Source organism: Massilia rhizosphaerae (assembly GCF_016093545.1).
In the GTDB taxonomy this organism is placed as follows: Bacteria; Pseudomonadota; Gammaproteobacteria; order Burkholderiales; family Burkholderiaceae_D; genus Telluria; species Telluria rhizosphaerae.
Window position 1 is genome coordinate 341958 of record NZ_JADKYX010000004.1, and the last position, 113393, is coordinate 455350.

113 protein-coding genes and 1 tRNA gene (2 of these 114 cut by a window edge) are annotated in these 113393 nt (G+C 64.4%); 71 read left to right on the forward strand and 43 right to left on the reverse strand.

What is annotated here, in order from left to right:
• Positions 1–232 carry the start of an MBL fold metallo-hydrolase gene (locus ISF28_RS09255; RefSeq protein ID WP_198116866.1) on the reverse strand. Its footprint begins 671 nt before the window's first position, so 232 of the gene's 903 nt are visible here — the first part of the coding sequence; it begins with the start codon at positions 230–232; its stop codon lies off the left edge, out of view.
• Between the two features lie 238 nt (positions 233–470).
• On the opposite strand from ISF28_RS09255, the gene ISF28_RS09260 reads away from it, so the two are divergent.
• The 5 genes from ISF28_RS09260 to ISF28_RS09280 all read left to right on the forward strand — a co-directional run bounded on the left by ISF28_RS09260 (position 471) and on the right by ISF28_RS09280 (position 10869).
• Positions 471–2090, forward strand: a complete 1620-nt coding sequence (locus tag ISF28_RS09260; protein WP_198116867.1) for a GAF and HD-GYP domain-containing protein — start codon at positions 471–473, stop codon at positions 2088–2090.
• Positions 2087–4315: a CHASE2 domain-containing protein gene (locus ISF28_RS09265; RefSeq protein WP_370663407.1), complete on the forward strand. Its 2229-nt coding sequence runs from the start codon at positions 2087–2089 to the stop codon at positions 4313–4315. The genes ISF28_RS09260 and ISF28_RS09265 overlap by 4 nt, the downstream gene beginning before the upstream one ends.
• A gap of 204 nt (positions 4316–4519) precedes the next feature.
• Positions 4520–6094, forward strand: coding sequence for a ShlB/FhaC/HecB family hemolysin secretion/activation protein (locus ISF28_RS09270; RefSeq protein ID WP_198116868.1), 1575 nt, complete (start codon positions 4520–4522; stop codon positions 6092–6094).
• 10 nt (positions 6095–6104) lie between these two features.
• Complete coding sequence (locus ISF28_RS09275) at positions 6105–10109, forward strand: two-partner secretion domain-containing protein (protein WP_198116869.1); 4005 nt, start codon at positions 6105–6107, stop codon at positions 10107–10109.
• Complete coding sequence (locus tag ISF28_RS09280; RefSeq protein ID WP_198116870.1) at positions 10075–10869, forward strand: FecR family protein; 795 nt, start codon at positions 10075–10077, stop codon at positions 10867–10869. Before ISF28_RS09275 ends, ISF28_RS09280 begins: the two co-directional genes overlap by 35 nt.
• Before the next feature lie 285 nt (positions 10870–11154).
• On the opposite strand, the gene ISF28_RS09285 is transcribed toward ISF28_RS09280, so the two are convergent.
• The 10 genes from ISF28_RS09285 to ISF28_RS09330 form a co-directional block, all read right to left on the reverse strand.
• Entirely contained in the window at positions 11155–12972 is a 1818-nt protein-coding gene (locus ISF28_RS09285) for a PhoH family protein (RefSeq protein ID WP_198116871.1), read from the reverse strand.
• A gap of 222 nt (positions 12973–13194) precedes the next feature.
• Positions 13195–13665, reverse strand: coding sequence for a peroxiredoxin (locus ISF28_RS09290; protein ID WP_370663412.1), 471 nt, complete (start codon positions 13663–13665; stop codon positions 13195–13197).
• Between the two features lie 59 nt (positions 13666–13724).
• Positions 13725–14666: a polysaccharide deacetylase family protein gene (locus ISF28_RS09295; RefSeq protein ID WP_198116873.1), complete on the reverse strand. Its 942-nt coding sequence runs from the start codon at positions 14664–14666 to the stop codon at positions 13725–13727.
• 16 nt (positions 14667–14682) lie between these two features.
• Positions 14683–15723, reverse strand: coding sequence for a bifunctional UDP-4-keto-pentose/UDP-xylose synthase (locus ISF28_RS09300; protein ID WP_198116874.1), 1041 nt, complete (start codon positions 15721–15723; stop codon positions 14683–14685).
• A complete protein-coding gene (locus tag ISF28_RS09305) occupies positions 15720–16637 on the reverse strand; it encodes a formyltransferase (protein WP_198116875.1) in 918 nt (305 codons plus the stop codon). The genes ISF28_RS09300 and ISF28_RS09305 overlap by 4 nt, the downstream gene beginning before the upstream one ends.
• An 88-nt stretch (positions 16638–16725) precedes the next feature.
• Positions 16726–17709, reverse strand: coding sequence for a glycosyltransferase (locus ISF28_RS09310; RefSeq protein WP_198116994.1), 984 nt, complete (start codon positions 17707–17709; stop codon positions 16726–16728).
• A gap of 11 nt (positions 17710–17720) precedes the next feature.
• Positions 17721–18860 carry a DegT/DnrJ/EryC1/StrS family aminotransferase gene (locus tag ISF28_RS09315; protein ID WP_198116876.1) on the reverse strand — a complete coding sequence of 380 codons (1140 nt, stop codon included), beginning with the start codon at positions 18858–18860 and terminating at the stop codon, positions 17721–17723.
• A 122-nt stretch (positions 18861–18982) separates the two neighbouring features.
• Complete coding sequence (locus ISF28_RS09320; RefSeq protein WP_198116877.1) at positions 18983–19357, reverse strand: DMT family transporter; 375 nt, start codon at positions 19355–19357, stop codon at positions 18983–18985.
• Positions 19358–19366: 9 nt separating this feature from the next.
• A complete protein-coding gene (locus ISF28_RS09325; RefSeq protein ID WP_198116878.1) occupies positions 19367–21034 on the reverse strand; it encodes a glycosyltransferase family 39 protein in 1668 nt (555 codons plus the stop codon).
• Entirely contained in the window at positions 21031–21426 is a 396-nt protein-coding gene (locus ISF28_RS09330) for an Mth938-like domain-containing protein (RefSeq protein WP_198116879.1), read from the reverse strand. The genes ISF28_RS09325 and ISF28_RS09330 overlap by 4 nt, the downstream gene beginning before the upstream one ends.
• 191 nt (positions 21427–21617) lie before the next feature.
• Here ISF28_RS09330 and ISF28_RS09335 point away from each other — a divergent pair, with 191 nt between their 5' ends.
• Complete coding sequence (locus tag ISF28_RS09335) at positions 21618–22844, forward strand: pyridoxal phosphate-dependent aminotransferase (RefSeq protein WP_198116880.1); 1227 nt, start codon at positions 21618–21620, stop codon at positions 22842–22844.
• Positions 22845–22872: 28 nt separating this feature from the next.
• Positions 22873–24192, forward strand: a complete 1320-nt coding sequence (locus ISF28_RS09340; protein WP_198116881.1) for a homoserine dehydrogenase — start codon at positions 22873–22875, stop codon at positions 24190–24192.
• Positions 24193–24277: 85 nt separating this feature from the next.
• On the opposite strand, the gene ISF28_RS09345 is transcribed toward ISF28_RS09340, so the two are convergent.
• A complete protein-coding gene (locus ISF28_RS09345; protein WP_198116882.1) occupies positions 24278–25162 on the reverse strand; it encodes a TraB/GumN family protein in 885 nt (294 codons plus the stop codon).
• Between the two features lie 197 nt (positions 25163–25359).
• Between ISF28_RS09345 and ISF28_RS31390 the strand changes: the two genes are divergently transcribed.
• The 3 genes from ISF28_RS31390 (at position 25360) to ISF28_RS09355 (ending at position 26860) form a co-directional block, all read left to right on the forward strand.
• Positions 25360–25533: a glycine zipper domain-containing protein gene (locus tag ISF28_RS31390; protein ID WP_502572574.1), complete on the forward strand. Its 174-nt coding sequence runs from the start codon at positions 25360–25362 to the stop codon at positions 25531–25533.
• Positions 25534–25873: 340 nt separating this feature from the next.
• The gene (locus ISF28_RS09350) at positions 25874–26116 is read left to right on the forward strand and encodes an SHOCT domain-containing protein (protein ID WP_198116883.1); all 243 of its coding nucleotides are present in this window, start codon (positions 25874–25876) and stop codon (positions 26114–26116) included.
• A gap of 123 nt (positions 26117–26239) precedes the next feature.
• Positions 26240–26860 carry a c-type cytochrome gene (locus ISF28_RS09355; RefSeq protein ID WP_370663408.1) on the forward strand — a complete coding sequence of 207 codons (621 nt, stop codon included), beginning with the start codon at positions 26240–26242 and terminating at the stop codon, positions 26858–26860.
• A gap of 53 nt (positions 26861–26913) precedes the next feature.
• On the opposite strand, the gene ISF28_RS09360 is transcribed toward ISF28_RS09355, so the two are convergent.
• The 4 genes from ISF28_RS09360 to ISF28_RS09375 all read right to left on the reverse strand — a co-directional run bounded on the left by ISF28_RS09360 (position 26914) and on the right by ISF28_RS09375 (position 31849).
• Positions 26914–28935 (reverse strand): DUF4214 domain-containing protein, encoded by a 2022-nt coding sequence (locus tag ISF28_RS09360; RefSeq protein WP_198116884.1) that lies wholly within the window; start codon positions 28933–28935, stop codon positions 26914–26916.
• 204 nt (positions 28936–29139) lie between these two features.
• A complete protein-coding gene (locus ISF28_RS09365; RefSeq protein ID WP_198116885.1) occupies positions 29140–29352 on the reverse strand; it encodes a hypothetical protein in 213 nt (70 codons plus the stop codon).
• A 186-nt stretch (positions 29353–29538) separates the two neighbouring features.
• Positions 29539–30822: a Glu/Leu/Phe/Val family dehydrogenase gene (locus ISF28_RS09370; protein WP_198116886.1), complete on the reverse strand. Its 1284-nt coding sequence runs from the start codon at positions 30820–30822 to the stop codon at positions 29539–29541.
• A gap of 100 nt (positions 30823–30922) precedes the next feature.
• On the reverse strand, positions 30923–31849 hold the full coding sequence (locus tag ISF28_RS09375) for a LysR substrate-binding domain-containing protein (protein WP_198116887.1): 927 nt from the start codon (positions 31847–31849) through the stop codon (positions 30923–30925).
• A 307-nt stretch (positions 31850–32156) separates the two neighbouring features.
• On the opposite strand from ISF28_RS09375, the gene ISF28_RS09380 reads away from it, so the two are divergent.
• The 4 genes from ISF28_RS09380 to ISF28_RS09395 are packed head-to-tail and all read left to right on the forward strand — an operon-like array spanning position 32157 to position 37728.
• Complete coding sequence (locus tag ISF28_RS09380) at positions 32157–33428, forward strand: dicarboxylate/amino acid:cation symporter (RefSeq protein ID WP_198116888.1); 1272 nt, start codon at positions 32157–32159, stop codon at positions 33426–33428.
• A gap of 51 nt (positions 33429–33479) precedes the next feature.
• A complete protein-coding gene (locus ISF28_RS09385; protein WP_229518962.1) occupies positions 33480–34475 on the forward strand; it encodes a porin in 996 nt (331 codons plus the stop codon).
• A 29-nt stretch (positions 34476–34504) separates the two neighbouring features.
• Positions 34505–36370: a sensor histidine kinase gene (locus ISF28_RS09390; RefSeq protein WP_198116889.1), complete on the forward strand. Its 1866-nt coding sequence runs from the start codon at positions 34505–34507 to the stop codon at positions 36368–36370.
• Between the two features lie 8 nt (positions 36371–36378).
• A complete protein-coding gene (locus ISF28_RS09395; protein ID WP_229518963.1) occupies positions 36379–37728 on the forward strand; it encodes a sigma-54-dependent transcriptional regulator in 1350 nt (449 codons plus the stop codon).
• Between the two features lie 81 nt (positions 37729–37809).
• Here the strand turns inward: ISF28_RS09395 and ISF28_RS09400 are convergent, their stop codons facing one another.
• Both ISF28_RS09400 and ISF28_RS09405 read right to left on the reverse strand, forming a co-directional pair.
• The gene (locus tag ISF28_RS09400) at positions 37810–39237 is read right to left on the reverse strand and encodes a sensor histidine kinase (protein WP_198116890.1); all 1428 of its coding nucleotides are present in this window, start codon (positions 39235–39237) and stop codon (positions 37810–37812) included.
• A gap of 5 nt (positions 39238–39242) precedes the next feature.
• A complete protein-coding gene (locus tag ISF28_RS09405; RefSeq protein ID WP_198116891.1) occupies positions 39243–39941 on the reverse strand; it encodes a response regulator in 699 nt (232 codons plus the stop codon).
• A gap of 175 nt (positions 39942–40116) precedes the next feature.
• Here ISF28_RS09405 and ISF28_RS09410 point away from each other — a divergent pair, with 175 nt between their 5' ends.
• The 8 genes from ISF28_RS09410 to ISF28_RS09445 all read left to right on the forward strand — a co-directional run bounded on the left by ISF28_RS09410 (position 40117) and on the right by ISF28_RS09445 (position 49521).
• The gene (locus tag ISF28_RS09410) at positions 40117–41172 is read left to right on the forward strand and encodes a porin (protein ID WP_198116892.1); all 1056 of its coding nucleotides are present in this window, start codon (positions 40117–40119) and stop codon (positions 41170–41172) included.
• Between the two features lie 24 nt (positions 41173–41196).
• Positions 41197–42159 carry a tripartite tricarboxylate transporter substrate binding protein gene (locus ISF28_RS09415; protein ID WP_198116893.1) on the forward strand — a complete coding sequence of 321 codons (963 nt, stop codon included), beginning with the start codon at positions 41197–41199 and terminating at the stop codon, positions 42157–42159.
• A gap of 19 nt (positions 42160–42178) precedes the next feature.
• The gene (locus ISF28_RS09420; RefSeq protein WP_198116894.1) at positions 42179–43279 is read left to right on the forward strand and encodes an ABC transporter substrate-binding protein; all 1101 of its coding nucleotides are present in this window, start codon (positions 42179–42181) and stop codon (positions 43277–43279) included.
• Positions 43280–43355: 76 nt separating this feature from the next.
• Positions 43356–45155, forward strand: coding sequence for an ABC transporter permease (locus ISF28_RS09425; RefSeq protein WP_198116998.1), 1800 nt, complete (start codon positions 43356–43358; stop codon positions 45153–45155).
• A gap of 21 nt (positions 45156–45176) precedes the next feature.
• On the forward strand, positions 45177–46244 hold the full coding sequence (locus ISF28_RS09430; RefSeq protein ID WP_198116895.1) for an ABC transporter ATP-binding protein: 1068 nt from the start codon (positions 45177–45179) through the stop codon (positions 46242–46244).
• Positions 46232–47314, forward strand: a complete 1083-nt coding sequence (locus tag ISF28_RS09435; RefSeq protein ID WP_229518964.1) for an AbrB family transcriptional regulator — start codon at positions 46232–46234, stop codon at positions 47312–47314. The genes ISF28_RS09430 and ISF28_RS09435 overlap by 13 nt, the downstream gene beginning before the upstream one ends.
• Positions 47315–47480: 166 nt before the next feature.
• The gene (locus tag ISF28_RS09440) at positions 47481–49376 is read left to right on the forward strand and encodes an MFS transporter (protein WP_198116897.1); all 1896 of its coding nucleotides are present in this window, start codon (positions 47481–47483) and stop codon (positions 49374–49376) included.
• A gap of 68 nt (positions 49377–49444) precedes the next feature.
• Positions 49445–49521: transfer RNA gene (locus ISF28_RS09445), tRNA-Pro, on the forward strand.
• Between the two features lie 104 nt (positions 49522–49625).
• On the opposite strand, the gene ISF28_RS09450 is transcribed toward ISF28_RS09445, so the two are convergent.
• The 8 genes from ISF28_RS09450 to ISF28_RS09485 form a co-directional block, all read right to left on the reverse strand.
• Entirely contained in the window at positions 49626–49850 is a 225-nt protein-coding gene (locus ISF28_RS09450; RefSeq protein WP_198116898.1) for a helix-turn-helix transcriptional regulator, read from the reverse strand.
• Positions 49795–50199: a helix-turn-helix domain-containing protein gene (locus ISF28_RS09455; RefSeq protein WP_198116899.1), complete on the reverse strand. Its 405-nt coding sequence runs from the start codon at positions 50197–50199 to the stop codon at positions 49795–49797. Before ISF28_RS09455 ends, ISF28_RS09450 begins: the two co-directional genes overlap by 56 nt.
• Positions 50105–50512, reverse strand: a complete 408-nt coding sequence (locus ISF28_RS09460) for a hypothetical protein (protein WP_198117004.1) — start codon at positions 50510–50512, stop codon at positions 50105–50107. Before ISF28_RS09460 ends, ISF28_RS09455 begins: the two co-directional genes overlap by 95 nt.
• A complete protein-coding gene (locus ISF28_RS09465) occupies positions 50509–51126 on the reverse strand; it encodes a hypothetical protein (RefSeq protein ID WP_198116900.1) in 618 nt (205 codons plus the stop codon). Before ISF28_RS09465 ends, ISF28_RS09460 begins: the two co-directional genes overlap by 4 nt.
• 19 nt (positions 51127–51145) lie before the next feature.
• The gene (locus tag ISF28_RS09470) at positions 51146–51991 is read right to left on the reverse strand and encodes a helix-turn-helix domain-containing protein (protein ID WP_198116901.1); all 846 of its coding nucleotides are present in this window, start codon (positions 51989–51991) and stop codon (positions 51146–51148) included.
• A 43-nt stretch (positions 51992–52034) separates the two neighbouring features.
• A complete protein-coding gene (locus ISF28_RS09475) occupies positions 52035–52244 on the reverse strand; it encodes a hypothetical protein (RefSeq protein ID WP_198116902.1) in 210 nt (69 codons plus the stop codon).
• Positions 52245–52412: 168 nt separating this feature from the next.
• Complete coding sequence (locus ISF28_RS09480) at positions 52413–53234, reverse strand: phage regulatory protein/antirepressor Ant (RefSeq protein WP_198116903.1); 822 nt, start codon at positions 53232–53234, stop codon at positions 52413–52415.
• Positions 53235–53389: 155 nt separating this feature from the next.
• The gene (locus tag ISF28_RS09485; RefSeq protein WP_198116904.1) at positions 53390–54160 is read right to left on the reverse strand and encodes a helix-turn-helix transcriptional regulator; all 771 of its coding nucleotides are present in this window, start codon (positions 54158–54160) and stop codon (positions 53390–53392) included.
• A gap of 139 nt (positions 54161–54299) precedes the next feature.
• Here ISF28_RS09485 and ISF28_RS09490 point away from each other — a divergent pair, with 139 nt between their 5' ends.
• The 5 genes from ISF28_RS09490 to ISF28_RS09510 all read left to right on the forward strand — a co-directional run bounded on the left by ISF28_RS09490 (position 54300) and on the right by ISF28_RS09510 (position 58048).
• Positions 54300–54536: a Cro/CI family transcriptional regulator gene (locus tag ISF28_RS09490; protein ID WP_198116905.1), complete on the forward strand. Its 237-nt coding sequence runs from the start codon at positions 54300–54302 to the stop codon at positions 54534–54536.
• Positions 54537–54627: 91 nt separating this feature from the next.
• Complete coding sequence (locus ISF28_RS09495; protein WP_198116906.1) at positions 54628–55341, forward strand: hypothetical protein; 714 nt, start codon at positions 54628–54630, stop codon at positions 55339–55341.
• A 67-nt stretch (positions 55342–55408) separates the two neighbouring features.
• On the forward strand, positions 55409–56233 hold the full coding sequence (locus tag ISF28_RS09500; RefSeq protein ID WP_198116907.1) for a hypothetical protein: 825 nt from the start codon (positions 55409–55411) through the stop codon (positions 56231–56233).
• Positions 56223–57002 carry a hypothetical protein gene (locus ISF28_RS09505; RefSeq protein WP_198116908.1) on the forward strand — a complete coding sequence of 260 codons (780 nt, stop codon included), beginning with the start codon at positions 56223–56225 and terminating at the stop codon, positions 57000–57002. The genes ISF28_RS09500 and ISF28_RS09505 overlap by 11 nt, the downstream gene beginning before the upstream one ends.
• On the forward strand, positions 56999–58048 hold the full coding sequence (locus ISF28_RS09510) for a tyrosine-type recombinase/integrase (protein WP_198116909.1): 1050 nt from the start codon (positions 56999–57001) through the stop codon (positions 58046–58048). The genes ISF28_RS09505 and ISF28_RS09510 overlap by 4 nt, the downstream gene beginning before the upstream one ends.
• Before the next feature lie 8 nt (positions 58049–58056).
• Here the strand turns inward: ISF28_RS09510 and ISF28_RS09515 are convergent, their stop codons facing one another.
• Positions 58057–58758, reverse strand: a complete 702-nt coding sequence (locus ISF28_RS09515) for an Abi-alpha family protein (protein ID WP_198116910.1) — start codon at positions 58756–58758, stop codon at positions 58057–58059.
• Positions 58759–59068: 310 nt separating this feature from the next.
• Between ISF28_RS09515 and ISF28_RS09520 the strand changes: the two genes are divergently transcribed.
• A complete protein-coding gene (locus tag ISF28_RS09520) occupies positions 59069–59614 on the forward strand; it encodes a hypothetical protein (RefSeq protein ID WP_198116911.1) in 546 nt (181 codons plus the stop codon).
• A 727-nt stretch (positions 59615–60341) separates the two neighbouring features.
• Here the strand turns inward: ISF28_RS09520 and ISF28_RS09525 are convergent.
• Positions 60342–60626 carry a hypothetical protein gene (locus ISF28_RS09525; RefSeq protein WP_198116912.1) on the reverse strand — a complete coding sequence of 95 codons (285 nt, stop codon included), beginning with the start codon at positions 60624–60626 and terminating at the stop codon, positions 60342–60344.
• A gap of 245 nt (positions 60627–60871) precedes the next feature.
• On the opposite strand from ISF28_RS09525, the gene ISF28_RS09530 reads away from it, so the two are divergent.
• The 33 genes from ISF28_RS09530 (at position 60872) to ISF28_RS09690 (ending at position 87580) form a co-directional block, all read left to right on the forward strand.
• Entirely contained in the window at positions 60872–61198 is a 327-nt protein-coding gene (locus ISF28_RS09530) for a hypothetical protein (RefSeq protein ID WP_198116913.1), read from the forward strand.
• 353 nt (positions 61199–61551) lie between these two features.
• Entirely contained in the window at positions 61552–61872 is a 321-nt protein-coding gene (locus ISF28_RS09535) for an HNH endonuclease (RefSeq protein ID WP_198116914.1), read from the forward strand.
• Positions 61873–61972: 100 nt separating this feature from the next.
• Positions 61973–62329: a hypothetical protein gene (locus ISF28_RS09540; RefSeq protein WP_198116915.1), complete on the forward strand. Its 357-nt coding sequence runs from the start codon at positions 61973–61975 to the stop codon at positions 62327–62329.
• Between the two features lie 2 nt (positions 62330–62331).
• Entirely contained in the window at positions 62332–63999 is a 1668-nt protein-coding gene (locus ISF28_RS09545; RefSeq protein ID WP_198116916.1) for a terminase large subunit, read from the forward strand.
• Positions 64000–65307 carry a phage portal protein gene (locus ISF28_RS09550; RefSeq protein WP_198116917.1) on the forward strand — a complete coding sequence of 436 codons (1308 nt, stop codon included), beginning with the start codon at positions 64000–64002 and terminating at the stop codon, positions 65305–65307.
• Entirely contained in the window at positions 65276–66022 is a 747-nt protein-coding gene (locus ISF28_RS09555) for a head maturation protease, ClpP-related (protein WP_198116918.1), read from the forward strand. Before ISF28_RS09550 ends, ISF28_RS09555 begins: the two co-directional genes overlap by 32 nt.
• A 100-nt stretch (positions 66023–66122) precedes the next feature.
• The gene (locus ISF28_RS09560; RefSeq protein ID WP_198116919.1) at positions 66123–67385 is read left to right on the forward strand and encodes a phage major capsid protein; all 1263 of its coding nucleotides are present in this window, start codon (positions 66123–66125) and stop codon (positions 67383–67385) included.
• Between the two features lie 48 nt (positions 67386–67433).
• Positions 67434–67592 carry a hypothetical protein gene (locus ISF28_RS09565; RefSeq protein WP_198116920.1) on the forward strand — a complete coding sequence of 53 codons (159 nt, stop codon included), beginning with the start codon at positions 67434–67436 and terminating at the stop codon, positions 67590–67592.
• 4 nt (positions 67593–67596) lie between these two features.
• Entirely contained in the window at positions 67597–67773 is a 177-nt protein-coding gene (locus ISF28_RS09570) for a hypothetical protein (protein ID WP_198116921.1), read from the forward strand.
• A 21-nt stretch (positions 67774–67794) separates the two neighbouring features.
• The gene (locus ISF28_RS09575) at positions 67795–68436 is read left to right on the forward strand and encodes a phage tail fiber protein (protein ID WP_198116922.1); all 642 of its coding nucleotides are present in this window, start codon (positions 67795–67797) and stop codon (positions 68434–68436) included.
• Positions 68437–68438: 2 nt separating this feature from the next.
• On the forward strand, positions 68439–68897 hold the full coding sequence (locus ISF28_RS09580; protein WP_198116923.1) for a hypothetical protein: 459 nt from the start codon (positions 68439–68441) through the stop codon (positions 68895–68897).
• A gap of 146 nt (positions 68898–69043) precedes the next feature.
• Positions 69044–69385, forward strand: a complete 342-nt coding sequence (locus ISF28_RS09585; RefSeq protein WP_198116924.1) for a hypothetical protein — start codon at positions 69044–69046, stop codon at positions 69383–69385.
• Positions 69385–70956: a hypothetical protein gene (locus ISF28_RS09590; RefSeq protein ID WP_198116925.1), complete on the forward strand. Its 1572-nt coding sequence runs from the start codon at positions 69385–69387 to the stop codon at positions 70954–70956. The genes ISF28_RS09585 and ISF28_RS09590 overlap by 1 nt, the downstream gene beginning before the upstream one ends.
• Positions 70953–71516, forward strand: a complete 564-nt coding sequence (locus ISF28_RS09595; RefSeq protein ID WP_198116926.1) for a head-tail connector protein — start codon at positions 70953–70955, stop codon at positions 71514–71516. Before ISF28_RS09590 ends, ISF28_RS09595 begins: the two co-directional genes overlap by 4 nt.
• Positions 71513–71854, forward strand: coding sequence for a phage head closure protein (locus ISF28_RS09600; protein ID WP_198116927.1), 342 nt, complete (start codon positions 71513–71515; stop codon positions 71852–71854). The genes ISF28_RS09595 and ISF28_RS09600 overlap by 4 nt, the downstream gene beginning before the upstream one ends.
• Entirely contained in the window at positions 71847–72356 is a 510-nt protein-coding gene (locus ISF28_RS09605; protein ID WP_198116928.1) for an HK97 gp10 family phage protein, read from the forward strand. Before ISF28_RS09600 ends, ISF28_RS09605 begins: the two co-directional genes overlap by 8 nt.
• A complete protein-coding gene (locus ISF28_RS09610; protein WP_198116929.1) occupies positions 72353–72751 on the forward strand; it encodes a DUF3168 domain-containing protein in 399 nt (132 codons plus the stop codon). The genes ISF28_RS09605 and ISF28_RS09610 overlap by 4 nt, the downstream gene beginning before the upstream one ends.
• Entirely contained in the window at positions 72748–73155 is a 408-nt protein-coding gene (locus ISF28_RS09615; protein ID WP_198116930.1) for a hypothetical protein, read from the forward strand. Before ISF28_RS09610 ends, ISF28_RS09615 begins: the two co-directional genes overlap by 4 nt.
• A complete protein-coding gene (locus tag ISF28_RS09620; RefSeq protein WP_198116931.1) occupies positions 73152–73331 on the forward strand; it encodes a hypothetical protein in 180 nt (59 codons plus the stop codon). Before ISF28_RS09615 ends, ISF28_RS09620 begins: the two co-directional genes overlap by 4 nt.
• Positions 73332–73333: 2 nt before the next feature.
• On the forward strand, positions 73334–74272 hold the full coding sequence (locus ISF28_RS09625) for a phage tail tube protein (RefSeq protein ID WP_198116932.1): 939 nt from the start codon (positions 73334–73336) through the stop codon (positions 74270–74272).
• A 104-nt stretch (positions 74273–74376) separates the two neighbouring features.
• The gene (locus ISF28_RS09630; protein ID WP_198116933.1) at positions 74377–74760 is read left to right on the forward strand and encodes a hypothetical protein; all 384 of its coding nucleotides are present in this window, start codon (positions 74377–74379) and stop codon (positions 74758–74760) included.
• A 71-nt stretch (positions 74761–74831) separates the two neighbouring features.
• Positions 74832–75125: a DUF1799 domain-containing protein gene (locus tag ISF28_RS09635; RefSeq protein ID WP_198116934.1), complete on the forward strand. Its 294-nt coding sequence runs from the start codon at positions 74832–74834 to the stop codon at positions 75123–75125.
• Position 75126: 1 nt separating this feature from the next.
• Positions 75127–80490 (forward strand): phage tail length tape measure family protein, encoded by a 5364-nt coding sequence (locus tag ISF28_RS09640; protein WP_198116935.1) that lies wholly within the window; start codon positions 75127–75129, stop codon positions 80488–80490.
• 6 nt (positions 80491–80496) lie between these two features.
• On the forward strand, positions 80497–82038 hold the full coding sequence (locus ISF28_RS09645) for a phage head spike fiber domain-containing protein (RefSeq protein ID WP_198116936.1): 1542 nt from the start codon (positions 80497–80499) through the stop codon (positions 82036–82038).
• Positions 82038–83078, forward strand: a complete 1041-nt coding sequence (locus ISF28_RS09650; RefSeq protein WP_198116937.1) for a hypothetical protein — start codon at positions 82038–82040, stop codon at positions 83076–83078. The genes ISF28_RS09645 and ISF28_RS09650 overlap by 1 nt, the downstream gene beginning before the upstream one ends.
• Entirely contained in the window at positions 83078–83665 is a 588-nt protein-coding gene (locus tag ISF28_RS09655; RefSeq protein WP_198116938.1) for a DUF4376 domain-containing protein, read from the forward strand. Before ISF28_RS09650 ends, ISF28_RS09655 begins: the two co-directional genes overlap by 1 nt.
• 4 nt (positions 83666–83669) lie before the next feature.
• A complete protein-coding gene (locus ISF28_RS09660) occupies positions 83670–84134 on the forward strand; it encodes a hypothetical protein (RefSeq protein ID WP_198116939.1) in 465 nt (154 codons plus the stop codon).
• Positions 84131–84391 carry a hypothetical protein gene (locus ISF28_RS09665; RefSeq protein WP_198116940.1) on the forward strand — a complete coding sequence of 87 codons (261 nt, stop codon included), beginning with the start codon at positions 84131–84133 and terminating at the stop codon, positions 84389–84391. The genes ISF28_RS09660 and ISF28_RS09665 overlap by 4 nt, the downstream gene beginning before the upstream one ends.
• Positions 84388–84912 (forward strand): glycoside hydrolase family 19 protein, encoded by a 525-nt coding sequence (locus tag ISF28_RS09670; protein ID WP_198116941.1) that lies wholly within the window; start codon positions 84388–84390, stop codon positions 84910–84912. Before ISF28_RS09665 ends, ISF28_RS09670 begins: the two co-directional genes overlap by 4 nt.
• Positions 84909–85106 carry a hypothetical protein gene (locus tag ISF28_RS09675; RefSeq protein ID WP_198116942.1) on the forward strand — a complete coding sequence of 66 codons (198 nt, stop codon included), beginning with the start codon at positions 84909–84911 and terminating at the stop codon, positions 85104–85106. Before ISF28_RS09670 ends, ISF28_RS09675 begins: the two co-directional genes overlap by 4 nt.
• 103 nt (positions 85107–85209) lie before the next feature.
• Positions 85210–85764: a lysis system i-spanin subunit Rz gene (locus ISF28_RS09680; protein ID WP_198116943.1), complete on the forward strand. Its 555-nt coding sequence runs from the start codon at positions 85210–85212 to the stop codon at positions 85762–85764.
• A 115-nt stretch (positions 85765–85879) separates the two neighbouring features.
• Complete coding sequence (locus tag ISF28_RS09685) at positions 85880–86179, forward strand: DUF4224 domain-containing protein (RefSeq protein WP_198116944.1); 300 nt, start codon at positions 85880–85882, stop codon at positions 86177–86179.
• 420 nt (positions 86180–86599) lie between these two features.
• Positions 86600–87580, forward strand: coding sequence for a P63C domain-containing protein (locus ISF28_RS09690; RefSeq protein ID WP_198116945.1), 981 nt, complete (start codon positions 86600–86602; stop codon positions 87578–87580).
• A gap of 56 nt (positions 87581–87636) precedes the next feature.
• Here the strand turns inward: ISF28_RS09690 and ISF28_RS09695 are convergent, their stop codons facing one another.
• From ISF28_RS09695 to ISF28_RS09720, 6 genes are all read right to left on the reverse strand, one after another.
• Positions 87637–88050, reverse strand: a complete 414-nt coding sequence (locus tag ISF28_RS09695; RefSeq protein ID WP_307727429.1) for a DUF3761 domain-containing protein — start codon at positions 88048–88050, stop codon at positions 87637–87639.
• Complete coding sequence (locus tag ISF28_RS09700; protein ID WP_198116947.1) at positions 87963–88154, reverse strand: hypothetical protein; 192 nt, start codon at positions 88152–88154, stop codon at positions 87963–87965. Before ISF28_RS09700 ends, ISF28_RS09695 begins: the two co-directional genes overlap by 88 nt.
• 94 nt (positions 88155–88248) lie before the next feature.
• Entirely contained in the window at positions 88249–89685 is a 1437-nt protein-coding gene (locus ISF28_RS09705; protein WP_198116948.1) for a tyrosine-type recombinase/integrase, read from the reverse strand.
• A gap of 911 nt (positions 89686–90596) precedes the next feature.
• Positions 90597–91022, reverse strand: a complete 426-nt coding sequence (locus tag ISF28_RS09710; RefSeq protein WP_198116949.1) for a hypothetical protein — start codon at positions 91020–91022, stop codon at positions 90597–90599.
• A gap of 104 nt (positions 91023–91126) precedes the next feature.
• Positions 91127–91369: a hypothetical protein gene (locus ISF28_RS09715; protein WP_198116950.1), complete on the reverse strand. Its 243-nt coding sequence runs from the start codon at positions 91367–91369 to the stop codon at positions 91127–91129.
• Positions 91370–91401: 32 nt separating this feature from the next.
• Positions 91402–93648, reverse strand: coding sequence for a TonB family protein (locus ISF28_RS09720; protein WP_198116951.1), 2247 nt, complete (start codon positions 93646–93648; stop codon positions 91402–91404).
• A gap of 374 nt (positions 93649–94022) precedes the next feature.
• On the opposite strand from ISF28_RS09720, the gene ISF28_RS09725 reads away from it, so the two are divergent.
• A complete protein-coding gene (locus tag ISF28_RS09725; RefSeq protein WP_198116952.1) occupies positions 94023–95228 on the forward strand; it encodes a GGDEF domain-containing protein in 1206 nt (401 codons plus the stop codon).
• An 8-nt stretch (positions 95229–95236) separates the two neighbouring features.
• Here ISF28_RS09725 and ISF28_RS09730 read toward each other — a convergent pair whose 3' ends face one another.
• A complete protein-coding gene (locus ISF28_RS09730) occupies positions 95237–95710 on the reverse strand; it encodes a lipocalin-like domain-containing protein (RefSeq protein ID WP_198116953.1) in 474 nt (157 codons plus the stop codon).
• Between the two features lie 94 nt (positions 95711–95804).
• Here ISF28_RS09730 and ISF28_RS09735 point away from each other — a divergent pair, with 94 nt between their 5' ends.
• Both ISF28_RS09735 and ppc read left to right on the forward strand, forming a co-directional pair.
• A complete protein-coding gene (locus ISF28_RS09735; protein ID WP_198116954.1) occupies positions 95805–96656 on the forward strand; it encodes a LysR family transcriptional regulator in 852 nt (283 codons plus the stop codon).
• Positions 96657–96876: 220 nt separating this feature from the next.
• On the forward strand, positions 96877–99624 hold the full coding sequence (gene ppc / locus ISF28_RS09740) for a phosphoenolpyruvate carboxylase (RefSeq protein ID WP_198116955.1): 2748 nt from the start codon (positions 96877–96879) through the stop codon (positions 99622–99624).
• Between the two features lie 238 nt (positions 99625–99862).
• On the opposite strand, the gene ISF28_RS09745 is transcribed toward ppc, so the two are convergent.
• On the reverse strand, positions 99863–100153 hold the full coding sequence (locus ISF28_RS09745; protein WP_198116956.1) for a hypothetical protein: 291 nt from the start codon (positions 100151–100153) through the stop codon (positions 99863–99865).
• Entirely contained in the window at positions 100150–100860 is a 711-nt protein-coding gene (locus ISF28_RS09750; protein WP_198116957.1) for a LexA family transcriptional regulator, read from the reverse strand. Before ISF28_RS09750 ends, ISF28_RS09745 begins: the two co-directional genes overlap by 4 nt.
• Positions 100861–100985: 125 nt before the next feature.
• On the opposite strand from ISF28_RS09750, the gene ISF28_RS09755 reads away from it, so the two are divergent.
• A complete protein-coding gene (locus ISF28_RS09755; protein ID WP_370663409.1) occupies positions 100986–101174 on the forward strand; it encodes a holin in 189 nt (62 codons plus the stop codon).
• 285 nt (positions 101175–101459) lie between these two features.
• A complete protein-coding gene (ftsH, locus tag ISF28_RS09760) occupies positions 101460–103358 on the forward strand; it encodes an ATP-dependent zinc metalloprotease FtsH (RefSeq protein ID WP_198117000.1) in 1899 nt (632 codons plus the stop codon).
• A gap of 41 nt (positions 103359–103399) precedes the next feature.
• Here ftsH and ISF28_RS09765 read toward each other — a convergent pair whose 3' ends face one another.
• The 6 genes from ISF28_RS09765 to ISF28_RS09790 all read right to left on the reverse strand — a co-directional run bounded on the left by ISF28_RS09765 (position 103400) and on the right by ISF28_RS09790 (position 109221).
• The gene (locus ISF28_RS09765; RefSeq protein ID WP_198116958.1) at positions 103400–104521 is read right to left on the reverse strand and encodes a glycosyltransferase family 9 protein; all 1122 of its coding nucleotides are present in this window, start codon (positions 104519–104521) and stop codon (positions 103400–103402) included.
• Positions 104518–105087, reverse strand: a complete 570-nt coding sequence (locus ISF28_RS09770; protein ID WP_370663410.1) for a D-glycero-alpha-D-manno-heptose-1,7-bisphosphate 7-phosphatase — start codon at positions 105085–105087, stop codon at positions 104518–104520. The genes ISF28_RS09765 and ISF28_RS09770 overlap by 4 nt, the downstream gene beginning before the upstream one ends.
• Positions 105078–105794, reverse strand: coding sequence for an SDR family oxidoreductase (locus ISF28_RS09775; RefSeq protein WP_198116959.1), 717 nt, complete (start codon positions 105792–105794; stop codon positions 105078–105080). Before ISF28_RS09775 ends, ISF28_RS09770 begins: the two co-directional genes overlap by 10 nt.
• A 2-nt stretch (positions 105795–105796) precedes the next feature.
• Positions 105797–107125 (reverse strand): glycosyltransferase, encoded by a 1329-nt coding sequence (locus tag ISF28_RS09780; RefSeq protein WP_198116960.1) that lies wholly within the window; start codon positions 107123–107125, stop codon positions 105797–105799.
• Between the two features lie 9 nt (positions 107126–107134).
• On the reverse strand, positions 107135–108139 hold the full coding sequence (locus ISF28_RS09785) for a glycosyltransferase (protein WP_198116961.1): 1005 nt from the start codon (positions 108137–108139) through the stop codon (positions 107135–107137).
• A gap of 194 nt (positions 108140–108333) precedes the next feature.
• Positions 108334–109221, reverse strand: coding sequence for a hypothetical protein (locus ISF28_RS09790; RefSeq protein WP_198116962.1), 888 nt, complete (start codon positions 109219–109221; stop codon positions 108334–108336).
• Between the two features lie 300 nt (positions 109222–109521).
• Between ISF28_RS09790 and ISF28_RS09795 the strand changes: the two genes are divergently transcribed.
• From ISF28_RS09795 to ISF28_RS09815, 5 genes are all read left to right on the forward strand, one after another.
• Complete coding sequence (locus tag ISF28_RS09795; RefSeq protein WP_056440301.1) at positions 109522–109761, forward strand: KGG domain-containing protein; 240 nt, start codon at positions 109522–109524, stop codon at positions 109759–109761.
• 155 nt (positions 109762–109916) lie between these two features.
• Entirely contained in the window at positions 109917–110318 is a 402-nt protein-coding gene (locus ISF28_RS09800) for a hypothetical protein (protein WP_370663411.1), read from the forward strand.
• 108 nt (positions 110319–110426) lie between these two features.
• On the forward strand, positions 110427–111551 hold the full coding sequence (locus tag ISF28_RS09805; RefSeq protein ID WP_198116963.1) for a M14 family metallopeptidase: 1125 nt from the start codon (positions 110427–110429) through the stop codon (positions 111549–111551).
• 12 nt (positions 111552–111563) lie between these two features.
• Positions 111564–112040, forward strand: a complete 477-nt coding sequence (locus ISF28_RS09810; protein WP_198116964.1) for a CYTH domain-containing protein — start codon at positions 111564–111566, stop codon at positions 112038–112040.
• Positions 112041–112121: 81 nt separating this feature from the next.
• On the forward strand, positions 112122–113393 hold the 5' portion of the coding sequence (locus ISF28_RS09815; RefSeq protein ID WP_198116965.1) for an FAD-dependent oxidoreductase. 438 nt of this gene lie beyond the right edge of the window; the window shows 1272 of its 1710 coding nt (coding positions 1–1272); it begins with the start codon at positions 112122–112124; its stop codon lies off the right edge, out of view.

The window sequence follows — 113393 nt, forward strand, 5'->3', positions numbered from 1 at the left end:
GGTCCCAGTGGCTGTGCGTGATGAAGATGTTCGCGACCACGGGGGCGCCGTCCTGCGCGCGGCGGCGCATGAGGTCCTGGGCGAGGGCGTAGATGCCCGTGCCGGCGTCGAGCACGACCAGGGTGCCGTCGTCGCCGCGCACTTCGATGCAGGTGGTGTTGCCGCCGTAACGCACGGTACGCGGCCCGGGGGACGGGATGGATCCGCGCACTCCCCAGAATTTGAATTTCATAGAAGTCCCTTGCTGTGCAGCCCGTCGTCTGCTCATGTTTTCTTGCCGCGGCCCAAGCCTGTTCCGTTGCAATACGTGTCAAATAATAGCGGGATTTTGTAACCGGTCATCTGAAATTTGCGTTTTCGCATCGATGTGTGTACAGCGGTCTCCAAGGAAGTTACACTGTGTGGGAATTTCAGTCCGGCAATTTTTGTGGCGATCAGGCACGTCGGATGACAGCGAGATGGACACAATCATGCAAGAGCTCACCCCGACCAATATCGTAGAGCGGCTCGACCTGCTCACGGAGGTCAGCGTCGCCCTCGGCGACGGCCACGACATCGACACTTTTCTCGACCGCATCCTCAAGGTCGCGAAAAGCATGACGAATGCCGACGGCGGCACGCTGTACCGGCCGAGCGGCGACGAGCGCAGCCTGTGCTTCCACATCTGGCTGAACGACTCGCTGGAGATCTACCAGGGCGGCGGCAGCGGCAATGCCATCGACCTGGCGCCGATCCCCCTGTATGACCAATATGGCAACAAGAATCTCGCGTCCGTGGCGGCGTACGCGGCCAACTTCCACCAGTCGGTGAACATCGGCGACGTGTACCGGGCCGACGTCTTCAGTTTCTCGGGCATGCGCGCGTTCGACCAGCGGTTCGGCTACCGGTCGAAGTCCATCCTGACGGTGCCGATGACGGACCACGCGGGCGACCTGGTGGGCGTGCTCCAGCTGATCAACGCGCTGGACCGGGACACCGGCGAGATCCGTTCGTTTTCCGATACGGACCAGCGTTTCATCGAGGCGCTGGCGGGGCAGGCGGCCGTGGCGCTCACGAACCAGCAGCTCGTCGTGCAGATGGAAGCGCTGCTCGAGGCCCTCGTCAACCTGATCAACATCGGCATCGACGAAAAATCGCCCTACACGGGCCGCCACTGCCAGTTCGTGCCGGAATTGACGATGATGCTGGCCGAGGCCGTGCACGAGACGAACAGCGGCCCGATGGCGGCGTTCCGCATGAGCGACGCCGACCGCCGCGAACTGTGGCTCGCGGGCCTGCTGCACGACTGCGGCAAGATCACGACGCCGGTGCACGTCGTCGACAAGGCGACCAAGCTGCAGACGATCTTCGACCGCATCCACATGATCGACACGCGCTTCGAGGTGCTGTTGCGCGACGCCGAGATCCGCGCCTTGCGGGCGAAGTGCGCGCCCGGCGCCGACCACGCCGCCATCGACGGCGGCCTGGCCGCCGAGCAGGCGCGCCTGCGCGCGGACCGCGATTTCCTGCGCCACGCGAACATCGGCAGCGAGGGCATGTCGCCCGACGACCAGGAGCGCGTGCGCCGCATCGCCGCCTGGCGCTGGACGGGACCGGACGGCGTGGAGCGCGACTTCCTCGACGAGGACGAGGTGCGCAACCTGACCGTGCGCTTCGGGACGCTGAACGACGACGAACGCAAGATCATCAACAACCACATCACGGTCACGATCCGCATGCTCGAATCGCTGCCGTGGCCCAAGCACCTGAAGAACGTGCCGGAATACGCGGGCGGCCACCACGAGCGCATGGACGGCAAGGGCTACCCGCGCGGCCTCACGCGCGAGCAGATGTCCGTGCAGGCGCGCGTGATGGCCATCGCCGACATCTTCGAGGCCCTGACCGCGCGCGACCGTCCTTACAAGAAAGGCAAGACGCTGTCCGAGTCGCTCCACATCCTGGGCAAGTTCGCGCTCAACGGCCACATCGACCCGGACCTGTTCGACATCTTCGTGCGCCAGAAGGTCTATCTGCACTTCGCCCGCAAGAACCTGGATCCGTCGCAGATCGACATGGTCGACGAGGCCGCGATCCCGGGCTACGCGCCGTGAAGGTGCTGCGCAGGTACGGCGCGCGCTGGGCGCTGGGGCTGGCGCTGACCCTGGCCGCGCTGGGCTATGTGAAGGACATGTGGAGCAGCGTCGCGATCGCGCGCCAGGACACCATCATCGGCGACCTGCGCATGCGCCTGGAGGCGCCCGAGCTCGACCAGCGCATCGTGATCGTCGACATCGACACCAAGAGCCTGGGCGAAGTCGGACGTTTTCCCTGGAGCCGCAACGTGCTGGCGCGACTGGTCCACCAGCTGGCGGACCGCTACCAGGCCGCGGCGATCGGCTTCGACATCTCCTTTCCCGAACCGGACACCAGTTCCGGCTACGCCGTGCTGGACCGCTTGGCGGCGCACGAGCTGAAGGACGATGCGGGCCTGCGCGCGCAACTGGCCCGGCTGCAGCCGGCGCTCGACTACGACGGCCTGTTCGCCCAGGCCATGCGGGGACGGCCCGTGGTGCTGGGCTATAACCTGGCGACCGTGAAGCGGGGCGTGCTGCCGCCGCCCGCGTTCACGGTGGCCGACCTGAAGGGGCACGAACTGGACGCGTACAACCCCGCCGGCTACGAGGCCAACCTCGCGCGCCTGCAGGCGGCGGCGCGCGGCGCCGGCAGTTTTACCGCGATCACCGACGACGACGGCATGGTGCGTTCCAGCGCGCTGCTGCAGCGCATCGGCGACGGCTACTACCCGTCGCTGGCGCTGGCCACGGCCGCCGTGTACCTGAACGCCGGCGCGATCGCGCCGGATTTCGGCAAGTATGACGCGCACACCGGGGCCGCCGTGGCCATCCGCATGGCCGTGGCGGGCGGCACGCTGTCCATCCCGGTCGGCGAAAACCTGCTCTCGGCCGTGCAGTTCCGCGGCACCGGCGGCCCGCAGGGCGGGGCGTTCCGCTACGTGTCGGCGGCCGACGTGCTGGCGGGGCGGGTGGCGCCCGACGTGTTGCAGGGAACGATCGTGCTGGTCGGGACGACGGCGCCCGGCCTGCAGGACTTGCGCGCCACGCCCGTCAACAAGGAATACCCGGGCGTCGAGGTGCACGCGAACGTCATCAAGTCCATCCTCGACCAGCACTTCAAGACGCATCCCGATTACGCGACGGGCATCGAGCTGGCGCAGGTCCTCGTCTTCGGACTCGCCTTGTCCCTGCTGCTGCCGGCCCTCGCGCCGCTGCCGGCCGTGCTGGCGTCCGGTGGCGCCTTCGCGGCCGTCGTGGGCCTGAACTGGGTTGCCTACCGCGCGTTCGACTGGACGACGAACATGTTCGTCTGCCTGCTCCTGATCGCGCTGCTGTTCGTGCTGAACCTGGCCTGGGGCTGGTTCTTCGAATTCCGCAAGGGCCGCGCGCTCGTCTCGCGCTTCGGCGAATACGTGGCGCCGGAACTCGTCGCGCAAATGGCCGAGAACCCGGAAGCCTATACGATGGAAGGGGAGAGCCGCGAATTGTCCGTGATGTTCGTCGACGTGCGCGGCTTCACGACGATCTCGGAAGGCCTGTCGCCCAAGGCGCTGCGCGAATACATCAATCTGTACCTGACCGCGATGTCCGAGGACATCCGCGCCAGCCACCAGGGCACGCTCGACAAATACATCGGCGACGCCGTGATGGCCTTCTGGGGCGCGCCCGTCACCTTCGCCGACCACGCCAGCCGCGCCGTCGCCACGTCGCTGCTGATGCAGGCCAGCGCCGCGCGCCTGGACGACGATTTCCAGCGGCGCGGCTGGCCGCCGCTCGCCATCGGCATCGGCATCAATTCCGGCGTGATGCACGTGGGCGACATGGGCTCGGCGATCCGCCGCGCCTACACCGTGATGGGCGACGCCGTGAACCTCGCCTCGCGCCTGGAAGGCATCACGAAGGTGTACGGCGTGGGCATCGTCGTGGGTGAGGCGACGCGGCTGGCGGCGCCGGAATTCGTGTACCGCGAGCTGGACCTCGTGCGCGTGAAGGGCAAGAACGAACCTGTCGCCATCTTCGAGCCGCTCGGCAAGCCGGCCGACGTCGCGCCCGCCGTGCTGGACGAACTGGCCGCGTGGGACGCCGCGCTGGCCCGCGTGCGCGCGCAGGACTGGGATGCGGCGGCAAGCGCCATCGGGTCGCTGCACGCGGCGCATCCCGGGCGGGCGCTGTATGCCCTGTACCTGGAACGCATCGCCCACTGGCGCGCGGCGCCGCCCGGCGACGGCTGGGACGGGGTGACGACGTTCGAGACGAAGTGACGGTGTGTCGGGCACACAACGCCGCGTCCGGGCGATCCCCCCATCCCGTGGGGAAGATGCGGAATCCCCGATAATTTTTCTCTCAAGCAAGGAAAACCTGATTACACTCGCAACAAATCGGGGTATTTTTCCTTTTCAGCGGCATCGTCGCCGCAGGCCCGGGGATGCATGGGCCAGAACAATAACGATATGGTCATCCATCACATGAAACTACGCTTGGCACGCCTGATCGCGGGCTCGGTGCTGGCTGCCGCCGCCGGCGCCGCCTGGGCGGAGGACGCGATCCGGTTCGAGATCAGCCGCTTCGAGGTGAGCGGCAACACGTTGCTGCCCGCCGCCGAGGTGCAGGCCGCGGTGGCGCCGTACGCCGGCAGGAACCGCGATTTCGGCGACGTCGAGCGCGCGCTGGAGGCGCTCGAGGCGGTGTACCACGCGCACGGCTTCAACGTCGTCACCGTCCAGTTGCCCGAACAGGAACTGAACGGCGGCGTCGTGCGCCTGAACGTCATCCAGACGAAGGTGCGCCAGGTCGAGGTGACGGGCAACCGCTGGTTCTCCGAAGCGAACGTGCGCGCCAGCCTGCCCACCCTGGTGCCGGGCGCGACGCCCAACCTGGACGACGTGTCGCGCAACCTCAGGCTCGTCAACGAGAACCCGGCCAAGAAAGTGAAACTGAGTCTCGCCGGCTCCGATGCGGACGGCGAGGACGCGGTCGACGCCAAGGTCGAAGTCGCGGACGAGCGCCCGTGGCGGGTCGTGCTCAACGCCGACAACACGGGCACCGCGTCCACCGGCAAGACCCACGCGGGCGTGCTGCTGCAGCACGCCGACCTGTGGGGCCGCGACCACGTGGGCACGCTGCAGTACACGACGACGGCCGAGCGCCCGGACCGCGTGGCCGTGTGGGCCGCCGGCTACCACGTGCCGCTGTACGCGCTGGGCGATTCCGTCGACCTGTTCGCCAGCTATTCGGACGTCGACTCGGGCGCCGTCAACGCCGGCCTGTTCGACCTCGCCGTGAGCGGCAAGGGCACGGTCTACGGCGGCCGCTACAACCACGTGCTGGCGAAGCGCGGCAACCTGGAAAGCCGCATCGTGTACGGGGTCGACGTCAAGGCCTACCGCAACAGCGTGGTCTTCGGCCAGCAGAACTTCGGCAACGACGTCACCGTGCGCCCGCTCTCCATCGGCTATGCGGCCAGCGAGGCGGAGCCCGCCGGCCGGTTCGACGTCTCGATCGCCCTGCTGCAGAACGTGCCGGGCGGTTCGCGCGGCGCCGCGGACGATTTCGCGGCCGTGCGCAGCGGCGCCAGGGCCGGCTACCGCATGGTGCGCTTCGCGGCCGCCATCGCCAGCGTCGTCGGCGCCGACTGGCAGACGCGCGTGCTGCTGAACGGCCAGTGGACGCACGACGCGCTCGTGCCGGGCGAGCAGTTCGGCGCCGGCGGCGCGACGACGGTGCGCGGCTTCGGCGAACGCGACCTCGCCACGGACACGGGCATCGTCTCCAACGTCGAGCTGTACACGCCGGACTTGTGCAACCGCGTCGGTTGGCAATGCCGCGTGCTCGGCTTCTACGACACGGCCTGGGGCGAGCGCAACCGCGCGCTGCCGGGCGAATTGCATCGCGCCGCGATCTCCAGCACGGGCCTGGGCGTGCGCATCGCGGCGGGCAACGCGGCCAGCGTGCAGCTCGACTACGGCCACGGCATGCACGTCGGCCAGGTGGCGGCGACCAGCCGGAACAAGCTCCACGTGCGCGTGGCGCTGGCGTATTGAGGACATCGTCATGACTTCATCGATCAAAAGAAGGCTGGGCGCGCTGCTGCTGGCGGCGGCCTGTTGCGGCACCGGAACCGCCGCGCCCACGCTGCCGCAAGTGGTGGCGGGCCAGGCCACCTTCAACCAGCAGGGCAACGTGTTCTCGATCACGAACACGCCCGGCGCCATCATCAACTGGCAGAGTTTCAATATTCAAGCAGGCGAGATCACCCGCTTCATCCAGCAGAACGCCGGCAGCGCGGTGCTGAACCGCGTGCTGGGCCAGGATCCGACGAAGATTCTCGGCGCGCTGCAATCGAACGGCAAGGTCTTCCTGATCAACCCGAACGGCATCCTGTTCGGCCAGGGCGCGCGCGTGGACGTGAACGGCCTCGTCGCCTCCACGCTGAACATCAGCGACGCCGACTTCCAGGCCGGCCGCAAGCGCTTCCAGGCGGGAGCGACGGCGGGCGGCGTGCGCAACGACGGCACCATCGCGACGCCCGGCGGCGGCCAGGTTTTCCTGATCGCGCCCGACGTGCAGAACACGGGCATCATCACGGCGCCGGGTGGCGATGTGATCCTCGCGGCCGGGCACACCGTGCAACTGGTGGATTCGAGCGACCCGGACCTGCGCGTGGAACTCTCCGCGCCGGCCGGACAAGCCATCAACCTGGGGCAGGTGATCGCGCAGGGCGGCCGCATCGGCATCTACGGCGCCCTCGTCAACCAGCGCGGCGTCGTCAACGCGGACAGCGCCGTGATGGGCGCGAACGGCCGCGTCATCCTGAAGGCCAGCCATCAAGTCGCGCTGGACGCCGGCAGCGTCACGCGCGCGTCCGGCACCGCGGGTGCGGACGGCGGCACGGTCCAGGTGCTGGGCCCGCAGGTGGATGTCGCCGCCGGCGCGGGCATCGACGCGAGCGGCCGCAATGGCGGCGCGGTGCTCGTCGGCGGCGACTGGCAGGGTAGCGGCAACGTGCTGCGCGCGCAGCGGACGAGCGTCGCGGCGGGCGCCGTCATCCGCGCCGACGGCCATGCGGGCAACGGCGGCAAGGTCGTGCTGTGGTCCGACGGCGCGACGGGCGCGCACGGGACCGTGTCCGCGCGGGGCAGCGCGGCCGGCGGCGCGGTCGAAACGTCCGGGCACGTGCTGGACGTCGACGGCATCGCGGTCGACGCGGCGGGCGGCGCGGGCAAGAACGGCACGTGGCTGCTGGACCCGTACGACATCGAGGTGGTGGCGGGCGGCACGGCGAACGCGGACGACGTGAAGACGCCGTCCGGCGGCACCGCGACGGGCCTCACGCGCGTCGCGCCGGCCACGCTGACGGCGGCCGGCACCGACGTCGTCCTGCAAGCGCAGCACGACCTCACGGTCACGGACGCGCTGGACGCGGCCGGCAGCGTGCACGCGACGGCCGGCAACGACATCGCCGTCAATGCGCAGGTGAGTGCCGGCGGCGACCTCGATTTCCGCGCCGGGAATGCGTTCGCGCTGGGCGCGGGCGGCACCCTGAAGACGGGGAATTACATCGACGTCAGCGCCAACCAGGTCACCTTGGCAGGCAACATCGCCGGCAATGGCCAGTTGCCGATCCTGACCTTGACGTCGGTCGACCCGACGCGCCCGATCAGCATCGGCACGGGCACGGGCAATGCCGGCGCGCTGGTGCTGGACGCGGCGGCGTTGCAGCGCCTGGGCGCCAACCTGTACGAGATCAACGTCGGCAACAGCGCGCACACGGGCGCCGTGACGGTCGACGGCACGCTGGCGACGGCGGCGAACGTCGTGCTGGAAAACGCCGGCGACATCCGGGTGGGCGCGGCCGTCGACCTGTCCGCGAACGCGGACAGCCGCTTCATCGCGAGCCAGTACGCGAGCGGAGGCCTGGTCGACATCGCGGGGGCCGTGACGGCGTCCAAGTCGATCCTGCTGCAGGGCGACCGCGTGAACATCGGCGCGCCGGTGTCCGCCGCCGGCGTCACGCTGCAGCCGAACAGCGCCGGCACGCCCATCACGATCGGCGGCGACGGCACGGCCGCCGGCCTCGCGATCGGGCAGGCGGCGCTCGCCAACGTGAACGCGAACGAACTCACCATCGGCGCCCTCGCGGGCGGCTGGGGCGGCATCGACGTCGCGGGGCCCACGACGCTCACGAGCGCGAAAGTGACGCTGGACGCCGGCGCCGGCGCGCTGTCGATCCGCTCGCCGTTGAACGCATCGGGCACGCTCGCGCTGGCCTCGGCGGTCGGCATTTACGAAAAAGACGCCGGTACCGTCGGCGCGGGCGCCGTGGCGCTGCGCGGCGGCCAGGTGGTGCTCACCGGCGCCAATGCGATCGGCACCCTGGCCGGCACCAGCGGCGCCGACCTGTTCCAGGTGACGACGACGGGCGACCTGCACATCGGCAGCGTCGACGGACTGGCCGGCGTCGCCGCGCCGGGCGCCAGCCTGCAATTCATCAGCGGCGGCGCGTTGACGCTGGACGCGGGCGTGTCCGGCGGCGCCGGCGCCACCCTGGACGCGGCGGGCATCGCGGGCAACGGCGTGCTGCGGGCGGCCACGCTGACCCTGACGTCCAGCGCCGGCATCGGTGCGACGGCAAACCCGCTCAAGACCCGCACCGGCACGCTGACGGCATCCAACAAGGGCACGGGCAGCCACATCATCAACGTCGCCAACGCCGGTCCCCTCGTGCTCGCCCGGGCCGTGCAGGACGGCACCGGCAACGGCGGCGCGATCGCGATCGACAGCGTGGGCGGCATGACCGTGCCGGCCGGCGACGAAGTCCGCACGAGCAGCGGCGACATCGGCTTGACGACGCACAGCCCGCTCACCATCGAGGGCAGCGTGACGACGACGAGCGGCAACGTGCGCCTGCTGGCGGACAACGGCGGCGCCCTCACGATCGCCACCGGCGCCCGCGTGTCGTCCAGCACCGGCAACGTCAGCATCACGGGCGGCACGACGCAGATCGCGGCCGACACCGTCGCCGTATCGAGTCCGGACAAGCTGCAGGTCACGGCCACGAGCACGGACAGCGGACCGCCGCCGCCGCCGCCCGCGCCGCCGACGCTCGACGCCTGCCTCGCCGACCGCACCGTCGCCGGCTGCGGCCCCGTGCTGGACGCCGCGCTGCAGGCCTGCGTGGCCGATCCGTCCGGCCCGCGTTGCGGCGCGGTGCTGCCGACGTATGCCACCTGCGCGGCCCAGCCCACGACGGCCGGCTGCGCGCCCGTGATCAAGGAACACGACGCCATCACGGCCTGTATCGCCGACCCGACGGCGCCGGGCTGCGCGGCGACCTTGCCGCCGTTGGACCAGTGCCGCGCGGACGGCAGCGTGTACGGCTGCGCGCCCGTGCTGGCGCGGGCCCGCTTCGACGCCTGCCTCGTCAATCCGTCCGGCGCCGGCTGTGGCGACGTCCTGCCCAAGCTGGACGTGTGCAAGCTGACGCCGTCGCTCGAGGGCTGCACGCAGGTGCTGGCGCTGGGCTTCCAGGCTTGCCTGGCGAATCCGCACGATCCGAGCTGCGGCGGCATCCTGCCGACGCTGACGCAATGCCAGGGCAACAGCACGCTGCCCGGCTGCGACGTCGTGCTGCCCACGCTGGCCCAATGCATCGGCAGTCCGAGCCTGCAGGGCTGCGACGTGCGCCTGCCGACGCTGGCCGTGTGCGCGGCGGCGCCCGCGACGGCCGGCTGCGAGGCGGTGCTGCCGACGGCATCGTTCTGCAGCACGCACCCGGGCGACGCCAGCTGCGTGACGTTCAGCGGCAGCGGCGGCGCCGGCCAGAACGCGCAGGGCACGCCGGTGGCCAAGGCGGTGCAGACGACCGTCCAACTCATCAACACGGCGGCGCCCGCCATCGCACCGCAGATCGCTGCCGCCGCCGGTTCCGGTGGGGCGGGCAAGAGCGACGACGACGCGTCGGCCGTCAAGCCGGGCGAGCGCCTGTCCGGCCCGGCGCAGGCGGAACAATCTGGAGTCAAGAATGAAAAACCAGCGACCAAACTGTACTGCAATTGAGGCGCTGGCCCGGGGCGTGCTGTGCGCCGTGCTGCTGCTGGCCGGCGGCGCGGCGTGGGCGGGCCAGGTCGTGGGCGTCGTCGCGCACCTGAGCGGACCGCTCATGGACCGCAAGGCCGACGGCACCGTCAAGGTGCTGGCCGTCAAATCGGAAGTCGAAAGCGGCGACACGCTCGTGACGGAGAAGAACACCTACGCGCAGATCCGCTTCATCGACAACGGCGAGATCACGCTGCGTCCCGGCACCACCTTCAAGATCGACAACTTCGCGTACCAGGCGGACAAGCCGGAAGGCGACAGCGCCGCGTTCAGCCTGTTGAAGGGCGGCCTGCGCTCGATCACGGGTCTGCTGGGCAAGCGCAACAAGGAGAAGTTCTCGCTCAAGACGCCGACGGCCACGATCGGCATCCGCGGCACGACCTTCATCGCGCAATGGGTCGAGGCGCCCGTCGGGGCGCCTGCGCCGCCGTCGCTCCAGGCGGCGACGGCGCCGACGTTGCCCGTGCCAGGCCTGGCGCCGGGCCTGCACGTGGCGGTGCTGGAGGGGATGATCGTCGTGACGAACGCCGGCGGCGCGCAGAATTTCCCGGCCGGCCAATTCGGCTTCGTGCCGAGCTTGACCCAGCCGGCCATCGTCGTGCCCAGGAACCCGGGCCTGCAGTTCGCGCCACCGCCGACGTTCACCGGCAACAGCGGCGGGCCGCTCGCGTCGGAGGGCGCGGCGGCGCAGCGCGACAAGGTCGACTGCATCGTCCGCTAACCCGACAATTCGGACAATTCGGGGTCAGAGCACATTTGGGCGAAAATTCGGGGTCAGAGCACTTTTTGGAACATGATCCTTGAAGTAAGTTTGCATGACGGTGGCTGCCAGCCCGGGCCTGCGCATCCCGATATGCCCGCGTGCCGGGCTGGGTGTTACCGGTTTTTATGCGTTTAAAACATTGAGCCGAAAAATGCTCTGACCCCGAATTAGTGCTCTGACCCCGAATTAAAAAAGCCTGTGCACCTTTCGGCGCACAGGCTTTTTGTTTGGGCGGTCGGGGCGTTACAGGACGTCGCTCGCGTGGTCCGCCAGGCGCGAACGTTCGCCGCGCGCGAGGGTCACGTGGCCGCTGTGGCTCCAGCCCTTGAAGCGGTCGACCACGTACGTCAGGCCGCTCGAGCCCTCCGTCAGGTATGGCGTGTCGATCTGCGCGATGTTGCCCAGGCAGAGGATCTTCGTGCCCGGACCCGCGCGCGTGACGAGCGTCTTCATCTGCTTCGGCGTCAGGTTCTGCGCCTCGTCGATGATGAGGAATTTGTTGACGAACGTGCGGCCGCGCATGAAGTTCAGCGACTTGATCTTGATGCGCGAGCGGATCAGGTCCTGCGTGGCCGCGCGGCCCCAGTCGCCGGCGTCGCCGTCGGACTTCATCAGCACTTCCAGGTTGTCGTCGAAGGCGCCCATCCACGGCGACATCTTTTCTTCCTCCGTGCCGGGCAGGAAGCCGATGTCTTCGCCGACGGGCACCGTCACGCGGGTGACGATGATCTCGTTGTAGACCTTCGTCTCCAGCACCTGCGCCAGACCCGCCGCCAGCGCCAGCAGCGTCTTGCCCGTGCCGGCCTGGCCGAGCAGGGTGATGAAGTCGACGTCCGGATTCATGAGGAGGTTCAGCGCGAAATTCTGCTCGCGGTTGCGCGCCGTGATGCCCCACACATTGTTCTTGTTGCTGGAATAGTCGCGCAGGGTCTGCAGCACGGCCGTCCTGCCGTTGATCTGCTTGACCTGGGCGTACAGCGGCGCTTCGCCGTTCTTCGGTTCCAGGTACACGAACTGGTTCACGAGCAGCGACGGCACCAGCGGGCCGGTCACGCGGTAGAACGTGGACGAGTAGCCGCCCTTGATCTCCTGCCACGATTCGACGCCCTTGCCGTGCTTGGCCCAGAAGTCGTCCGGCAGCTGGACGATGCCCGAGTACAGCAGGTCGGTGTCTTCCAGCACGTGGTCGTTGAAATAGTCTTCCGCGGCGAGGCCCAGCGCGCGGGCCTTGATCCGCATATTGATGTCCTTGGACACCAGTACGATCGCGCGGCCCGGCTGCTCGGCCTCCAGCGCGCGCACGACGCCGAGGATCTGGTTGTCGGCCTTGCCGGACGGGAGACCCTCGGGCAGGGCGGCGCCGTTCAGGCGCGTCTGGAAGTGCAGGCGGCCCTTCGCGTCCTTGTTGCCCAGCTTGGCCAGCGGGATGCCGGTCTCGATGGCGTCGTCGTCGACGTTGGCGATCAGCGCGTCCAGGGTGCGCGAGACCTGGCGTGCGTTGCGCGCGACTTCCGACATGCCCTTCTTGTGGTTGTCGAGTTCTTCCAGCGTCATCATCGGCAGGTAGACGTCGTGTTCCTCGAAGCGGAACAGCGACGTCGGGTCGTGCATCAGCACGTTCGTGTCGAGCACGAACACCTTCGTCGTGCCCGAGGAATCGGCCTTGCGGCTCGCCTGCGACTTGACGTTGACTTCGACCGGCTTGTGTTTGGCCGGATGCGGTTCGTTCATGTCCGTTTCGCGCAGCTTGGCCGTGGCGGGCGCCGCCTTCGCCTTGCCGCGCTTGGCGGGTTTTTCCTCGGGCGCCGGGACGGGCACGGTTGCCGGCGCGGCGGCAGGCTTGTCTTCGCGCGCGGGCGCTTCGGCCAGCAGCGCGGCCTTCGACTTGCGCGGCTTCGCGGCCTTGGGCGCGGGCACGGCCGGGCCGCTGATCAGGTCTTCGACGGGGTCGTTTTCCGCTTTCGCGGCTGCGCGCACGGGCGTCTTGCCCGGTTCGGCCCTCGGATAATCCTTGGCCAGCAGGATGGTTGCCGGCTTGGTGGGGAGTTTAGGCAGTGGCATCAGGTTCTCAATCTAGAAAAAAGTCGGAAAAACGCATCGCGCGACGCGCGCGCGCCGCCGGGCGGACAGATGCAACTGGGAGGAGCTGCGAGGCGCCGGCCGGCCCGGACCCGGGCCCTGGCCGGCAGCCAGATTGGAATGATGCGGTGAGGTAAAACAGTGACTCAAAATAGGCGAACGCTCGGCAAAAGGTTTGTCAGAGAACCATCGCCAGCCCGCTCTTCAAGGCTGGCTTTTCAGGAATTCCAGCACTTCATTCACGTGATCATTGACTTTCACGCCACGCCATTCTTTCACCAACTTACCGTCAGCGTCAATGACAAACGTACTGCGCTCCACCCCACGCACTTTTTTGCCATACATGTTCTTCATTTTCATCACGTCGAACTGCGTGCACACGGCTTCGTCCGGGTCCGAGATCAGGTCGAACGGCAGCCCCAGCTTGGCCTTGAAGCCTTCGTGCGAGCGCAGGGAATCGCGGCTGATGCCGTAGACGGCGGCGCCCAACGCCTTGAATTCGTCGTAGCGGTCGCGGAAGTTCATCGCTTCCGTCGTGCAACCGGGGGTATTGTCTTTGGGATAGAAGTACAGCACCGTGTAGCGCGCGGGACGACCGTTCAGCTCGAAGGTCTGGTCGCCCGTCATCGGCGCACTGAAGTTGGCTAAAGGTGCTGCGCTTGGGCTTTCGGCCACGATTTCTCCTGTCTCGCGGCCTGGCACCGCGTTTTTACCGCGGCCTTCAAGCCGCGTGCTCATTTCATCGTATCAAGGATGATCAGTTCGCCCGATCGCCCCGGTAGTTCGCCCCACTGGACCGGATATTCCGGCAGCGGCATGGCTTTTATCTTCTCATAATAGTCCGCCATCGAGGCAAGTTGGTAACCTTGGGCTTTCCAACCCGACAACAGCTGCTCGAATATGGGGGCGAGTTTCTGTCCTTCAAGCTCCGCGTGCAAGGTATACACGTGGTCGCGTTTCGGGTCCGCCGTCAGTTTGAGCAGGTGGGCCGCGATATTGTTCTCGTCGATGACGGTGCCGTCGATCGTGCGGCCCAGCAGCTCGTCCAGCGTGGGCAAGGTGGTCGGCATCTGGATGTGCGACAGGCCCCGGTAGCGGTACGGCCCCGCCTGCGGATCGGCCAGCGCGCCGTCGTCGCGCAACTGGGCCCGGCCGTCCGACGCGTAGCGGTAGCCGACCGTGTCGTGGCGCGCGAACGCGTGCGGGTTCATCTGCCAGCCGGCCGCGCCGAACGTGTGCGGCGCCTCGCCGAACACTTGCGCGTAGCGCTGCTCGCTCTTCTTCATCACGCGGTCCGTCCAGGCCGTGTCGCGGCCGCGGACGTTGTCCTGCCACCAGACGTGGTCCCACGTGTGGATGCCGCATTCGAAGCCGGCGTCGCGTACCGCGCGCATCTCGGCGGCGGTCTTCGCGCCGATGTCGGGGCCGGGGAGCAGCACGCCGTACATCAGCGTCTTGAAGCCGTAGTGCTCCACGACGGACGTGCGCGACACTTTCTGAAAGAAGCCGGGACGCAGCGCGCGCCGCATCGCCCAGCCCGTGTGGTCGGGACCCAGCGCGAACAGGAACGTCGCGCCGGCCCCGTGCGCGGTCAGCATGCGCACGAGGTTCGGCACGCCTTCGCGCGTGCCGCGGTAGGTGTCGACGTCGATCTTGAGGACGAGCAGCGGTACCAAGGCGTATCCTCTGCTGTCAGTCGACGAGGGCCTGGGCCGCCGCGACCTGGCCGCGGTAGGCGTCGAAGATGTGGCGCAGCGCGTCCGCCATCGTCACCGATGGCGCCCAGCCCAGGTCGTTCTTCGTGTTCTCGATCTTGGGCACGCGGTTCTGCACGTCCTGGTAGCCGGTGCCGTAGTAGGCGCCCGAGCTGGTCTCGACGATCTTCACTTTCTGCGCGCCGGCCGCGTATTCCGGATATTCCGCGGCGAGCTTCATCATCATGTCGGCCAGTTCGCGGATCGAGTAATTGTTGGCCGGGTTGCCGATGTTGTAGATCTGGCCCGTGGCTTTGCCGTCCTTGTTCTCGATGATCTTCATGAGCGCCGCGATGCCGTCGTCGACGTAGGTGAAGGCGCGTTTCTGGTGGCCGCCGTCGACCAGCTGGATGGTCTCGCCGCGCACGATATGGCCGAAGAACTGCGTCAGCACGCGCGAGCTGCCTTCCTTCGGCGTGTGGATCGAATCCAGGCCGGCGCCGATCCAGTTGAACGGGCGGAACAGCGTGAAGTTCAGGCCTTCCATGCCGTAGCCCCAGATCACGCGGTCCATCAGCTGCTTGGCGCAGGCGTAGATCCAGCGCGGCTTGTTGATCGGGCCGTAGACCAGTTCCGAGTTCTCCGGGTCGAATTCGGCGTCGCGGCTCATGCCGTAGACTTCCGACGTCGACGGGAAGATCAGGTGCTTCTTGTACTTGGCGGCCGAGCGGACGATCGGCAGGTTCGCCTCGAAGTCCAGTTCGAAGACCTTCAGCGGTTCCTTCACATAGGTCGACGGCGTCGCGATGGCCACCAGCGGCAGGATCACGTCGCACTTCTTGACGTGGTACTCGACCCATTCCGTGTTGATGGTGATGTCGCCTTCGAAGAAGTGCATGCGCGGATGGTCGACCAGGTGACTGATGCGGTCGGAGCTCATGTCCATGCCGTAGACTTCCCAGTCGGTCGTCTCGAGGATGCGCTTGGACAGGTGGTGGCCGATGAAGCCGTTGACGCCGAGGATGAGGACTTTTTTCATGTTGGGTTTTCCTGGAGTTGTGCCCGCAGTTCGGCAGCGGAGATGCGCAGGCCGTCGGCCAGCAGGCTGTGGATGACCAGTGCGCGGCCGTCGCCGCAGACGCCGAGGATGGCATTATCCACGACGGTGAGCCCCGGCGGCAGGCCGTCGACCCGGCCTTTGTGGAGCCGGGCGCGCTCGATCACGTAGCGGCGCGGGCCCACGTCCGTGAATGCGCCGGGGTAGGGCGGCGCGACGGCGCGGTGCAGGTTGTAGACGTCTTGCGCGGATTTGTTCCAGTCGATGCGGCCGTCTTCCGGCTTGCGTCCGCCGAAGTAGCCGCCCTGCGTCAGGTCGTTCGGGATGCGCGGCGCGGTGCCGGCCAGCAGGTCGGGAAGGACGCGGTACAGCGCCAGCTCGGCCGCCACGGTTACCTTGCCGAACACCTCGAACGCGGTGTCGTCGGGCAGGATGGGGACGGCCTGCTGCGCGACGATGGCGCCGGCGTCCGGCTTCACCGTCATCTCGTGCAGGGTGGCGCCCGTTTCCTTCTCGCCGTGCAGGACGGCCCAGTTGGTGGGCGCGCGGCCGCGGTAGGCCGGCAGCAGCGAGCCGTGCATATTGTAGGCGGGCGCGATGTCGAGGATCGCCTGGGGCAGCATGTGGCGGAAATAAAAGCTGAACATCAGGTCCGGCTGGACTGCCTGGATGGCGGCCAGCAGGTCGGCGCCCTTCGCGTCCTCCGGCGTCAGGTACGGGATGCCCTCCGTCTCGCACAGCGAGAGGACGGATTCGAACCAGATGTTTTCCGTGGCGCTGTCCTGGTGCGTGACGACGAGGCCGACGTCGACGCCGCCGGCCAGCAGCACCTTGAGGCAGCGTACGCCCACGTTGTGGTAGGCGAAGACGACTGCGCGTTTGCGGGGTTGGGTCATGGTCTATGCGCCGCGATGGCGAGTGAAGGTGTTGCGTCGCCCGCGCTGCTCCAGCGGGGCGACGTATTCTGGTGCGCCGGCCGGACGGTCAGCGCACGACCTGCCGCTTCTCGATCCCGTCCGTGTCCGCGAGATCCGCCGGCATGCCCTGCAGGATCGTGGCGACGACGTAGCGCGGCCGTGCGCGCACCTGCTGGTAGATGCGGCCCACGTATTCGCCCACGAGGCCGATGCCGAACAGGATCACGCCCATGAAGAAGAACGCGATCGCGAACAGCGTGAACACGCCCTCGGCCTCGGCGCCCAGCAGGAAGCGGCGCACGACGAGGACGAGCACCAGCAGCGCCGACAGCAGCGACAACGTCATGCCCAGCAGCGAGAACATCTGCAGCGGCACGAGCGAGAAGCCCGTCATCAGGTCGAAGTTCAGGCGAATGAGGCTGTACAGCGAATACTTCGATTCGCCCGCCGCGCGTTCCTCGTGCTCGACGACGATCTCGGTCGGCTTGCGCGCGAATTTGTACGCGAGCGCCGGCACGAAGGTGTTCACTTCGCCGCATTGGTTGACGAGGTCGATCACGTTGCGGCCATAGGCGCGCAGCATATTGCCCTGGTCCGTGATGTGGATGTTCGTGATGCGCTCGCGCACCCGGTTCATCGCCTTCGACGCCACCGTGCGCCACGCGGAATCCTGGCGCTTGCGGCGGATCGAGCCCACGTAGTCGTAGCCCTCGCGCATCTTGGTGATCAGCTTGTGGATCTCTTCCGGCGGGTTCTGCAGGTCGGCGTCGAGCGTGATGACGATCTCGCCGCGCGTCTGCTCGAAGCCCGCGAGGATCGCCATGTGCTGGCCGTAGTTGCCGTTGAAGAGGACGACGCGCGTGACGTCCGGCCGCTTGCGGTACTGCTCCGCGAGGATGGCCACGGAGTTGTCGCGGCTGCCGTCGTTGACGAAGACGACTTCGTACGGCAGGTCCAGCGCGTCCATCGCCGGGTACAGGCGTGCGAACAGGTTCGCGAGGCCCGCTTCTTCGTTATAGACCGGAATGACGACGGAGATTTCCGGCTGCATCGTCACCCCCGTCATTTGGCCAATACCGTTTTGACTGCGGCCACGGCGCGCTCGACGTCGGCGATCGTCATCGCATTGAACATCGGCAGCGTCACGGTCAGGCGGCCGATCTTCTCGGCGACCGGGAACATCCCTTCCTTGAAGCCGCGCTCGCGGTACAAGGTGAACAGGTGGATCGGCGCGTAGTGGTAGCCCGTGCCGACATTGTGTTCCTTCTGCATGCGGGTCATGAAGTCGGCGCGCGTGCCCGGACCGCGGTCCGGCAGGATGATCTGGAACAGGTGCCAGTTGCTCGTGCCGAAAGCCTGGATCGGCAGCTGGGCGCCGGTCTGGGCCTCGAAGTCGGGGCCGAAGCAGTCGAAGTAGTGGCGCGCCAGCGCGCTGCGGTGGGCCGTCAGCTGGTCCAGGTTCTTCATCTGGCCCAGGCCGATGGTGGCCATGATGTCGCTCATATTGTACTTGCCGCCCAGGACGTCGACGTCGATGCCGTCCACGCCGCTGCGCGTCACGCCCTGCAGCCGGTATTTCTCGGCCAGGCGCGCTTCTTCCAGGTTGTTCAGCACGAGGCAACCGCCTTCGCCCGTCGTGATGTTCTTGTTGGCCTGGAAGCTGAACGAGCAAAAGTCGCCGAACGAGCCGATGCGCTTGCCGTTCCACAGCGAGCCGATGGCCTGCGCCGCGTCCTCGACGACGCGCAGCTTGTGCTTGTCGGCGATGGCGTACAGGCGGTCCATGTCCAGCGGCAGGCCGGAGAGGTAGACCGGGATGATGGCCTTCGTGCGCGGGGTGATGGCGGCTTCCAGCTTGTCCAGGTCCATATTGCGCGTGACCGGATCGATGTCGGCGAAGACCGGCGTCGCGCCCACTTCGATGATCACGTTCGCCGTGGCCGGCCACGAGATCGGCGTCGTGATCACCTCGTCGCCCGGTCCCACGCCGGCGATGCGCAGCGCGATCTCCATCGTGCACGTGCCGGAATTGAAGGTGCGGACCGGACGGCCGCCGAAGTATTCCGACAGCAGCGCCTCGAATGCCTGGTTCTTCGGGCCGGTCGTGATCCAGCCGGAGCGCAGCACCTCGCCGACGGCGGCGATGGTCTCTTCGTCGATGGTGGGCCGGGAAAAGGGCAGGAAGGGCAGCTCGGCAGTCATGGGAAGCTCGTTATTCTCTCGGTAAAGATCTCATCCTTGGCACGCCATCGTGCGGCGGGCCGGGATGAATGTGTTTATTCAGACAAAGCCGGCATTGTAGCAGTGCCCCGTCCGGTGCCAAATTACGTTCTAGCCAGCAATACCACGCCGACGATGATGACGCCGATCGCCACCAGGCGCTGCGGCGAAATCATCTCGCCCAGGAACATCCACGCCCCGACGGCCGACACGACATAGCCCAGCGACAACATCGGATACGCGATCGTCACGTCCGTGCGCGACAGGCCGATGATCCACACGACGAGCGACACGCCGTAGCAGGCCAGGCCGCCCAACACCGGCAACGTGGTGAAGACCTTGACGAGCGTCTGGAACCAGGTGGCCATGGTGAGGTGGATGGCGCCGCCGAGGGCGTTCGTACCCGCTTTGAGCAACACTTGGGCACAGGCGTTCAGGAGCACGCCAGAAATAATGAAGGCAAACGTAGTCAGGTTCATGTGGGACGATCAAAAGTTCGCGATGACGGTGCGGCGCGCGTCCGCCGCCACGATGCGCAGGGGTACGCCCTGGCGTTGCAGGTCGGCGGCGATCTCGGGGCGGGTGATCGCCACGTCGTGCACGCCCGCGGCCGCATCGCGCCGCCATTGGGCGACGAACGGGGGAATCGTGGGGATCGCGAGTTCCGGTTGCTGCTGCAGGCCGAAGTCGAACTCGTCGCGGTAGTCGACGAGGATCACGGGACGGCCGAGATAAAAGGTCAGCGACTGTTCGTAGATGCCGACCGAATACACTTTCACGGCCGGATCGGCGGCGCCGGCCGCCTTCAGGGCGGGCAGCAGGTCGACGCCGGCGCGCACCTTGCCGATCGGCTCGAAGCCGACGAGCATCAGCTCCGTGCCGGCGAATCCGGCGACGGCCAGCACGACGACGAACAGGTCGCGCAGCATCTGGCGCGCGTACAGCATGGCGAGGCAGCCGCCGATCAGCAGCACGAGGCCGGCCGCCAGCACCCATGGCTGGTAGGCCGCGTACAGCGCGTTCTCGCCCGCGTGCTTGGCCAGCTTCTGCATGAACGGCACGGTGACGAGCAGGCCCGCGCCCAGCAGTGCCGTGAGGCCGGCCGTGACCATGCGGCCGCGGCGCGTGCCGTTGTCCAGGTAGTGGGCGATGAGCAGCGCGACGCCGGGGAACACGGGCAGGATGTAGCCGGGCAGCTTGGAATTCGACTTGGTGAAGAACAGGACGATGAACGCGACCCACACGAGCAGCATCAGGCGCGGGCGGAACCGCCCGGTGTCGCCGTTGCGGCGCGCGCCCGCGACGAGGCTTTGCACGAGCACGCCGACCCACGGCACGCTGCCGGCCGCCAGCAGGGCGAAGAAGACCCACCATGCCGCTTCGCGGTGGTGTTCCTTGAGCAGGAAGCGCTCGAAATGCTCGTGGATGAAGAAGAAGTGCGGCTGCTCCGGATTGCGGATCCCGACGAGCACGAACCAGGGCGCGGCGATCAGGAAGAACAGCAGCAGGCCCTTGCCCAGGTGCAGGCGCTTCCAGATCGTCCAGTCGCGCGAGAAGATCGTGTAGACCACCAGCACGCCGCCCGGCAGCACGATGCCGATCAGGCCCTTGGCCAGCATCGACAGCGCCATGCCGGCCCAGCATGCGAGCATCCAGTTGCGCCGTTCGGCTTCCCCGGCGTCGTCGCGCTGGGCGATGAGCAGGGCGCACAGCGCGAGCGTCATCATGCCGGACACGCCCATGTCGAGCGAATCGATCTGGCTGCACGCGACCCAGTAGAACGAGGAGCCGAGCACCAGCGCGGCATAGAAGCCGACGCGTGCGCCGAACACGCGCGTGCCCGCGACGCCCGTCAGCACGACGCCGAACAGGCCGCACAAGCCCGTCCACAGGCGCGCCTGCCAGTCGCCGAGGCCGAACACGGCGAACGACAGGGCGTTCATCCACGTCTGCAGCGGGGGTTTTTCGAAATATTTGATGCCGTTCAGGCGCGTGGTGATCCAGTCGCCGCTTGCGAACATCTCGCGCGCCATCTCGGCGTAGCGGCCTTCGTCCGGCGGCACGAGCGTGCGCGCGCCCAGTACATATAACAGGACGATGGCGAAGGCGATCAGCAGGGTCCAGGTGAAGGTCTTGTTGCGGTGCAGGTCGTTCATTCGGCCGTCGCGCCCTCGTCGGTGTCGATGATCAGTGCGAGGGTGACCTTGCGGCCTTCGCCCATCAGGATGTTGTAGGTGCGGCAGGCGGCGTGGCTGTCCATGCTCTCGACGCCGATGCGCAGGGTGGACAGGCTGGCCACGAGGCGCGGATGCACGAAGCGCTGGCGCTCGCCGGTGCCGAGGATGACGACGTCAGGCTTATCAAAGGCGATGGCTTCGAAATGGCCGGCCGTCAGGTCCTCGAAGCGCGTCACGGGCCACGGGCGCGGCGCGACCTCGGGCATCACCAGCACGCTGTAGTCGAAGCGCTGGGCATTGATCTCGACGCCGGACCGGTCGTAGCCGGTGACCGTCTGGTATTTTTCGGTGCTGCTGGAATGTAGCTTCATGATGGAAAAGCCGGGAGATGACAGGCACAGGGCGCGTATTGTAACTGGTTTCCACTGCGGGCCAGCAATGGTGGGTTGCTTAATCGGCGTGCTTTCGGCAGAATGGAATTTTTCGCATTGCAACAACGCGCTTCCGTCCAGGCTGCACTGACGAGCACTTTTTCGCAGCCCATTATTTCCAAGGTGATATTTTGCGACCGATTTTGAAATCCAACAAGCTCGACGACGTCTGCTACGAGATCCGGGGCCCGGCGCTGCAGATCGCCCGTCAGATGGAGGAAGACGGCCACAAGATCATCAAGTTGAACATCGGCAACCTGGCCGTGTTCGGTTTCGATCCGCCGGACGAGATCGTGCAGGACATGATCCGCAACATGCAGAACTCGGCCGGCTACACGGATTCGAAGGGCATGTTTGCGCCGCGCAAGGCGGTGATGCACTACACCCAGGAAAAGGGCATCCGCGGCGTCGGCATCGACGACATCTACCTGGGCAACGGCGCCTCGGAACTGATCGTGATGGGCATGCAGGGCCTGTTGAACAGCGGCGACGAAGTGCTGGTGCCGGCGCCGGACTACCCGCTGTGGACGGCGGCCGTCAGCCTGGCGGGCGGCAATCCCGTGCACTACGTGTGCGACGAGCAGGCCGGCTGGCTGCCCGACATCGACGACATGCGCAAGAAGATCACGCCGAACACGCGCGCGATCGTCGTCATCAACCCGAACAACCCGACCGGCGCGCTGTATTCGCGCGATGTGCTGCTGGAAATCGTCGAACTGGCGCGCCAGCACCAGCTGATCGTCTACGCCGACGAAATCTACGACAAGACGCTGTACGACGGCGAGGAGCACGTGTCGCTCGCCTCGCTGGCGGACGACGTCATGTTCGTCACCCTGAACGGCCTGTCGAAGAACTACCGCTCCTGCGGCTACCGCGCCGGCTGGATGGTCCTCTCCGGCGAAAAACGCCATGCGAAAGACTATATCGAGGGCCTGAACATGCTGGCCTCGATGCGCCTGTGCGCCAACGCGCCGGGGCAGTACGCGATCCAGACGGCGCTCGGCGGCTACCAGAGCATCGCCGACCTCGTCGCGCCTGGCGGCCGTCTCACGCGCCAGCGCGACCTGGCCCACCAACTCCTGACCGATATCCCGGGCGTTACCTGCGTCAAGCCAAAAGCGGCGCTGTACATGTTCCCGCGCCTCGACCCGAAGATCTACCCGATCGCCGATGACCAGCAATTTATCTGTGAGCTGTTGTCCGAGGAAAAAGTCCTGCTGGTGCAAGGCACCGGCTTCAACTGCAAGACGCCGGACCATTTCCGTGTGGTCTTCCTCCCCAATACCGACGACCTGACGGATGCGTGCGGCCGTATCGCCCGCTTTCTCGACGGCTACCGGCGCCGCCACGCGCGCTGAGAACGACAGACAGCAGACAGTAACCCATATGAAACCCATCAAAGCAGGCTTGCTCGGCCTCGGCACCGTCGGTGCCGGCACCTACCACGTTCTTCAACGCAACCAGGAAGAGATCCGCCGCCGCGCCGGCCGCGGTATCGAGGTCGCGATGGTCGCCGTCCGTAACCTCGAACGCGCCAAGCGTATCGTCGGCAGCGACGTCGAGGTCGTGGTCGACCCGTTCGCCGTCGTGAACAACCCGGACATCGACATCGTCGTCGAACTGATCGGCGGCTACGAGCTGACGCGCGAACTGGTGCTGCAGGCCATCGCCAACGGCAAGCACGTCGTCACCGCCAACAAGGCGCTGCTGGCGCTGCACGGCAACGAGATCTTCGAAGCCGCGCAGTCCAAGGGCGTGATGGTGGCGTTCGAGGCAGCCGTCGCCGGCGGCATCCCGATCATCAAGGCGCTGCGCGAAGGCCTCTCGGCCAACCGCATCGAATCCGTGGCCGGCATCATCAACGGCACGACCAACTTCATCCTGTCCGAGATGCGCGACAAGGGCCTGGACTTCGCGACCGTGCTGAAGCAGGCGCAGGAACTGGGCTATGCGGAAGCGGATCCGACCTTCGACATCGAAGGCGTGGACGCGGCGCACAAGCTGACCATCATGTCCGCCATCGCGTTCGGCATCCCGGTGCAGTTCGGCAGCGCCCACGTCGAGGGCATCAGCCAGCTGCAGGCCGTCGACCTGCGCTACGCCGAACAGCTGGGCTACCGCATCAAGCTGCTGGGCATCACCCGCCGCACGACGGTCGACGGCAAGGAAGGCATCGAACTGCGCGTGCACCCGACCCTCGTGCCGGGCGCGCGGCTGATCGCCAACGTGGAAGGTGCGATGAACGCCGTGCTGGTGCAAGCGGACGCCGTCGGCGCCACGCTGTACTACGGCAAGGGCGCCGGCGCCGAGCCGACCGCGTCCGCCGTGATCGCCGACCTGATCGACGTGACCCGCCTGGCGACCGCGGACCCGTACTCGCGCGTGCCGCACCTGGCGTTCCAGCCGACCGAACTGGCCGACGTGCCGATCCTGCCGATGGAAGACATCCGCACCAGCTATTACCTGCGTGTGACCGTGCAGGACCAGCTGGGCGTGATGGCCGACCTGACCCGCATCCTGGCCGAGGCCGGCATCTCCATCGACGCCGTGCTGCAGAAGGAGCCGGGCGAGAAGGCACGCACGGACATCGTCATCATCACCCACCAGACCCGCGAAAAATACGTCAACGCCGCGATCGCCAAGATCGAGCACCTGGCGACGACCGTGGGCAAGGTGGTGCGCATTCGCCTGGAAAGCCTGGGCTGACCTGCAGGCCGGACGCGCGCGTCCGGCCGAAGGCGACGAAGCCGCCCATCGTGCGAACGGTGGGCGGCTTCGTCGTTTTCAATTTTCAATACAGCTGCTCGACCTTCAGTCCCTTTGCGCGCAACAAGGCCGGCAAGCTGTCCTTGCCGATCAAATGCATGAGGCCCACCGCCGCCATCGTATTCTTTTCACGCGCCAGCAAGCCGTCGAGTTTGTCGGCCATCGGCCCGTTGCGTTCGGTCAGGAAGCGGCGCTGCATGATCTGCGACGACAGCCGCGGGTCCGTCTCGAATTTGCGCGCCAGGGCGTCGAGCGTGGCGTGATCGGCCTTGGCCCAGCCGTCGGTGAGGGACTTCACATCCTGCTGCGCTTCGCCCGAATCCAGCGATGCAAGGGTTTCATCCAGTATCGTCCACTGGTCGGCGACGGGCAGGCGGTCGAGCAGGTCGAGTTGGCCCTCGGCCGTCTCCAGGCCGATGACCTTGACGTTCTCGCTGTGGGCCAGTTTCGCCAGGTAGGCGTCGACGCCCAGTTCGGGCCGATAACCGAGCTTGGCGTATTCGACCGTCGCCAGCGTGACGATCAGCATCCATGGCTTGACCTGCGTGGACAGCGTGGCCGGCGCGCCGAGCGCCTCGAGCCGGCGCGTCAGCCGCGGCCCGAGCGCTGGCGGCATGGCGGCGACGATGGCGGGTGTGGTGGCCGCGGCGCGCCGCATCATGGTGGCCAGCTCCGCGGTCTGCACGGTCGGATCGAATTCCAGGGCCAGCGTGGAGGAAGCGGCCAGGGCCCTGGTCACGCTGTCGTCGAGCGGGAAAAATTCGGGCAGGCCCATGTGGATGGTGCCGAACAGGAACATCGTATGGTCGTGGCCGCTAACCTTGAACAGTGCACCGCGCTCCACTGCCCAGGCCGGGTTGGACAGCAGGCTGAACGCGGCAAGAAGAATGATGATGATCCGGCGAGGCATCGGCGTTTCCTTGAGTAAGAATGGGCTGGCCGAATTTTATCGATACATTTTCCCTGTAGCTATTTTATTTTGACGTCATTTGGCGCGACACCTTGTCGTGATAGTGCGTGATTCTTTGGCGTAGGCAGCGTGCTATGCTGGGGGAGAGGCCGGGTTCGGTCAAAAGCGGCCCTTCTAACTTCGAAATAAAAGGAACTATGCGCGATTCAGCAAGCAAAAAAGATAGAAAATTTATGGCCGTTTGGATTTGTTATGGAGTGGCGATTGGATGTGCGATTGGCGTCGCGCTCGGCAACGTTGCTCTTGGCATTGGCCCGGGGATTGCAATTGGATTTGCTATCGGCAGGTCAATTTTGAAGTCTCGGCGCTAAATTTTTACGTTTGACCTTCGACACAAATCTTCTGTTCAACGCAAAGCTGAACGGCCGGTTTGGGCCGGTTCCTGCCTGTCGTGACACGCCGTGATTTTTCTGCCTCAGCAACATGCCATGCTGGCCTGACCGGCCGAGACTGGCCAGAAGCAGACCAAGAGGTTCCCGTCGGGGGCTTTTTTCAGAGGAACTCCGGAAAAAATATCAAGCCCATACCGCGGGCACCGCATCTGCCACATAACAAAAAGCAAACCTGTCAACGCTCGACGAGCATAAGCGCGCTTTTCGCCCTCGCCGTACGGCAGTACCATGGTGGCGCCGATACGCGATGGAGGCCGCCATGATGGGCAACATGATGGGATACGGTTGGTGGGGAATGGGCGTTGGCAGCGTGCTGATGCTTCTGTTCTGGGCGTTCGTTATCCTCGGAATCGTCGGCGTGATCCGCTGGTTCCTGTCCCAGAACGGTCCGGATCGCGGCACACGCGGGAAGACGCCGCTCGAGATCGTTCAGGAGCGCTTTGCGCGCGGAGAGATCGGCAAAGAGGAGTACGAGCAAATGAAACGGGATCTGGCGCCATAGGCCAGCGCTGACCCGACCCTGGACATCGACGATCGGCATGCCGGCACATGCGTGGCGAGAAGGAACGATGTCAAAGACTATCCGACGGGCGTACGACGTGACATCACCATGCCGTGCGCGGTTGTGGATCGCAAACTGCATGATTGCGATTATCGGAAGCTTGTGCTCGTTGCCCGTATCGGGGCAAGCGGCGCCGAACCCGGCGCGCGCTTGGCAGCGACAAAATGTGCAGCCTGCCACGGCGCGGACGGAAATAGCACGGTCTCGCAATATCCGAAGCTTGCCGGCCAGGATCCCGACTATCTCTACCGGCAGATGTGGGCGTTCAAGACAGGCCGGCGCAGTTCCAAACCGATGTCCGGGATCGCCGCCACGCTCTCCGATGCGGAGATCACGGATGTCGTGAGTTTCTTCGGCAAGCAGGCCGTGCGCGCGGACCGCGTCACGGATCCAGGCCTGCGGGCGGAGGGTGAGCGAATCTTCCATGGCAACGCGGGCCCCGGCCGAGGGCCCGCGTGCGTCATGTGCCACGGCCAGGACGGGCAGGCCATGCCGATGATGGGAATGATGGCGATGATGGCACCGATACCGGCGCTCAACGGCCAGCACTCGGCCTATATCATTGATCAGTTACACCGTTTCGCCAGTGGCGAGCGTCAGGGCATGATGATGGGCCGGATTGCCGCGTCGCTGAGCGAGCGTGATATCAGGGCTGTGGCCGAATTCCTGGCAACTTCACCGTAACAGCACCGGGGCGCGGTGCCGCCCGGCAGCGGCTGCCGGGCACGCCTTCAGGTTCAGCCGTGCACCGGGTCGGCGATACCTACCACCGCGACGGCGGAAGCCGCCGCCAGCGTGATCGTTCCGGTGGCCGGATCGACGTGCAGCGTCGGCGCGGTCGTGCCGACATTCTCCAGCACGACGCTGTTGACGGAGGTGCCGTCCGACCACTGGATCATGTAGTCGTCGTCGGTCGTTGCCGTGCCGGCCTTGAACACGCCGCCGATGTCCGAACCCTGGACGATGGCGTAGTTGTTGGCGGTGGCGTCCGCAAGATACGTCGTGTGGCCGGTCGCGGTGCCGGTGAAGGTGTCTTCGGCCACCTGGATCACGTCGTTCAGGCCCGCATTGACGATCACGTCCATGGCCGAAATCGAACCGCCGTCGGTGAAGACATGGGTATCCGTGTCGCCCTTGCCGTACAGGAGCACGTCGACCGCCTGGTCGGCGCCCAGGTCGATGTGGTCCGCGCCCGCGCCGCCCGAGATCGTGTCCACGCCGGTGGTGCCCGTGATGGTGTCGTTGCCGCCGAAGCCCCAGACGTGGGTTCCGCTGACGGTATCGCCGGATGCCGTGCCCAGCGTGTAGACAGTGGCGCTGCTGTCGGTCACGGTGGTGCCGGTGGTGCCGGTGGTGGTGGTGGTCGAGGTGGTCACCGACACGGTGCCGCTCACCACTTGGGCCTGTTCGCCCAGCGTCGCCTGGCCATCGCTGATGGTGCCGACGTGCGTCGCGGTCTTGGTGACCGGATCGACCAGGCTGATGTCGCCGGCGGTCACGCCGGAGACGTGCACGCCTGCGGCGTCGGCGACAATCTTCAGCGTGCTGTCCGACGTGCCGCCGTCGGTCGTGGCCGGCTGCGCCACCACGGCCAGCGTGCCGTCCGGGTTGACGTTGTCGGCCCCGGTGGCGACCAGCGCGTTGCCGGCCAGGTCGCGGATCGAGCCGCCCAGCGCGTGCGCGACGGCGGTTGCCAGGTCGGTGGTGCTGTGGTCGTCGTCACCCACCGTGTAGCTGAACACCAGCGTGTCGGTGCCGCTGCCGCTGACGTAATGCGCCACGCCTTCGTTATTCAACAGCAGGTGCGGCTGGCCCTTGGTCTGGACCGCTTCGCTGAACTTCACGCTGAAGGTCACCTTGTCGCCAACCGCAAGGCTGCCGTCGTTGTCGCCATACGCAATCGATGCGACCGTCGGCGCGGTCGTATCGCCGCCCTGCGGCGCATGGCCACGATAGACCAGGTCGGTGGCGGCCGGCATGCCGCCGCTGTCCAGCGCCTTGATCAAGTCAGGCAGGCTGGTCCCGGGCGGCATCGTCTTGAGCACCTGGCCCATGCCGCCCCCACGCAGCAGCTGCGCCATGCTGGCCGGGTCGGTTGCGCCCTGCTTGGCCGCATCGGCCAGCGCCTGCAGCAGCGTGACCGGATCGGTCTTGCCCTGCTGCGTGTCGGCCAGGTCGGCGAGCGATTCGCCGCTGCCGGCCAGCGAGTCGATCACGCTCGGCGCGTCCTTGGCCGTACTTGCCAGGCTGCTGGCGGCGGTGATCATGTTGTCGATGTCCGTGCTGGTGGTCGTAGAGTTGACCGACCTGACCAGCAGCTGGCCGGCCTGGACGGCCTGATAGCCGTCGTACGACGTGCCCGTCGCTGCCACATGGGCGGTGAATTCCGCCGCCGCTTTCTGGCGCAGGTTGACCAGGGATGCGTCGCTGCCTTGCGCGCCCTGCAGTACGTCGATCGCCACGTCGGCCATGGTTGCGTGGCCCTTGCTCACGGCGTCAACCCAATACGACAGGCCGGCGGCCTCCGGGGCGCGGTTGAACAGCTGCTGGTAGATTTCGGTGATGCGGTCGGTCGCGGTGGTCGAGCTGAAGCGGACGGTGGCTTCCTCCGAGTTGGCGAACGCGTCCTTGATGACGCTGAAGTCGCCGCCCGCCTGGGCGAGCTGCTGCGACCAGTACGCCAAACCAGCCGGGTCAGCCGGGCGGCCGTAGAAGGCAACGTAAAACGCGTTGACGGTCGAATCGTAGGTCGTGCTCATGGGTTCTCCTGTGGCTGGGCAGCGGCACGCTGCCGGGGGAACCCTGAATATATCCATGCGGCAATTAATTTCCAAGCGGAAATTCAATGAGGTGCGACAGTTTTGGGGGCAGACACCACATTTGAGCGGAAAAGCCGTATTTAGACAGCAACTTAGTTGTTGAACTGTGATCAAGCGCGACGATTCAAAGCGTCGACCAGCCTGTCACGGTGCGACGCGCCACCGCCTGGCCAACGGCAGCGGCGGCAGATAGGCCACGCCGAGGAAGCCGTCGGCGAACTCGTCCACGTAGCGCCGGGGCAGCGTGGCGGGGGCGTGCAGGGGAACGGTGGTGAGCGCCAGCATGCGGCGTTCGATCTGGTCGAACAGCGCGTCGTCCGCGCCGGGCGTCGGGGGGAGGGTGTCGGTCGTTTTCATCCGGGCATTCTACCTGTGCTGCGGCGCACAAAAAACAGTGTCCGGATGCATGTTTGTGGTCGATCAACGATGACAGGCATGGGACGGAACCCATGCTTATCTGTGCGCAATGTGCAGCAAAAAATAGCTTTTTTTGAAGTCGCGTGGCGTCGTACCTGCGGGCGCGCCACGCGATCCGCACGAGATTTACGGGTACAGGCCGCGCACCTCACGCGCCTGCAGGATGCGCGTGCACGCCACGATGAACGTCGCCGTGCGCAGCGACACCTTCTTCTCCTGCGCGACGTCCCACACGGCGCCGAACGCGCTTTGCATGATGCGGGTCAGGCGGGCGTTGATCTCGTCCTCGGTCCAGAAGAAGCTGGAGAAGTCCTGCACCCATTCGAAGTAGGACACCGTGACGCCGCCCGCGTTGGCCAGCACGTCCGGCACGACGAGGACGTCCTTGTCGGTCAGGATGTCGTCCGCTTCCGGCGTCGTCGGGCCGTTCGCGCCTTCCAGGACGATTTTCGTGCGCAGCCGCGTCGCGACGTCCGCCGTGATCTGGCGCTCCAGCGCGGCCGGGATCAGGATGTCCGATTCGATGTCCCAGAACGCGTCGCGGTCCAGGGTCGCGTCCGCACCGGGGAAGCCTTTGACGCCGCCCGCTTCGGCCACGTGCTCGTGCAGCCGTGCGGCATCGAGGCCGCCTTCGCACACGATGGTGCCGGTGTGGTCCTGCACGGCGACGATCTTCGCGCCCGCCTCGGCGAAGATCGTGGCCGCAGTGCCGCCGACGTTGCCGAAGCCCTGGATCGCGATCCGGGCACCGGCCAGCGCGACGCCGCGCCGGGCCGCGGCCTCCTGGCCGACGACGAACACGCCGCGGCCCGTCGCTTCGCGGCGTCCCAGCGAGCCGCCGAGCGAGACCGGCTTGCCCGTCACGACGCCGGTCGACAGGTTCCCTTCGATCATGGCGTACGAATCCATCATCCAGGCCATGACCTGCTCGTTGGTGTTCACGTCCGGGGCGGGGATGTCCTTCGTCGGGCCGATCAGCATGCTGATCTCGCTCGTGTAGCGGCGCGTGAGGCGCTGCAGCTCGCCTTTCGACAGCGTGGACGGATCGACGCGGATGCCGCCCTTGGCGCCGCCGTACGGCACGTTGACGGCCGCGTTCTTGACCGACATCCAGGCCGACAGGGCCATCACTTCCGACAGCGTCACGTCCTGGTGGAAGCGCACGCCGCCCTTGCCCGGGCCGCGCGACAGGTTGTGCTGGACGCGGTAGCCCTCGTAGTGGGCGATGGTGCCGTCGTCGCGTTCGATCGGCACGTCCACGGCCAGGATCCGTTTCGGACGTTTCAGGGTCTCGACCCAGCGCGACAGGCTGCCCAGGTGCGGGGCGACGCGGTCGACCTGCTGCAGGTACTGGCCCCACGGACCCAGGTCGGCGGGATTCAAATAGGAAGGGATGTAGTCGTTGCTCATGGCATGTCTCCGGTGGTGTGATTCAGGCTGAGCGCATCATAGGATGAGCTGCCGGAGCATGGCCAATGCTGCTTGCGCATGCGGTCATGCGCAAAAAGCATTACGCGGTTGGAGCCTGCGCGGCGAGGTAGTCCCACAGGTCCGCGACGACGGGCTTGCCGGGCCGCGCGTCGGACGGGCGTTCGCGGTACAGGCGGATCTCCATCTCGATCTCCCACTGACCGGGTTCGCTCGCGCGCGCCAGCTGCTGCTGCGCGACCTCGCGCGTGACCGCCGATTCGGGCAGGAAGGCGACGCCGTGGCCGTCCAGCGCCATCATCTTCAGGCCTTCCGCCATGTCGGTCTCGTAGCGCTTGTCGAAGTACAGCGCGGGCTTCGCGTCGGCGACGATCAGGTCGACCATCCGTCCCAGGTAGGCATTCGTCGTGTAGGACAGGAACGGCAGCGGCGCGTCCTTGCGGCCGGGCAGGCGGTAGGCCGGTTCGCCGTCGGCGTCGCAGCGGGCGTACGCGCACAGCGCCTCGCGCCCCAGCAGCAGCATGTCGTAGCGGCCCGGGTCGAGCTGCACCGGCTGGCGCGGATGGTGGTAGCACAGCAGCAGGTCGCAGCCGCCTTCGACCAGTTGCAGCACCGCGTCGTGCACGTTGAGGGCGATGAGGCGGCTGCTGAGCGGCCCGAAATCGCGCTCCAGCGCCGTGAGCCACTTCGGGATGAACGTGAGCGACAGCGTGTGCGGGACGGCCAGGTCGATCGTCCTGGCCACCGTCGCGCGGTTATTGCGCAGCATTTCGCGCACGCCGTTGATCTGGCCGAGCATTTCCAGCGCCTGTTCGTAGAACACCATGCCGGCCGGCGTGACGCGGGTGGGGAACGTGGTGCGGTCGACGAGGTCCGTGCCGAGCCAGTTTTCCAGCGAGCGGATGCGGCGCGAAAACGCCGGCTGCGTCACGTGCCGCAACTGGGCCGAGCGGCTGAAGTTCTTGGTTTCGACCAGTGAGATGAAGTCTTCCAGCCATTTCGTTTCCATGCGCGTCCCGTGCCGTTGAATCGTCGCGGCATTGTACGGCTATTTCTTGCCCGCCATAAAGCGGTGCCGGCGTCCGGCCGCTTTCCAACGATTCATACGGGGCCCGGGCGGCCCCTCCGGTTTTCTGGACGCCGGCGGCTGCCGCAAACCGGCCTCTCAGAAAAAATCCATTTCGAATCAACGGCTTGCATTTCCGACTTGGGCGTAATGACTCTGGCATGCGTATTGCTGATGACCGTGCACCCGGTTCCCGCCGGGTCATGACAACACGCGGCGCCGCCAGATGCCGCGATTCTTGGAGATTAATGTGAAGAAGACACGCCCCTTGACCCTGACCATCCTGATCGCGATGGTGCTGGGCGCCGCAGTCGGCTACGGCTGCCATGAAACCATCGCCGACAAGCAGCTCAGTGCCGACGTCGCGGCACATATTTCCATCGTCACCGACGTGTTCCTGCGGCTGATCAAGATGATCATCTCGCTGCTGGTCTTTTCGACGCTCACCGTCGGCATCGCCCACATGGGGGACGGCCGCGCCGCCGGACGGATCGGCATGAAGGCGATGGCCTGGTTCGTGATCGCCTCGCTGACGTCGCTGACCCTGGGCATGGTGCTGTCCAACCTGCTGCAACTGGGCGCGCACCTGAACCTGCCGCTGCCGCCGGTCGATGCGGCCACCGGCCTGAAAACCTCCGCCTTCACCTTGAAGGACTTCGTCGTCCACCTGGTACCCAAGTCGCCGCTGGAAGCGATGGCCAATAACGAGATCCTGCAAGTGCTCGTGTTCGCGCTGTTCTTCGGCGGCGCGCTGGGCGCGCTGGGCCAGTCCGCGGCCGGCCTCACCGCCGTGATCGAACAACTGGCGCAGGTCATGCTGCGCATCACCGGCGCGATCATGAAGATGGCGCCGCTGGCCGTGTTCGCCGCGATCGCATCGATCGTCACCACGAGCGGCCTGGGCATCCTGCTCACCTTCGCCAAGTTCATGGGCGCGTTCTACATCGGCCTCCTGTGCCTGTGGACGCTGCTGGTGCTGGGCGGCTACCTGTTCATCGGCAAGCGCGTGCTGCGCCTCCTGGCGCTGATCCGCGAACCGTTCCTGATCGCGTTTTCCACCGCCAGCTCGGAAGCGGCCTATCCCAAGCTGCTGCTGGCGCTGGACCAGTTCGGCGTGCAGCGCAAGATCTCCAGCTTCGTGCTGCCGATGGGGTATTCGTTCAACCTCGACGGCTCGATGATGTACTGCACCTTCGCCGTGCTGTTCATCACCCAGGCGTACGGCATCGACCTGTCGCTGGGCACGCAGATCACCATGCTGCTGCTGCTGATGCTGACGTCCAAGGGCATGGCCGGCGTGCCGCGCGCGTCGCTGGTCGTGATCGCCGCCACCCTCAACCAGTTCCACATCCCCGAGGCCGGCCTGCTGCTGTTGATGGGCATCGACCAGTTCCTCGACATGGGGCGCTCGGCCACCAATGCCGTCGGCAACGCCATCGCCACGGCCGTCGTCGCCAACTGGGAAGGCGCGCTGGGCGAGAAGCCGCAGCAGACCGTCCCGACGGCCGTCCAAGTCGGCTGACCGTACACCACAAACCACGCAAACAACACAAACCATCAACGGAGACTTGATTTGAACTATCGGCTTATCGCCGGCGCATGCGCGCTCGGCCTGTCCACCGCCTGCGCCCAGGCACAAACGTCCGTGAAGATCTATGGCGTCGCCGACGCCGGCATCGTGCTGGAACGCGGCGGCCCGAACGGCTCGGCCGACAACATCGGCAGCGGCGTGGCGTCCGGCTCGCGGCTCGGCTTCAAGGGCAAGGAAGACCTCGGCGGCGGCACGAGCGCCTTCTTCGTGCTGGAAAACGGCTACAACATCGACACCGGCAAGCCGGCGCAGGGCGGGCTGCTGTTCGGCCGCCAGGCCCTCGTGGGACTGTCCGGCGCGTTCGGTTCGGTGAGCCTGGGCCGCCAGTACGCGCCGTTCTACAAGGCCTTGCGCGACATCGTCGACCCGTTCTGCACGGGCCTCGCGGGCAATGCGCAGAACATCTTCCCGACCCTCACCCGCGTCGACAATTCGGTCGAGTACCAGACGCCGGCCTGGAACGGCCTGTCGGCCGACGTGCTGTACGGCGCCGGCGAGGCCGCCGCCGACACGGTGAAGAACCGCAGCATCGGCGCCTCCGTCACCTATGACGCCGATGGCTTGACCCTGGTGCTGGCGCATCACCGCAAGGACGCTGCGACGGGCACCGGATACGACGGCCACACGATGGTGGCCGGCCGCTACCGCTTCGGCCGCACGGTCTTCCACGCGGCGTATGCGCGCAATCGCGACGTGGCGGGCAACGCCAGCCGGGACGCGCTGGTGGGCGTGGCCGTGAAGGCCGGGCCGGGCCGGGTGCTGGCGTCGCTGGTCGTGCACCGCGACGACTTCGGCCGCGACGCGCACGCGCGCCAGGGCGCGATCGGCTACGAGTACGGCCTGTCCCGGCGCACCGACCTGTACGCCGCGTACGGCCACATCGTCAACCGCGACGGTGCCGCGTACACGGTCGGCGACGCGACCAATGCCGGTTCCGGCACCACGGGCATTAACCTTGGGGTGCGGCATGTGTTCTAATCGCATGGTGTAAACACTTCAGGACCGCCATGCCAGCAGACGCACCCACCGTCAACCCGCGCCAGGCCGGCCGCTGGCCGCGCCGGCGGCTGGCGCTGTGGGCCTTGCTGCTGCTGGCATTCGTGGCGCTGGCGGGCGTGGCGTACCGCTATGCCGAGGAGGCCGCGATCGACCGGCTGCGGCAGTCCGGGGCGCGGCGGCTGGACACGTACACGGCCAGCCTGGAAAACCTGCTGTCCAAATACGATTTCCTGCCCGGCACGTTCGAACTGAACAACGACGTCATCGCCATGCTGCGCCACCCCGGCGACGAGGTCTTGCGGACGCAGGTCAACGTTTACCTGGAGCGCGTCAACCGCCTGGCCGGGTCGACGAGCATCTACATCGTCAACCTGCAAGGCGTGACGCAGGCCGCCAGCAACTGGCGCGCGCCCGACAGCTTCGTCGGCGACAACGTCGCGTTCCGGCCCTATGTGCGCGACGCGTTGCGCGGCGTGCCGGGCGGCTTCTACGGGGTCGGCACGACGCGGGGCGAGCCCGGTTATTATTTTGCCCAGGGCATCTACCACGACGGCCGCATGCTGGGCGTGGCGACCGTCAAGGTCAACATCGAAAGCCAGGAAGACGGGTGGGCCGAAGCCGGCGGCAAGGTCTTGCTCACCGACGCGCATGGCGTGGTGTTTCTCAGCTCGGTGCCCGCATGGAAATACCATACCTTGGCGCCGCTGGCGCCGGCCGTGCGCCAGGAACTTGAACAGTCGCGCCAATACGTCTCCCACGCGCTCGTGCCGCTGGGGCTGCGCGTCGTGCGCGTGCTCGACAGCCGTGCCGGCATCGTCGCCGGGCCGCCGCCCGCCGGTGGGCTCATGCTGAGCCAGTCGCGCGCGCTGGTGCGGCGCAACTGGCGGATGGTCTACCTGTCCGACCTCGCGCCCGCCCGCGCCAGCGCCCGCGCCGCGGCCCTGCTGACCTTGCTGTCGGAGGCGCTGGCCGTCATGCTGGTGCTGTACGCGCGCCAGCGTCACCGCCTCGGCCGGCAGCGGCGGCGCGCGCGCGAGGATCTGCAGCGCGCCTACGACCAGCTGGAAAATCTCGTGGCCGAGCGCACAGCGAGCCTGCAGCAGATGACGCGCGAGCTGCGCGACGAGAACGCCGTGCGCCGCCAGGCCGAAGAGCAGTTGCACAAGGCGCAGAGTGAGCTGGTCCAGGCGGGCAAGATGGCCGTGCTGGGGCAGCTGTCGGCCGGCATCACGCACGAACTGAACCAGCCGCTGACGGCGCTGCGCACGATGGCGGACAATGCCCGCGTGCTGATCGAGCGCGGCCGCCTCGACGACGCCCGCGCGAACCTCGACACGATCTCGCAACTGGTCGCGCGCATGGGCCTGCTCACCGGCCAGCTGCGCCAGTTCGCGCGCAAGTCCGGCGCCTTGCCGAGCGCGGTCCCGGTGGCGGAGGCCGTCACGGCCGCGCTGTTCCTCGTCGAGCGCCGGATCGCGCAGGAGCGCGTGGGCTTCCGCATGGCCACGCACGCGCGCGACCTGTACGCGCTGTGCGACAGCAACCGGCTGCAGCAGGTCCTCGTGAACCTGTTCAGCAATGCGCTCGACGCGATGGAGATGGCGGGCAGCGCGCCGCGCCAGCTCGTCGTCGACGCCGCGCGCCACGGCGACCGGATCCTGATTTCCGTGACCGACAGCGGTCCCGGCATCCCCGCCGAGATCCGCGCGCAGTTATTCGAACCCTTCTTTACCACCAAGCCGCAGGGCAAAGGCCTGGGACTGGGGCTGGCCATCTCCGAACAGATCGTGCGCGAGTTCGGCGGCCAGCTGCGGGCCGAGTCGCCGCCCGAAGGCGGCGCCCGGTTCATCATCGATCTGCCCCGGGCGGAGTAGGAGACACCATGTCCACGTATGAAACAATGAAAGTGCTGCTCGTCGAAGACGACGCCGTCGTCCGTGCCGGCAGCGCGCAGGCGCTCGATCTGGCGGGTTTTACGGTCGAAGCGTTCGACGCCGCCGAGCCGGCGCTGGAGCAGGTGAAGCCCGGCTTTGCCGGCATCGTCGTCAGCGACGTGCGCCTGCCCGGCATGAGCGGGCTCGAACTGATGGCCGCCGTCAAGGCCATCGACGCGCAGGTGCCGGTGGTGCTGGTGACGGGCCACGGCGACATCTCGATGGCGGTGGGCGCGATGCGCGGCGGCGCCTACGATTTCATCGCCAAGCCGTATTCGTCGGAACAGCTGGTCGACGCGGTGCAGCGTGCGCTCGAGACGCGGCGCCTGATCCTGGAGGTCGAGACGCTGCGCGACCGCATCGCGAACGGCGAAGGCATCGAGGCGATGCTGCTGGGCGATTCCGCCCCGATGCGCAACCTGCGCCGCCTGATCCTGGACCTGGCCGACGAGTCGGCCGACGTGCTGATCTACGGCGAAACCGGCACCGGCAAGGAGATGGTGGCGCGCTGCCTGCACCAGTTCAGCCGCCGCCGCGCGCACCACTTCGTCGCCCTCAATTGCGGCGCGATCCCGGAAAACATCTTCGAGAGCGAAGTGTTCGGCCACGAGCCGGGCGCGTTCACCGGCGCCGCCAAGCGCCAGGTCGGCAAGATCGAGCACGCCGACAAGGGCTCGCTGTTCCTCGACGAGGTCGAAAGCCTGCCGCTGTCGCTGCAGGTGAAGCTGCTGCGCGTGCTGCAGGAGCGCTACGTCGAGCGGCTCGGATCGAACCATCCGGTGCCGGTGGACGTGCGCGTGATCGCCGCGTCCAAGGTCGACCTGAAGGAATGGTCGGACCAGCAGAAATTCCGCAGCGACCTGTACTACCGCCTGAACCTGATCGTGCTGAACCTGCCGCCGCTGCGCGAGCGGCGCGAGGACATTCCCCTGCTGTTCGAACATTTCATGCTGGGCGCGGCGGCGCGCTACAAGCGCGGCGTGCCGACGGTGCCGGCGCCGCTGATGCAATCGCTGATGGCGCACAACTGGCCGGGCAATGTGCGCGAGCTGCGCAATATCGCCGAGCGCTACGTGCTGGGGTTGTCCAGCGGTGGCGACGGCCTGCTGGCGGCGCGCACGGCGGCGGCGGTACCGCTGGCCGACCAGGTGGGGGCGTTCGAGCGCGCCGTCATCGAGCAGGAATTGCGCCGGGCGGCGGGCAACGTCGTCGACGTCGCCGCGGCGCTGGGGGTGCCCAAGCAGACGCTGTACTACAAGATGCAGAAGTATGGGCTGACGCCGGACGATTACCGATAATGGCGGCTCATGGTGGACACGGGGTGTCCACCCTACGTTTCAACCGTAGGGTGGGCGGCCCTCCGCCCACCTTTGCACGCGTCACGGCGCCGCGAACGTGACCGTCACCTTCAACCCGCGCCCGCTCTCCGCGCGATCCAATGCGAGCGCGGCGCCATGCACCGTGGCGATGTCGCGCACGATGGCGAGCCCCAGCCCGGTCCCGCCCGGATTGGTCTCCAGCGCGGCGCCGGCCCGATAAAAGGGCATGAACACCTTGTCGTATTCCGCCGGATCGAGCCCCGGCCCGCTGTCCTGCACGTCGAGCACCACGCCGCCGTCCCGCCGCCGTACGCGCAGCAGCACGGTGCCGCCGGGCGGCGTGTAGCGGATCGCGTTGTCGACCAGGTTGCTCACCAGCTCGTGCAGCAGCAGCGCCTGGCCCGCGATCGTCGTCGCGCCGTCGTCGTCCGCTTCCAGCGCCAGGTCGATGTCTTTCTGGACGGCCGGCAGCGCCAGCTCCAGCCCGACCTGGCGCACCACCTCGGACAGCGGCACGGGCGCGAGCGCGGCGTTGGCGCCGCCGTGCTCGATGCGCGCGAGCGTCAGCAGGCGGTTCGCCAGGTGCACCGTCGAATCCGTCGTCGCCGCGATCGAGCGCACGATGGCCTCCATCGCGGCCGGGTCGTTTGCGCGCAGGGCCAGCTCGGCCTGCGTCTTCAGCACCGTCAGCGGGGTGCGCAGCTGGTGCGACGCGTCGGCGATGAAGCGGCGCTGGCTCGCGATCAGGTTCTGCATGCGCGCCATCGTCCCGTTCATCGCCGCCACCAGCGGGCGCACTTCGCGGTGGACCAGCGCTTCGTCGACGTCGGACAGGTCGGAAATCGCGCGCGTTTCCACGACCTGCTTCAAGCGCATCAGCGGCTGCAGCACGAGGCGCACGGCGAACCACACGAGCGTGGCCACGGCCAGCACCAGCAGCGCCTGGCGCAGCAGGGTGTTGAGCAGGATGCGCCGCGACAGCGCCACGCGCGCGTCCAGCGTCTCGCCCACCTGGATCAGCGCGATGCCGCGCATCGAATCGTCGTACACGGGCTGCAGCAGGGCGGCGATGCGCACCGGCTCGCCGTTGTAGTCGGCGTGATAAAACCGCACGAGGGCCGGATACAGTTCCGAGCGCGGCGTGTTCTTCGGCACGGGCGGCAGGTCGTCGTAGCCGGACACCGTCTCGCCGTGCAGGCCGCCCACGCGGTAATAGATGCGGCCCAGCGTGTCCGTCTCGAAGCTGTCCAGCGCCACGTAGGGCACGTCCGCCACGACCTTGCCGTCGCGGACCGACACCCGCTCCGCCAGCGCGCGCGTGGACGCGAGCAGAGAGCGGTCGTAGGCGATGTCGGCGGCGTCGAGCGCGTCGCGGTACAGCGACACGGCGTTCAGCGCCACGAGGATCACGAGCGGCACGATCAGCCAGCGCAGCAGCTGCCCGCGCAGGCTGCCCAGCGGCCGCACCGGAACGAAGGACGCGGGCATCGCGCTCAGGCGCCGGCGGCCGGCCGTTCCTGCAGCAGATAGCCGATGCCGCGCAGGGTGGCGATGGCGGCGCCGCCGTCCGGACGCTTGTCCAGCTTCTTGCGCACGCGGTGGATGTACAGCTCGATGGCGTCGAGGTTGGCGTCGTCGTCCAGCGCGAACACTTCGTCGAACAGTTTTTCCTTCGACAGCGCGCGGCCCGGACGCGAGATCAGCGCTTCCAGCACGGCGTGCTCGCGCGGCGTCAGCGCCAGCGGCTCGCCGCAGTAGGTGAACATGCGGGCGACGGTGTCGAAGCTGAGCTGCCCGCAGCTGTGCACGACGGCCTCGTTGCCGACGCTGCGGCGCAACAACGCTTTCACGCGCGCTTCCAGTTCCGCCAGTTCGAACGGCTTGGCGAGGTAATCGTCGGCGCCCAGGTTCAGGCCCTGCACGCGCTCTTCCAGCCCGCCGCGCGCCGTGAGGATCAGCACGGGCGTGCGCCCGCGCGTGCCGCCGCGCGCACGCAGGCGGCGCAGCACGTCCAGGCCGTCCATGCGCGGCAGCGTGAGGTCCAGGATCACGAGCGCGTAGTCCTGGGTGTGCAGCAGCGCGTCGGCATCGGCGCCGTTGGCGGCGCATTCGACGGTGAGATTGGCGTCGCGCAGGGCTTTCGATACCCAGTGCGACAGCTCGACATGGTCTTCGACTAACAGGATTCGCATCGCGCCAGTGTAAGCGCAAGCGCGCGCGGCGCAAAGCACTCGTATCCTCTGCTACGTAATTTCCACACTGGTGAGATCGGGCGCTTCAGTGAAAGCTGATTGAAAGCTAAGTCCGACTATGCTTGGCTTCACGAGGCGGCAAACGACCGCATTGAATCACAACAACGGAGACACTATGAAGAAATCGGCCCTCGCGCTCGCCGTCCTGGCAGCGCTTTCCCTGAACGCATCCGCACAGACCAATGTCCAGGTCTACGGCTTGATGGATGCCGGCGTCGAATACCTGAACCACGCGGGACCCAACGACGGCAGCCTGACGCACGTGATCTCGGGGGGCAAGAACACGTCGCGCTGGGGCTTCCGCGGCAGCGAAGACCTGGGCAACGGCCTGAAAGCCGTGTTCAATCTCGAAGGCGGCGTGCTGCTCGACACCGGCGCCCAGGACGGCAACCTGTTCAAGCGCCAGGCCTATGTGGGGCTCGACGGCGGTTTCGGCCGCGTCATCATCGGCCGTTCGTTCACTACGACCTACGACCTGGTCCTCAAGTTCGACCCGATGGGCTTCGCGCCGAACTACTCGTGGGCGACGGCCGGCACGGCCACCGGCGCGTCGAAGTACGGCATGACGACCGCGTTCGACAACCTGGTCAAGTACACCGGCCACACCGGCGGCTTCACATACGGCGGCACCGTCGGCCTGGGCGAACAGGCCGGCGACAGCGCGGATGGCCGCAAGTACGCCGTCGGCGGTTCCTGGTTCGGCAGCGGCGTCGGCCTGATGGCGTCGTACGAGCAAATCAACGGCAGCACGGTCGTCGCCACCGGCAACCGCGACAAGACGACCGCGTTCCACCTGGGCGCCTCCTACAAGTCGGGCCCGTGGCACTACATGGCCGCCATGCGCAGCTACAAGCTCCAGTCGGGCAAGGCCGCCACGCCGGACGTGCAGGGCGATACGTACTGGGGCGGCGTCACCTACCTGGTCTATCCGTGGACCCTGACCGGCGCCGTCTACCACATCAACACGAAGAACGTGCCGGCGGCGAAGGACGCGGATCCGACGATGCTCGTGGCGCGCGCCATGTACTCGCTGTCCAAGCACATCTGGCTGTACGCGTCGGTGGCGCATGCCAAGGCCGACCACGGCCAGCTGGTGGGCCTGTCGCGCGACGACAAGGGCTTCGCGTCGACGCAGACCGGCATCACGACCGGCATCCAGTACCGGTTCTGATCCACGACCCGCGGCCGCGACATCATGACGGGCGCCATCGACAAACTGTTCGCCGCGCTGCTGTTCGCGGCGGCCCTGACGGCATCGGCGACATCCGCCGGCGCCGAATGCGTGGTCCCGTCCAAGCCGGGCGGGGCCATGGACCTGACGTGCAAGCTGGCCCAGAAGGCCATGCCGGACACGAAGCTCAAGCTGGCCTACCTGCCGGGCGGGATCGGCGCCGTCGCGTGGCACACGCTCGTGTCGCAGCGGCGCGCCGAACCCGACACCCTCGTCGCGTTCTCCGGCGGTTCGCTGCTCAATCTCGCCGAGGGCAAGTTCGGCAAGGCGACGGCCGCCGACGTGCGCTGGGTCGCGGCGCTCGGCGTCGATTACGGCATGGTCGCGGTGCGCGCCGATTCGCCCTGGCACAGCCTCGCCGAACTGATGGCGGCGATCAAGCGCGATCCGCGGCAGGTGCTGATCGGCGTGTCCGGCACCATCGGCAGCCAGGACTGGATGAAGGTCGCGCTGCTGGCACAGCGCGCCGGCATCGAGCCGCGCCGCCTGCGCTTCGTCGCGCTGGAGGGCGGCGGCGAGACGTTTACGGCGATGAGCGCCAACTACGTGCAGGTGATTTCGGGCGACGCGTCGGAAGCGGTGCTGTACGCCGGTCCCGGCAAGGTGCGCGTGCTGGCCGTGCTGTCCGAACGGCGCCTGCCCGGCGTGCTGGCGAACGTGCCCACGGCGCGCGAGCAGGGCTACGACATCGTGTGGCCCGTCATCCGCGGCGTGTGGATGGGCCCCGACGTGCCGGATGCCGACTACCGCCGCTGGGTCGACGCCTTCGCCCGCGTGCAGGCGACGCCCGGATTCACCCAGATGCGGCTGGCCGCCGGCCTGCACCCGTTCTCGCTCACGGGCGACGCCCTCACGCACTGGGTGAAGCAAGCCATCATCGACTACAAGATACAGGCCAGTGAATTCAACCTGGTCCGCGAACACTGACAACACCAAGGAGACAACCATGAATTTCACCAAAACCGCAGTTGCCACCGCAATCGCCGCCGCCGCCTTCGCCCTGGCCGCGCAAGCGCAGGCCCAGGTCCCGGCCGGCTATCCCGCCAACTACCAGCAACTGATCGACGGCGCCAAGAAGGAAGGCAAGCTGGTGATCTACGGCGCCACCGACAGCAAGGCCGCGGCGCCGCTGATCAAGGATTTCAATGTGTTGTACCCGAACATCACCGTCGAGTACAACGACATGAACTCGACCGAAGTCTATAACCGCTTCATTTCCGAGAGCGCGGCCGGCGGCGACACCGCCGACGTGCTGTGGTCCTCCGCGATGGACCTGCAGATGAAGCTGGCCGCGGGCGGCTACGCGATGCCATACAAATCGATCGAAGCGGCCAGGATCCCCGGCTGGGCCGTGTGGAAGGACATGGCCTACGGCACCACGTTCGAGCCGGCCGCCTTCGTCTACAACAAGCGCCTGCTGAAACCGGAGGAAGTCCCGCAGACCCACGCCGACTTCGTGCGCATCATCCAGCAGCCGAAATTCCTGGACAAGGTGACGACCTACGACATCGAGAAATCCGGCGTCGGCTTCATGTTCATGGCCCAGGACGAGCACGACTTCCCGCACTACAAGCAGCTGGAGCAGGCGTTCGGCGCCGCCAGGGTGCGCGTGCAGTCCTCGACCGGCACCATGCTGGAGCGCATCTCGTCGGGCGAAAACCTGATCGGCTACAACATGCTCGGTTCCTACGCGCTGGTGCGCGCCAAGACCGACCCGTCGCTGGGCGTCGTGCTGCCGAAGGACTACACCTTGATCATTTCGCGCGTCCAGTTCATCAACAAGTCGGCCAAGCACCCGAACGCCGCCAAGCTGTGGACGGACTACATGCTGTCGCACCGCGGCCAGACCGTCGTCGCCAACGGCGCCAAGCTGTTCGCGATCCGCACCGACGTCACGGGCGAAACGACGTCGAGCGACCTGATCAAGCTGGTGGGCGAAAAGAACGTCAAGCCGCTGCCGGTCAGCCCGGCCGTGGCGGCCTACCTGGATCCGACCATCCGCATGCCGTTCCTGCGCGAGTGGAAGGCGACGGCCGGCAAGAAGTAATCGGTAACAGGCATCTCACGGCGGGCCGCGCGCCCGCCGGCTTCATTCGATCGGACATCCCATGCCAACTTCAACCATGCCACTCGACACCAAGGGCGCCGACGGCACCGGCAGCCTGCCGGCCGTGCGCGCACCGCGCTTCAACTGGACGCGCGGCCTCGTCGTGCTGCTCACCTGCGTGGCCATTTTCCTGCCGCTGTTCCTGGTGTTCTACCAGAGCTTCCTGACGGCGCCGTTCTTCATGCCCGACAAGATGCTCGGGCTGGACGCCTTCCGCTTCATCTTCGACGACCCCGACTTCTGGCTCGCCTTCAAGAACGGCATGCTGCTGGCGTCCGGCCTGGCCGTCATCGCCGTGCCGCTGGGCGGCATGCTCGCCTTCCTGATGGTGCGCACCGACCTGCCGGGCCGCGGCTGGATCGCGCCGCTGCTGCTCGTGCCGATCTTCGTGTCGCCGATGGTGATGGGCTTCGGCTACGTCGTCTCGATGGGCCCCGTCGGCTTCTACTCGACGTGGGTGAAGGACCTGGTGGGCTTCGTCCCGTGGAACGTCTACTCGTTCGCCAGCATCGTCGTCATCGCCGGCCTTACGCACGTGCCGCACGTGTACCTGTATGCGTCGTCCGCGTTGAAGAGCCTCGGTTCCGACGTCGAGGAAGCGGCGCGCGTTTCCGGCGCGTCGCCGTGGCAGGTGATGTTCAACGTGTCGCTGCCGATGATCATGCCGGCCCTCGCGTACGCTGGCGTCCTCGTGTTCTTCCTCGGTTTCGAAGTGTTCGGCCTCGTGCTCGTGCTGGGCGACCCGGAAGGCCACCTCGTGCTCGCGACGTACCTGTACAAGCTGACCAACAAACTGGGCACGCCGTCGTACCACCTGATGGCGGCCGTCGCCGTGTGCCTCGTCGCCGTGACGATGCCGCTCGTGATGCTGCAGCGCCGGCTCCTGAAGTCGGCCAACAAATACGTGTCGATCAAGGGCAAGGGCGCGCGCCAGAAGCCGCTCGCGCTGGGCAAGTGGAAGTGGGCCGCGCTCGCCGTGCTGGGCGCGTGGATCCTCGTCACCATCGTGCTGCCGCTGACCGGCATCGTGCTGCGCTCCTTCGTCGAATACTGGGGCGAGGGCGTCAAGCTGGCCGACGTGCTCACCCTGCAGCACTTCCGCGACATCTTCGACCAGCCTTCGCTCGTGCGCGGCATCGTCAACACGATCCTGATCGGCGTGATCGGCGGCGCGCTGGCCGTCGTCTGCTACACCGCGATCGCGCTGGCCATGCACCGCAAGGCCGACGGCATCACGCGCCTGCTGGACTACAGCGTGCTCGTGCCGCGCGCCGTGCCGGGCCTGCTCGCCGGCCTGTCGTTCCTGTGGGTGTTCCTGTTCGTGCCGAGCTGGCTGGACGGCATCCTGCGCGGCATGGACAACGGCCTGGCCATGTGGCTGTCGGAGCACGCCATCCCGCTGCTGCGCCAGGTGCGCTCGACGATCTTCGCGCTGTGGCTGGCGTACTCCGTCGTGTGGCTCGCGTACGGCATGCGCCTCGTCTCCACGTCGCTGCTGCAGGTGGGCCCGGAACTGGAAGAGGCGGCACGGGCCGTGGGCGCGAGCCGCGGCCGCGTCACGCGCGACGTGACGCTCCCCCTCATCAAGTTCGGCATGCTGGGCGCCTGGCTGATGGTGTTCCTGATTTTCGAGCGCGAATACTCGACCGGCGTGTACCTGCTGTCGCCCGGCACCGAAGTGATCGGCGCGATGCTCGTGTCGCTGTGGGCCGGCGGCTCGACGGACCTCGTGGCCGCGCTCTCGTTCATCAACATCACGCTCGTCGCCATCGGCCTGGGCATCGCGCTGCGCTTCGGCGTCAAGCTTCATAACTAACAGAATCGCGAGACAAACATCATGAACGTTTTGACCGTCAACGACCTGCACCTCGACTACGGCCACGGCGCCACCGCCAACCCGATCCTGAGGGGCGTGTCGATGCACCTGCAGCGCGGCGAGGTCGTGGCGCTGCTGGGCCCTTCGGGCAGCGGCAAGACCACGCTGCTGCGCGCCGTCGCCGGCCTGGAAAGCCCGAAATCCGGCACCATCGACATCGGCGAGCGCCGCGTGTTCGACGGCGGCAGCAAGCTGGAACTGCCGGCCGAGGCGCGCAACCTGGGACTCGTGTTCCAGTCGTACGCGCTGTGGCCGCACAAGACCGTGTTCGACAACGTCGCCTACGGCCTCAAGCTGCGCAAGATGGCCGCGCGCGACATCGAGCCGAAAGTGCGCGAAGTGCTCGCGCAGCTCGGCCTCGGCCACCTGGGCGAACGTTTCCCGCACCAACTGTCGGGCGGCCAGCAGCAGCGCGTGGCGATCGCCCGGGCGCTCGTCTACAACCCGCCCGTGATCCTGCTCGACGAACCGCTGTCGAACCTCGACGCCAAGCTGCGCGAGGAAGCGCGCGCGTTCCTGCGCGAGCTGATCGTGCGCCTGGGCCTGTCGGCGCTGATGGTCACGCACGACCAGGCCGAGGCGATGGCGATCTCGGACCGCATCCTCCTGCTCAACAACGGCAAGATCGAGCAGCAGGGCACGCCGCAAACGATGTACGAGTCGCCGGAGACGCTGTTCACCGCGGAGTTCATGGGCAGTAACAACCGCCTGCCGGCGCGCGTCGTGGCCCGCAACGGCGACGCTGCCCGCGTGCAGGTGGAAGGCATGGCTTTGACCGCGACGGCGCGCGGCAGCGGCGCGCCGGACGCGGAGGGCACGGCCCTGATCCGCGTGGAAGAAGTGCGCATCGGCCGCGACCCGGTGGAGAACGGCATCAAGCTGCCGCTGTCGACGTGCATGTACCTGGGCGACCGCTGGGAATGCCTGTTCAAGCACGGCAACGCGAGCGTGCGCGCCTACTCCAAGGTCCGCGTCGACCCGGGCAATTACTGGCTCGAGATGCCGGCCGAGAAGCTTTGGGTGTTCTGATCCGCCTCCCGGTCCGGTTGCCGTTCCCGCGTGCGCTCGTGCGCACGTTCGTGCCCGCGCTGGCGCTGGCCTTCACGGCCGCGCAGCTCTGCATCTTCCTCGACACGCCGCTGCCGTGGATGATCGGCCCGCTGTTTTCCACCGCGCTCGCCTGCATGCTGGGCGCGCGGCTGGCGGCGCCCGTGCAGGCGCGCGAAGCGGGGCAGTGGGCCATCGGCACCGCGCTGGGCCTGTACTTCAGCGCGCCCGTGCTGGCCGCGCTGGCCCGTAACCTCGGCTGGATCCTGCTGGCCGTCTCGTTCGCCGTCTGCCTCGGCATGCTCGGCGGCGCGCTGCTGCGCCGGCTGTCCGGCAGCGACGAGGCGACGGCGTTCTTCGCGATGGCCGTCGGCGGCGCATCCGAGATGGCCGTGCAGGCCGAACGCCACGGCGCCGTCGTCGAACGCGTGGCGGCCGCGCACAGCCTGCGCATCATGATGGTGGTCGGCACCATCCCGTTCGTGGTGCGCTGGCTCGCCGCGCACGGCTGGGGCAATGGGCTCGACACGTTCGTGCCGCTGGCGGGGCGCGTGGATGCCGCCGGCCTCGCCGTGCTGATCGCGCTGACGGCAGGCGCCGCGCTGGTCCTGAAACGCGTGCGCCTGCCGAACGCCTGGGTGATCGGCCCGCTGATCGTCGCGCTGATGCTGACGGCGGCCGGCGTGCAGCTTTCGCGGCTGCCGGAATGGATGATCCGCACGGGCCAGCTGTTCATCGGCGTGTCGCTCGGCACGCGTTTCACGCCGCGCTTCGTGCACACGGCGCCGCGCTATCTCGCCAGCGTGGCCGCGTGCACGCTCGTCACCTTGCTGCTGGCCGGGCTGTTCGCGTTCGGCGTGGCCGGCATCACCGGCATGCATCCGGGGACGATGGTGCTGGCCACGTCGCCCGGCGGCATCGCGGAGATGGCGTTGACGGCCCGCGTGCTGCACCTGGGCGTGCCCGTCGTGACGGCGTTCCACGTGGCGCGCATGGTCGTCGTCGTGCTCGCGATCGGCCCGTTGTACCGGGCGTGGAGCCGCGTCGCCTGACCCGGCGCGGGTGACGCGGTCTGCGACTCGATGCGGCGCGGTCGCGTATTCAGTCCCTTCGGGTAGCGGAATGCGCGACCATTGATTCACGCCCAGCAACCTCGTATGTTCAATGCGCCAGTTGTGATGTAGATTGTCGCTTCGTTCACAATCCGTTTCGACGAGCATGAGCCACCCGAACCACCCCAGCCAGTTTGCCCTGCTGACCCAGCGCCGCTTCGGCCCGTTCTTCTGGACCCAGTTCCTGGGCGCCTTCAACGACAACCTGTTCAAGACGGCGCTGCTCGTCGTGCTGACCTACGACGCGCTGGCCTGGACGACGGTGCCCGCCGCGCTGCTGAACAACCTGATCCCCGGCCTCTTCATCCTGCCTTACGTCGTGTTCTCCGCCACCGCGGGCCAGATCGCGGACAAGGTCGAGAAGGGCCGGCTGGCGCGCTTCGTCAAGGTGCTGGAAATCGTCATCATGGGCATCGCCGCCGCCGGCTGGCTCACGCACACCCTGTGGCTGCTCGTCGCCGCCATCGCCGGCATGGGCGTCCACTCGACGCTGTTCGGCCCCGTCAAATACGCCTACCTGCCGCAGCACCTGAAACCGGAAGAACTCGTGGGCGGCAACGGCGTCATCGAAATGGGCACCTTCGTCGGCATCCTGCTGGGCGAAGTGATGGGCGCGATCCTTGCGGGCCACGGCGCGGCCGGCGTGCACCTGGTCGCGTTCGGGACGCTGGCGGTCGCGGTGCTGGGCCTCGTCACGAGCTGGCGCATCCCGACGTCGCCCGCGCCCGCGCCCACGCTCAGGATCAGCGCGAACTTCATCGCGGAATCCGTGCGCAACATCGGCTACTCGCGCAAGAACCGCACGGTGTTCCTGTCGATGCTGGGCAATTCCTGGTTCTGGTTCTACGGCGCGCTCGTGCTGTCGCAATTCCCGCTGTACGCCAAGGACTACCTGCACGGCGACCACAGCGTGTTCGTGCTGCTGCTGACGATCTTCTCGCTGGGGATCGGCGCCGGCTCGCTGCTGTGCGAAAAGCTCTCGGGCCGCAAGGTCGAAATCGGCCTCGTGCCGTTCGGCGCCATCGGCCTGTCGCTGTTCGGCATCGACCTGTACTTCGCGAGCCTCGGCTACACCAACACGGCCCCCGTCGATTTCGTCGACGTGCTCGCGCAGCACGGGACGCTGCGCATCCTCGCCGACATCCTGCTGCTGGGCGTGTTCGGCGGCTTCTTCATCGTGCCGCTGTTCGCGCTGATCCAGACGCGCTGCGACCCCGCCCACGTCTCGCGCACCATCGCGGGCATGAACATCCTGAATGCGCTGTTCATGGTGGCGTCGGCCGGCGTGGCCGTCTTCCTCATCAAGCGCGGCTTCAGCATCCCCGAGATGTTCCTGACGACGGCGCTGCTGAACGCCCTCGTCGCCGTCTACATCTTCTCGCTGGTGCCGGAATTCCTGATGCGCTTCCTGGCCTGGCTGCTGATCCACACGATCCACCGCGTGTCCACCGTGGACGTCGAACGCATCCCGGAAGAGGGCGCCGCGGTCCTCGTCTGCAACCACGTGAGCTACGTGGACGCCATCGTCATCCTGGCCGCGAGCCCGCGCCCGATCCGCTTCGTGATGGACCACCGCATCTTCAGGACGCCGCTGCTGGGCTTCATCTTCCGCACCGGCAAAGCGATCCCGATCGCGCCGGCCCACGAGGATCCGTGGCTGATGGAGAAGGCCTTCGTCGACGTCGCGCAGGCGCTGCACGAGGGCGAACTCGTGTGCATCTTCCCGGAAGGGAAACTGACGCGCACGGGCGAGATGAACGCATTCCGCGGCGGCATCGCCAAGATCGTCGAACGCAGCCATGTGCCCGTAATCCCGATGGCGCTGCGCGGGCTGTGGGGCAGCGTGTTCTCGCGCGACTCGTCGAACGTGTTCGAGCGCTCGTTCGCGCGCGGGCTGCGCTCGCGCCTGGCGCTGGCCGTCGGGCAGCCGGTGCCGCCGCAGGAGGTCACGCCGGAAGGGTTGTACGAGGAAGTGCTGGCCTTGCGCGGAGACTGGAAGTAATTGCCATGATGCTTCATGACAAAAGGGCTAGTCATCCGGTCTGCCTCTGTTATAATTGTGGCCCGAGTCGGGGCGTAGCGCAGCCTGGTAGCGTACGTGCATGGGGTGCACGCGGTCGGAGGTTCGAATCCTCTCGCCCCGACCAATAGAATCATAGAGTTAGGCCAGCTTCTCAGCTGGCCTTTTTCTTTGGTGCCGGAATTACCCCAACATTTACCCCTACAGTTTTTACCCCTACAAATTATCCCCCTACGCCCGGGTGTCATTCGATTGCGTGTTACCTTGGCCCGCCGCGTTGATCTGCTTCTGCTGCCATTCCGCGATGGCGTCGGAGTCCCAGGCGACCGAGCGCGCGCCAATCCGGAGCGGGGCGGGGAACGTGCCGCCCTGGATGTCGCGATAGATCGCGGTGCGCGACTTACCGACCCGTTCGATGACGGCCGGCAGGCGCAGGAAACGTTTTGGTGCATTCATCTGTTGCCTCTTTAAATTTCGTTATCAGCGTGCGCAGTGCTGCCACTTCGTGTTCTAGTGCTGCGATGCGTCTTTCGAGATCCTCTTTGCTTTCGCACCTTGACCTCTGGCCTCGCGGTTTTGCGCTTTCGCGGGACTGTGTGACCAGCGCCGCTTCCTCGTCTGGTCTTACTGCCGGAAGCAGGGTGCTCGTGCCGATCAGCCGGTCAATGCTGGAGCCCGTGATACGTGTCGCGCTGCCGATCCTCACCAGCTCAAGGTCGCCGCGCTTCGCCATGCGGTAAATCGTCGCGCGACATACGCCCAGCCGCTGCATGACTGTCGCCACCTTGTACAGTTTCTGTTCCATTCTGCTCTCGCAATTCCGCCGCAGGACCAGCGCCGGTCTTCTGCGTAACCTGCGCATTTTTGCTGCTCCTGCAGGTTTGTGGCGCTCCTTCGGATTTAGGTGCGTCGTGCACCTCTTGCACAGCCGGGGGCAGCGGTGCGGCCGGATGGGCATCAACCGCTCCGGCGCCGCCCGCACGCGCCACCGCCCACTGTCGACGGATGATGTTCGCGTTTAGTACGTCGCCGACATCCTTGTAGCGCTTCACGATCGCGGCGTAGTCGGCATCGCTGATGTGCAGGGCGACGTTGTGGCTCTGCTCGGATTGACTCATTTCGACGTGCCCCCGTTCGACCCTTGATCTTGGTCACGAGCAAGCCAGCCCATCCACGCATATGCCGTCACGAGGTTGATGTACGAGCGATCCTTGCGGGTCAGATCAAACTGACGTGGCCCGACATGCGCCTCAAACCGCAGGCGGGCGGCTTCAGTTGCGGGCCCGTTCTCGAGCCTGACCAACTCGTCGTTCTTGCGTGGCTTAACCGGCTTCTCAGGTACTACCTCCCCAGCCTCGTCCTGCGTCTGCCCCATGGCGAGCACCCTGATTGCGTTGCTGTAGGTGGCGAGACCCCAATACACACCATTTCGAAAATATCGGCGGTTGTGCTTTGCCCCTTCGGCCTGTCGCAGTTCCGGCAGGAGGGTATAGGCCTTGATCAGTGCAGCGCGCTCGATGGCGCGAGCAAAACCGGTAACGTCACCGATGGCGTCCGGCATGTGCTTTTCTGCGAATGCGCTAATCTCGTTGGGGGTAAGTGCGCCGATTCGCTCACCATATCCCTCGCTCCCCTTGCTGTATTTCCATTGCGCGCGCACGTCTTTCGCGGCTTCAATGTTGCCCGCTTCGCTGTGGCGCCACATCTCCCTTGCGAACGTCATGTCGCTCACGTTAGTAGCTTGGCTGCGTTCACTCATCATCGGCGCCCATGAGCCAGTTGGCATCGAGATTGAGAACTGAGCACACATTTGCCAGATCTGGGCCTTGAATGGTGCGCTCCTGCCCTGTCTCCCACTTGACGATCTCATCCAACGGTACGCCGGTCAGTTCGGATAGCCGATCACGCGTTACGCCAGCTGCTTCGCGCGCAGCTTTGATATGCGTTGGCCAGTTCACGACAACGGACGGCTCGAAGCCGGCGAAAAGTCGGCGCACAACACGTGCGCGATTTGGACTGTCGACCGAATCCCAGTCGCGGACAGGCTCGTCGCAGAAGTCGAGGTAGAGCGCCTCCTGCCGATTCAGCCATTCGCTCGACCAAAACGCATCCTCACCAGTGAATTGGTCGCGAAGGTTCTGCCAGAGGACGTCGTGATCATCGATGTTCGGCAGTTCGCCTCCGACAGCGGCCGCGAACGTCTTCGCCTGCTGCCAGGTCACTTGGTGGGCCTCAGCTGGCAGTAGGATGAGATGGCGATAGATCCCGCCGTCGCGCACGACTCCGGCGTAGAGTTCGCCTGGCTGTAGCTCGGCCTGGTCAAACGTGAACTCAGGCATCGGCACCGGGTCCGGCCGCACGATCTTGGGCAGCATGCCAACACATTGCATAATCATCCCATGTGTCGTCGCGTCGAGAGCGTTGTGGCTTACCGCTTGCGTTCCCGCTTTAGCGGCGACGGGTGATGTGGGAATTCGCGCATCACTACGGGATGCCATCTGGTGCATGGCGCCGGCGCGCGCTGCTGTATCGTTGGCCTCGCGCTGCGCTGAGAGGTCGGCCATGCGACTCGTGTTGGTCGTCTTTTTGGTGCCCATGTTCGGTCCTTCAGGTTGATTGTTATGATGGTTCGGCTCGCGATCAGCGGGATACCAGCGTCAAGCGCACTGGCTCGGCCGGCAGGGTGCAGCTGTACTGCGCGGCGAGGTCAACGATCATCTGCTGGGCGCAGTCTTTCATCGACCGGAAGTTGGCGATCAGTTGGCGTTCGTCGGCCGTAAGATGAAAATCGACGCTCTCGACGATGCGGATATCTCCGCGGCCGCGCTCGCGGGCTTCGATCGGGCTCAATACGTTGCGGGAGCTCTCCGTTGCGCTGGACGTTGCGTCAGTGCTACTATTACGATTCGCCATAGTTTTCTCCAAAAGGTTATGGGCGTAAGGGGCCATCCGACGCGTGCAAGACGTCGGGTGGCTTCGTTGTTTTCGGGACTGCGGACGAAACTCGTACGCAGTCGGTTACTGAATCAATCGACCCTGCTGCTGGGGCTGCGGCGTGCCGAGCATCTCCGCGAGCTTGGTTATCCCCTTGCTGGTGACTAGAACCTGGGCGCTTTGTTTGCGCTCGCCGGTTTCCGGATCCTGGTAGTTGCCGTACTTGTGCACCAAGTTGCCGGAGTGGATCTGCGGCTGATAGGCGACGTATCCGCCTTTGCCCGTGCGGGGGTACATCCACTTCTTCTGCAGCAGGAAATCGCGGAGCTTGTGCGGGCCTATCTGCAGGTGTTTGGCCGCATCCGTGATACAGAAAGCTTCGTCGACGTCGGCAATTCGTTCCAGCGCTGCCGCGGCCGGTGCCAGTGCGGCAACCTGATGTTCGAGCTGCTCAGCCCGGGCCGATTGCGCGCGCTCCTCTTTCTTTGCTGCAATCCATGCCTCCGCCATGGCGATCGGATCATCGAAGTTCGGCGTGTTCGACATGGCACGCGCGGCGAGCTCTTTGCGCATCTCCGAGAAAGCTCGAACAAGAGCAATTTTGAACTGCCGGACGATCATGTTGTTTCGCATGTAGGTGATCAGCAGCGTGGCCTGATCCTCGTTCAGCAGCGCGATCTCGCGTTTTTGCTGACCACCAGCAGTCTCAAAGGGTTCGATTTCAAATCGGACCCTTCCAAACTCCTCGAAGTCCTTCTGATGGGTGCGCACCAGCTTGATGACCGCCTCGTGCGTGTTGGCGGTGCCGGAAGCAATAGCCGTCGTTGTCGTTACGAGCTCGTCACCGTGGACGATGACCAGACCGGTCGACGTCAGGGTAGGCACTGCTTGCTGTGGTGCGTTCATCGTTGCCTCATCAAGGTATTGCATCAAGTTGAGATAAGTCTATAAGCACAATAAGTCACTTGTCAATAAGTTTCGCGCGTTAGCTTATTTTTTCTTATCGTCGCGGGTAAAAATAAAGCGCACATCAGTGCGCTCGGTGCGGCTCTATGACGGCCCTATTTTGTTTCTTGAGAAGTTGACGCCGCTTCTAAGTCTGCAATCGCTTTAGCGGCCTCCTCTGCAGAATCGACGACAAGCAGTCGGACTCCAACCAAATTTGCCTCCGCCGTAAGCTTAGCGAGCCTTCGCTCAAACGATGGTAGAGCGTGGCTGGGAAGGGGGCCGAGGAGCGGTCGGCGAACGACAACGACGTAATTCTTTCCTGGACCCAGGAAGGAGCGAAGCACGACTTGCTGAAAGAGTGCCATGGTGACGGGCGCCTCAATCCCATAATATGAGCCGGGATGCTTCACCTCGATTATTGTACGTTGAGTAACATAGTCGACAACCCATTGGCTAAGATCAGAGCCTCCGCCTATCGTTACATGGGATTTAAGTGTGGGATCTAGCCGCTGCAGGGCCTGGGCAAGAGTCTTGTCGAAGTCCCCCGCCTTAGCCATGTGCTCTGCGACGAGCAAGCGAGACCTAATCTCCTCTGGAGAAAACATGTCAAGTTGCACAACAGAAGATGTGGGCGGAGCTTCGGAGTTGCTGCTCCTCTCGGCCAACTCATCCTTAGGTGAGAACTCTATATCTGAGCGAAATGATTCGTCAAACAGGTTCGCCATCAAATGGATGTACTTGATGCGAGGCAGTGTTGTGCCACGTTCCCATTGTCCCACTGCAGCTTGGGAGACGCTTAGCATCCCCGCCAATTCAGCTTGACTTATGCCTTTGCGATTCCGTGCCTCACGGATGGCATCGCCGACAGGTTTCTTTATCGTCATGAGTACAATGAGTTGGTTGTGGTTTGTGGAGTATAAGCTAAACCACGACTGTCGAGAAGTGCTTCTGATCAAATCTTATAATCTTCTTGCTCAACTACTCGCAACTTGTTACTATCTGTCCAACGAGGAAGGAGGAGCAATGGACGAGCAGCAAGATATGTCCGGAATTGCATTGGCCGTGAAGAAGGCTGGTACGCAAGAAAAGTTGGCCAAGAACTTAGGGGTCTCGCAGCAGGCTATCAGCCAGTGGATCGAACAGGGCTGGGTTCCTTTGCGACGCGCTGCCCAGATTGAGCAGTGCTTTTCGATCCCGCGAACGAGACTAGTCGATCCGAGAATTGTTGAACTGGTCATAGCGCCGACCCAAGCGACGTAATTTACCAAACGTTTCCCCTGAAACGCCTCCGCTAACCCGGCAGGCGCAGGGACTCTTTACGCCTAAATTTTGACGCATCCATAGGACAACCATGCAGACCACCAAACAAACGACAGGGATGGGCGCCCGCATACTGCAGGCGGTTGCTAACGGCGCCTTCTGCGACGATGGGCGTGCAATCACTTCATTCGCGCTCGTTCGACACTTCGTTCGTGAGAACTACAAGACCACGAACGACAGGTTGGCGCAGCTCCGGCGCGCTCGCCGACAGGCAAAGATGCTGGGAGACTCCCCGTTCAATAAACACCGCCAGTCCGCAATGCAAAAGCACATCGAGTCTCTTGAGGCGTGCTGGCAGTCGGGGCGTGACTGCCAGAAGGGTCTGGGCCGCATCATCATTGATATGGCCCCGAGGATCGATGCTCAAACCACGATGGCCCAGCGTCTTGAGCTACTCAACTGCAATCCTGCAGACCGGTCCGACTTGGACGAGCCAGATATCGGCTTGGTCAATCTGATCGCCGTGTACTGCGTGGAGGACTCGGCGGCGTACCGAGGCGATGAGTTCAATGACCGGCCGCTGTTCAACGCCGTCAACGCAGAGATCATGCGCGTGATGTTCAAGACGCCTGAAGGGCGGGCAGCGTCGGAAAAGATCTTCGACGAGGCCTTCGCACCTGGCGGAATCTTCCACGGCGTGCCGACCTACTACCGCCAGTCTGACGGGACGATGAAGCGCAAGGCGCCGTCGCTGGTACTGCATGACGCCTCGGGCTCCCGCGTCATCGAGCGCACACCTTCGTAATCAACAAGGAACATTCAGCATGGCCAGGATTCGTTCTATCAAACCTGAACTCCCGCAGTCGGAGAGCATGGGCAACGTCTCGCGAGATGCGCGGCTGACGTTCATTCAACTTTGGACGCTGGCCGATGATGAAGGGAGGCTTCGCGGGAATTCGCGAATGCTCGCGAGTCTTCTTTTTCCCTATGACGACGGTGAAGACGGGCATGCGCTGACCACTGCAAAGGATGTCGAGAGGTGGCTGGTCGAGCTCGAACGCGAAGGGTGCATTGTGCGCTACCAGATCGATGGTGCAGCCTACATGCAGATCTGTAACTGGTTGATTCATCAGAAGATTGACAAGCCGAGCAAGTCGAAAATCCCGCCATTCGATGAATCCTCGCGAATCCTCGCGAAGCCTCGCGAAGTGTCGTCGGAGGAGGGGATCAAGGATCAAGGAGAGGAAGGGAAGGGAGAGGATCAATTTGTCGAGCGCCGCGGCGCGTCGCACGACGTCGATGTCGTGAAGACGATTTTTGAGTACTGGCAAAAAATCATGGTCTCGCCACGCGCCCAACTGGACGACAAGCGCAAGAAGGCGATCAAGACCGCACTCAAACTCTACGAACCGCGCCAACTGTGCGAGGCTATTCTTGGCTGTTCGAAATCGGACTTCCATATGGCTCGAGGCGAGTATCTCGGGCAGCAGAAGCACAACGGTCTCGGCCTGATTTTTCGTGATGCCGATCACATCGATAAGTTCATCGGCCTGGCGAGCAAGCAGGCCACCGGCCCCGAAAGCATCGAGCAGCGGAACGCCAGGATCCTGGCCGAACTGATGGCCGAGGACGCGACTTCCGCCATTGATCCAGACGTGATCGACGTCGACATGGAGGAGGTCGAACATGCGTCCTGAGGACAAACCACAGTTCGCCGCTTTGCTGGCTGAAGTATTGGCTGGCTACGGCAAGCCGCTGCCCGAAAAGGCCGAAATCAACATCTGGTTCAGCCAACTGGCGCCGTTCCCGCCATCGACGATCAAGATGGCCTTTGAGGCGTACCGCGTCGAGCGTCCGGACTTCGCTCCAGTCCCCAACGGCATCGCCGCCAGGTGCAAGCTGCAGGACGGCCGGCCCGACGAGAACGAAGCTTGGGCCGTGGCCCTAACCAGCCAGGATGAGCGTGAAACGGTCGTGTGGACGAGCGAGATGGCTGAGGCGTTCACGGTGGCCCGCCCGCTGCTGACAACTGGCGACGAGATCGGTGCGCGGATGGCGTTCAAGGATGCCTACAAGCGGCTGATGAACGAAGCACGCGCGCTCAACAGGCCGGTAAGTTGGGCGGTGTCGGCCGGATGGGATGCAGAGCGTCACCAACTCGCGGTCCAGAGGGCAATAACGGCGGGGCTTCTACCGGCACCGGAACCGCATCTGGCCCTGCCGAACGACTCCGGGATAGCCGACCAGAAGCCGGTAGGCTTGCAAAAGCTTCTTGAAGCGGCGGCGCAACTGGAGGATCCGCGAGCGAAAGCCGAGCGGTTGCACGAAGCGCGATTAGTCGAGGAGGAGAATGCGGATCGTGAGCGTCGCCGCGCGCTGGACGAGAGGGTTCAAGCCTATCTGCGCCAGCATCCTGATGCCCGCTACGGTGAACTCTTGGCTCCCACAAGGCAGGGGAAGCGATGAGCGCGAACCTCTTCAAGGTCGGCGATGTCTGGCACTACCGCTTTCAGGTGGTCGGGCAGCGAGTCCAGCGCAGCACACGGCTGAAAAATCGGCGCGCGGCCGAGCAATTGGCCCAGCGGGAATATGACGCCGCGGTCACGCGCGCCAACGGTGGCCAGCCTGTGCCGACACTCGACGAACTGGCGCATTCGTGGATCGTGGTGCATCGGCCGGTGACCAGCGCCGCGCACATCCGAACCGTTGAGGCATTCCGGCGCCTGCACATGTACGACCTGGGCGGCAAACGCATCGACAGCATCACGACGGCCGACGTCGAGGTGACGCGCAACCAGCACCTGCAGGGCCGCAAGCCGGCGACGGCCAACCACTGGCTCAGGATCCTCAAGTTGTTGACGATGTGGGCGGTCAAGCGCGGGACCATCGCGAGCTGCCCCTGGAGGGTGAGCATGCTGAAGGTCCAGAAACGCCCGCGTGCCATCCTGCCGCTCGACGTGGCCCGCGCATGGTTCGATGCGGTCGACGGTGCCACGAAGCGCACGCCGGCCATTGGCACCGCAGTACGCTTGATGTTCGGCCTGGGCCTGCGCGAGGGCGAGTCGACGTCGGCGCGCTGGGAGTGGATCGACTGGCAGCGCGGGACCTACACGCCGGGCATCACGAAGGGCAGGGAAGCGGAGCCGGTGCCGATGCCGTCGTGGCTGCGCGAGCACCTTGAGCTGCGGCGTCAGTCGCATGGGCTGATCGTCGCGAAGGAGGATGGGCAGGCATTCGCGCCAGGGTTCGCCCGCCAGGCGATGCGCACCGCGAACGCGGCGTGTTCGGTCCGCGGCATCACGCCGCACCGCTTGCGCGGCACGTTCGCGACGCTGCTGTCCGAGGCCGGCGTGCCAGTGCAGACCATCCAGCGCGTGATGCGCCATAAGAGCCATGTGACGACCATGGCGTATCTGGAGAAGAACCTCGACGTGGCCGCGCGAGCCCAAGAGCAGATTAGCTCGTGGGCAGGGCTTGTTCGCGCGACGAATTCAAGCGCTGATCGCACTTGAATGCTATGTCATCCAACCTGAAGGGTGCAGGCCTCGACAAACGATCGTCCGAGAAGCGTGGGGTTCACGCGGGTGAAAATCTCTCCGCCCCCAAACGATTTTTGGATCACCAGACATCCAAGCCTTGCTAAATTTGCGAGCGCAAGCTTCACCTCATCGGGGGGCTCAGTTAGATGATCCTGATTGCCGTCCTTTCCAACTGCGACGGATTCCGGAAGATGGCCGACTTCGACCCCTTCATGGCGAGTTTCGTCATATGGAAGTGAATAGATTTTCTCCAGAACCGCCGCTTCTAGAGGAGTGATCTGCTCCAAAATGGCGATATATGCTCGTTGCAGAGTTAGCGGACTCCTGTCATTTGAGGCATTGACGAGCAGGCGCGCCCAAAGATCCTGCAAGTGGTCGTCTTCTTCCAATGAAGCGGCTTCCAGTAGCGGAACTGCTAGGTTGAGTGGAATCGCGCGTGTCGGCGCGGATAGCCCTGCCTCACATTGCAGTTGTCGTGCGCGTTCCATAAGCCTGACCTGGCGCTCCCAGCGCATGTATTTGAGCTTGTCTTCCCAAATCCCCATGCCCTGCTCAATTGGCCCAGCAACGTATCTTGCGATAAATCCACCGAACTTAGTTGTCGCGTCAATGGCTTTGCCGGTGGCTTCGGCCACCGCTTTTACGGCCTCCGCCGTTTGAGAAACAGGGTTGTCATCACTCATTAAATACTCCGAAGTTCAGGGTGTGAGCGCTGCACGATGCAGCGCTAAGTTGCTCTAGTGTACTCGTGCATCAGAGGATGGCCAGGATAGCGAAAAATTTGCGGCAGAGATGGCGCAAAATTGGCGAAGTGCATTGAGCCGCGCCTGTAAATCCAAGCACTCCGAATGATAAAGAGTCATCGGATGTTTAGCTGGCTTTCGCGGCGGGCGTGCAAGCACGCAACAGATTGCGATTTGGAAAATGTCGGAACAGCAGCCGAACTAACTGTTGAGTGGTAATCTCCCACCTGATTTTTCCTCGGAGAAAACCATGGGCTTTGCTGATCGCTATATCCACTCGCTGAGTGCATCGAACCTTAAGGACGATGAGCGCCACCATCAGACCGAGCCGTTGATGGCTTCCGCGTTTGCGGTGGCCAACTTAACCGGCGACCTGGGCCCGCTGCTGCATCGTGTGAAGTTCGCCGACAGCACTGCTCGTTCGGCCTTCGAAGGCAATGCCGGCAACCTGGCCCAGTTGCTGCGCTTGTGGACGGCCGAGGTAACGAAGCGCGGCCGCGCGCGTCGTTGGGTTCCTGAGAACACTGCTTGGGACGCTGATGCAGCCCAGAAGCTTTACCGCGCCGTGGCCGAGCATTCGCTTGCCTATTGGCTGGACGGAAAATGCGATTCTTGCGGCGGCACCGGCGTCGAGCAGGCAAGAGCATGCAGGTGCTGCGGCGGAACCGGCAAAGCTGAGCTTACGATGGCGGCCGGCTTCGTCCGTGAGCATACGCTCGATATGGTGAGTGAGCTGCACAACATCGCCGACAACCATGCGGCGCGAGCTGCATCCAAGCTGCGCCGATCAGGTTGAGCAACATGATGCAAATTGCTGTGTAAACATCCAGCAATTTCGTGTAAACTGTAGACCTACATTCTTCCGGCCTCGTAATGCGCGGGAAACCGTCACCGATAACCGGAACTCGCGACAGCACCCAGCCATTGAGTGCCGTCGCTCGTTCGTACAGAACGTAATAGCCCGCCACTTTGCAGATAGCTCTGGGCGCGACCCAAGCCCCCGCCTCGCTCGAGGCTGGGCAACCTAATTTCTCTTTGGCCTCACGAATCGAGGCGCCACACAAAGCCTAAGCCTGACAAACACGCTTCACGTGCGCGGACGACGGCTGCGGGCTCTGTGTGGTAGGCGTCGCCCCAAATGCGGCCCCAGTATCTGCCCCGACTAAGCTGCTGGGGAGGGCGCCGCCTACCGCAACCTGTCTCCTCCAAGTCTCTCTTGGACTTTGTGCCGCCTGACGCAGCGATGCGACGGCGGCATTTTTTTTATTCTGAGGTACGCCATGCGCGAAATGAAAATATCGCAAGCCCGTCATCCTCTGTTGTGCAAATGGTGGATGTCCTCGCGGCCGGTGGTGGCGAGTGTCACTGCTGATGGCATTGGTGCCGCGTCAGAGTTGTACTGCCCGCTTTGGGCGCGCCCGCTCGACGTCGTTCACCGCCTGTTTTTCGGTGCCAGTGATCTATTGCCAGCTTAGCCGGCGCTGACGTAACGACTGGCAGCGCTCGCTCGGTTGGTAGTTGGCCTAATTGATAGTCAGGACTTTGTTCAGGCTAGCGATGATCTGATTCCAGCCAAGAGTCTTGAAAAACGGATGCCAGGGCCGCGGTGCAATATAGCTATGACTGCTACCAGTTCGCCATACAGGAACCACCGTGCCGGCCAGTCCAGCGTTGTATGCCGCTGCTTGCAGCTCCGCGACGATTGCATTCTGGTCGCTTTGCGATTTACGGCCAAAGTCGTCGTCGAGCGGGATAATGATCATATCTTGGCCCAGCTCACGGATATGGGCAATTTTAAATTGTGGCATTGGAAACTTTCGTAGTTGGTGGATAAGGCTCGGTGCCTGGGAGCTAACGAGCAATCCATTGTATCTATTTACTAACAGCAAGTAGCCAATATGTTGCCTAGCCGCCATGCGCAGAAATGCTATGGCGGCTTTTTAATTTTGAGGTGGACCATGCGCATGAGCGTCGAAGCAGAAGTGTTTTGGCTGCGACTGATGGCGCAGGTGCGTCGTGAAGATGCGGTAATCGACCGCATGCGAGCCGCGTCATGAACAACGTTGCCCGCATCTACCGCGCCGAGATTCTGCGCGCCGTCCTGGGTGACAAGGTCAGCGAATCCAAGGTGGCGAACATCGATCGGCTGAATCAGATCGCAGAGCACCTGGTCGACTGTGAGGACGCTAAGAAGATCCTTCGCTCTAAAGGCTACGGCGCCGCCGGCATGACGTTCGTCGAGTTGGCGCGCAGCCTGCCCGAGAACGTGCGCGGCATGTTGCGCGATCTGTTCAGGAGGCAGCGTCGGGCGCCATCGATGCCGGCGACAGGCCAACCCATGGAACGCGGCGAAATACACGATATCTGGAGTGCGCGATGATCAGAGGCGAGCAAATCAGTAAAGAGTTGTGCGATGCGCTTGGCCTGCCAAAGCATACGCGCGGATTCACGCTGCGATGCTACTCGAGCGAGCTCGTCAGCGTGGAGTGCGAATACTATCCAAGCGGCGATTTTCAGACTGCGCTGGCTCGATATCATCTAGCGCCGAGTATCGATCTTCCTGCTGTTGAGCGACTCGACTTCGACGCATGGATGAGTGACCGCACTGAGCGTGAGCACGTCGAGCACATTAGGCGTACATCCCGCCTCCCTGCTGGTCGTGACAGGCGTCCTCCATCGACAGAGGAAATCGCGCGATACCACGGGATCTCGCACGGCGGGATCGACTGACACATGAAGCTCACCATGCTCAAGCCGCAAGTACGCACTGCATCCAGCCGCCTGGCGATGGTAGAGACACCGCGCCCTGACGTCGTGGAGCGTAAGCGCGGATGGGCGGGCGTGCAGGACCGGAACCGCATCCGGGCGCGTGACCACGGCCTGTGTCAGGAGTGCAAGCGTCAAGGTCGCGTTGGTATCGGCGCCGCCGTCGACCATATCGTGCCGCTCTGGAAGGGCGGAAGCGATGACGACAGCAATAAGGAACTGTTATGCACCCCCTGCCACGATGCCAAGACGGCGCGCGAGGCTGGGGATAGGGCGCGCGGCGGATAGCACGCGCCGCCGTCGCGATGCTGGCCCTCCTGACTTTACTGCCCACGATGGGTAAGGGGGGGGTGGTCAAAGTCCGGCCGGCCCTCGACCGACACCGGCCATGCAGCCACGTGCGGAAAAAATCTCCCTTTTCAAAGGAATTCAAATGACTGGCAAGCCAGGCCGGAGCGGCGGCGCCCGCCCAGGCGCTGGTCGCCCGAAGAAACAACCCGTCACGTTGCCTCTGGCGGTTCATTACGATGACCCGCTCGTGTTCCTTAAGGCAGTCATGAACGATCCGGGTACCGAAGCGAAGATGCGCGTCGACGCCGCGAAGGCGTTGATGCCCTTCGTCCACGTCAAGAAAGGTGAGGGCGGCAAGAAGGAGCAGAAGCAGGCCGATGCCGAAAAGGTCGCAAGCAAGTTCTCCCAAGCGGCGGCGCCGCGGTTGGCCGCTGCCGGCGGTAAGAAGGTCTGAACATGATATGGACAACAGCCTGCCCAGATTGGGAGGGCCGCCTTATCAGGGGCGAGTCCATCATCCCGCCGCCGATCTTTCCCGAACAGGCCGAACAGGCCCTCGCGGTGTTCAAGGAACTGCGAGTCGTTGACCTGCCTGGCAGACCGACGTTCGGCGAATGCAGCGAACAGTGGGTGTTCGATTTCGTTGCCGCGATCTTTGGCGGCTGCGACGGCGAGACAGGGAAGCAGCTGATCCGCGAATACTATCTGTTGATATCCAAAAAAAATACGAAGTCGACGATTGCCGCGGGCATCATGCTCACTGCCGTAATCCTTTGCTGGCGCGAAGAAGAGGAGCACCTCATTCTGGCGCCAACCAAAGAGGTGGCTGACAACAGTTTCAAGCCCGCCGCCGCGATGGTTCGCGCCGATGATGAACTGTCGACTCTGTTCCACGTTCAGGACCACGTCAGAACCATAACTCACCGGGTTTCACGCGCATCGCTCAAGGTGGTAGCCGCTGATACTGATACGGTCTCCGGAAAGAAATCGGGTCGGGTGCTGGTCGACGAGCACTGGTTGTTCGGCAAGCGGGCAAACGCCGAGGCGATGTTTATGGAGGCGCTCGGCGGCCAAGTGTCGCGCGACGAAGGCTGGGTCATCTACCTGACGACGCAGTCCGATGAGCCACCTGCCGGAGTATTCAAGGAAAAGCTGGAGTACTACCGAGCCGTCCGCGACGGGAAGATCCACGACCAGAAATCGCTGGGTGTGCTCTACGAATATCCCGAGAAGATGGTCAAGTCAAAGGCCTATCTCGACTCCTCGACCTACTACATCACGAACCCGAACATCGGCCGTTCGGTCAGTCGTGAATGGCTCGAAGATCAGCTTCGGAAGCTATCGCACAAGACGGACGGGACGTTCCAACAATTTCTGGCTAAGCACCTGAACCTGCAGATCGGGATGAACCTCCGGGCTGATCGCTGGACAGGGGCCGATTTTTGGGAGCGGCAAGCCAAGGCGCCTGGATTGACGCTGCAGGAGCTACTTGATCGGTCTGAGGTCGTCACGGTCGGCATCGACGGTGGCGGCCTCGACGATTTGCTGGGCCTTGCCGTCATTGGACGCGAACGCGACACGCACAAATGGCTTGCGTGGACCCGGGCGTGGGCGCACCCCATCGCGATTGAGCGCCGCAAGAGCGAAGAGAGCCGATATGCCGACTTCGAACAGCAGGGCGACTTGGTCATCATCGACGAGTTGCCCGGCGACGTCGCCGAGGTGGCGGCGGTCGTGAAAGAGGTCAATGAATCGAGCCTGCTGGCTTCGGTCGGCCTGGATCCAGAGAAGACGCACAAGGTCATGATGCAGGCGCTAGTCGATGCCGGTGTTGACGAGACTAAATGCTTCGGCGTCTCGCAAGGGTGGAAGCTGACAGGCGCAATCAGTTTGGCTGAGCGAAAACTGGCCGAGGGCGTCATGGAGCATGGTGGCCAACCGCTGATGAATTGGTGCGTCGGCAACGCCAAGGTCGAGGCGCGCGGCAATGCGGTCCTCATCACCAAGCAAACGTCAGGGACCGGCAAGATCGATCCTCTGATGGCCCTGTTCAACGCAGTCTCGCTGATGGCCCTGAATCCGGAGCCGGCCGCGACGCCCCAAATTTTCGTATTGGACCTTTGAATGACCGGGAAATTACTGAACCTGGAAGCGGTGCGTCACGAGTCGCGCGTGCTGAACACGTTCCTGGCCGGTCGCGAGGGCGGCGCAACGCGTGCCGGCGTGAACGCGGCAATGGAGAACGCGACCGCGACGAACCTGACCGCGAACGAACTGGCCAGCATATTGGGCCTCGTCTCGATGTCATCTGCGGGAATATCGGTGACGCCCGAGACCGCCATGCGTGTCTCCACGGTGTATGCCTGCGTGCAGCGGCTGGCCGGCTCAATCGCCAGTTTGCCATTCGAGGTCTACGAACGCGAGGATGATGCAAAAAAGATGGCGCCCAGCCACCCATACTGGTGGATGCTGAACGAGCAGGCCAATCCGGACATGACCGCCTCGACGGCGTGGAAGCTCCTGATTGGCGGGCAACTGTTCTACGGTGATGGCTATGCCGAATTGCTGCGCCCGAACTACAGCAGTTCAAGGGTGATCGGCTGGCGGCCGCTGCATCCGCTGCGTGTCACGCCATTGCGCGACGACGCCGGACGACGCTACTGGCGCGTGCAACCAGTCATCGGAGAGGCTTACGTGCTGGATCAGGCGGATATCATCCACCTGCCGAGCCTCGGCTACGACGATGATCTGATGCGTAGCCCGAGCCCGATCACGTACGCCGCGCGTGAGCAGATCGGCACGGCGCTGGCGGGCGACGGATACGCTGGCAAGTTTTTTACCGATGGCGCGAACTTCGACTATGCCTTGAAGACCGCTTCGAACCTCAACAAGCAGCAACTGGAGGATTTGCGCGTCTCGCTGCAGGCGCGTCGGGCCGGTGCGCGCAACCCACTGATCCTTACGGGCGGCCTCGAGCCAGCGCAGTTGAGCGTCAACGCCCGAGACGCAGAGATCCTGGCTACTCGCCTGTTCGGCGTGGAGGAGATCTGCCGCATCTTTGGCGTGCCGCCGCACCTGGTCGGACACACCGAGAAGAACAGCTCATGGGGTTCCGGCATGGCCGAACAGGGCGGCAATTATGTGCGCTACACCCTGATGGACCGCCTCACGGACATCCGCCAGGAGTTCAATCGCAAACTATGGCCGGTACGTGAGCGCTACTTCGTCGCGCACAACACGGCTGAGCTGGAGCGCGGTGATACTGCGGCGCGCTTCGCGGCTTATCGGATCGCTCTCGGTCGCGCCGGTGAGATGCCATTCATGAGCGCCGACGAGGTGCGCCGGCAGGAAAACATGCCGCCGAATCCGAACCTGAAAATTAATCCGAATGGGGGCAAGAATGCCGAACCTGATCAAGCTTCTGGCCAGTAACAAGAATCGACCTGAACGACTGCCCCAGTCCAGAATTGTGGCGCAGGGCGATGAGACCGAGATTTACATCTACGACGCGATCGTGGCGGATGACGAAACCGCTTACTGGTGGGGCGGCGTGTCAGCCGAAACCCTTGTGCCGGCGATTCGTGACATCAAGAGCGGCACCGTGCGCCTACGTATCAATAGTCCAGGCGGCGACGTATTTGCCGCGCAGGCGATCTGCCAAGCTATCCGAGACACGGGCGCCAAGGTCATCGCTCACGTCGATGGGTATGCCGCCAGCGCTGCCACTGTAATCGCCACCGCGGCTGACGAGGTCGAGATCTCCGAAGGCGGCTTCTACATGATCCATAACGCCTGGACCTGGGCGATGGGTAATGCCAGCGATCTCACCGCTACCGCGGCCCTGTTGTCGAAGATCGATGGCAGCCTGGCCGCGCAGTACGCGAAGAAAAGCGGCATGGCCGTCGATGACGTACGCGCCGCGATGGACGCGGAAACGTGGTACACGGCCGAGGAGGCCGTTGCTGCAGGGCTGATCGACCGCGTCGCCGCCGGCAAGAAGGCCGAGGCGTCCTGGAACATGAGCGCCTATGCCAAGGCGCCGAAAGTCACGCCGCCGGAGCCCGAACCACCCGATCCGACCGCTACCGCAGAACATCGTGCGCGCCAGCAGCAGCGTATCTCCATGCTGGCTCGCCTCAACCGATAGCTGACGCTCTCGCGCCACTAGACAGGCCGCCTTCGCGCGGCCACTTTTTTTGCCCCAACCGGCCGCGAGAGCGGACCAATCACCGAAAGGCACTCACCAAATGAGCAAGCTCGCACAACTGCGCGCCCAGCGCGATGCAGCAGCTAAACAGGCCAACGACCTGAACAACAAATATCCCGCCGACCAACGCATGCCGGCGGCCGAGGCCGAGAAGCTGGACCAGTATTTGGCCCAGGTCGAGGCGATCGACGACGAGATCGTGCGCGAACAGAAAATGGCTCGCCTGGCGCTGGAGAGCAATCCGGACGCCGTACACGAAGCTGCGCTGAACGCGGCGACGCGCGAACCTGGCAAGCAGGGCGAAGAGGCCAAGGCCCTGCGCGCTTTCCTGACCGGTGGCATCAACGCCATGGCAGACGAAGACCGCAAGCGCATGCTGGCTCGCCAGACGCCGGATATCCGCGCGGCGATGTCGACCACGACGAACTCGGAGGGCGGCTACACCGTGTCGCCTGAGTACTACCGCCAGCTCGAGATCGCCATGAAGGCCTTCGGCGGCATGCGCGGTCTGGCGAAGGTGATCCGCACGGGCTCTGGCGCGACGATGAACTTCCCGGCCGCGGACCCGACGACGGAAGTCGGCGAGATCGTCGGCCAAAACGCCACTGCGACGGCGCTGAGTACCGCTTTCACGAACATCACCCTGGACGTTTACAAGTACTCGTCGAAATCGATCGCGTTGCCGTTCGAGTTGGTGCAGGACACGTTCATCGACATCGAGGCCTACGTTCAGTACCTGCTGGCGATGCGCCTGGGCCGCATCCAGAACCAGCACTTCACGACCGGCACTGGCTCCGGCCAGCCGCGCGGCCTGCTGACCGGGGTGAGCGTTGGCAAGACCGGCACCACCGGCCAGACCGGCACGATCGTCTATGACGACTTTGTCGACCTGGAGCACTCGATCGACCCCGCTTACCGCAACCAGCCGGGTGTCGGCTACCAGATGCACGACACCTCGCTGAAGGTCGTCCGCAAGATCAAGGACGGCCAGAACCGGCCGATCTTCGTCCCGGGCTACGAAGCCAACGCGATGGTCAATGGCGGCGCGCCGGATACCCTCATGGGACGTCCGATCCACATCAATCAGGACATGCCGACGATGGCCGCCAACGCCAAGTCGATCACGTTCGGCCAGCACGACAAATACGTGATCCGTGACGTGATGGACCTGACGGTGTTCCGCATGACCGACTCGGCGTTCACCCTGAACGGCCAGATCGGCTTCGTCGCTTTCATGCGCACGGGCGGCAACTTCATCGATGTCGGCGGCGCCGTCAAGGCCTATCAGAATTCGGCCACTTGATCGTAACCGGCTGCCGGTTTCGGTCGGCAGCCACGCATGGAGAAAAACATGGCAGAAGCCCAAAAAGTAAAAGCTCGCGTCCTCGTGGACTGCGAGCTCGGCAAGGTCAACCAAGTCGTCGAGATCGACGCCAAGCAGGCCAAAACGCTGGTCGGCACTGTCGACACCGATCCCGACGCCGTCGCGTATGCTGAATCGCTGAAGTAATCCCATGGGACCCGACCCCGCTGCCTGGCTCGCCAACGTGCGCACCGAGGCGGCGGCGCCGGGAACTCTCCTGATCGTCGTGCGCGATCGTTCGCGCGCGGTGGCGATCTTCCCCGATCAAGTAGTCGGCAAGTCCGACGAAGAGCTGTTGGCGTTTATCGCCGCGCGGCTCGAAGAGTAACTTTTCTCAAACAGGAAAACCATGTCCGGACTTACCGATTACGCGCAGAACAAAGTGAAGGATGCGCTGTGGCGCGGCCAGGCGCTCGGCGCCCCGGCAACCGCCTACTTCGCACTTATCACGGCCAGCCGCGGCGAGCGGGCCAATTCGACCGCGTACGCACTCAACGATACCGCTGTTGTCAAGATTGGCAGCGCGTATTCGTATTACAAGTGCACGACCGCTGGGACGTCGGCTGCTTCGATCCCCGGAACATATGTCGGCGCAATCGGCGAAGCAATCACCGATGGCACCGCGGTGTTCACCGAGCAGACGGCAGCGCTCGATGCGGGCTCGTACACGGAAGTATCGGGCGGCTCGTATGCTCGAGTTGGCGTCACAGCATCGCTCGCCAATTTCTCCGGTACGCAAGGCGCAGGCACGACCACAGCATCGAGCGGCACGAACGGCACCACGTCCAACAACGTCGCGATCACGTATCCTGCGCCGACGGGTCAATGGCATCCGTCCGGCGGCGCAGTCGTCGGCCAGGTCGTGTTCGACGCGTCGACCGGCGGCAATCCGTGGCACTGGTCGTTGCTGTCGGCGCCGAAGAACGTCAACAACGGTGACGCCGCGCCGAGCGTTTCGGCTGGCGCCTGGGTCGACACGCTCGGTAACTGATCGTGATGACCGCTGAACAGCAAACTGCGCTGCGCGATGAACTCAAGAATGATCCGGCGGCACGAGGCTATGCGGTCCATCTGCCGGACGATCCAGTACGAGCCGTCGAGCTAATCACGGAACAGATCACGACGATGACCGGCCCGTTGCGTTCGACTACTGCAAAGGCGTGGGCGGCTGCGGGCCCGATGGCGAAGATTGAGGACGCCTGTCTTGATGCGAGCCACCCTTGCCGGGCTTCCTGCCTCGTAATTCGCCAGTCATTCGCGTGCGGCGATTTGATCCACCTTGAGGATTCGCGCCTACAGACAATGCTTGCCGGCTGGGTCACCGCCGGGGTGGCGACGCAGGCCGCAGTGGATGAACTTTATCAGCTGGCCCAAGTGGCGGCCAGCCGTGCCGATGTGATCGGTATTCCTTCGCCGTCTGCACGGGACGTGCTTGACGCATGGGGTAGCTAATAATGTCCGGAAATATTCTACTCAAATCCGGCTCGATAACGACGATCACCAGTACGGGGCCATCGCTTACGTCCGGTTCCGCGGGGCCTTCGGCAACTCCGATTACGCTCGATTGCAGCAATACGGGCAGCGCCGCTACGGCTGACATGTTCGCGGCTCTGTTCACGCTGACGGCGCAATGGGCAACGGTCACCGGAATTGCGGCCGGCACGACCGTCGCCGATCTGTACCTGGTTCCGGCAATTGATGGATCGACCTTCCCGGACATCGACACAACGAGCGGTTCCAGTTACGTCCCGTTCACAATGCGTGTCGGGAGCTTTGTTGCGCCCAAGGCCCCGTCTGCTGGAACGAACATGACCTTTCAGTCGAATTCAGTCGACTTGTTTCCTGTTCTGTACAACGTCTACATCATCAACAGGTCCGGCCAGACGATGTCGGCTAACTGGACGTTGAAAGCGCTCGCAGCGGCGGCGCAGTACACCTAATGGTCGCGCTCGTTACCCACCGCGTTCGTACGATCCAGCCCCAATCGAACATCCAAATTGATTGGAGCAACCCGCTCACACAGGGGCTCGTATTCGCATACACATGCGGCAATGAGGTGCAGGGATGGGGTGAGGATGGGCGTAACGGCATCCAATACGTCCAAGTCAGTACGGGAAACCCTGTTGGCAGGGCGATCAACACACTGAGTGGAACGGGCGGGCAGCTTCTTTCGTCTACCAGTGGCTACCTGTTTGGCAGCCCTTCGCAAACCTCTGTCAAATCCGGCGTTTATAGCCTGTTCTCTTTTGGCACAGGGCCGTCTAGCGGAATCCAAAGCGCCCTTGATGACGACGACGGCACAAACCGACGCTTCCAGTTCAGGATCAATGCCGGCAAGGTTGAGTTCAACCCATTCTACAGCGGCGGTAATGGAAACGTGATTTCGCCTGTTGCCCTATCCGCAACAGATCTCGCCACTGGTTTTGCGATGGGTGCGACAGTTAATGGGACCGCATACGCCGCGTATCAGAAAGGGATTAAAACGTCGGGAACTCCGATGCCGAGTACTGCGCTAACGCCGAACACAAGCATTATGGTCGGCGCGCGCAAGGTTGGGACGACACAATGCTGGCTGGTCGGCGGCTTGATGTTGGTGGCAATGTGGAACCGCCCGTTGACCGATGCGGAGCACGCAAGCCTTGCAGATAATCCTTGGCAACTGTTCCAGGCTTCGCCGCGGCGGATATGGATGCCGCAGCCGGCGAGCAATCTCGGTGGCGCGCTGTTTGATTCCGCTGGGCTGACAGCTTCAAGTGGTACAGGGACGTTGGCAACTGGGATCGCTCTGAATTCCGCCAGTACGTCGCTGGTAGAAGCATCGGTTTCTGTGACGTCATCAATCAGCTTGGCTAGTGCAGGTACTGCTATATCGCTGGCTGTCGCAGAGCTGATTGCGCAAATCCAGTTGAACGCCGTAGCTGCGAATGATGTATCGGCAGGTAGCGACCTGGTGACACAGGTACAACTGGCGAGCGTGGCAAGCACGGCATCCGCAGCCGGCGTGACCTTGCTGACGCAGATTCCAATCGGATCCGCTGGCTACTCGCAGACGGATTCGGCGAGTGCATTGGCGATTGCAGCGGCCTGGGGCTCGGTTGCGAATAGTGCGTCCAGCGCATATGCAGCGCTGACGACGGGCGTTCAGATCGGTGCCGCAGCGTACGAGGCGTGTGCCGGCAGTTCGTCGCTTTCTACCGGGTTGGTTCTCGATGGAGCGGCTATCACGTGGGCAAGGGCGGCCGGCGCACTAACGTCTTCGATCAAGCTCGCGGCGAGTGGGGTTGATGCGCAAACCACGTCGACGGGCCGCGTCACTCTCGCGACGTCCGTTGGGCTGTTTTCGCAAGGGGCTACGGGGTCGTATGCGAATACCTCGTTGGCAGGCGTGCTGATTACGTATGCAAGTGCACCTGCAGGGCCCGGCTATGCGCCGAAGAAGCGTTACAACGAAAGCCGGCCGGCCGGAGCAAATTCGTCCAGGCCTGAAGCGATACAAAGGAATCTCCGATGACTACACGACAGGTCTCGCCGCCAGATGTGATGGCGGTGACGCTGGCTGATGCGAAGGCACAACTGCGCATCGACTCGGACGACACCGCGTTCGATTCGCAGTTGTCCATCTGGATCGCTGGCATCACCGAAGAGGCAGAGCATGCAACTGGTCGAGCGTTCGTCAACCGACCAATGAGGGTGACGTTGGACGCCTTCCCAGACGCGATTCGCTTGAGCGCGCCGACGTTCAGTGTGGAGCGTCTCAAGTTTGTCGACGTCGATGGACAAGAGCAGGTCCTCGACCCGGTCGACTACTTCGCCGACACGGTTACGGAACCGGGTTACATCGTGCCGGCGAGCGGTAAGGCTTGGCCGGCGACTGCAGACCGCGTGAATGTCGTGAGCGTTGACTACACGGCGGGCTACGGGTCCGATGCTACGACGGTTCCGTCGAGTGCAAAACTCTACATCCTTGCGCGCCTGACGGAGCAGTGGGACCCGATCGTCAAGGAGTTCAAGGAGACGGTTAAGTCCAACTTTGTCGGGCGGCTGTTGGATAACCTGAAGGTGTATGGATGATCGCTTACGACACCTTCGTGCTCGATAAGCGCGTAATCCTTCAGGAGCGGTCTAGTGCGCGCGACGCTCTCAACAAGCCTGTTGACGCATGGGTGAACGTCTTGCCCGGCGACGGCACGACGTGGGCGTCTATCACCGACCAGACCGGGCATCAGTATATGGCTGCCGGCGGCACGCAGAACGCGGTACAGACCCAAATCAAGATCCGGCGTCGCGCGGGCGTCATACCGAGCATGCGGGTCCTGCATGGTCAGGTGCCCTACGACATCCAGGCAGTGCTCGAGCGAGATCGCACGTGGATGATCTTGATGTGCACGAAAGGGGTGTCGAATGGCTGACCTAAAGGTAGACGGCCTGGACGAACTGCACAGACGCATGGCCGGTGTCAGCGAAAGGTTGGTTAAAAACGTGCTGCGCTCAAGTGTGCGCAAGGGCGGGAATGTGATCCGCAACCAAGCACGCGCGAATTTCAATAGCGCCGTCGGACCCAACGATCTGACGGGCGCGCTAAAGGCGTCGATCCGGGTCACGCCGCGGCGCGGCACGCCGACGCGGGTCGTCGTCAGCATCGTTGCCGGTGACTTGACGCAGGCGCAAGTCCGGAAGTTCGGAATCAAGGCCGCGTACTACGCGTTATGGGTCGAAAAGGGCCACATCAACCGGAAGGCCGGTGAAGCGCTGCGTGGCAGCAAGGCCACTCTGAAAGCCATCCGTGCGGCCTCGACCAACAATACGCCTGCGCATCCGTACATGCTGCCTGCACTTCAGACGAAGGCGCAGGAAGCGGTCGATGTCGTAATCCATGACGTCGCCGCCAGATTGCCGGAGGTCGTCCAATGACGATACATGAAGCCGTGCTGGCACTGCTGCAGGCCTCTGGTGACCTGATCGGGTTCGTGGGAGATCGTATCTATCCGGACGTGATGGACGAGCCGCCGGTCTATCCGTCCGTGACGTTCCAGAAGGTCGACGGCGCCGACGCGCGCGGCGCGGTATCCAACCCTGGCCTACGGCGCGCTGTGTTCCAGGTTTCGACCTGGGCGAGGTCTCGCCTCGAGGTCGCGCAGATCGCGGCGTTGGTGAAAACGGCCATGGACCGCAAGCGCAAAGTCTCGGTGGTCGGCGTACCGATCAACGACTGCTTCTATGACAGCGATGTCGACCTGTACGACCCGGACGTGAAGATCTACTTTAACCATATGAGCTTCACCATCCACTACCGCGAGCCGACATGACCAAAGCAGAAGAGATCATCGCTGCGATCCAAGCCGCACTTACGGCGGCCGGGCTTACGGTCCGCGATGACGTTGCCGAAGTATTCAGCTTCGAGGATGGGCCGCGCATCGTGTTGGACTGTGGTGACGAATATCCGGATCCGGTTGTCGGCATGGGCTTCGTCTACTGGAACCTGAGCGTGATGCTTCTGATCGGCGCCGACGGACCGGTGCCGAAGTTGGCGCCCGAAGCTACTCGCGCCGCGGCGCACGCCGCCCTGTATGCGGATCGAACACTTGGCGGCGTCGTCATCGATCTGGCCGTCGGCCCGATCTCGCGCGGCATCGACGAGGAAAATCCGGCCTGCGGCATCACCCAGGTCACCTACAACCTGAAATACCGAACCATGGAAGGCATCGCATGAACGACGATAACGCAGGCTTGGGCGGCAGTTACATGCTTGACCCCACGACCGGCAAGCGCACCCTCGTGGCGCGCACCGAACCCCCGGCTGAAGCCGCGGCGCAAATCGATGAACCCGCTGAGGCGGGTTTTTTTACGCCGGTCGAACCGGCTGACACGACCACCACCACGGAGTAAGCATGTCCCTGTTGAACCGAAAACGCACGATCCTGTCCAAGATCGAAACGGCCTACGGCACCGACTCGGTTCCTACCGGCGCCGCCAATGCGATCCTGGTCAAAAACATCAACGTGACGCCGATGGAAACGCAACTGGTGTCCCGCGACCTGATCCGTCCGTACATGGGCAACTCGCAGAACCTGGCCGCCTCCGTCTACGGCAAACTGGAACTCGAGGTCGAGTTGGCCGGCTCCGGCACCGCAGGCACGGCGCCCGCGTTCGGCCCGCTGTTGCGCGCATGCGGCCTGTCGGAGACCATCTCCGCCGGCACCAGTGTCATCTACGCGCCGGTGTCCGCTTCGTTCGAGTCCGTAACGAACTATTTCAATCTGGACGGCGTTCTGCACAAGATGACCGGCTCGCGCGGTAGCGTGTCGGTCGCATTCAGCGCTCAGGGCATTCCAACGCTGAAGTTTTCCTTCCAGGGCCTGTATTCGCCCGTCGTCGACTCGCCTGCACCCACGGGCGTAGTGTTCAGCGCGTTCCAATTGCCGCTTATCGTCAACAACGTCAACACCACCGGTTTGAGTCTGCAGAGCTTTAGTGGCATGGTGCTGTCGGACCTGTCGATAGACCTGGCCAATTCGCTGACGTTCCGCTCGCTGGTGGGCGGGACCGAGCAGGTTCTCATCACTGACCGTAAGCCGGCCGGCTCGATCACGTTCGAAGCAACGACTGTCGCGGCGAAAGACTGGTGGACCGCCGCGCGCAACGCTGCTACCGGCTCGCTGACCGTCACCCACGGTACCGTCGCCGGCAACAAAGTCACGATCGCTGCACCTCTGGCGCAGATCACGCAGCCAACCTATTCCGATAAGGACGGCATCGCGATGATCCAGGCGAGCCTCGTACTGGTGCCGAATGCCGGCAACGACGAGCTGACGTTCACCTTCCTGTAATACCCGGCGCAAGCCGACAACCGAGCACCGGCCGGCCGCCGTCGCCCTTCGCGTGGGCGCGGCGGCGGGCGCGGGCATATCAATCTCACGCGAAAGGAATCGACATGTTCATCATCTCCACCTCGAAAGACAAAACCATCAACTGGCCGGTCAAGGTCGAAGTTGCTGCCGACGGCGGCAAGATCAGCAAGTTCGAGTTTACCGGCACGTTCAAACTGCTCGACGACGACGATCGCGAGGCGCTGTTTCCCGAAGCAGACTCGGCCGACGAGGAAGCATCGACCGCCTTCGTGAAGGAGCAGACCGTCGACAACATCCTGAAGATCATGGTCGATTGGAAGCAGGTCGTTGACGAATCCAAGACGCCGATCGAGTTCAATCGTGACAACTTGCTCGCTGCTGCACGAAGCGTGAACGGCCTGGCCATCCTGCGCGCCATCAACAACGCCATCGGTGAAATCCGCGTCGGTGCCCGCGCAAAAAACTAAAGGAAGCCGCCGCGTTTTGGGCGCGCGGCGGCAAGCCTGCCGGCCCCGGCGTTGACGACGACCTCGCCCTGATGGGGCTTTCGTCGGATGAGGCTGCGAAGTGGGCCGGCGAAGAAGAGTTCGCAGACTTCGAAGTCTGGCCCGAGAACTGGCTGATCGTCGAGGTCTTCATGGCGATGAGCGACCAGTGGATTTGGACGGGCGGCATGGAATCGCGACGGGCCGGGCTCAATCTCTGCGCGCTGCCCGTCGTCTACGAGGGCTTGGCGATCAGCCGCAAGCAGCGGCCCGAGGTGTTCCAGGGGCTGCAGGTAATGGCCTCCGCCGCTCTGGGTGTCATGCACAGCCGAATTTTAAGGGAATGATATGCCAGCAGCAGTAACCGTCGGTGGCCTGATCATCAACATGGCCGCGGAAACCAGCCAGCTCAAGACCGATATGGCGGAAGGCTCGCGCGTGGTCGACGCGGGCGCCAAGGCGATGATCAATTCGCTGACCGGCGTTGTCGAGTCGTCCGATCGGGTCACGGATGCCGGTGCGCGGATGGTGAAACAGCTGCGGGACGAGATCGCCACGTTCGGTATGACGAGCCAGCAGTTGGCGCAGCAAAAGGCGAACCTCGCCGGCGTCGGCGCCGAATACGAGGCGTTGACCCAGCGCCTCAACGCGATGCGCAGCGCCCAGGCCACGTTCGGACAGGACGTCAACGCCACGAGCACTGCGTTGCGCTCGCACGGCGCCGCTGCCCGCGAGGCGGGGGGGCATGTCGAGGAGTTCGGTTTTCGGACTGCGGCGTCGAAGCGCGAACTGCTGGTGCTGGCCCATGAGCTGAGTCAAGGGAACTACAAGCGTTTCGGTGGCTCGATGATGGTGTTGGCTGAACAAACAGGCGCCGCTGGCGCGCTGTTTAGCGCGACAGGCCTCGCCGCGCTCGGCTTTGCCGCTGCAGTCGTCGGTGTTGGCGCTGCTGTGATCAAGGGAGCGGAAGATCAGCGAGCCATGAGCAACGCGCTGATCGAGACCGGAAATTATGCGGGATTGACGAGTGATTCTCTCAATGCATTGGCCCACGCTGCGATCGAAGCCGGTGGCAGCATCGGCGAAGCCAAGAAGGCTGTCACCGCGCTTGCCGCCAGCGGAAAATTCACAGGCGCTCAGATCGGCTACATCTCTGACGCTGCCATCGCGATGGAGCACGCAGCCGGCAAATCGGTCGACAAGACGATCGAGGAATTCGAGACCCTGTCGGTGCAAACCAGCGGCAGCGCGATGCGGTCCAGCGAAACGATTTCGAAGGCGGCGCTCAAACTGGATGAGCAGTATCACTACCTGACCGAGTCGGTGTACGAGGAGATCCGTGCGCTCGAAAAGGATGGCGATCAAAAGGCGGCGTCGGCCCTGGCAACCGAGACCCTTGCAAAGGTGACGAAGGATCGCGCCGAGGAGATGGTGGGGAATATCGGCGCCATCCAGCGCGGATGGAACAGTGTCAAGGAGGTAATCGGGGAAGTGGTCGATGGCCTCGGCAAGATTGGCGCGCGAAACACTGTCGCTTCCGATGCTGCAAAGGCCAGTGCGAAGCTCGCGTCATTCGACAATGGCTTGAAATCGGTCGGCATTACCGATCCCGAACATCAGTTGACGGGGAGTTGGGCTGAGACTCGTAAAAAGCTCGTGCTGGACCTGGTTGCCGCCTACGGCAAGCTGAATCAGGCCGATGCTGCAGCGATCGCGGTTGGTAAGGAGCGCATGACGCAAACCGAAGCGAATCTTGCTGCTTCGCGCATCGAGCAGGACAACATGAGGCTCGGCAAAAAGGGGCTGACTGAGCTCGATGAGGCAATCCAGCGGTATGGCCAAGACCTGGCGAAAATCGCTGCCGCAAACCCGACCAGCAAGCTGCTTGACCAAGATGAGGTCAATCGGCACATGCAGATGCTGATGAAGGCGCATACGCAAACCCGAGGTAATGACGACAGGGCTGCTCTTCTGCAGGACCGGCTGACCATCGAGCAGACCGCGCTCGATCGCGAGAAATCGATCTACGATGCGCGCGGCAAGATGCTCGACCTGTATCACTCGAAGTTCGGCATGGCGGACGCGGAATTTTATGCCGGCCGCGAGGCAGCACGCGCCGAATACGTCGCGTCCGAGGCCCTCGCGTTCGCCAAAGAGGCAGCACTGCTCAAGGCGTCGGAAGCCCAGGCGCGAAATCCGCAAGAGGTCGCGGCCGCAAAAGAAAAGTATGACCAACTGGTAAAGGCGCATTCGAAGTTCGTGGACGATATGCGTAACGCGGGCGGCGAGGACGCCGTCGGGGCCGAGGCGAGCGTGAAGAAGCAATACGACGACCTCGTCAAGGCCACGGTAAATGCCGGCGCGGCCAGCATCAAGAGTCTGGACGACCAGATCGTAAAGCAGCGCGAGCACAACGCCGAAATCGGCAAGACGAAGGAGCAGATCGAGCTTGCCAAGCAGGCACAGGTTGACGCGGCCACTGCCCAGATGCAAAGCGATGCAGATTATCTGCGCGATGGGATGGCCAAGTGGGCTTTGGATGACCAGTCGCGTGCTCTGTACGAAATCCGCCTCCGGAACCTAGACGACGAGATTGCCCGTCGGCGCACGCTGGCCGGTCTTTACGCCGATGGCGCAGATGCCGAGGCGATAGCGAAAGCATCGACTGAACTCGACAAGTTCCTGGATCCGACCAAGGCGCATAACTTCGGCAATGCGCTGAAGGGATCGCTCAATGGCGCGACGAAATCGATGGTCGACCTGACCAGCGCGATGATGAAGTATGGCGCGCACCAGGCGGCGAACGATAAGGCGCGTGCACAAGCCGCCATTCTGAGCAAAGGCAACGACGTAGATCAAGCGAAGGCAGCCGTTGCCCTCGACGCGATCAATCGCCGCAGCACGCAAGAGCAGCTCGCGGGCTACGGCAACATGGCCAGCGCAGCGGCTGGCTTCTTCGGCGAGCATAGCCGCGGCTACCAAGCCCTGATGACCGTGTCGCAGGCGTTCCACGCTGCCGAGCTGGCGATGACGATGGCCGAGCTGGTGCCCAAGGCGGTCAGCGCTGTGCTGACACAGGGACAGGGCGACCCGTACACCGCGTTCGGCCGCATGGCTGCGATGGGTGCTCTGGTGGCTGGCCTGGGCGTGGCGATCGGCGGTATTGGCGGACATTCCGATACCGCGGCAAAGGACCGCCAAGCTGCGCAAGGCACCGGTACGGTGTTGGGTGACAGCAGCGCGAAATCCGAGTCGATCAAGAAGGTGCTCGACATGGTCGAGAAGAACACTTATCAGGGTCTCGCGATCAACAACAGTATGTTGACCACGCTGCGCAGCATCGACAGCAACATCGGCAGCTTTGCAGGCCAACTGGTAAAGAGTACGAACGTCACCGCCCCGGATGTTGGCAACTTGGCCCACGGCTATGGTACGACGAATCTTGGCGCAGCAGACATGACGGCAACCGGAGCTGAGATCGGTTCATACTGGGGGCCAATCGGCACCGCTGTAGGTGCAGTCGCTGGCTACATTGCCAGCAAGATTCCTGTGTTTCAAAACCTATTCACGTCGATCGTGGGCGGCAAGCAGAGCGTCGAGGACTCGGGATTCGGCATCAATCCCGCAAATCTCGCGTCGCTCGTGGACGGCGGAGCGCATGCCTTTCAGTACGCGGACATCAACACGTCTGGAGGCTGGTTCGGCAGAGACAAGCACAGCGAACAAACCACGGAGCTGAACGCCGCCGCTAACCAGCAGTTCACTGCAATCATCAAATCGCTGGCAGGCAGCGTCAAAAGTGCAGGCGACATGCTCGGGCTCGCAGGTGATGACTTTACCGCCAAGCTGAACGGCTTTGTGGTCGATGTCGGCCATGTCAGCCTTAAGGGCCTCAAGGGTGACGAGCTGCAAAAGGCAGTCGAATCAGTGTTCGCGAAGCTTGGCGACGACATGGCTCGGTATGCCGTCAGCGGCCTGCAGGAGCTCCAGCAGGTGGGGGAGGGCTATCTCGAAACACTGGTGCGTGTTGCTGCCGAATATCAAACCGTCGACGTGGTGTTCCAATCGTTCGGGAAAACGTTCGGTGCGGTGGGGATGGCGTCGATCGGGGCGCGCGACAGGCTCGTGCAGTTGGCCGGTGGGCTGGACAAGTTCACCAGTCAAGGCGAGTACTTCCTGGCGAACTTCTTCAGCGACCAAGAGCAGGCCGCGGCTCTGCGGAAACGGATCGACCCGACACTGGCGCAGTATGGCCTTTCGTCCGAGGGAGAGAATGCGTCCAAGGCGTTCCGCGACTTCGTCATCAGTCTCGATACGACGACCGATGCCGGTGCGAAGGCCTACACGACGTTGATGACGATCGCGCCGGCGCTGAAGACGATCATCGATGCCGGGAAGAGTGCACTCGACGAGCGGAAGTCCCTGCAGGACAAATACGACGAACTGACGATGACGTCAACGCAGTTGCGCGAGAAGGAGCGCTCGGCGGTCGATGCGAGCAATCTGGCGCTGTATGACCGGGTTGCAGCGCTGCAGGCTGAAAAGGATGCGGCGAGCACCTTGCTTGGTGACGTCGATGGTGCGTTCTCGATTCTACAAAAGGTGGTTGAGCGCGAAAAGACGGCGGTACAGACGGTTATCGATGCGCACACGGCTGCGGTGAGCAAGCTGCAGTCGCTTTCTCAATCCCTGCACAGTACCTTGAACAGCATGATGTCGCCGGACCAGCAGGTAATGGCGCGCACGGCTGGCCAGGCGCAGATCCGGGCCGCGCTGGCGATTGCGAAAGCAGGCGGTCCGCTTCCTGATGCGGAATCTCTTAAGGATGCACTGAGTGCGGTATCGAAGTCGTCTATGGACCAATTCGGATCGTATCGGGACTACCTCAAGGACCTGTATCAAACGCAGAACGATATCGCCTCTCTTGGCAACGTCACGGACAACCAGCTTTCGGTAGAGCAGAAATCACTCGCCGCGGCGCAGGACCAACTGAAAGCACTTGATTCGATCCTGGTGAAGTATCAGGACCAGATCGACGTGCTGAAAGGACAGTCGACCACGCTGCTGTCGATCGATCAGGCGATGCAAGGCCTGTCGACGGCGATCATGGCTGCGAAGGGCAATCCTGTTGTTGCGGCCACCTCGAGCATCAACGATGCCTACCAGAGCATGCTCGGGCGCGCGCCAGATGCAACCGGACTCGCGTATTGGCAGCAACAGGCCGCGGGCGGGGTATCGGCATCGGACATCACGTCGGCGATTGGGGCTTCGGCAGAGGGGCAGGTTCAGAAGGCTTACAAGGACCTGCTTGGGCGCTACGCAGAGGCGACCGGATTGAACTACTGGCTGAAGTCCGGCTCTTCGATCGATTCGATCAGGGCGGCCATCATGCAATCGGGAGAGTACAAGTCACTGCACCCGTTTGCGGTCGGCACGAACTTCATCCCCGAGGACATGCCGGCTATGGTTCATAAGGGCGAGCGGATCATTCCGGCTGCCGATAACCGCGCGTTGATGGCGCGGCTTACCAGCCCATCGAGCAACAACGACGCGCTGGTGGCCGAAGTGAAGGCGCTGCGTCAGGAAATCGCGCAGCTCCGGACCAACAACAGTGCTGAGAACGTCGCCCAGGTGAAGCAGTTGCAGCAGACGGTTGATCTGTTGACCCGCGTGATTTACGGCGGCGACTCCATCCAAACTAGAGCGGGCTAATCCACGATGATGATTATCGACCCCGTCGCCCTGGGCGACGTGGCGTGCACGCGCGCGTCTGTAAAGTACGTGTACGACCGAACCGGCACGCTGGTACAGGTGCCGGTTAATACCTTGGCGGTGACGTATGACCCAAGCGATTTGACGAAGGCGCCCTATGCGCTGGTAGAGGACTCGGCGACGAATCTGTGCTCGTGGTCTACTGCAATCGATTCTAACTGGGCGAACAACGGGGCTACCTGGACCGCTAATTTCGGCACTGCGCCTGATGGCACGCTATCGACTACGTTGGTCAGCAGCGGTACGAAATATCGCAGCATTGGCGGGTTGACGATTGGCGCTGACTACACGTTTTCCGAATTCGTAAGGGCGGGTTCTTCGCATACGATTTGGATATACGCAGATGGCATGCCGTTGAGTACTCATGTTGTCTTAGACTTATCTACGCAGACGTTTTCCGGAGTTACTGGAAGCGTCACTAGTATGGGGTGTGAATACGTCGGCAACGGAATGTATCGTGTTTGGATGTCGTTCCAGCCGAGCGGATCAACTTGCGCCATTCATGCGTACCCATCCGGCGGAAGCGTTGAATTTTGGGGTGTTCAGTTAGAGGTTGGGCTGACACCGAGCAGCTACATCCCAACTAGTGGCTCTGTCGTCACTCGTGCTGCCGACACTGTCGCTTCTGGTGCGGGCTTGGTGTATTCGAATGTGTCGATCACCGAAACGGCATACAGCAGCGCGTCGACGTATGCGAAGGATGCCATCGTCTATGACCCAGCGACATACCTGATGTATCAGTCGCTCATCGATGGCAATGTGGGACATGCCCTGTCTGACACGGCCTCGTGGACGCCATTGCTAACCATGGTGAACCGCTGGTCGATGTTCGACCAGTACAACAATACTCAGACCAGCAACGCCGAGGAAATCATCGTCGTGCTGCAGCCGAAAGCGCTCGCACAGGGTGTTTACATCGGCAACGTGGATGCGAGCGACATCCGCATCTCCACATACGACCCGACAGATGGCCTGGTGTACCAGGAAGTCCAGGACTTGATCATCTCGGATTCAGGAAGCTCGTTCTACAACTGGAGTTTCAAGCGGATCCGCAAGAGGTCGTATGCGGTGTCGGTCCAGTTGCCGCCCTACTACACCGGGCTCGTGACAATCGCATTTAGGAAGCCCAGCGGGACAGCGAAATGCGGCATGTGCGTGTTGGGCCCGCTCGTTGACGTCGGTCTTGCGCAATATGGCCTGTCCCGTGAGATCAAGGACTACTCCACGGTGAACTTCAACTTCGACGGCACGAGCAACGTCGTGAAGCGCAATTTCGCAAAGATCATGGACGTCGACGTGATCCTCGACAACGTCTACATCGACAGCGTTATTGAATCGCTCGAGAACTACAGACAGAAGCCCGTCGCCTGGATCGGGGCCGCGGCTTATGGCTCCGCCTGCCTGTACGGCACGTACACCAGCTTCAAGAATGTCATCCAGTATCCGACTGTGTCGGCAATGAACCTGCAAATCCAAGGAACTGTTTAATGACGATCACAACACTGCTTGACCCTACGCTGCTGCCGGCGCGAACGATGGACCAATCTGCGTTCGATGCGGCGATGGCGTACCTGATGACGAACCTTCCGACCTGGGGCACGCAGACGAACGCGCTTCAGGCCAACCTGAACGCCATTGCGTATGGCGGGGTATATGCGCTGTCCTACAAGTGGGGCACGTCGGTCAATGCCTCTGTGGGCTTCACAGCCGGCGGCTTCATTGGACTTTCAGACGGTGTTAGTAACAGCATTATGGCGACGCCCGCGAATGCCGTCAGCATCTACCTGGATACGAAAGACCTGTCGACGGTGTCCGTCGCCGCTTTGCTAAACAGCACCGTATCTGGCAACAGCAGCGCCATAAAGGGACACATTAGACTTGTGAAGCAGGGGGATGCGTCGAAATGGGCGCGCTTTTCAGTGACAGGCTATTCGCAAAACGGCGGCGGCCTGTACGGCCAGTTCACCGTTCAGTTCATCGACTCCAGTTCAACCACGCCTTTCGCTACGAACGACACCGTCATGCTGTTATTCCAGCGCACGGGCGACAAAGGCGACATCGGTCCGTCTGGATACACGCCGACGTACATGTACGTGCGCGACGAGAAAGCGAACGGTTCCGGTGCCGGGACGGCACTTAACGGCGCAACGGTACGCGTGCTGAATACGGTCAAGGTGAACACGATCAGCGGTGCGTCGCTCGCGTCGAACACCGTCACGCTGCCAGCCGGTACGTACGAATATGCCGGCAGCGTACCCGGCTATCAATGCAATGCGTTCCAAGCGCAATTATGGAACTCAACGGACAGCCTCTCAGTCGACATGGGCACGAGTGAAATAAGCACCGCCACGAACGCTGTGCAGGTCCGGTCCCTTGTGAGGGGGACATTTACGATCAGTGCCAGTAAATCGTTTCAGTTGCGCCATCTTCAAGTGAATGGCGGTTCAGGCACCTTCGGCTATCCAGCCGGCAACGCCGGCAGCGTGGTCGAGGTCTATTCTGAAATTCTCTTTAAGAAGATTGCATAATGGGCGAAATTATCGATTCGCCGGTCGAGCCGGCAACCCTCGAGCCGCAAGCTGTACGCTACGTCACATTCGCATTCGACGGAACCCTCGACGGCTGTTATTTGCAAGTGCCCCCAGAGACGCACGCCGACTGCATGATCGTCGTCGATGATGCTATCGCCGAGGCGTGGCCGCATTACTGCGCCAATGCCACGCGTGACGGAGTCGAGCTCGCGCCGCCACTGGCGATCGACCTGGCTGCGCTTAAGGCAGCGAAGAACGACGAGATTAATGCCTGGCGTGCTGCCACGAACTTGTCTACGTTCCCGCACGCAGGGAAAGAAATCGCCTGCGATGCGCTGTCCAGATCGGATATCGACGGAGTCGCCAACAACATCGCGCTGTTTGGCACGTTCCCTGATGGATTCCCGGGCGGATGGAAGGCGACGGACAACACGATGGTGCCGTTGGCTGACGTCGACGCCTTCCGTGCCATGTATGCGTCGATGACCGCTAAGGGTACCGAGAACTTCAACCATGCCCAGACCCTCAAGGCGCAGCTCGCATCAGCGACCACGCCGGATGAGGTTGCTGCGATCGTGTGGTGATGCCATGGCCCTCCGCGCAGCGTTTTATAAAGGTACGCACGCCGGCGTCCCGGGCGTCTACAACCGCTTGGTGCGCTGGTGGACGCGCAGCCCATACTCGCACGTCGAGTTGATATTTCACGACGGTGAGGAAGCCGCTTCATCGTCGTTTATGGATGGCGGCGTACGCTTTAAGAAGATCGATTTCGACCTGGCCCTGTGGGATTTCGTCGACCTGCCGGGCGCGCTAGAGGCATCGGCACATCAGTGGTTCGCTAATCACGTTGGCCAAGCGTACGACCTCCTGGGAAATCTGCATTTCGTCGTGTCCGCCATCGGCGATGACAAGCGCAAATGGTTCTGCTCCGAAGCGGTGGCCGCGGCACTCGGCATGCCGGATCCAGCGCGATTTGATCCCGGGACGCTGCACGCGGCCCTCAGTTTCCTCAACCAACCCGCTTCGGCGGGTTCTTTATTGGGCAAAACGTGAACGACCAATCCCAAGTGGAAGCGCTGGCGACGGCGCGCATTGACATCGCCCGCCTAGAAGTGGAGGTGGGGCACCTCACCAGAGGCATGGTTGACCTCCAAGAGAGCAACCAGCAACTGACCGCGAAGCTCGATCAGGTGCTGCTTACCCTTTCGGAGGCCCGCGGAGGCTGGAAGACGCTGATGGTTGTCGGTGGCGCTGCATCGTCCGCCGGCGCCGCAGTGGCGTGGATCATTCAGCACCTGGGGAAAGCATGAACCTCGTAACCGCAAACGACCTAAAGCGCATCCTGCCGCTCGCCGGCACGCGTGCTGACACGTTCTGCGCGCCGCTCAATATCGCCATGGGGGAGTTCGAGATCAACACCCCGGCCCGCCAGGCTGCCTTCATCGCACAAATCGCCCATGAGTCGGGGCAGTTCCGCTACGTGCGCGAACTTGCGAGCGGCGCCGCTTACGAAGGTCGGATCGACCTCGGAAACACGATGAAGGGAGATGGCGTTCGCTTCCGGGGCCGCGGTCTGATTCAGATCACCGGCCGCACCAACTACAAAGCCTGTGGCGCCGCGCTCGGCCTCGATCTCATTCTCTACCCGGAGTTGCTAGAGCAACCGATGTATGCATGTCGCTCCGCCGGCTGGTTCTGGAAAACGCACGGCCTGAACGAGCTTGCGGACGCGGGCGACCAAGTCAAGATCACGCGCCGCATCAACGGCGGTACCAACGGGCTGGCCGAGCGGCTGGCGTACTTCGAAATAGCTAAAAAGGTCCTCTCATGAAACAGCGCACCCAAGTCGTACTCGAGTTCATCGCCGCCCGCCTGAGTGAGCCATCCACCTGGCAGGGAATTTTCTTCCTGATCACCCTGACTGGCTCCAAGTTTGGCGCCGGCCTGGACTGGGGGCAGGCTGCTGGCCTGGGGGGTATTGCCTCTGCAGCCTTGAAGATCATCTTCCCGGACCCGACCAAATGAGTGAGCCGGATTGCTTTTTCCTCGGGATGGCGATCGGCGCATTCATGGCGGCCGTCGTCGTGATCTATGCAGTTGCAGTGTGCCGGCGAGATGGGGTGCTGTGATGATTGCCGCACTCCTTCTTCGCTTCGGTATCCCGCGCTGGGCTGCCATCGCTGTGTTGTGCGCCATCTCGGCCGGCGCCGCGCTTGCATACCGCGCGCATCTGATCGACACGGGCATCGCCATTGAATCGGCGCGGCGCGACAAGATCGACACCGAGCGAGATCGCCAAGCAAAGGCCGAGCTCGCCGAGGCGAACGCTCGCGTCCGAAATGCCCAGGCCGAACTCGACGGCGCAATTGCTACTGTCGCCAAACTTCAAACGGAGCTCACCCATGAACAAGCCAATTCAGCTGCTTTGCAGTCTGACCTTGCTGCTGGCCGCCGCCGGCTGTCAGTCGCCATCACCGGCTCCTGCCGTCCTGCTCAAGCCGAACAGGCTGCAGGTGCCGCCGCTGCCGGCGTGGATCCGGGAACCGCGGCTACAGCCGACCTTGACCCAGCGGCTGCCGCAAGCCTTGCTGGGCTCACAGCGGAAGGAGACTCCGCCATCGTCCGCCTCAATGCCTGCATCGCAGCCTATGACGCCGTGAAGACGGCATCCGACGCGCAGTAACCAGAAAGGTCAGCATGACCCAGCAGAACATCATCGACCCAAAACTGCTCGAGTTCGACGCATCTCCGTTGCGACAAGTAAAATCGTTGGATGAGTTAGCCAATTAGATGAATCTATGATGTTCCTGACTGAAGACGAAGTTAAAGAATTGACCGGCATGAGTCGGCGGGCGTCTCAGGCAAAGGTGCTCAATTCCCTCGGTATCATTCACAAGACCCGCCCGAATGGATCTCTTGTCATCCTTCGCAGTCACGTTGAGCAAGTGCTCTCGGGCGGGAAGTCGGAAGAAAAACATCGATGGGCGACGGAGCCTAACTTGAAAGCATTCGAAGACCAGCCGACTAAGCATGCGCGGAGAAAAAAGGAGCGGGCGGAGGCGAAGGAGGGCACTAACCAAGAAAGAGCGCGCAACTAAAGAAGCCCGCGACGGAAATCACCGATACGATGATTAACGATGTTATGGCCCGGGTCGCAGTAGTAAAAGAGTCGACGGCGAAGAGTGCGTATCGTAGGCTCGACGGCCTGGGCGGGACGATACCAAGTAAGCTGCCACCCAGCGGCGGTTTCCTGGTGAAGGCGGTTGTTTCGCTTACTCAGAAGTCATCACCTATCCCGGACTTTGTGTTACGCCAGGCTCGGCGCTACCGCGGACGTAAGCCGGCGCCATGGGCGTAAAAAAAAGCCCGCTCGCGGCGGGCTGATGGGACTGTCGCTACAGCACCGGTGCCGCAACCTAATGATTGTGCAATTTGCTAGCATTAATTATGCAGCAATGCTTGCAAAATCTTTGGCACGCCTATACCATGCTAGCATCAACAACAGAAAGGATGCTTGCATGAGCGCTTCGAGGAAGAACCCGCAGAAGGCCAAGGGTGCTATTGCCCTAGCAAACTCGATGACCCCAGACGAGCGAAAGGCGCGCGCAAAACGTGCGGCGCAAGCTCGTTGGGGCGAAAAGCCATTGCTAGCGATCCGCAAGGGCAACTTTGAGGAGAGCTTTGGCATCAATGTCGATTGCTACGTGATTGATGACGCTCAGCGAACAGCTGTTATAAGTCAGACGGGTATGGCCATGGCGTTGGGCTTGTCACCACGAGGGAACTCGTTCCCAAGCTTCATCAACAGCCAGGCAATGGCCGAATCCATCGGCGGCGAACTTCGAGAAAAGCTGGACAAAACCCTTTTAATTCAATGGGGTACAGGCGGCGGCGACCAACCGCCAATCATCATCCACGGCCACGACGCGTCTCTGCTAATCGATGTTTGCAACGCCATCGCTGACGCTCGCCGCAGAGGGCGCTTGAATAAGCGCTACGACAAAGTGGTGCAGCAAGCGGCAATCATCAATGGGGCATCAGCCAAATCTGGTATCAAATTTCTGGTCTATGCGCTCACGGGATACCGCCCTGAAGTCGAGGAGGTCATCCAGGCGTTCAAAATCTATGTCCAGGAAGGTGCGCGAGAATATGAGAAGGAATTCCCAGATCAGTTATACGAACACTGGTATCGCCTGTATCAACTCACAAAGCCTGTTCGAGGGCGCCCATGGAAAGCTAAATTCCTAACGGTGGACCACGTTTATCACCCGCTTGCTCGCAGTAACGGAAAGATTCTTGAACTGACACGGGCGCTCAAGGCCAAGGGCGAAAGTAAGAACGCCAAGCTACATACCTTCTTGTCGGATCTTGGTGTCAAAGCTCTGCGTACACACCTGGGGCAGCTCCTCGGTATTGCGGGGATTTCTAAGTCTGCGCAAGAATACGAGCAGCACGTCAGGACCCTGTTCGGCGATCAGCCTGACTTGCCCGGCGTGTGAGGGTCGATAGAAAAGTAGACAATTTCACTCCCCGCCGCGAGCGGGGATTATTTTTGCTACAGCCAACTCTCTACGCCACCATGATGCGAACACGTTCCTCGATGGTGCTGGCTGAAGCTATACGTCCCATCTCGGCACTTCGCGCTCGCGCCGGCCGGCACCTGGTCGTGCGTCGATCGTGCAGGGGAGTGAATCTCATGCCCGTCTTTGGCTTTGTAGTGGCGGTGCGACAGTAGCTCAGCTTCGTGGGGCTCGGTCGTCGACATCGATGCGTCAACCGGAGCTGCAAGCTGATGCTGCGGTAACGGCGCCAGATCTGGCGCGCGCTGGGCCTGTGCGAAAGTTGCGGCGAGGACGAGCGCTAGCCCGAGAACTCCGGCCCTCATGTGCGCTCGCGCGGCCAGGTGCTGAATGCGAAAACCCACAGCATGATGAAGTTCAGGACAGGCACAAAGCTGAGAAGGCTCCATGCGCCGGAAAAGCCTGCTTTCGATACGATGCGCCAGACCGGTACGATGTAGGTGCTGAAGAGAAAGAAGATGATCAGCCAATGCCAAATGGTGAGAGAGCCCATGATTTCCCCAAAGTCAGATGTCGCGTAAGCGATTACTTTTAGGAATGATACGCTGTCAATCTGGCAAAATACTCGCAAATTGTCACAGCCGTTCTTACGCCGCAGCGCGTCCAATCAGGACGACGTTCGATGCCCCATCGTTTGGCTGCAGAAGTTCGAATAGTCGTGCGCCCAGAACGCGCCACGCTTCACGTTTCTCGCTGGCGTAATCATGGTGTAGGTAGTGGCGGCGCACCTTACTGCCCTTTAGCACGTGGTTTTGGCAGCGGTCGATAGTGTCGAGTGGTACACCAAGAGCCTGCATCATCGTGGCACCAGTGCGACGCAAGTCATGGGGCGTCCATGCCCCGTTCCTCCCGTCGGCTACGACGAGTGTGTTGTCGCTGCGGCGCTTTTGCAATGGCGCAGGCGCCTTTCCATCCTTTTCCTTCTTGAACATCGCCTGACGGTCGCCGATCTGCTTCGTCATCGACTTGGTGTCGATGTGATGCTTGTCACCATACGATGGGAAACACCAGTCAGAATGGCCGGTCAGCGCGTACAGCCGTTGAAATTCGGTCAGCGCAAAAGGAGACAGGTAGACTCGCATGTCTGCCAGGCTGCCTTTGACGTTCTCTTTTGGGATGAACCACTCGCCGGCAACCAGGTCAACGTGCTCCCATCGGGCCATGCTCAGCTCGCCCACCCGACAAAGTGTCGACAGCATGATCCAGATCCCGCGTTGGGTTGTTCTTTCTAGTGGCCGTCGAGCGACGCGCTTGTTTAGCGCGTTCGCATACTCGTCCTCAGCCAGTCGCAGCAGATCGCGCAGCTCGACAATCTCGTCCTGCGACAGAATCCGATCGCTCTGGTTGGTGAGGTCGTAATCAGGCGACACAATCTTGTCGATCTCGATCAGGTCCATCGGGTTGCCGTCGACCATAAGCTTGCGCCATGGCTGACGCTTCTGGGCCCAGGCGAACATCTGGGTCAGGCTGTTGCGTGCGACGACAGCCGTTCGGTTGACGCCGCGGTCAACCAGCGCCCGTAGGACCGCGCGTATATCGTGCTCGGTCACTGCCTTGATGGCTACGCGGCCCAGTCCGGGCAGGATGTCGGCGACAAACAGGCGCTTGAGCTGCGCGTTCCCGTCCTTCCTCCGAACGCCATCCGTCATCCAGGCATCGAACATGTCTAACACGGTCAAGCCCTCAACGCGCTTGGACTCGATCTCGGCGAGCTTGGCCGCGACGGCTTCCTGTTTCTCGTGACGCGCAACCTTCTTATCCGCGCCTGGGTCTATTCCGTCGGCCACCTTCGATCGAGCGATGTCGCGCTGCATGCGGATCGCCGAGAGACCGTCCGAAGGCCAAGTGCCGCAGGAATAGTCCTTCGACTTCCCGTCGAACCTGTAGCGATAGTAGAATGAGATTGCAACTGAGCCATCCGTTTTGATGCGCACGCGACCGAGCAAGCCACCGTCGTCGCGCACCGTTGTCCCCGCCTGATCAGGCCGGATTGCCTCAAGAGTTCTTTGTGTGAGTTTTGCCATTTGGGTGCAAGGGGGCGGGGTTAAAATTTTTTACCCCTACAATTACCCCTACAGTTTACTTGGCTCGTATGGTACAGCTTGGGACGTCACGGAACAATGGCATTATCTAAGTGCGTGAATTTAAAGGATATATTTTTCTTAGTGGCCGCTCATGAAATTTCCTGGGACGATGAAGGAATTGCATGGGGTGCACGTGGTCGGAGGTTCGAATCCTCTCGCCCCGACCAATGAATTCATTCAGACCAGCCGCGGGCTGATCTGACGAATTAGGCCAGCTTTCGAGCTGGCCTTTTTCGTTTTGGGCCGTCCTGGTAAGAAATTTCACTTGTCTCGGAGGCGCGTCAACGCGTCGTGCTTGCGTCACCTGCGCACGTCGTGCGGCACACGGCGTAGATGGCTGCTCGCGAAAACGTCGGAAGCGCTGGACTCAAATCGCGTCGCGATCCGCCTGATGGTCGAATCCCACCGTGCGCGTAACACGCGTATTCGGCTCAATCTTGCATGACGAAGGCGCCGGCAGCAGCGATCCGCACATTCACGTCGACCGACGCCGGACAGGACGCTGTTCGACATCGGAGCCAACCGGCATGAGCCTGCTGGGCGTTGCGCTCGACCACGGCGGGAAGCGACCCATTGCGAACGTCTGCCAAGACGTTCTCTTTGTAATGATTGACACGGCTGGCTTGCAGACGCTTTTGTAAAGAAGGCAGGACGCGCCGGTAGCTGCAGGACTGGTCATCGCTACATCAACTTCTTCTTGAGAAACCTCGTCCAAACGACGGACTGCCGTGTGGGCTCCAGCGTTGGAGCAGAAAAAGATCCGGGAGGCTTCGTTGACGATGTCAATGTCGAGCTCGTTTCAAATCTTCGCCCGCATGTGTTTTAACCGAAGCTATCCTGAGATCATAGAACTATTGAAACTGTTGCTGACCAAGTTGGATGAATCTTTGGAATTGTTGGTCATTAAGCGCCTTTACTTCTTCGAGAACTTTAGGGAAGCGTTGTGCCACCGCGCATGCGTCATTTTGATACGGTTTAGTATCTACAAAAAATGCCTTCAGAACTGCAATTTTCTTTCGCTGGATTGCAACTACTTGTTCATCGACCATCATTTCGCTTATTGCAAGAAAAGCGTCTGCTTTTCCGCACTTTCCCTGCTCCATGCAATGCTTGGCGCGCTCAAAAAGCTTCTTGTAGGTGACTTGGCCAGCTTGGGCGCTTGTGAGAGCGCCCATCTCTTTCATCTGGGCGTCCAACCGTGTGACGCAATCAGCTTGATCCTGCGCGAATGCAATTGAAGTCAGACTAAAAAGCCAGATAGTTATCAATTTTTTCAATTTTTTCTTCTCCAATAGTGCGGTTAGAACATGCGGAATGACGGTTACTGGCCTAGGATTCAATTGGCGAACGCAACGAACCCGAAGGGGCAATCGTGCGTGCCTTAAAATGCTCGGCCGAATTTCTTGACCGTGGCCCCCAACTCCTTTTCCAATTCCGGGTGAGCAGCAAAAACGCTTTGTAAAATTTGTCGACCGATTTCGGCAGATGCCGTTGCGATCCCCACGCTGAGTTGGCGATATTCCCCTTCATCACAATGTTCTTTCAGCAACGGAAGAAGATTGTTGAGTTCCCCTGAACTGCGGAAAGCGGTAAGTGCTACTAATTTCGCTAGTTCTTTTTCCATATCAACTCACTTTGCAAAAACGTGCAGCGCCGTCATTGACCGGCCGTGGCACCCGTGCGCAGCAGTTCGATCTGGTCGCCGACGACCTGCAGCGCTTCGCCCAGTTGCACCCGAGCGATATCGGCGTCCGCCGTCCCGTCGTTGCCGGATGGCCGCGTTCGGGCGCGCAACATCGCCTGATACGACGTGTCCGCCGCCGTCCTGGTCTCATGGCGCCGCGACAGCACCGGCATCACAGCCTTCAGCTCGCCGCGCGGGCTGAATTCGACTGGTTTGATGGGCACGGCCGGAAAAGCGAGCTGGTGCGCAATACCGCTGGAATCAGGCACACCGGGGATGCCGATGTCCGGGATGATGCCGGCCTGTTCGAAGGTTTTTCCGCTCACGCGGTACGCCTGTGCCACGGTCATCTTGAGCGTGCCGTAGTGCTCGGACCGGTTCGGCGCGAAGCGGTCCAGGGAAATCATGGTCTGCACGCTGGTGCGGCCGACGCTGGGATCGCCCATCACAAGGCCTCTGCCATGATCCTGCATCGCGGCGGCGAAGATTTCCGTTGCAGCGGCGGAGCGTTCGTCGATCAGGACTGCCAGCGGGCCATCCCACGCAGGGGTGCCTGCGGGTGCGAACTTCACGTTCACATTGGTGTCGAGTTCGCGTTGCTGCGCAACCGGCGCACCCGGCAAAAACAGTCCGGCAAAGTCGACGGCGTCGGCGAACGATCCGCCCCCGTTCCTGCGCATGTCCAGCAGGACGGCGTCGGCGTGCTGCGCCTTCATGGATGCCAACAGTCCCGCGACGTCGCGCGTCATGCTGGCGTAGTCGCTGACGCCGGCGCGTTTTGCGGCGAAGTCTTCGTAAAAGGCGGGAATCGTCACGACGGCGATACGATAGTCGACCCCGCTCCGGTCGAGTACCTCGAGCTTCGCCGCGGCATGCCGAGCATTGGCATGGCCGGACACCGGATTGCGTACCAGCGCGACGCTGCGCGGCGCGCTTCCGGCTGGGGCATTGGCCGGGCTGACGGACAGCACGACTGTCGATCCCGGCAAGCCACGCATCAATGCCACGACGTCGCTCAGGTCCCAGCCGACGACGTCGGTCACCGGCTGGCCGGCCCCTTGTGCCACCCCGACGATACGGTCGCCGACATGCAGTTGCCCCGAGCGCCAGGCAGGGCCGTCGCCGACCATCTCGTAGGCCGTGACCCATTCGCCCTGCTTTTTCAGCGTCAGCCCGACGCCGACACGGCCAGGCGCCTCGACGCGAGACGGCGCTGGTCCCGGCGGGGCGAAATAGGCGCCATGCGGATCGAACGCGCTCACGTAGGCGTTCATGAAGAGTTCGAAAGCGTCGCGTCTGCTCAGTGCCCGGAGCCGGGCCAGTTGGTTGTCGTTGCGACGGGTCAGGGTCGCAACGATGTCCTTGTCGCTGGAGCCGGCGTTGCGCAAGCTCCGCACCGCATCCGCCGCGCGCTGGCGCCACAGCGCTTGCCGCTCGGCGTCCGACGCCGGCCACGGCGCGTCGGCCGGCCGCGGTCCTGGTGCATTGCCGTCCAGGGCGCTCAGCGGTCCGCGGAGGGCGTCTCCGGTCCAGGCCATCATCGCCATCCTGCGCGCGAACATCTGGTCGAACATGGCGAACGCCGCGGCGAGCTGCTTGCTGTCGCCGTTGCCGGCAAGCTGTTCGCGCTGCGGCTCGAGATTCGCGATGTCGGACCGGGTGAACAGCATACGATCGGGATCGAGCGCCTTCAGGTAACGGTCAAGAACAGGTGCGCTCGCATTGGACGTCTGCACCTCGGGTCTGTACCGGTAACGCGCGAGGACGCGGGCGGCCCACAGGAATGCCTGTTCCTGCGTACCCGGCGACATGGGAGCTGCTCCCGCGCCGCCTACCCCATCGATGCTCCACACGTATTGAATGGGCAACCAGGTTGCCGCATCGGTCATGGCGCCCGCCGGCGCGAAGCGGCATGCCGCAAGCGCGGTGCGGGCCGCCTGGTCCAGGCCTTCGTAGCCGCTCGACCTGGCGATCTTCGAATCCTTGACGGTCCCGTCCGGAGCGACGAGGAAGAGAACAGTCACCATGCCCACGTGCTCCGCACGGAGGTCGGCTTTCGGGTATTCGGGCTTGGCGCACGTGCGAAAGTCGATCAGGCGCGGCGACCTGGGCTTGGCAGCTTCCTCCGCGGCCCGCAGCGGCCCGGCGGTCGCCGCCAGAACGCTTGCGATAGCGGTCATCGCGATACTTGCGGTGGCTTTCCGGCCGATCCGAATCATGAGGTGTCCTTTTAAAAACGTTGGGCATCATTGATCCTCGCTTTGCGAGATCGACGAGATCGACGAGATCGACGAGATCGACGAGATCGACGAGATCGGCACTGCAAAGCCAGCTCAATAACTATATGTAAAGACATAATTGCACGAATATGTCCATATAGCAACATTCTACGGCGGAGGGCGGCCGTTTTGGGCATTTGTCGCACGGAAATTTGTCGCAGCCGCCCAGCAATTTCAGTATATTGATCGCCAATAAATACATCAGCGATCCGTCAATGATCCGTCGACCCGCGCGAGCAATGACGATAGTCCAGTCCCTGGTTGGATTATTGTTGATTTTGACGCCCACATTATTGGTCTGGCAGCACCTCGGCATGACCCGTGTCTTCGAGATCTCGCCCCGGCACCCCTATGGCGCCACCGTGGCCGACGATCGTCACGAGCACGGCGCGTCGGTCGCGTCGCTCGTGCGCACGAAGGACGCGCTCGTCATGCGCTGCGCGCTGCGCGCCGGCTTTGCGTGGCCATTCTGCAAGCTGCAATTCCACCTGGGGGAGGACGGCAAAGGGATGGACCTCAGCCAGTTCGACTCGGTGACGTTCGACATGCGTTATTCAGGCACCGGGCCGAGAAAAATCCGGCTTCACCTGACGAATTTTGAACCGGAATTCTCCAAAGTCGGCGACTGGAATTCGCAGCGGTACGACTCGGTCGAATTCGACGTTCCGGCCCAGACGACCTTCACGATTCCGATCAACGTCCTGCGCACCGCGGACTGGTGGATCACGGAATACAATGTCCCGCTGGACAAAACCTATCCGCGGCTCGATAACGTCACGGCGGTGGAGATATCGACGGGATCGGTGCCGACCGGCCAGTCGATTACGATCGAGTTGCGGTCGCTCGAGTTCCGCGGCAAATGGATATCGAATACCAGGCTGCTGACCTATCTGGTGTGTGCGTGGATCGCATGCGGCTTGCTGGGACTGTCGCTGAGCCTGATCCACGTCCGCTCCAGTCTCTCCGCCAGCAATGAGCGCCTGGAACTGCTGGACGCCATCAACAAGGCGCTGGAACTGGAAGCGCGCGACCTGGCCAACCAGGCCCAGACCGATCCGCTGACCGGCGCATTGAACCGCCAGGGCCTCAGGGAAGTGTTGATGCGGCGGCTGCACGTCGCCGGTCACGTCGACGAGGAGATGGCCGTCGTGTTCATGGATATCGACCACTTCAAGCGGGTCAACGACCAGCACGGCCACGACGCCGGCGACGAGGTCTTGAAGCGCTTCGCCGCCATCATCCGCGGCGAAGTGCGTTCGAGCGACAAGCTGGTGCGCTGGGGCGGAGAGGAATTCCTGCTCCTGTGCCCGGAGACCGACGTGGCGCATGCCGTGAGGATGGTGGAAAAGCTCCGTGCGGCGCTGGCGGCGCGGGCATGGCCGCACGGGTTGCGCGTCACGTCATCCTTCGGCGTCACGTCGCTGAAGCCGGACGAAGACTTCGGCGCGTCGATCAAACGGGCGGACGGCGCGTTGTACCTCGCAAAGGCGAACGGCCGCAACCGCGTGGAAGTCGCCTGACGGGGCGCTCAGGGCATGCGCCGCCATACCGAGATCGGAATCCCGCCGTCCGGCCGCGCCGGCACGCGGTAACGCAGTTCGTCGCCATGCAGCTCGAAGCTGCGCCGCTGCACGGTGCCTTCCCAGTTGGGGAACGATGCACCTTCGATGCGGAACACCAGCTGGCCGTCTTCCAGCGCGACGGTGCCGTAGTGCGTGCTGGACCCGAGCACGGCGGCGCGCAATTCGTCGCTCGTGCCGGCCGCCTTGTCCGCGGACGCGAAGCGCGGGCGCTCGGCCTTGAAGATCTGCAGCGCGTAGCGTCCCTGCGCGTCGATGAACAGGCGGCCCTTGGGGGCGGCGCCGTAATCGCGTTCGATGCTGCCGTCGGGACGCTGGACGTCGGCCGCGACGAGGGTCCAGCTGCCCGCCAGGTCGGCCACGGCGGCGTGTGCGGCGGGGGCGGCGCCGGCCAGCACCATGGTGGCGATGTGCTTGTTCATGTCGTTCTCCTTTCCGATGAAAACGTCAGCGTAGCGGCGCGACCGGCTGAACGGAATTCCCGGAATCCGCACCTGTTCCGTGCATAATTGCACAATGCAGACACCTGACTGGGACGACCTCCGCTTTTTCCTCGCGCTGTGCGAGGCCGGCACGTTATCGGGCGCCGCGCGCGCGACGCGTGTCGAGCACACCACGGTGGCGCGCCGCATCGACGCGCTCGAAACCGCGCTGGGCGCGCGCCTGTTCGACCGGTTTCCCAAGGGCTGGTCGCTGACGGCGGCCGGCACCGCGCTGGTGCCGCACGCGCGCAAGGTGGAAGAGGACATGCACGGCCTGCTCAACGTGGCGCGCGGTGCGAGCGAGGTGGCCGGCGTGGTGCGGGTCTCGGCGCCGCCGGCGTTGGCGGCGTGTTTGCTGGCGCCGCGCTTGCGCTTGCCCCTGTCGCGTTTGCCCGGCGTGGAAATCGACTTGCGTGCCGAAGCGCGCACGACGGACCTGATGCGGCGCCAGGCCGACATCGCGCTGCGCTTCGCGCGTCCGACGTCGCCGGGGCTGGTGGCGAAGGTGCTGGCGCACGTCGACTACGCCTTGTATGCGCATGAAGACTACGTCGCGGGCCGCGTGCCCGCGCAATGGGAATTCCTCGGTTACGACGAATTGCAGGAGGACGCGCCGCAGCAGGCATGGCTGGACAAGCTGCGCGGCGCGCGCCGCTACGGCGTGCGTTCGAACGATCTGCTGACGCTCCTGCAGGCGGCGGTCGCCGGCTGCGGCGTGGGCGTCTTTCCGCGTTACGCGGCGGCGCGCGCGCCCGGACTGGTCGTCCTGGCGCCAGCCTGTCCGGTGCGCCGCAAGCTCTGGCTGGTCATGCACGACGACGTGCGCCGCGCGCCGCACGTGCGCGCGGTGGCCGACGAGATCATCGCCATGTTCGAGCCGGAATAGGGTCTCGTTTCCCCATGTGTAGCATTTTTTCAACCAGCATCAACGAACTGAGCAATGTTTGTAGTAAAATTTCATAACATTGCATCTCATGCCGAGCCGCCACGCCTGGACCGGGCCGTATATACAGGATATATGCGCGCCGGCATAGTTTGACCGATGCTTGCTTTGTAAATTATTTACATCTGCGTCGACCACGGCGCATCGATCTGGAGAGCTTGGAATGAGCGTTGAAGAGGCACGGAACTTCAAGGAAGAATTGCTGGGACGGGACATCCGTCAGTTGGGCCGCATGCTGGGGGAAACGATCCGGGCCCAGGAGGGCGACGGGGTGTTCGACCGCATCGAGTCGATCCGTAAGAGCGCCATCGGTTTCCGGCGCGATCAGGACGGCAGCGCGCACGAGGAACTGGCGGCCATCCTCGCCGGCATCTCGTCCGACGAGCGCACCCAGTTGATCCGCGCCTTCACCTATTTCTCGCTGCTTGCGAACATCGCCGAAGACCAGCACCACATCCGCCGCAGCCGCGCGCACCTGTCCGCCGGCTCGGCGCCGAAGAAGGGCAGCATCGCGCATGCCGTCGGCGGCGTGTTCGACGCCGGCCGCATGGACGACCTGCCGGCCTTCTTCGACAACGCCCACATCAGCCCCGTGTTCACGGCGCATCCGACCGAAGTCCAGCGCAAGAGTGTCCTCAATTGCCAGATGGCGATCGCGCGCCTGATCGGCGAACGTGACCGCACGCAGCTCACGCCCGACGAAGAGCAGGACAACGACGAAGCCCTGGCGCGCGCCATCCTGACGCTGTGGCAGACCCGCTTGCTGCGTCCCGCCAAGCTGTCGGTGCTGGACGAAGTCGAAAACGGCCTGTCTTTCTTCGACTACACGATGTTCAGGAGCCTGCCGCGCCTGTACTGCGCCCTCGAGGACACGCTGGCGCAGAACGATGCCGGGTGGGCCGACGTGGAGCTGCCGTCGTTCATGAAAGTGGGCAGCTGGATCGGCGGCGACCGTGACGGCAACCCGTTCGTCACCGCGGACATCCTGCGCGCCACGCTCAAGGCGCAATCGACGCGCGCGCTGGACTTCTACCTGCCCGAGCTGCACACGCTGGCGTCGCAGCTGTCGCAGGCGCAGTCCCTGTGCGGCAGCACGGAAGCGCTGCGCCGCATCGCCGAACGTACGCCGGACAACTCGCCGCACCACCAGGACGAGCCGTACCGCCAGGCGCTGCACGGCATGCACGGGCGCCTCGCGGCGACGCGCGACCGGCTCGTTGCCGGCGCCGCCGAGCCGGCCCCCGCGGCCTACGCCAGCGCGTCCGAGCTGCTGGCCGACCTGGACGTCATCCACGAATCGCTCGTCGCCAACGGCGCCCGCCCGCTCGCGCGCGGCCGCCTGCGCACGCTGCGGCGCGCCGTGAAGGTATTCGGTTTCCACCTCGCGCCCGTCGACCTGCGCCAGAACTCCGACGTGCACGAGCGCGTAGTCGCCGAACTGCTGGCGCAGGCGCGCCCCGGCGTCGATTACCTGGCGCTGGACGAGGGCGCGCGCCGTGCCGTTCTGCTGGAAGAGCTGCAGACGCCGCGGCTGCTCGTCTCGCCGTTCGAAACGTATTCCGACGAGACCGCGTCCGAGCTGGCCATCCTGCGCGAGACGAAGCGCGCGCACCTGACGTACGGCCGCGACGCCGTCACGAACTACATCATCTCGAAGGCGGCGTCCGTCTCCGACCTGCTGGAAGTGGCCGTGCTGCTGAAGGAAGCCGGTCTGCTGCACCCGACGCTGGGCACGCTCGACGTCAACATCATCCCGCTGTTCGAGACGATCGACGACTTGCGCGCCGGTCCCGTGATCATGGGTGAGGCGTTCGGCCTGCCGCTGTACATGCGCCTGCTGCAATCGCGCGAGCGCCTGCAGGAAGTCATGCTGGGCTACTCGGACAGCAACAAGGACGGCGGTTACGTGACCTCCGGCTGGGAGCTGCACAAGGCGGAGCTGGAACTGATCGCCGTGTTCCGCGAACACGGCATCAAGCTGCAGCTGTTCCACGGCCGCGGCGGTTCGGTGGGACGCGGCGGCGGTCCGAGCTACGAAGCGATCCTGGCGCAGCCGCCGGGCGCCGTGCAGGGCCGCATCCGCCTGACGGAGCAGGGCGAAGTCATCACTGCAAAATACGCCAATGCCGACGTGGGCCGGCGCAACCTGGAAGTGCTCGTCGCCGCGACGATGGAAGCGACGCTGCTGTCGCACGCCCAGCCGCAGCCGGACGCGGAGCAGGTGGCCGCAATGGACCGCCTGTCCGCCGAAGCGCTCGCCGCCTACCGGTCGCTCGTGTACGAGACGGACGGCTTCGAGACCTATTTCTGGGAGTCGACCGTCATCTCGGAAATCGCCGGCCTGAACATCGGCAGCCGTCCGGCGTCGCGCAAGAAATCGCGCTCGATCGAGGACCTGCGCGCGATTCCCTGGGTCTTCAGCTGGGCCCAGTGCCGCCTGATGCTGCCGGGCTGGTACGGTTTCGGCACGGCCGTGGAACGCTTCCTCGCGGACGCGCCGGCCGAGCGCCTCGCGCTGCTGCGCAAGATGTACCGGGAGTGGCCGTTCTTCACGACCTTGCTGTCGAACATGGACATGGTGCTGGCGAAGAGCGACATCGCCATCGCCAGCCGCTACGCGGAGCTGGTGGCCGACGCGGCGCTGCGCGACCGCATCTTCGGCCGCATCAGCGCCGAGCATGCGCGCACGGTCGACATCCTGCGCCGGGTCATGGAGCAGGACGAGCTGCTGGACGGGAACCCGCAGATGCAGCGTTCGTTGCGTAATCGTCTGCCGTACATCGACCCGCTGAACCACCTGCAGGTGGAACTGCTGCGCCGCTACCGGGCCGGCACGGACGACGACGCGACCCGCAGCGGCCTGCACATGTCGATCAACGGTATCTCGGCCGGCTTGCGCAACAGCGGCTGAAATTCGGGGTCAGGAAATTCGGGGTCAGAGCACTTTTTCTCGTGAATTCGGGGTCAGAGCACTTTTTGGTGCATGATCCGTGGGGAATGTGCGGCCGGGGAGAGATACGGGATAACCCGTTCGCTCGTTGGCTTTGCGGGTTGCGGTGGTTGGTTTGTTGCTAGACGGGACATTGATCAGAAATTCGCTCTGACCCCGAATTGATGCTCTGACCCCGAATTTGACCCCGAATTTGCGGCTAGAAGGGCGGCGGCTCGTTTGGTGGCGCCGGCGCGATGTCGAGGTCGATCACGGTGCGCGGCAGGTGCGCCACATCCTCGCCGGCGACGAGCGCCTGGGCCTGGAATGCCGCGTGCGCCCGCACGCCGTGCCGGTGCACGGCCACGAGCATTACGGGCAGGGTGGGGAAGTGGGGGCGCAGGCGTTCCAGCAGGACGTCGCCGACGCCCGGCGCGACCCAGGCCGGCGGCGCGAAGGCCAACGCCACGCGCACGCCTTTCAGCTCGGCGAGGGCGACCTCGAGTTTCATATCCGGTCGCTTTCCTTGCGCACGACGCGGCCGAGCACGATGCACGCGTTACCCTGGCATAGCTTGCGGTGGAATTTGCGCTGGTCCGGATTGTCCGACGTGAGCCACCATTTGCCGGCGTCGCGCGACAGGCGCTTCACGACCGCCTCGCCTTCGTAGTTGAACGCATACACGGCGCCGTCCACGGGCTTGGTGTCGAGCGTGTTGATGATGACGATGTCGCCGGCATACAGCGACGGCTCCATGCTTTCGCCCTTGACGAGGATGGCGATCAGGTGGTCGGGATGGTAGTTGTGGCGCTCGATCCAGGTGCGGCGCATGCCGAGCGTGCCGCCGTCGCGGCGTTCCGGCTCCGTCTGGAAACCGGTGATCCCGGCCGACAGCCGCAGCTTGACCATGCGGATCTGGACGAATTCCGCGTCGTCATTGTCGAGCGCGCGCACCGGCATGCCGTCCTTGAGGCGGTGAAACGGGGCCTGGCGCGGATCGCCCTCGCCGGTCATCAGCCAGATGTGCGAGAACCCGAGTTCGCGCTCGATGTTCAGCGCGTAGCGGATGTCCATCGACTTGATTTTCCCCGTCAGCCACTGGTTCACGACGCTCTTCGAGGCGCCCGAAGCTTTGACGAGGCCGGTCTGGCCCCGTTCGCCTTCCAGTTGCGGCACGGTGCGGTAGATGTGGTCGAGGCGGTCGGTTAAGGGGTTCATGTTAAGTATTCTAAACTCAATTGAGTTTAGTGTTCTTGACGTTGATCAGTTTAGAGTTCTATACTCTACGCCACTTGCCGGGCATTGTGAAGGGGGGAGCTATGAGCAGACCAAGTATCTTGGGCGTGGCCAGCTACGTCGCCGGTATGGCGTCGATCGGCGCGTCGTTGACCCTGGCGGACGTGGGTACGGCTGTCGGCATCGCGACAGCCGTGCTGACCTGCCTGACCAATACCGTGTACACCTACCGTCGCGACCGGCGTGAGCAGCGCGAGTGCGAAGCGCGGCTCGCGCAACTCGAGCGACCGTCTTGAGCGCACGCGTTCCGGCACGTGGCGTAGGATCGGGAATGGGCGCGATTTTGATTCAAATCAAAGCCAACACAGCGTGATCTGTCAGACAGTGGACCGGGAGCGGCGCGCTTCCGATGCCCGGCGGCGTGTCCGATGCGGCGCGCCGGTCGAGCGGCGCGGGGAGGTTGCGTGAACGATATGTCCGATAGCAGGAATACGCCGGCCGGCGCCGATCCACGCGGCGCCGATGCGCCGAACAAGGCGCCGAACAACGCGCCGAACAACGGCAACCCGTCGTTCCGTCCCATGCTGTGGTACTGGCTGTTTGCCATCGTGCTGTTCATGCTGTTCCAGTCGGTGACGGATTTCGTGACGTCGTCGCCGCTGGCGTACAGCGAATTCAAGCAGCTGCTGCACGACGGCAAGGTCAACGAAGTCACGGTGGGGGAGACGAGCGTGTCCGGCACCCTCAAGTCCGGCGGGCTGGACGCCGTCCTGCCGCGCAACCGGGTGGAGTCGATCAAGTGCGGTGCGGACGGGACGTGTCCATTCAGCACTGTCCGCGTGACCGACCCCGACCTCGTGAAGGATCTCGACGCGGCGCACGTGCGCTATTTCGGCCAGCAGCGCAGCGAATGGTTGAGTACCTTGCTGGCGTGGGCGCTGCCGTTGCTGCTGCTGTTCTGGATGTGGGGCGGGCTCGCCAAGCGGGGCGGCGTGGCGGCCGGGTTGTTTGACGTGGGCAAGAGCCGGGCCCGCGTCTATATGCAGAGCAAGACGGGCGTGACGTTCAACGACGTGGCCGGGATCGACGAGGCGCGCGACGAGCTGATGGAGATCGTCGAATTCCTCAAGAACCCGCAACGCTACCGGCGCCTCGGCGGACGCATCCCGAAAGGCGTGCTGATCGTCGGGCCGCCCGGCACGGGCAAGACCTTGCTGGCCAGGGCGGTGGCGGGCGAGGCCGGGGTGCCGTTCTTTTCGATCAGCGGCTCGGAATTCGTCGAGATGTTCGTCGGCGTCGGCGCGGCCCGCGTGCGCGACATGTTCGTGCAGGCGCAGAAAGTGGCGCCCTGCATCATCTTCATCGACGAGCTCGACGCGCTGGGGCGTGCGCGCGGCGTGGCGGGCGTCGTCGGCGGCTACAACGAGCAGGAGCAGACGCTCAACCAGCTGCTCGTCGAGATGGACGGCTTCGACACGAACAAGGGCGTGATCATCCTCGCGGCCACCAACCGTCCCGAGATCCTCGATCCTGCGCTGCTGCGGCCCGGCCGCTTCGACCGCCACATCGCCCTCGACCGGCCGGACCTCAAGGGCCGCCAGAAGATCCTGCAAGTGCACGCCCATCAGGTCAAGCTGGCGCCCGACGTGGATCTTGCGGCCGTGGCGGCCAAGACACCCGGCCTGGCCGGCGCCGACCTCGCCAACCTGATCAACGAAGCGGCCCTGCTGGCCGCGCGGCGCGGCAAGGAGCGGGTCGAGCGGAGCGATCTCGACGAGGCCGTCGACCGCGTCGTCGCGGGCATGGAAAAGCGCTCGCGCCTGATCAATCCGATGGAAAAGGAAACGGTGGCTTTCCACGAAGCGGGGCACGCCGTGACGGCGGAGTTCCGGGCCCATGCCGACCGGGTGGCCAAGGTTTCGATCATCCCGCGCGGCATCGCGGCGCTGGGCTACACGCAGCAGTTGCCCACCGAGGACCGCTATCTGCTGAAGAAGAGCGAATTGCTGGACCGGATGGACGTGTTCCTCGGCGGGCGCGTCGCGGAGGAGCTCGTGTTCGGCGACCTGTCCACGGGGGCCCAGAACGATCTGCAGATGGCGACCGACCTCGCGCGCCACATGGTCGCGCAATACGGCATGAGCGAACGCGTCGGCCTGGCGACGTTCGAGCAGACGGCCAGCGCGCCGTATCCGCCGCTGGAGCGAAGCACGGCGTACAGCGAACGCACGGCGCGCCTCATCGACGGGGAGATCGCGCGGCTGCTCGACGACGCCCATCAGCGCGTGCTGGCCACCTTGCGCGAGCAGCGCGCTTTGCTGGACGCGTTGGCGCGGCAATTGCTCGAACACGAGACCGTCGAGCGGGACGCGCTGCAGGCGCTCGTGCGCGAGCACGCGGCCGCGCCCGCGCCCGCGACGGGCGATGTGGCGGCCCAGCCCGTACCGGAACACGCCGTGCGGCGCATGGCCGGCAGGTAGGTGGAATAACGGTCGGCATGGCCGCATCCTGGCGTCTCCCGTCAGGTGGGCACGGATGCGCCCGCCGCTGCGGCCGTCCGTCCCGGCGCGGATGGCGAGGACGCCCCGAGCAACTCGCACACGGCATCGGCCACTTGCTGCGGCGCGACGCCGGCCAGGCACGCTTGATGGCCTTGCGGGCACGTGCTCTTGTAGCAGAAGCGGCAGGGCACGTCGTGGAACAGGACGCGGCTCTGCACGTGCCACGGCGTGTGCTGCGGATTCGTCAGCGCGTACAGGTCGACGATGGGTGTGCCCACGGCGGCCGCCAGATGGGCCGGGCCCGTGTTGTTGGTGACGGCGACGGCCGCCAGCCGCAGCGCCGCGCCCAGTTCGCCCAGCGACAGGCGTCCCGCGAGCGAGACGGCCGGCACGGCGCTGGCGAACTGGATGGTGTCGATGAGCTCGACTTCCGCCGCGCTGCCCGTGAGCACGAGGGGCAGTTGCGGGCCGTGCGCCAGCAGGCGCAGCACGTGCGCCCACTGCGCGGGCGGATAGCGGCGCGAGGCGGCGCTGGCGCCCGGGTGCAGCAGGATCCACGGCCGGTCCGGATCGACGCCGGCCGTGGACAGGCGCATGCGCGCAGCGGCAAAGTCGGCCGGACGGGGTTGGAACGACAGCCCGGGCTCGGCCTTGCGGCACCCGACACGCTGCACGAGGGCCAGTTGGCGCTGGACTTCGTGGCGCACGAGGGTCGCCGGCTCGGGCTCGGGAATCCAGTCGGACAGCAAATCGTAGGGATTCTCGCGGCAATGGGCCAACCGCAGCGGGATGCCGGCCAGCTGGCACAGCAGCGCCGCCGGCAGCGCGCTCTGCGTGTAGGTGGTGAAGATCACGGCCGCGTCGAAGGCGCGCGCGGAGAGCGTGGCGATCAGCGCCGGGCCCGTCGGGTGCGGCTGCGGGGTCGCGGCCTTCGTCCAGGGCGCGTCCCACGCGATGGCGTCGTCCAGTTCGGGGATGAACGGTTGCGCGGCGGCGCCGGACGGCGAGCCCAGCAAGGTCAGCGACCGTCCCGGCACGGCCTGGCGCAGCGCCTGCATGGCCGGGGTGCACATCAGCACGTCGCCGAGCGAGTCGAGGCGCACGCACAGGACGCGCCGGGCCCGTTGCCAGGTGGCGGTCATGCCGGGTCTCCGTGGCTGGCGATCAGCACGGCGGCCGCGTACAGGTCGCGCGCGATGCGCGTCGGCACGCGGCGCGGGCCCAGCCGCCATTCCGTCTCGTTGCCGTTGTCGATGAGGATGGTGCGGCAGCCGGCCCGGTTGCCCGCCTCGACGTCGTGCAGGATGTCGCCCACCATCCACGATGCGCGCAAGTCGATGCCGTGGTCGTGCGCCGCCTTCAGCAGCAGGCCCGGCAGCGGCTTGCGGCAGTGGCAGGCGGCGGCCCAGGGCGCGACGGTGCCGTCCGGGTGGTGGGGACAAAAATAAAAGCCGTCGAGCGTGAGCTGTTCGCGCAACAGCAGTTCGCCCAGGCGGGTGCTGACGGCGTCCATCGCGGCCGCGGCGAAGCGGCCGAACGCGATGCCGGGCTGGTTGGTGACGACGAACAGGCGGTAGCCCAGCCGCATCAGCAGACGCAGCGCGGGACCGGCCCCGCGGCACAGGACGATGCGTTCGGGCTCGACGTTGTGCGGCAGGTCGTCCACGAGCGTCCCGTCCTTGTCGAGGAACACGGCTTTCATGGCCACGACGTTTCCCGCACGGGCAGGACGGTCAGTTCCGCGATCACGCTCTCGCGCGGCAGCAGCAGCGCGTGGCGGATCGCGAGGGCGACGCTGGCGGGATCCTGCAGCAGGGCCGGGTCGAGGTCGGGAAAGCGTTCGAGCAGGAACGGCGTGCGCATGCCGCCCGCGACGACGGCGGTGACGCGGATGCCTTGCGGGCGCAGCTCGGCATGCAGCGCATGCGACAGCCCCAGCAGGCCCCATTTGCTGGCGTGGTAGGCGCTGGCGTTCGGCCAGGCGCGCTTGGCCGCTGTGGAGGCGACGTTGACGATGTCGCCGCCGCCCTGCCGGCGCATGTGCAGGGCTGCATGCTTGGCCAGCAGGAACGGACCGTTCAGGTTGGTGTTGATGACGCGCAGCCAGTCTTGCTCGGACAGCTCGGACACGGGCAGCGTGACGTCCGTGCCGGCGTTGTTGACGAGGATGTCGATCCGGCCCATGGTTTCCACGCAGTGCTCGACGGCGGCGCGCGCGGCGTCGGGGTCGCCGACGTCGAGCTGCAGTGTCGGCATGGCCGCGTGCAGCGCGCCGGCGCGGATGTCGGCGGCCACGACGTCGCAGCCGTCGGCGGCCAGCAGGGCGGCGAGGGCGGCGCCGAGGCCGCTGGCGGCGCCCGTGACGAGCGCGACCTTGCCTCGTAGAGGTGCGTCGGTGGCGTTGGGATGGTGCATGCTCACTCCTGGGGTTGGGTCAGGTCGATGGGGGCGCGCACGTCGGCGAGGACGGCGGCATAGATGTCCGCCACTTGCCGGGCGACCGCGCGCCACGTGTAATGGCGGTAGGCGCGGCGCAGGCCGGCCTCGCCCATGGTGCGCGCGAGCAGCCGGTCGCGCTGCAGGTGGGCCAGGCGCGCCGCCAGCGCCTGCGGGTCGCGCGGGGGCACGAGGAAGCCGGTGGCGCCGTCCACGACAGTGCTCTTGATGCCGCCCACGTCGGCGCCGATGACGGGCCGGGCGCAGGCCATCGCTTCGACGGGCGTGATGCCGAAGGGTTCGTACCACGGCGTCGTGACGAACACGTCGGCCGCGCCATACCAGAGCCGCAGCGCCGCGCGCGGCTGCTGGCCCGCGAAACGCACGTGGGCGGCGATGCCCAGCGTGCGCGCGAGGGCGTGCAGGCGGGCCAGCTCCGCCCCGTCGCGTCCGCCCGGCTGCGCGTCGCCGCCGACGACGAGCAATTCCGCGTCCACGCCGTGCGCGGCGCGCACCTGCGCGATGGCTTCGATCACCGTGTCGACGCCCTTGCGCGGCACCATGCGGCCCAGCTGCAGCACGGTGAAGCGCTCCGGCGCCAGCGCCAGCGCGGCCCGGGCCTCGGCGCGGGGCATGGGCCACAGCTCGTCCGGATCGAAGCCGCATGGAGCGATCGCGATGCGCGCGCCGCTGGCGTCGTACAGGCGCTCCATGTCGTGCCGGTCCTGCGGGCATTCCGCGATGATGCGGTCGGCTTGCCGCATCAGCTCGCCCTCGATGCGCGTGCGCGCCGGCGGAAAGGCGTCGGCCGCGCCCTGGGCGAGGCGGCGCACGCGGCCCAGCGCGTGGAACGTGATCACGAACGGCAGGCCCAGCGCCTGCTTGAGGTGCCGGGCGACCATGCCGGACATGAAGAAGTTGGCGTGCACGATGTCGTACGGGATGGCCTGCTGGCGGGCGAAGCGGGTGGTGAAGCGGCAGAACGACGGGATGTGGGGCAGCATGTCCTCCTTGGGGACGTAGTGGGCCGGGCCGGCCGGCACGTGGATGACGCGCAGGTTCTCGCGCCAGCGCACCAGTTGCTTCTGCCGGATCGCGTCGCGCCGCGTGAAGACGTCGACGGCGTGGCCGGCCTGCGCCAGCTCGCGCGCCAGGTGGGCGACGTAGACGTTCTGCCCGCCGCAGTCGATGCTGCCCGGCGCCGCGAGCGGCGACGCGTGATCGCTGATGAGCGCGATGCGGCGCGGGCCGGCCGGGACGGCCGGATCGTCCGGGCCGGTTACGGCGGTCGGCTGGTCGTCGAGTTTCATGGCGATCGATCAGCTCGTCACGGCGCGCAGCGCGGCATCCCAGTCGGCGCTGAAGCGGGCGATGGCAAAGCGTTCGCGGGCGCGCCGGCGCGCCGTGTCGCCCACGCTGCGCGCGAGGGCGGCGTCCGCGAGGAGGGCGCGCATGGGGATGGCCAGCTGGCGCGTGTCCGTCATGGCGAAGCCGGAGACGCCGTGCTCGATCACGGTCGCCATTTCGGCCGTGGCGAGCGCGACGACGGGCATGCCGATCATCATGGCTTCGATCACGGACAGGCTGAGGCTGGAATAGCGGACGGGCGAGAACAGGAAGCGGTAGGCGGCGGCGAACGCGGGCAGTTGCGGATGGTCGATCTCGCCCAGCCCGCCCAGTTCCGTCGCGCCCATGCCGACGAGATCGAGGGGCAGCGCCGTGCGCAGCCGTGCGTACAGGTCGGCGCCCATGCGCCGGCCGCGCCGCGCCAGGTGGTTCGTGACCACGAGGCCCCGTTCCACGTCGCCGCGCCAGCGCGCGGCCTCCGGCACCGCGACGCCGTGCTCGATGACGCGCGTGGGCGTGCGGCCGCTGTCCCACATGAGGTCGTTGTACGGCGTGACGTGCACGAGCAGCACGGCGGGATCATCGACCGGGTGCCGCAGGTCGGTCGGCCACAGGGGGCGGCGCGTGCCGGGCGCGGCGCGGCCGTCGTCCGGCGCGTCGCGGTCGGCCGGCAGAGCGGGCGGATCGTGTTCGAGATAGATGCGCGGCAGCGCGCGCTGGGCGGGCGTCAGCAGCTCGTACTGGTCGCGTTCCCAGTGATGGTCTTCCTGGAACAGGATGCAGTCGAACTCGCGCGTGCGCGCCTGGTCGGCCGGGAGGTCGTGGACGTTCGGGCCGAACGGGAAGGGGCCGCAGCGGCCGCCGTAGCCGGGCGGGCGGCCCGGCTTGGCCAGCACGTGGAACTCGTGCGGCGCATGGGACAGGTAGTACAGGTAGCTGCCATGCGTGTGCCAGGTCAGGACGTTCAGGCGGCGCATGGCGCCTCCCCGGTCCGCGCCGCGGCGCAACCCTCTCGTGCAATCCCGTTTTCGTTTGGCATGCTTCGCTCGCGATCTGGCAATGTGTCAGCTTCGACCGCGAGCAAAATGGCTGGGTTCCGGAACTCGTCCGGCGCTTGAATCTGGATCAAGCGAGGAGGGACGCCGGCCGCGCGGGCCGGCGGAAAGCGGACTCAGGGCTTGGTCTTGAAGCCCGTGTCGTCGTCCATGTTCTCGTCGCCGTGCAGCTTGTTGGCGAAGCCGGGGCTGCGCGGATAGCCGCCGGCGGCGTCGTTCGACTTGTGCACCGGCGGGCCGCCCGCGGATGCGGTGGAGCCGGTCTGGGAACCCTGGCGGTCGGTGCTGTCCGCGCCCGTGTTGCCCGGCGAGCGCGGCAGGCCGCCGGCCGCGTAGTTGGATTCGTGCACGCCGCCGTAGTCGGACTCCTGGTTGGTCCGCGCGCGCGAGCCGGTCACCTCCAGCTGCGTGTTGCCGCGCTGGGCTTCGCGTCCGCCGGCGGCGCCCGGCCCCGGCATGCCGCCGCCCTGCGTCGAGGACGACGCGCCGGACTGGCGGTTGCCCATCGAGCCGCCCGGCGGCCGCGCCGGCAGTTCGCTGCGCGGGCCGTGCATGCCGCCGCCTTGCGTCTGCGTGGACGCCTGCAGGTTGCCGCGCACGACGTCACGGTGGATGTCCCGCTCCAGGGTCAGATCCACGCCCGTGTCTTTCGGACGGTGTCCGACGGGCTGTTCCAGCAAGCCGTAGGCGCCGGATTTCTGTTCCATCTGGCGCTGGTGGCTGTCCGTGATGCCCTGCACGGCGCCCGAGCCGCCGTTGATCTGGTTGTCCATCGAGCCGCCGGGGATGCCGGCGTCCTCGCCATACTCGCGGCCGCCGATGCCGCCCTGCGCACCCATGACGTCGCGCTGCTGGTTGCCCTGCTCGACGCCCGGGCCGCGCGGATAGGTGTGGTCGAGCGGCTGGCCATGGTCGGCGGTATCGCCTTCCGACCCGGGATTCCATTTCTCGTCGGCGCCGTTGTTCGTCTGGTTGTTCACTTCGCTGCGTTGGTTCGCGTCCATGATCGTCTCCTTTCGATCCAAACTGGAATGATGCGCGTCCACAGGAGACTTCAGTATAGGAAGACGTTGCGGGTATATGTAGGACGATTACCGACGAGTCATTTACGACTGGAAGTAGTGTTTCGATGATGCATTTTCTGTCTCACATTGTCCTACAAAGTCATCTGAATTGCTCCTATAGTCTCATCCAATCGGCATGCCTAAGATGTTTTCCGACCGAGCGCTCAACGGTGCATCCGACAGCATCGGCAGGCCTGCCGCAGGACGCGGCGGTTTCAACTGCAACGAGGAGAGAACATCATGGCATCCAGCAACCAAGGCAACAAGCAGAGTGGCGGTACGAAGAACCGAGGTTTCGCATCGATGGATCCGGAGCGTCAGCGCCAGATCGCCAGCGAAGGCGGCAAGGCCGCCCACCAGAAAGGCACCGCGCACGAATTCACCTCGGAAGAGGCACGTCGCGCAGGCAGCATGAGCCACGGCAATCGCCAATCGGCGTCGGGCTCGTCGCGCAGCTCGTCCAAGGGCAACAAGCAGTAACCCGGTGCGGGTGGGACGGCGGCACAGCCGTCCACCCTGCGCACGATTTCTCGCGGGGAGCGCAGGCTCCCCGTTTTGCATTTCTTTAACACAATTTCGAAATTGGATGGGGTAAAATCCTCGGGCTTTCAATCACTTAGCCATAGGAATTCGTCGTGAAATCAGCGGTCATCCGTCAAGTCAAGAGCATGTCCATGTCGTGCGACCGGGTCGGCAACCTCCTGCTGACCAAATTCTCCGCGCACGGGGCGAGCGACGTTGCCGTGTTCGTGCCGGCATCGATCGTGTTCTGGCTCCTCAAGCACCTGCCGGTCAACCAGGATCCGGCCCTGCAGCCGCCGCCGGCCGGTCCCCAGATCACCCAGTGGGACTGGGACAGTCCGAACATCCCGCGCGCGTTCACCGTGCAGTGCAAGGTCTTGCCGGGCAAGATCAGCATGACCTACAACCTCGACCGCAAGCCGGACCTCACCGTCGTCCTCGACCGCAGCAACGTCGAGCTGATGCGCCAGATCATGCTGGCCTACAGCAAGGATTTGATCGACCTCGACGCCTGAGCGGCGGCGCAACGGCAACGCGGCGGCAACGCCCGCCGCCTGTTTATGGCCGGCGGGCGTGGGCTCGGCTATCATGCGTTCTTTGACCGCTTTTCGAGGAACCAGCCCATGCCCATCAAGATCAGCCAGCTGTTCGATTCCGGTGCGATCGACGTCGTCGAGGCCACCGATCCGCGCCAGATCGACCTCAAGCTGCGCAAGGATTCTTCAGCCGACATCCACCAGTGGTTCCACTTCCGCCTGCAGGGCGCGCGCGGCAAGGCCTGCACGATCCGCTTCCTGAACGCGGGCCAGGCGACCTATCCCAAGGGCTTCGAGGGCTACCAGGTGGCGGCCAGCTATGACACGGAGAACTGGTTCCGCGTGCCGACGTCGTTCGACGGCCAGGTCTTGAGCGTCAACCACACGCCCGAGCTGGACAGCATCTATTACGCCTATTTCGAGCCCTACACGTGGGAACGCCACCTGCGCCTGCTCGGCGAAGTGGCCGAGAATCCGGTCGCGCGCGTGCACGATATCGGCACCACCGTCGACGGGCGCGACATGAACCTCGTCGTGATCGGCAATCCCCAGGCCGAGAAAAAGATCTGGGTCATCGCGCGCCAGCATCCGGGCGAGACGATGGCCGAGTGGTTCGTCGAGGGCATGATGGATGCGCTGCTCGACAATTCCAATCCGGTGTCGCGCAAGCTGCTGCAGCGCGCCGTGTTCTACATCGTGCCGAACATGAATCCGGACGGCTCGGTGCGCGGCAACCTGCGCACGAATGCGGCAGGCGCCAACCTGAACCGCGAATGGATGACGCCGTCGCCGGAACGCAGCCCGGAAGTGCTGTGCGTGAAGAACAAGATCCACGAGACGGGCGTCGACATGTTCTTCGACATCCACGGCGACGAGGGACTGCCCTACAATTTCGTGGCGGGCAGCGAGATGCTGGCCGACTTCACGCCGGAGCGCCTGGCCGCCCAGAACGCGTTCATCGAGCGCTACATGGCGGCCAGCCCCGACTTCCAGAACGTCTACGGCTATGCCGCGAGCAAGTACAACGAGGAATTGCTGACCCTGGCCTCGAAGTACATCGGCCACACGTTCAAATGCCTGTCGCTGACCCTGGAGATGCCGTTCAAGGACAACGCCAACCTGCCCGATCCGTACGTCGGCTGGAACGGCGCCCGCAGCGCCGCGCTCGGCGCCGCGATGCTGCAGCCGATCCTGCAATCGCTGGACGATTGAAGGAGACCGGACATGGGCGTCGAGATCGAACGCAAGTTCTTGCTGGCCAATGACGGCTGGCGCGGGCAGGGCATCCCGACGCGCATGCGCCAGGGTTACCTGGTGGCGGATCCCGTGCGCACGGTGCGCGTGCGCATCGAGGGCGAGCGCGCCGTCATCACCATCAAGGGCAAGACCACCGGGGCGTCCCGCGGCGAGTGGGAGTACGAGATTCCCGTGGCGGATGCGGTCGAGCTGCTGGACGGCCTGTGCGAGCAGCCGCAGGTCGAAAAGATCCGTCACCGCATCGAGAACGGGGGCCACACGTGGGAAGTCGACGAATTCCTCGGCCTGAATGCAGGGTTGGTCGTGGCGGAGATCGAACTCGGCGCCGAGGACGAGGCCTTCGAGAAGCCGGACTGGATCGGCCTCGAAGTCACGGGAGAAAAGCGCTACTACAATGCCAGCCTGATCCGGCATCCGTATGCGCAGTGGCACGACAAACCCTGACGCGCCGGCCCCGTCTTTCGAGAGGTGCGCGGCGCCACCGCTTGGGTTAGCATGCGATACCCGACCAGGAGACGCCCGACCATGTCCGAACACGTTCCCGAACTGATCCCCGAAAGCCTCGTCCCCGACACCGAGGCGCGCGCCGCCGTCGACCTGGCCACGCGCGCCCACCAGATCTATCCCACCCTGAGCGGGGACGACATCGCCCGCCTGCGTCGCTTCGGCACCTGCCGCACCTGGCCGGACGGCGCCACCGTGTTCCGCGCCTGCGTGGATTCGCCCGGCATGGTCGTCGTGCTGGCGGGGCGCTTGTCGTGCAGCCGGACCGATGCGCTCGGCAAGCGCGTCGAGGTGGTCGAGTACGGCCCCGGCCAGTTCAGCGGCGAAGTGGCGCAGTTGTCCGGCCGGCCGCCGCTCGCGGACGGCGTCGCGGTGGGCGACCTGGAAGCCCTCGTGCTCGACGCCGAATGCCTGCGCGCCGTGATCGTGGCCGAGGCCGAACTGGGCGAGCGTCTCATGCGCGCCTTCATTCTCCGTCGCGTGCAATTGATCAGCAATAAGCCGGGCGGACCGATCCTGATCGGCCCGGCCGCGCACGCCGGCCTGTTCGAGCTGGAGAATTTTTTATCGCGTAATGCCTATCCGTACACGCGGCGCGATCCGGAGTCCGATCCGGAAGCGGCCCAGCTCGTGCGCGAGCACTGGCAACGGCCGTCCGACTGGCCGCTCGTGGCGCTGCCGGACGGCTTCGTGCTGAAGAATCCCACGTTGACCGAAGTGGGCCGCTGCCTCGGCACCTTGCCCCGCATCGAGCGCGGCGCCGTGTTCGACGTGCTCGTCGTCGGCGCGGGGCCGTCCGGGCTGGCGACGGCCGTGTACGCCGCATCGGAAGGCTTGCGCGTGATGGTGCTGGACCAGCGCGCCTATGGCGGGCAGGCGGGCGCGAGCGCGCGCATCGAGAACTTCCTCGGTTTCCCGACCGGCATCTCCGGCCGCGCGCTGGCCGGCCGCTCGTACGTGCAGGCGCTGAAGTTCGGCGCCGAGGTCGCGATCCCCGCGCGCGCCACCCGGCTGCTGTGCCACGAGCGGCCGCTCAAGGTCGAGCTGGACGACGGCACGTGCTTGCAGGCGCGCACCGTCGTGCTGGCGTCCGGCGCGCGCTACCGCAAGCCGGACCTGCCCGACATCGCCGAATACGAAGGCCGCGGCGTGTACTACTGGGCCTCGCCCGTGGAAGCGCGGTTGTGCCGCAACGAACCCGTCGTGCTCGTCGGCGGCGGCAATTCGGCGGGACAGGCGGCCGTCTTCCTGGCGGCGCACGCGTCGGACGTGCACTTGATGGTGCGCGGGCCG

Coding starts and splice junctions, on each gene's coding strand:
- ISF28_RS09550 (WP_198116917.1), top strand. CDS start 64,000: ATGACCGGGAAATTACTGAACCTGGAAGCGGTGCGTCACGAGTCGCGC.
- ISF28_RS09360 (WP_198116884.1), bottom strand. CDS start 28,935: ATGAGCACGACCTACGATTCGACCGTCAACGCGTTTTACGTTGCCTTC.
- ISF28_RS09345 (WP_198116882.1), bottom strand. CDS start 25,162: ATGCCTCGCCGGATCATCATCATTCTTCTTGCCGCGTTCAGCCTGCTG.
- ISF28_RS09730 (WP_198116953.1), bottom strand. CDS start 95,710: ATGAACAAGCACATCGCCACCATGGTGCTGGCCGGCGCCGCCCCCGCC.
- ISF28_RS09430 (WP_198116895.1), top strand. CDS start 45,177: ATGAACGTTTTGACCGTCAACGACCTGCACCTCGACTACGGCCACGGC.
- ISF28_RS09660 (WP_198116939.1), top strand. CDS start 83,670: ATGGCCCTCCGCGCAGCGTTTTATAAAGGTACGCACGCCGGCGTCCCG.
- ISF28_RS09315 (WP_198116876.1), bottom strand. CDS start 18,860: ATGACTGCCGAGCTGCCCTTCCTGCCCTTTTCCCGGCCCACCATCGAC.
- ISF28_RS09570 (WP_198116921.1), top strand. CDS start 67,597: ATGGGACCCGACCCCGCTGCCTGGCTCGCCAACGTGCGCACCGAGGCG.
- ISF28_RS09485 (WP_198116904.1), bottom strand. CDS start 54,160: ATGACGATAAAGAAACCTGTCGGCGATGCCATCCGTGAGGCACGGAAT.
- ISF28_RS09750 (WP_198116957.1), bottom strand. CDS start 100,860: ATGAACCCCTTAACCGACCGCCTCGACCACATCTACCGCACCGTGCCG.
- ISF28_RS09515 (WP_198116910.1), bottom strand. CDS start 58,758: ATGAGTGATGACAACCCTGTTTCTCAAACGGCGGAGGCCGTAAAAGCG.
- ISF28_RS09575 (WP_198116922.1), top strand. CDS start 67,795: ATGTCCGGACTTACCGATTACGCGCAGAACAAAGTGAAGGATGCGCTG.
- ISF28_RS09420 (WP_198116894.1), top strand. CDS start 42,179: ATGAATTTCACCAAAACCGCAGTTGCCACCGCAATCGCCGCCGCCGCC.
- ISF28_RS09500 (WP_198116907.1), top strand. CDS start 55,409: ATGGGCAACGTCTCGCGAGATGCGCGGCTGACGTTCATTCAACTTTGG.
- ISF28_RS09745 (WP_198116956.1), bottom strand. CDS start 100,153: ATGAAACTCGAGGTCGCCCTCGCCGAGCTGAAAGGCGTGCGCGTGGCG.
- ISF28_RS09525 (WP_198116912.1), bottom strand. CDS start 60,626: ATGCCACAATTTAAAATTGCCCATATCCGTGAGCTGGGCCAAGATATG.
- ISF28_RS09810 (WP_198116964.1), top strand. CDS start 111,564: ATGGGCGTCGAGATCGAACGCAAGTTCTTGCTGGCCAATGACGGCTGG.
- ISF28_RS09505 (WP_198116908.1), top strand. CDS start 56,223: ATGCGTCCTGAGGACAAACCACAGTTCGCCGCTTTGCTGGCTGAAGTA.
- ISF28_RS09560 (WP_198116919.1), top strand. CDS start 66,123: ATGAGCAAGCTCGCACAACTGCGCGCCCAGCGCGATGCAGCAGCTAAA.
- ISF28_RS09275 (WP_198116869.1), top strand. CDS start 6,105: ATGACTTCATCGATCAAAAGAAGGCTGGGCGCGCTGCTGCTGGCGGCG.
- ISF28_RS09270 (WP_198116868.1), top strand. CDS start 4,520: ATGAAACTACGCTTGGCACGCCTGATCGCGGGCTCGGTGCTGGCTGCC.
- ISF28_RS09695 (WP_307727429.1), bottom strand. CDS start 88,050: ATGGAGCCTTCTCAGCTTTGTGCCTGTCCTGAACTTCATCATGCTGTG.
- ISF28_RS09585 (WP_198116924.1), top strand. CDS start 69,044: ATGTTCGCGGCTCTGTTCACGCTGACGGCGCAATGGGCAACGGTCACC.
- ISF28_RS09390 (WP_198116889.1), top strand. CDS start 34,505: ATGCCAGCAGACGCACCCACCGTCAACCCGCGCCAGGCCGGCCGCTGG.
- ISF28_RS09630 (WP_198116933.1), top strand. CDS start 74,377: ATGTTCATCATCTCCACCTCGAAAGACAAAACCATCAACTGGCCGGTC.
- ISF28_RS09415 (WP_198116893.1), top strand. CDS start 41,197: ATGACGGGCGCCATCGACAAACTGTTCGCCGCGCTGCTGTTCGCGGCG.
- ISF28_RS09715 (WP_198116950.1), bottom strand. CDS start 91,369: ATGGAAAAAGAACTAGCGAAATTAGTAGCACTTACCGCTTTCCGCAGT.
- ISF28_RS09625 (WP_198116932.1), top strand. CDS start 73,334: ATGTCCCTGTTGAACCGAAAACGCACGATCCTGTCCAAGATCGAAACG.
- ISF28_RS09640 (WP_198116935.1), top strand. CDS start 75,127: ATGCCAGCAGCAGTAACCGTCGGTGGCCTGATCATCAACATGGCCGCG.
- ISF28_RS09405 (WP_198116891.1), bottom strand. CDS start 39,941: ATGCGAATCCTGTTAGTCGAAGACCATGTCGAGCTGTCGCACTGGGTA.
- ISF28_RS09530 (WP_198116913.1), top strand. CDS start 60,872: ATGAACAACGTTGCCCGCATCTACCGCGCCGAGATTCTGCGCGCCGTC.
- ISF28_RS09260 (WP_198116867.1), top strand. CDS start 471: ATGCAAGAGCTCACCCCGACCAATATCGTAGAGCGGCTCGACCTGCTC.
- ISF28_RS09655 (WP_198116938.1), top strand. CDS start 83,078: ATGGGCGAAATTATCGATTCGCCGGTCGAGCCGGCAACCCTCGAGCCG.
- ISF28_RS09610 (WP_198116929.1), top strand. CDS start 72,353: ATGACGATACATGAAGCCGTGCTGGCACTGCTGCAGGCCTCTGGTGAC.
- ISF28_RS09510 (WP_198116909.1), top strand. CDS start 56,999: ATGAGCGCGAACCTCTTCAAGGTCGGCGATGTCTGGCACTACCGCTTT.
- ISF28_RS09595 (WP_198116926.1), top strand. CDS start 70,953: ATGACTACACGACAGGTCTCGCCGCCAGATGTGATGGCGGTGACGCTG.
- ISF28_RS09300 (WP_198116874.1), bottom strand. CDS start 15,723: ATGAAAAAAGTCCTCATCCTCGGCGTCAACGGCTTCATCGGCCACCAC.
- ISF28_RS09350 (WP_198116883.1), top strand. CDS start 25,874: ATGATGGGCAACATGATGGGATACGGTTGGTGGGGAATGGGCGTTGGC.
- ISF28_RS09795 (WP_056440301.1), top strand. CDS start 109,522: ATGGCATCCAGCAACCAAGGCAACAAGCAGAGTGGCGGTACGAAGAAC.
- ISF28_RS09805 (WP_198116963.1), top strand. CDS start 110,427: ATGCCCATCAAGATCAGCCAGCTGTTCGATTCCGGTGCGATCGACGTC.
- ISF28_RS09325 (WP_198116878.1), bottom strand. CDS start 21,034: ATGAACGACCTGCACCGCAACAAGACCTTCACCTGGACCCTGCTGATC.
- ISF28_RS09400 (WP_198116890.1), bottom strand. CDS start 39,237: ATGCCCGCGTCCTTCGTTCCGGTGCGGCCGCTGGGCAGCCTGCGCGGG.
- ISF28_RS09480 (WP_198116903.1), bottom strand. CDS start 53,234: ATGAACGCACCACAGCAAGCAGTGCCTACCCTGACGTCGACCGGTCTG.
- ISF28_RS09670 (WP_198116941.1), top strand. CDS start 84,388: ATGAACCTCGTAACCGCAAACGACCTAAAGCGCATCCTGCCGCTCGCC.
- ISF28_RS09535 (WP_198116914.1), top strand. CDS start 61,552: ATGAAGCTCACCATGCTCAAGCCGCAAGTACGCACTGCATCCAGCCGC.
- ISF28_RS09490 (WP_198116905.1), top strand. CDS start 54,300: ATGGACGAGCAGCAAGATATGTCCGGAATTGCATTGGCCGTGAAGAAG.
- ISF28_RS09310 (WP_198116994.1), bottom strand. CDS start 17,709: ATGCAGCCGGAAATCTCCGTCGTCATTCCGGTCTATAACGAAGAAGCG.
- ISF28_RS09725 (WP_198116952.1), top strand. CDS start 94,023: ATGACCCGTGTCTTCGAGATCTCGCCCCGGCACCCCTATGGCGCCACC.
- ISF28_RS09590 (WP_198116925.1), top strand. CDS start 69,385: ATGGTCGCGCTCGTTACCCACCGCGTTCGTACGATCCAGCCCCAATCG.
- ISF28_RS09780 (WP_198116960.1), bottom strand. CDS start 107,125: ATGAAACTCGACGACCAGCCGACCGCCGTAACCGGCCCGGACGATCCG.
- ISF28_RS09565 (WP_198116920.1), top strand. CDS start 67,434: ATGGCAGAAGCCCAAAAAGTAAAAGCTCGCGTCCTCGTGGACTGCGAG.
- ISF28_RS09685 (WP_198116944.1), top strand. CDS start 85,880: ATGATGTTCCTGACTGAAGACGAAGTTAAAGAATTGACCGGCATGAGT.
- ISF28_RS09365 (WP_198116885.1), bottom strand. CDS start 29,352: ATGAAAACGACCGACACCCTCCCCCCGACGCCCGGCGCGGACGACGCG.
- ISF28_RS09700 (WP_198116947.1), bottom strand. CDS start 88,154: ATGGGCTCTCTCACCATTTGGCATTGGCTGATCATCTTCTTTCTCTTC.
- ISF28_RS09680 (WP_198116943.1), top strand. CDS start 85,210: ATGATTGCCGCACTCCTTCTTCGCTTCGGTATCCCGCGCTGGGCTGCC.
- ISF28_RS09340 (WP_198116881.1), top strand. CDS start 22,873: ATGAAACCCATCAAAGCAGGCTTGCTCGGCCTCGGCACCGTCGGTGCC.
- ppc (WP_198116955.1), top strand. CDS start 96,877: ATGAGCGTTGAAGAGGCACGGAACTTCAAGGAAGAATTGCTGGGACGG.
- ISF28_RS31390 (WP_502572574.1), top strand. CDS start 25,360: ATGCGCGATTCAGCAAGCAAAAAAGATAGAAAATTTATGGCCGTTTGG.
- ftsH (WP_198117000.1), top strand. CDS start 101,460: ATGCTGTGGTACTGGCTGTTTGCCATCGTGCTGTTCATGCTGTTCCAG.
- ISF28_RS09440 (WP_198116897.1), top strand. CDS start 47,481: ATGAGCCACCCGAACCACCCCAGCCAGTTTGCCCTGCTGACCCAGCGC.
- ISF28_RS09645 (WP_198116936.1), top strand. CDS start 80,497: ATGATGATTATCGACCCCGTCGCCCTGGGCGACGTGGCGTGCACGCGC.
- ISF28_RS09720 (WP_198116951.1), bottom strand. CDS start 93,648: ATGATTCGGATCGGCCGGAAAGCCACCGCAAGTATCGCGATGACCGCT.
- ISF28_RS09790 (WP_198116962.1), bottom strand. CDS start 109,221: ATGGACGCGAACCAACGCAGCGAAGTGAACAACCAGACGAACAACGGC.
- ISF28_RS09330 (WP_198116879.1), bottom strand. CDS start 21,426: ATGAAGCTACATTCCAGCAGCACCGAAAAATACCAGACGGTCACCGGC.
- ISF28_RS09555 (WP_198116918.1), top strand. CDS start 65,276: ATGCCGAACCTGATCAAGCTTCTGGCCAGTAACAAGAATCGACCTGAA.
- ISF28_RS09520 (WP_198116911.1), top strand. CDS start 59,069: ATGGGCTTTGCTGATCGCTATATCCACTCGCTGAGTGCATCGAACCTT.
- ISF28_RS09785 (WP_198116961.1), bottom strand. CDS start 108,139: ATGCGCCGCCTGAACGTCCTGACCTGGCACACGCATGGCAGCTACCTG.
- ISF28_RS09460 (WP_198117004.1), bottom strand. CDS start 50,512: ATGAGTCAATCCGAGCAGAGCCACAACGTCGCCCTGCACATCAGCGAT.
- ISF28_RS09495 (WP_198116906.1), top strand. CDS start 54,628: ATGCAGACCACCAAACAAACGACAGGGATGGGCGCCCGCATACTGCAG.
- ISF28_RS09765 (WP_198116958.1), bottom strand. CDS start 104,521: ATGACCGCCACCTGGCAACGGGCCCGGCGCGTCCTGTGCGTGCGCCTC.
- ISF28_RS09455 (WP_198116899.1), bottom strand. CDS start 50,199: ATGGAACAGAAACTGTACAAGGTGGCGACAGTCATGCAGCGGCTGGGC.
- ISF28_RS09545 (WP_198116916.1), top strand. CDS start 62,332: ATGATATGGACAACAGCCTGCCCAGATTGGGAGGGCCGCCTTATCAGG.
- ISF28_RS09775 (WP_198116959.1), bottom strand. CDS start 105,794: ATGCACCATCCCAACGCCACCGACGCACCTCTACGAGGCAAGGTCGCG.
- ISF28_RS09650 (WP_198116937.1), top strand. CDS start 82,038: ATGACGATCACAACACTGCTTGACCCTACGCTGCTGCCGGCGCGAACG.
- ISF28_RS09620 (WP_198116931.1), top strand. CDS start 73,152: ATGAACGACGATAACGCAGGCTTGGGCGGCAGTTACATGCTTGACCCC.
- ISF28_RS09675 (WP_198116942.1), top strand. CDS start 84,909: ATGAAACAGCGCACCCAAGTCGTACTCGAGTTCATCGCCGCCCGCCTG.
- ISF28_RS09370 (WP_198116886.1), bottom strand. CDS start 30,822: ATGAGCAACGACTACATCCCTTCCTATTTGAATCCCGCCGACCTGGGT.
- ISF28_RS09395 (WP_229518963.1), top strand. CDS start 36,379: ATGTCCACGTATGAAACAATGAAAGTGCTGCTCGTCGAAGACGACGCC.
- ISF28_RS09635 (WP_198116934.1), top strand. CDS start 74,832: ATGGGGCTTTCGTCGGATGAGGCTGCGAAGTGGGCCGGCGAAGAAGAG.
- ISF28_RS09600 (WP_198116927.1), top strand. CDS start 71,513: ATGATCGCTTACGACACCTTCGTGCTCGATAAGCGCGTAATCCTTCAG.
- ISF28_RS09375 (WP_198116887.1), bottom strand. CDS start 31,849: ATGGAAACGAAATGGCTGGAAGACTTCATCTCACTGGTCGAAACCAAG.
- ISF28_RS09410 (WP_198116892.1), top strand. CDS start 40,117: ATGAAGAAATCGGCCCTCGCGCTCGCCGTCCTGGCAGCGCTTTCCCTG.
- ISF28_RS09450 (WP_198116898.1), bottom strand. CDS start 49,850: ATGAATGCACCAAAACGTTTCCTGCGCCTGCCGGCCGTCATCGAACGG.
- ISF28_RS09615 (WP_198116930.1), top strand. CDS start 72,748: ATGACCAAAGCAGAAGAGATCATCGCTGCGATCCAAGCCGCACTTACG.
- ISF28_RS09605 (WP_198116928.1), top strand. CDS start 71,847: ATGGCTGACCTAAAGGTAGACGGCCTGGACGAACTGCACAGACGCATG.
- ISF28_RS09285 (WP_198116871.1), bottom strand. CDS start 12,972: ATGCCACTGCCTAAACTCCCCACCAAGCCGGCAACCATCCTGCTGGCC.
- ISF28_RS09425 (WP_198116998.1), top strand. CDS start 43,356: ATGCCACTCGACACCAAGGGCGCCGACGGCACCGGCAGCCTGCCGGCC.
- ISF28_RS09735 (WP_198116954.1), top strand. CDS start 95,805: ATGCAGACACCTGACTGGGACGACCTCCGCTTTTTCCTCGCGCTGTGC.
- ISF28_RS09470 (WP_198116901.1), bottom strand. CDS start 51,991: ATGGGCACCAAAAAGACGACCAACACGAGTCGCATGGCCGACCTCTCA.
- ISF28_RS09540 (WP_198116915.1), top strand. CDS start 61,973: ATGCAGCCACGTGCGGAAAAAATCTCCCTTTTCAAAGGAATTCAAATG.
- ISF28_RS09305 (WP_198116875.1), bottom strand. CDS start 16,637: ATGACCCAACCCCGCAAACGCGCAGTCGTCTTCGCCTACCACAACGTG.
- ISF28_RS09280 (WP_198116870.1), top strand. CDS start 10,075: ATGAAAAACCAGCGACCAAACTGTACTGCAATTGAGGCGCTGGCCCGG.
- ISF28_RS09320 (WP_198116877.1), bottom strand. CDS start 19,357: ATGAACCTGACTACGTTTGCCTTCATTATTTCTGGCGTGCTCCTGAAC.
- ISF28_RS09690 (WP_198116945.1), top strand. CDS start 86,600: ATGAGCGCTTCGAGGAAGAACCCGCAGAAGGCCAAGGGTGCTATTGCC.
- ISF28_RS09705 (WP_198116948.1), bottom strand. CDS start 89,685: ATGGCAAAACTCACACAAAGAACTCTTGAGGCAATCCGGCCTGATCAG.